At 71.9% G+C, this 115,343-nt stretch carries 97 protein-coding genes, 1 tRNA gene and 3 pseudogenes (1 of these 101 running past the window's edge); 59 read left to right on the forward strand and 42 right to left on the reverse strand.

Going from position 1 to position 115,343, the window contains the following annotated elements; genetic code table 11:
- Positions 1–335: 335 nt before the first annotated feature.
- Positions 336–830 (reverse strand): MarR family winged helix-turn-helix transcriptional regulator, encoded by a 495-nt coding sequence (locus ABD211_RS20040; protein ID WP_344133992.1) that lies wholly within the window; start codon positions 828–830, stop codon positions 336–338.
- A 99-nt stretch (positions 831–929) separates the two neighbouring features.
- Between ABD211_RS20040 and ABD211_RS20045 the strand changes: the two genes are divergently transcribed.
- Positions 930–4,049 (forward strand): efflux RND transporter permease subunit, encoded by a 3,120-nt coding sequence (locus ABD211_RS20045; RefSeq protein WP_344133995.1) that lies wholly within the window; start codon positions 930–932, stop codon positions 4,047–4,049.
- A 31-nt stretch (positions 4,050–4,080) separates the two neighbouring features.
- On the opposite strand, the gene ABD211_RS20050 is transcribed toward ABD211_RS20045, so the two are convergent.
- Genes ABD211_RS20050 through ABD211_RS20060 form a run of 3 tightly spaced genes read right to left on the reverse strand, consistent with a single transcriptional unit; the run spans position 4,081 to position 5,920 of the window.
- A complete protein-coding gene (locus ABD211_RS20050) occupies positions 4,081–4,560 on the reverse strand; it encodes a GNAT family N-acetyltransferase (protein WP_344133998.1) in 480 nt (159 codons plus the stop codon).
- On the reverse strand, positions 4,494–5,273 hold the full coding sequence (locus tag ABD211_RS20055) for a polyphosphate polymerase domain-containing protein (protein WP_344134001.1): 780 nt from the start codon (positions 5,271–5,273) through the stop codon (positions 4,494–4,496). The genes ABD211_RS20050 and ABD211_RS20055 overlap by 67 nt, the downstream gene beginning before the upstream one ends.
- The gene (locus tag ABD211_RS20060) at positions 5,270–5,920 is read right to left on the reverse strand and encodes a DUF4956 domain-containing protein (RefSeq protein ID WP_344134004.1); all 651 of its coding nucleotides are present in this window, start codon (positions 5,918–5,920) and stop codon (positions 5,270–5,272) included. Before ABD211_RS20060 ends, ABD211_RS20055 begins: the two co-directional genes overlap by 4 nt.
- 242 nt (positions 5,921–6,162) lie before the next feature.
- On the opposite strand from ABD211_RS20060, the gene ABD211_RS20065 reads away from it, so the two are divergent.
- The 8 genes from ABD211_RS20065 to ABD211_RS20100 all read left to right on the forward strand — a co-directional run bounded on the left by ABD211_RS20065 (position 6,163) and on the right by ABD211_RS20100 (position 18,352).
- Positions 6,163–6,582 carry an SCP2 sterol-binding domain-containing protein gene (locus ABD211_RS20065; protein ID WP_344134007.1) on the forward strand — a complete coding sequence of 140 codons (420 nt, stop codon included), beginning with the start codon at positions 6,163–6,165 and terminating at the stop codon, positions 6,580–6,582.
- Complete coding sequence (locus tag ABD211_RS20070; protein WP_344134010.1) at positions 6,579–8,666, forward strand: amylo-alpha-1,6-glucosidase; 2,088 nt, start codon at positions 6,579–6,581, stop codon at positions 8,664–8,666. Before ABD211_RS20065 ends, ABD211_RS20070 begins: the two co-directional genes overlap by 4 nt.
- Before the next feature lie 87 nt (positions 8,667–8,753).
- Positions 8,754–11,201, forward strand: coding sequence for an ATP-binding cassette domain-containing protein (locus ABD211_RS20075; RefSeq protein WP_344134013.1), 2,448 nt, complete (start codon positions 8,754–8,756; stop codon positions 11,199–11,201).
- 97 nt (positions 11,202–11,298) lie between these two features.
- Positions 11,299–12,678 (forward strand): hypothetical protein, encoded by a 1,380-nt coding sequence (locus ABD211_RS20080; protein ID WP_344134016.1) that lies wholly within the window; start codon positions 11,299–11,301, stop codon positions 12,676–12,678.
- A gap of 14 nt (positions 12,679–12,692) precedes the next feature.
- Positions 12,693–15,008 (forward strand): trypsin-like peptidase domain-containing protein, encoded by a 2,316-nt coding sequence (locus ABD211_RS20085; protein ID WP_344134019.1) that lies wholly within the window; start codon positions 12,693–12,695, stop codon positions 15,006–15,008.
- Positions 15,009–15,023: 15 nt separating this feature from the next.
- Positions 15,024–15,746: a vWA domain-containing protein gene (locus ABD211_RS20090; RefSeq protein ID WP_344134022.1), complete on the forward strand. Its 723-nt coding sequence runs from the start codon at positions 15,024–15,026 to the stop codon at positions 15,744–15,746.
- Positions 15,747–15,762: 16 nt separating this feature from the next.
- Complete coding sequence (locus ABD211_RS20095) at positions 15,763–17,016, forward strand: protein phosphatase 2C domain-containing protein (protein WP_344134025.1); 1,254 nt, start codon at positions 15,763–15,765, stop codon at positions 17,014–17,016.
- 4 nt (positions 17,017–17,020) lie between these two features.
- Positions 17,021–18,352, forward strand: a complete 1,332-nt coding sequence (locus ABD211_RS20100) for a protein kinase domain-containing protein (protein ID WP_344134028.1) — start codon at positions 17,021–17,023, stop codon at positions 18,350–18,352.
- On the opposite strand, the gene ABD211_RS20105 is transcribed toward ABD211_RS20100, so the two are convergent.
- Entirely contained in the window at positions 18,333–19,673 is a 1,341-nt protein-coding gene (locus tag ABD211_RS20105; protein ID WP_344134031.1) for a condensation domain-containing protein, read from the reverse strand. The genes ABD211_RS20100 and ABD211_RS20105 overlap by 20 nt on opposite strands.
- A gap of 103 nt (positions 19,674–19,776) precedes the next feature.
- On the opposite strand from ABD211_RS20105, the gene ABD211_RS20110 reads away from it, so the two are divergent.
- Positions 19,777–21,069 carry an adenosylmethionine--8-amino-7-oxononanoate transaminase gene (locus tag ABD211_RS20110; RefSeq protein WP_344134034.1) on the forward strand — a complete coding sequence of 431 codons (1,293 nt, stop codon included), beginning with the start codon at positions 19,777–19,779 and terminating at the stop codon, positions 21,067–21,069.
- Positions 21,066–21,785 (forward strand): dethiobiotin synthase, encoded by a 720-nt coding sequence (gene bioD, locus ABD211_RS20115; RefSeq protein WP_425560468.1) that lies wholly within the window; start codon positions 21,066–21,068, stop codon positions 21,783–21,785. Before ABD211_RS20110 ends, bioD begins: the two co-directional genes overlap by 4 nt.
- Here the strand turns inward: bioD and ABD211_RS20120 are convergent.
- From ABD211_RS20120 to ABD211_RS20130, 3 genes are all read right to left on the reverse strand, one after another.
- Positions 21,782–22,891: a hypothetical protein gene (locus tag ABD211_RS20120; RefSeq protein ID WP_344134040.1), complete on the reverse strand. Its 1,110-nt coding sequence runs from the start codon at positions 22,889–22,891 to the stop codon at positions 21,782–21,784. The genes bioD and ABD211_RS20120 overlap by 4 nt on opposite strands.
- Complete coding sequence (locus tag ABD211_RS20125; RefSeq protein ID WP_344134043.1) at positions 22,888–23,229, reverse strand: PadR family transcriptional regulator; 342 nt, start codon at positions 23,227–23,229, stop codon at positions 22,888–22,890. The genes ABD211_RS20120 and ABD211_RS20125 overlap by 4 nt, the downstream gene beginning before the upstream one ends.
- Before the next feature lie 66 nt (positions 23,230–23,295).
- On the reverse strand, positions 23,296–24,156 hold the full coding sequence (locus ABD211_RS20130; protein ID WP_344134046.1) for a metallophosphoesterase family protein: 861 nt from the start codon (positions 24,154–24,156) through the stop codon (positions 23,296–23,298).
- Positions 24,157–24,470: 314 nt separating this feature from the next.
- On the opposite strand from ABD211_RS20130, the gene ABD211_RS20135 reads away from it, so the two are divergent.
- Entirely contained in the window at positions 24,471–24,857 is a 387-nt protein-coding gene (locus ABD211_RS20135) for a protease inhibitor I9 family protein (protein ID WP_344134277.1), read from the forward strand.
- A gap of 282 nt (positions 24,858–25,139) precedes the next feature.
- Here ABD211_RS20135 and ABD211_RS20140 read toward each other — a convergent pair whose 3' ends face one another.
- The gene (locus ABD211_RS20140) at positions 25,140–27,809 is read right to left on the reverse strand and encodes a DUF7824 domain-containing protein (RefSeq protein ID WP_344134049.1); all 2,670 of its coding nucleotides are present in this window, start codon (positions 27,807–27,809) and stop codon (positions 25,140–25,142) included.
- Positions 27,806–29,158: an SWIM zinc finger family protein gene (locus ABD211_RS20145; protein ID WP_344134052.1), complete on the reverse strand. Its 1,353-nt coding sequence runs from the start codon at positions 29,156–29,158 to the stop codon at positions 27,806–27,808. Before ABD211_RS20145 ends, ABD211_RS20140 begins: the two co-directional genes overlap by 4 nt.
- 60 nt (positions 29,159–29,218) lie before the next feature.
- Here ABD211_RS20145 and ABD211_RS20150 point away from each other — a divergent pair, with 60 nt between their 5' ends.
- The 4 genes from ABD211_RS20150 to ABD211_RS20165 are packed head-to-tail and all read left to right on the forward strand — an operon-like array spanning position 29,219 to position 32,790.
- Positions 29,219–30,352: a sensor histidine kinase gene (locus tag ABD211_RS20150; RefSeq protein ID WP_344134055.1), complete on the forward strand. Its 1,134-nt coding sequence runs from the start codon at positions 29,219–29,221 to the stop codon at positions 30,350–30,352.
- Positions 30,349–31,023, forward strand: a complete 675-nt coding sequence (locus ABD211_RS20155) for a response regulator transcription factor (RefSeq protein ID WP_344134058.1) — start codon at positions 30,349–30,351, stop codon at positions 31,021–31,023. Before ABD211_RS20150 ends, ABD211_RS20155 begins: the two co-directional genes overlap by 4 nt.
- A 58-nt stretch (positions 31,024–31,081) precedes the next feature.
- Positions 31,082–32,011 carry an ABC transporter ATP-binding protein gene (locus ABD211_RS20160; RefSeq protein ID WP_344134061.1) on the forward strand — a complete coding sequence of 310 codons (930 nt, stop codon included), beginning with the start codon at positions 31,082–31,084 and terminating at the stop codon, positions 32,009–32,011.
- The gene (locus tag ABD211_RS20165) at positions 32,008–32,790 is read left to right on the forward strand and encodes an ABC transporter permease (RefSeq protein ID WP_344134062.1); all 783 of its coding nucleotides are present in this window, start codon (positions 32,008–32,010) and stop codon (positions 32,788–32,790) included. The genes ABD211_RS20160 and ABD211_RS20165 overlap by 4 nt, the downstream gene beginning before the upstream one ends.
- Before the next feature lie 4 nt (positions 32,791–32,794).
- On the opposite strand, the gene ABD211_RS20170 is transcribed toward ABD211_RS20165, so the two are convergent.
- The 3 genes from ABD211_RS20170 to ABD211_RS20180 are packed head-to-tail and all read right to left on the reverse strand — an operon-like array spanning position 32,795 to position 37,393.
- Entirely contained in the window at positions 32,795–34,033 is a 1,239-nt protein-coding gene (locus ABD211_RS20170) for an APC family permease (protein WP_344134063.1), read from the reverse strand.
- Entirely contained in the window at positions 34,033–34,968 is a 936-nt protein-coding gene (locus tag ABD211_RS20175; RefSeq protein ID WP_344134066.1) for an LLM class flavin-dependent oxidoreductase, read from the reverse strand. The genes ABD211_RS20170 and ABD211_RS20175 overlap by 1 nt, the downstream gene beginning before the upstream one ends.
- Positions 34,969–35,020: 52 nt before the next feature.
- Entirely contained in the window at positions 35,021–37,393 is a 2,373-nt protein-coding gene (locus tag ABD211_RS20180; RefSeq protein ID WP_344134069.1) for a phosphoketolase family protein, read from the reverse strand.
- 185 nt (positions 37,394–37,578) lie between these two features.
- On the opposite strand from ABD211_RS20180, the gene ABD211_RS20185 reads away from it, so the two are divergent.
- From ABD211_RS20185 to ABD211_RS20200, 4 genes are all read left to right on the forward strand, one after another.
- Entirely contained in the window at positions 37,579–37,998 is a 420-nt protein-coding gene (locus ABD211_RS20185) for a phage holin family protein (protein ID WP_344134071.1), read from the forward strand.
- Positions 37,995–38,363 (forward strand): DUF3618 domain-containing protein, encoded by a 369-nt coding sequence (locus tag ABD211_RS20190; RefSeq protein ID WP_344134074.1) that lies wholly within the window; start codon positions 37,995–37,997, stop codon positions 38,361–38,363. The genes ABD211_RS20185 and ABD211_RS20190 overlap by 4 nt, the downstream gene beginning before the upstream one ends.
- A complete protein-coding gene (locus tag ABD211_RS20195) occupies positions 38,360–38,626 on the forward strand; it encodes a DUF4235 domain-containing protein (protein ID WP_344134077.1) in 267 nt (88 codons plus the stop codon). Before ABD211_RS20190 ends, ABD211_RS20195 begins: the two co-directional genes overlap by 4 nt.
- 143 nt (positions 38,627–38,769) lie before the next feature.
- On the forward strand, positions 38,770–40,215 hold the full coding sequence (locus tag ABD211_RS20200; protein ID WP_344134080.1) for a family 43 glycosylhydrolase: 1,446 nt from the start codon (positions 38,770–38,772) through the stop codon (positions 40,213–40,215).
- Positions 40,216–40,641: 426 nt separating this feature from the next.
- On the opposite strand, the gene ABD211_RS20205 is transcribed toward ABD211_RS20200, so the two are convergent.
- Positions 40,642–41,544, reverse strand: coding sequence for a TauD/TfdA dioxygenase family protein (locus tag ABD211_RS20205; protein WP_344134083.1), 903 nt, complete (start codon positions 41,542–41,544; stop codon positions 40,642–40,644).
- Between the two features lie 370 nt (positions 41,545–41,914).
- Between ABD211_RS20205 and ABD211_RS20210 the strand changes: the two genes are divergently transcribed.
- From ABD211_RS20210 to ABD211_RS20230, 5 genes are all read left to right on the forward strand, one after another.
- Positions 41,915–42,976, forward strand: coding sequence for an ABC transporter substrate-binding protein (locus tag ABD211_RS20210; protein WP_344134086.1), 1,062 nt, complete (start codon positions 41,915–41,917; stop codon positions 42,974–42,976).
- 3 nt (positions 42,977–42,979) lie between these two features.
- Positions 42,980–43,834, forward strand: coding sequence for an ABC transporter permease (locus tag ABD211_RS20215; protein WP_344134089.1), 855 nt, complete (start codon positions 42,980–42,982; stop codon positions 43,832–43,834).
- On the forward strand, positions 43,810–44,550 hold the full coding sequence (locus ABD211_RS20220; protein WP_344134092.1) for an ABC transporter ATP-binding protein: 741 nt from the start codon (positions 43,810–43,812) through the stop codon (positions 44,548–44,550). Before ABD211_RS20215 ends, ABD211_RS20220 begins: the two co-directional genes overlap by 25 nt.
- Positions 44,547–45,887 carry an LLM class flavin-dependent oxidoreductase gene (locus tag ABD211_RS20225; protein ID WP_344134095.1) on the forward strand — a complete coding sequence of 447 codons (1,341 nt, stop codon included), beginning with the start codon at positions 44,547–44,549 and terminating at the stop codon, positions 45,885–45,887. Before ABD211_RS20220 ends, ABD211_RS20225 begins: the two co-directional genes overlap by 4 nt.
- Positions 45,888–45,951: 64 nt before the next feature.
- The gene (locus ABD211_RS20230; RefSeq protein ID WP_344134098.1) at positions 45,952–47,562 is read left to right on the forward strand and encodes an FAD-dependent oxidoreductase; all 1,611 of its coding nucleotides are present in this window, start codon (positions 45,952–45,954) and stop codon (positions 47,560–47,562) included.
- On the opposite strand, the gene ABD211_RS20235 is transcribed toward ABD211_RS20230, so the two are convergent.
- The 5 genes from ABD211_RS20235 to ABD211_RS20255 form a co-directional block, all read right to left on the reverse strand.
- On the reverse strand, positions 47,513–50,101 hold the full coding sequence (locus ABD211_RS20235; protein WP_344134101.1) for a molybdopterin-dependent oxidoreductase: 2,589 nt from the start codon (positions 50,099–50,101) through the stop codon (positions 47,513–47,515). The genes ABD211_RS20230 and ABD211_RS20235 overlap by 50 nt on opposite strands.
- Positions 50,098–50,904 carry an FAD binding domain-containing protein gene (locus tag ABD211_RS20240; RefSeq protein ID WP_344134104.1) on the reverse strand — a complete coding sequence of 269 codons (807 nt, stop codon included), beginning with the start codon at positions 50,902–50,904 and terminating at the stop codon, positions 50,098–50,100. Before ABD211_RS20240 ends, ABD211_RS20235 begins: the two co-directional genes overlap by 4 nt.
- Before the next feature lie 170 nt (positions 50,905–51,074).
- Positions 51,075–51,503: an SRPBCC family protein gene (locus tag ABD211_RS20245; RefSeq protein ID WP_344134107.1), complete on the reverse strand. Its 429-nt coding sequence runs from the start codon at positions 51,501–51,503 to the stop codon at positions 51,075–51,077.
- A complete protein-coding gene (locus ABD211_RS20250; protein ID WP_344134110.1) occupies positions 51,500–51,835 on the reverse strand; it encodes an ArsR/SmtB family transcription factor in 336 nt (111 codons plus the stop codon). Before ABD211_RS20250 ends, ABD211_RS20245 begins: the two co-directional genes overlap by 4 nt.
- A gap of 417 nt (positions 51,836–52,252) precedes the next feature.
- Positions 52,253–52,843 (reverse strand): TetR/AcrR family transcriptional regulator, encoded by a 591-nt coding sequence (locus ABD211_RS20255; RefSeq protein WP_344134112.1) that lies wholly within the window; start codon positions 52,841–52,843, stop codon positions 52,253–52,255.
- A gap of 131 nt (positions 52,844–52,974) precedes the next feature.
- On the opposite strand from ABD211_RS20255, the gene ABD211_RS20260 reads away from it, so the two are divergent.
- Positions 52,975–53,664, forward strand: a complete 690-nt coding sequence (locus ABD211_RS20260; protein ID WP_344134115.1) for a DUF998 domain-containing protein — start codon at positions 52,975–52,977, stop codon at positions 53,662–53,664.
- Between the two features lie 26 nt (positions 53,665–53,690).
- On the opposite strand, the gene ABD211_RS20265 is transcribed toward ABD211_RS20260, so the two are convergent.
- The 3 genes from ABD211_RS20265 to ABD211_RS20275 all read right to left on the reverse strand — a co-directional run bounded on the left by ABD211_RS20265 (position 53,691) and on the right by ABD211_RS20275 (position 56,464).
- Positions 53,691–54,503 carry a DUF1206 domain-containing protein gene (locus tag ABD211_RS20265; protein ID WP_344134118.1) on the reverse strand — a complete coding sequence of 271 codons (813 nt, stop codon included), beginning with the start codon at positions 54,501–54,503 and terminating at the stop codon, positions 53,691–53,693.
- Between the two features lie 37 nt (positions 54,504–54,540).
- Positions 54,541–55,986, reverse strand: a complete 1,446-nt coding sequence (locus ABD211_RS20270) for a phospholipase D-like domain-containing protein (RefSeq protein WP_344134120.1) — start codon at positions 55,984–55,986, stop codon at positions 54,541–54,543.
- 133 nt (positions 55,987–56,119) lie between these two features.
- Positions 56,120–56,464, reverse strand: a complete 345-nt coding sequence (locus ABD211_RS20275; protein ID WP_344134123.1) for a DUF952 domain-containing protein — start codon at positions 56,462–56,464, stop codon at positions 56,120–56,122.
- A gap of 23 nt (positions 56,465–56,487) precedes the next feature.
- Between ABD211_RS20275 and ABD211_RS20280 the strand changes: the two genes are divergently transcribed.
- On the forward strand, positions 56,488–56,889 hold the full coding sequence (locus ABD211_RS20280; RefSeq protein ID WP_344134126.1) for a DUF4240 domain-containing protein: 402 nt from the start codon (positions 56,488–56,490) through the stop codon (positions 56,887–56,889).
- On the opposite strand, the gene ABD211_RS20285 is transcribed toward ABD211_RS20280, so the two are convergent.
- Together ABD211_RS20285 and ABD211_RS20290 are read right to left on the reverse strand one after the other, a co-directional pair.
- Positions 56,886–57,371, reverse strand: coding sequence for a GNAT family N-acetyltransferase (locus ABD211_RS20285; RefSeq protein ID WP_344134129.1), 486 nt, complete (start codon positions 57,369–57,371; stop codon positions 56,886–56,888). The two genes, ABD211_RS20280 and ABD211_RS20285, sit on opposite strands and share 4 nt — an antisense overlap.
- Before the next feature lie 10 nt (positions 57,372–57,381).
- Positions 57,382–58,371: an NAD-dependent epimerase/dehydratase family protein gene (locus ABD211_RS20290; protein ID WP_344134132.1), complete on the reverse strand. Its 990-nt coding sequence runs from the start codon at positions 58,369–58,371 to the stop codon at positions 57,382–57,384.
- Between the two features lie 140 nt (positions 58,372–58,511).
- Between ABD211_RS20290 and ABD211_RS20295 the strand changes: the two genes are divergently transcribed.
- The 5 genes from ABD211_RS20295 (at position 58,512) to ABD211_RS20315 (ending at position 61,769) form a co-directional block, all read left to right on the forward strand.
- The gene (locus tag ABD211_RS20295; protein ID WP_344134135.1) at positions 58,512–58,997 is read left to right on the forward strand and encodes a DUF6174 domain-containing protein; all 486 of its coding nucleotides are present in this window, start codon (positions 58,512–58,514) and stop codon (positions 58,995–58,997) included.
- A 41-nt stretch (positions 58,998–59,038) separates the two neighbouring features.
- The gene (locus ABD211_RS20300; protein ID WP_344134138.1) at positions 59,039–59,602 is read left to right on the forward strand and encodes an O-methyltransferase; all 564 of its coding nucleotides are present in this window, start codon (positions 59,039–59,041) and stop codon (positions 59,600–59,602) included.
- Positions 59,603–59,769: 167 nt separating this feature from the next.
- Positions 59,770–61,050, forward strand: a complete 1,281-nt coding sequence (locus ABD211_RS20305) for an MFS transporter (protein WP_344134141.1) — start codon at positions 59,770–59,772, stop codon at positions 61,048–61,050.
- 38 nt (positions 61,051–61,088) lie between these two features.
- The gene (locus tag ABD211_RS20310) at positions 61,089–61,466 is read left to right on the forward strand and encodes a hypothetical protein (protein ID WP_344134144.1); all 378 of its coding nucleotides are present in this window, start codon (positions 61,089–61,091) and stop codon (positions 61,464–61,466) included.
- Positions 61,467–61,511: 45 nt separating this feature from the next.
- Entirely contained in the window at positions 61,512–61,769 is a 258-nt protein-coding gene (locus ABD211_RS20315) for a hypothetical protein (protein ID WP_344134147.1), read from the forward strand.
- A 12-nt stretch (positions 61,770–61,781) separates the two neighbouring features.
- On the opposite strand, the gene ABD211_RS20320 is transcribed toward ABD211_RS20315, so the two are convergent.
- Positions 61,782–63,131 (reverse strand): FAD-binding oxidoreductase, encoded by a 1,350-nt coding sequence (locus tag ABD211_RS20320; protein ID WP_344134150.1) that lies wholly within the window; start codon positions 63,129–63,131, stop codon positions 61,782–61,784.
- 191 nt (positions 63,132–63,322) lie between these two features.
- On the opposite strand from ABD211_RS20320, the gene ABD211_RS20325 reads away from it, so the two are divergent.
- The gene (locus ABD211_RS20325; RefSeq protein ID WP_344134153.1) at positions 63,323–64,924 is read left to right on the forward strand and encodes a methyl-accepting chemotaxis protein; all 1,602 of its coding nucleotides are present in this window, start codon (positions 63,323–63,325) and stop codon (positions 64,922–64,924) included.
- Positions 64,925–64,950: 26 nt separating this feature from the next.
- Positions 64,951–66,099, forward strand: coding sequence for a substrate-binding domain-containing protein (locus tag ABD211_RS20330; protein WP_344134155.1), 1,149 nt, complete (start codon positions 64,951–64,953; stop codon positions 66,097–66,099).
- 60 nt (positions 66,100–66,159) lie between these two features.
- Here ABD211_RS20330 and ABD211_RS20335 read toward each other — a convergent pair whose 3' ends face one another.
- On the reverse strand, positions 66,160–67,137 hold the full coding sequence (locus tag ABD211_RS20335; protein WP_344134158.1) for a hypothetical protein: 978 nt from the start codon (positions 67,135–67,137) through the stop codon (positions 66,160–66,162).
- 123 nt (positions 67,138–67,260) lie between these two features.
- On the opposite strand from ABD211_RS20335, the gene ABD211_RS20340 reads away from it, so the two are divergent.
- Positions 67,261–68,091 carry a helix-turn-helix transcriptional regulator gene (locus ABD211_RS20340; RefSeq protein WP_344134161.1) on the forward strand — a complete coding sequence of 277 codons (831 nt, stop codon included), beginning with the start codon at positions 67,261–67,263 and terminating at the stop codon, positions 68,089–68,091.
- Here the strand turns inward: ABD211_RS20340 and ABD211_RS20345 are convergent.
- A complete protein-coding gene (locus ABD211_RS20345; RefSeq protein ID WP_344134164.1) occupies positions 68,088–68,363 on the reverse strand; it encodes a DivIVA domain-containing protein in 276 nt (91 codons plus the stop codon). The genes ABD211_RS20340 and ABD211_RS20345 overlap by 4 nt on opposite strands.
- 142 nt (positions 68,364–68,505) lie before the next feature.
- Here ABD211_RS20345 and ABD211_RS20350 point away from each other — a divergent pair, with 142 nt between their 5' ends.
- From ABD211_RS20350 to ABD211_RS20365, 4 genes are all read left to right on the forward strand, one after another.
- The gene (locus ABD211_RS20350; protein ID WP_344134166.1) at positions 68,506–68,796 is read left to right on the forward strand and encodes a ParA family protein; all 291 of its coding nucleotides are present in this window, start codon (positions 68,506–68,508) and stop codon (positions 68,794–68,796) included.
- Positions 68,797–68,948: 152 nt separating this feature from the next.
- Positions 68,949–69,770 (forward strand): hypothetical protein, encoded by an 822-nt coding sequence (locus ABD211_RS20355; protein WP_344134168.1) that lies wholly within the window; start codon positions 68,949–68,951, stop codon positions 69,768–69,770.
- Positions 69,771–70,098: 328 nt separating this feature from the next.
- Positions 70,099–72,159, forward strand: coding sequence for an aminodeoxychorismate synthase component I (pabB, locus tag ABD211_RS20360; protein ID WP_344134171.1), 2,061 nt, complete (start codon positions 70,099–70,101; stop codon positions 72,157–72,159).
- Positions 72,160–72,194: 35 nt separating this feature from the next.
- Positions 72,195–72,614: a PPOX class F420-dependent oxidoreductase gene (locus ABD211_RS20365; protein ID WP_344134174.1), complete on the forward strand. Its 420-nt coding sequence runs from the start codon at positions 72,195–72,197 to the stop codon at positions 72,612–72,614.
- 4 nt (positions 72,615–72,618) lie between these two features.
- Here ABD211_RS20365 and ABD211_RS20370 read toward each other — a convergent pair whose 3' ends face one another.
- Together ABD211_RS20370 and ABD211_RS20375 are read right to left on the reverse strand one after the other, a co-directional pair.
- Positions 72,619–73,383: a hypothetical protein gene (locus ABD211_RS20370; protein WP_344134177.1), complete on the reverse strand. Its 765-nt coding sequence runs from the start codon at positions 73,381–73,383 to the stop codon at positions 72,619–72,621.
- 53 nt (positions 73,384–73,436) lie between these two features.
- Positions 73,437–74,081: pseudogene (locus ABD211_RS20375) on the reverse strand (ABC transporter ATP-binding protein); the annotation flags it as partial.
- 98 nt (positions 74,082–74,179) lie between these two features.
- On the opposite strand from ABD211_RS20375, the gene ABD211_RS20380 reads away from it, so the two are divergent.
- Together ABD211_RS20380 and ABD211_RS20385 are read left to right on the forward strand one after the other, a co-directional pair.
- Positions 74,180–75,370, forward strand: coding sequence for a sensor histidine kinase (locus tag ABD211_RS20380; protein ID WP_344134180.1), 1,191 nt, complete (start codon positions 74,180–74,182; stop codon positions 75,368–75,370).
- Positions 75,367–76,023, forward strand: a complete 657-nt coding sequence (locus tag ABD211_RS20385; RefSeq protein WP_344134183.1) for a response regulator transcription factor — start codon at positions 75,367–75,369, stop codon at positions 76,021–76,023. Before ABD211_RS20380 ends, ABD211_RS20385 begins: the two co-directional genes overlap by 4 nt.
- 24 nt (positions 76,024–76,047) lie before the next feature.
- Here ABD211_RS20385 and ABD211_RS20390 read toward each other — a convergent pair.
- Positions 76,048–76,121: transfer RNA gene (locus ABD211_RS20390), tRNA-Leu, on the reverse strand.
- 70 nt (positions 76,122–76,191) lie between these two features.
- On the opposite strand from ABD211_RS20390, the gene ABD211_RS20395 reads away from it, so the two are divergent.
- The 7 genes and pseudogenes from ABD211_RS20395 to polA all read left to right on the forward strand — a co-directional run bounded on the left by ABD211_RS20395 (position 76,192) and on the right by polA (position 85,157).
- Positions 76,192–76,812, forward strand: coding sequence for an ANTAR domain-containing response regulator (locus ABD211_RS20395; protein WP_344134280.1), 621 nt, complete (start codon positions 76,192–76,194; stop codon positions 76,810–76,812).
- 391 nt (positions 76,813–77,203) lie between these two features.
- Complete coding sequence (locus tag ABD211_RS20400; RefSeq protein ID WP_344134186.1) at positions 77,204–78,466, forward strand: branched-chain amino acid ABC transporter substrate-binding protein; 1,263 nt, start codon at positions 77,204–77,206, stop codon at positions 78,464–78,466.
- Between the two features lie 189 nt (positions 78,467–78,655).
- A complete protein-coding gene (locus ABD211_RS20405) occupies positions 78,656–79,627 on the forward strand; it encodes a branched-chain amino acid ABC transporter permease (protein ID WP_344134189.1) in 972 nt (323 codons plus the stop codon).
- 2 nt (positions 79,628–79,629) lie between these two features.
- Positions 79,630–80,691 (forward strand): annotated as a pseudogene (locus tag ABD211_RS20410) (branched-chain amino acid ABC transporter permease); the annotation flags it as partial.
- 233 nt (positions 80,692–80,924) lie between these two features.
- On the forward strand, positions 80,925–81,719 hold the full coding sequence (locus ABD211_RS20415; protein ID WP_344134195.1) for an ABC transporter ATP-binding protein: 795 nt from the start codon (positions 80,925–80,927) through the stop codon (positions 81,717–81,719).
- Positions 81,716–82,441, forward strand: a complete 726-nt coding sequence (locus ABD211_RS20420) for an ABC transporter ATP-binding protein (RefSeq protein ID WP_425560469.1) — start codon at positions 81,716–81,718, stop codon at positions 82,439–82,441. The genes ABD211_RS20415 and ABD211_RS20420 overlap by 4 nt, the downstream gene beginning before the upstream one ends.
- Positions 82,442–82,472: 31 nt before the next feature.
- Complete coding sequence (polA, locus tag ABD211_RS20425; RefSeq protein WP_344134198.1) at positions 82,473–85,157, forward strand: DNA polymerase I; 2,685 nt, start codon at positions 82,473–82,475, stop codon at positions 85,155–85,157.
- A gap of 5 nt (positions 85,158–85,162) precedes the next feature.
- On the opposite strand, the gene ABD211_RS20430 is transcribed toward polA, so the two are convergent.
- On the reverse strand, positions 85,163–85,726 hold the full coding sequence (locus tag ABD211_RS20430; RefSeq protein WP_344134201.1) for a uridine kinase family protein: 564 nt from the start codon (positions 85,724–85,726) through the stop codon (positions 85,163–85,165).
- A gap of 377 nt (positions 85,727–86,103) precedes the next feature.
- Here ABD211_RS20430 and ABD211_RS20435 point away from each other — a divergent pair, with 377 nt between their 5' ends.
- Positions 86,104–86,973, forward strand: a complete 870-nt coding sequence (locus ABD211_RS20435; protein WP_425560470.1) for a class I SAM-dependent methyltransferase — start codon at positions 86,104–86,106, stop codon at positions 86,971–86,973.
- Between the two features lie 291 nt (positions 86,974–87,264).
- Positions 87,265–88,737 (forward strand): 30S ribosomal protein S1, encoded by a 1,473-nt coding sequence (gene rpsA / locus ABD211_RS20440; RefSeq protein ID WP_344134204.1) that lies wholly within the window; start codon positions 87,265–87,267, stop codon positions 88,735–88,737.
- A 199-nt stretch (positions 88,738–88,936) separates the two neighbouring features.
- On the opposite strand, the gene ABD211_RS20445 is transcribed toward rpsA, so the two are convergent.
- On the reverse strand, positions 88,937–89,524 hold the full coding sequence (locus tag ABD211_RS20445) for a hypothetical protein (RefSeq protein ID WP_344134207.1): 588 nt from the start codon (positions 89,522–89,524) through the stop codon (positions 88,937–88,939).
- A gap of 66 nt (positions 89,525–89,590) precedes the next feature.
- On the opposite strand from ABD211_RS20445, the pseudogene coaE reads away from it, so the two are divergent.
- Positions 89,591–90,205: pseudogene (gene coaE, locus ABD211_RS20450) on the forward strand (dephospho-CoA kinase); the annotation flags it as partial.
- 256 nt (positions 90,206–90,461) lie between these two features.
- Positions 90,462–92,570: an excinuclease ABC subunit UvrB gene (uvrB, locus tag ABD211_RS20455; RefSeq protein WP_344134210.1), complete on the forward strand. Its 2,109-nt coding sequence runs from the start codon at positions 90,462–90,464 to the stop codon at positions 92,568–92,570.
- Here the strand turns inward: uvrB and ABD211_RS20460 are convergent.
- Together ABD211_RS20460 and ABD211_RS20465 are read right to left on the reverse strand one after the other, a co-directional pair.
- Positions 92,567–93,328, reverse strand: a complete 762-nt coding sequence (locus tag ABD211_RS20460; RefSeq protein ID WP_344134213.1) for an alpha/beta hydrolase — start codon at positions 93,326–93,328, stop codon at positions 92,567–92,569. The genes uvrB and ABD211_RS20460 overlap by 4 nt on opposite strands.
- 2 nt (positions 93,329–93,330) lie before the next feature.
- The gene (locus tag ABD211_RS20465) at positions 93,331–93,624 is read right to left on the reverse strand and encodes an antibiotic biosynthesis monooxygenase family protein (RefSeq protein ID WP_344134216.1); all 294 of its coding nucleotides are present in this window, start codon (positions 93,622–93,624) and stop codon (positions 93,331–93,333) included.
- Between the two features lie 413 nt (positions 93,625–94,037).
- On the opposite strand from ABD211_RS20465, the gene ABD211_RS20470 reads away from it, so the two are divergent.
- Positions 94,038–95,057, forward strand: a complete 1,020-nt coding sequence (locus ABD211_RS20470) for a TerC family protein (RefSeq protein ID WP_344134219.1) — start codon at positions 94,038–94,040, stop codon at positions 95,055–95,057.
- On the opposite strand, the gene ABD211_RS20475 is transcribed toward ABD211_RS20470, so the two are convergent.
- From ABD211_RS20475 to ABD211_RS20500, 6 genes are all read right to left on the reverse strand, one after another.
- On the reverse strand, positions 95,058–96,104 hold the full coding sequence (locus ABD211_RS20475) for a C40 family peptidase (RefSeq protein ID WP_344134222.1): 1,047 nt from the start codon (positions 96,102–96,104) through the stop codon (positions 95,058–95,060). It abuts the gene before it with no gap.
- A gap of 2 nt (positions 96,105–96,106) precedes the next feature.
- Complete coding sequence (locus ABD211_RS20480) at positions 96,107–97,231, reverse strand: mandelate racemase/muconate lactonizing enzyme family protein (RefSeq protein ID WP_344134224.1); 1,125 nt, start codon at positions 97,229–97,231, stop codon at positions 96,107–96,109.
- 11 nt (positions 97,232–97,242) lie between these two features.
- A complete protein-coding gene (locus ABD211_RS20485; protein WP_344134227.1) occupies positions 97,243–98,106 on the reverse strand; it encodes a serine hydrolase in 864 nt (287 codons plus the stop codon).
- A 10-nt stretch (positions 98,107–98,116) separates the two neighbouring features.
- Entirely contained in the window at positions 98,117–99,136 is a 1,020-nt protein-coding gene (locus ABD211_RS20490; protein WP_344134230.1) for a LacI family DNA-binding transcriptional regulator, read from the reverse strand.
- 35 nt (positions 99,137–99,171) lie between these two features.
- Positions 99,172–102,030, reverse strand: a complete 2,859-nt coding sequence (locus tag ABD211_RS20495; RefSeq protein WP_344134233.1) for a glycoside hydrolase family 3 C-terminal domain-containing protein — start codon at positions 102,028–102,030, stop codon at positions 99,172–99,174.
- A gap of 378 nt (positions 102,031–102,408) precedes the next feature.
- Entirely contained in the window at positions 102,409–103,557 is a 1,149-nt protein-coding gene (locus ABD211_RS20500; protein WP_344134236.1) for an ROK family protein, read from the reverse strand.
- 274 nt (positions 103,558–103,831) lie between these two features.
- Between ABD211_RS20500 and ABD211_RS20505 the strand changes: the two genes are divergently transcribed.
- From ABD211_RS20505 to ABD211_RS20525, 5 genes are all read left to right on the forward strand, one after another.
- Entirely contained in the window at positions 103,832–105,559 is a 1,728-nt protein-coding gene (locus ABD211_RS20505; protein ID WP_344134238.1) for an ABC transporter substrate-binding protein, read from the forward strand.
- 109 nt (positions 105,560–105,668) lie between these two features.
- Positions 105,669–106,658 (forward strand): ABC transporter permease, encoded by a 990-nt coding sequence (locus ABD211_RS20510; protein WP_344134241.1) that lies wholly within the window; start codon positions 105,669–105,671, stop codon positions 106,656–106,658.
- On the forward strand, positions 106,655–107,596 hold the full coding sequence (locus ABD211_RS20515) for a carbohydrate ABC transporter permease (RefSeq protein ID WP_344134244.1): 942 nt from the start codon (positions 106,655–106,657) through the stop codon (positions 107,594–107,596). The genes ABD211_RS20510 and ABD211_RS20515 overlap by 4 nt, the downstream gene beginning before the upstream one ends.
- Before the next feature lie 33 nt (positions 107,597–107,629).
- Positions 107,630–108,421 carry an aldo/keto reductase gene (locus ABD211_RS20520; RefSeq protein WP_344134247.1) on the forward strand — a complete coding sequence of 264 codons (792 nt, stop codon included), beginning with the start codon at positions 107,630–107,632 and terminating at the stop codon, positions 108,419–108,421.
- A 230-nt stretch (positions 108,422–108,651) separates the two neighbouring features.
- Positions 108,652–109,137 carry a hypothetical protein gene (locus ABD211_RS20525; RefSeq protein WP_344134250.1) on the forward strand — a complete coding sequence of 162 codons (486 nt, stop codon included), beginning with the start codon at positions 108,652–108,654 and terminating at the stop codon, positions 109,135–109,137.
- 66 nt (positions 109,138–109,203) lie between these two features.
- Here ABD211_RS20525 and ABD211_RS20530 read toward each other — a convergent pair whose 3' ends face one another.
- Together ABD211_RS20530 and ABD211_RS20535 are read right to left on the reverse strand one after the other, a co-directional pair.
- Positions 109,204–111,555 (reverse strand): TIM-barrel domain-containing protein, encoded by a 2,352-nt coding sequence (locus ABD211_RS20530; protein ID WP_344134253.1) that lies wholly within the window; start codon positions 111,553–111,555, stop codon positions 109,204–109,206.
- A gap of 100 nt (positions 111,556–111,655) precedes the next feature.
- The gene (locus tag ABD211_RS20535; protein WP_344134256.1) at positions 111,656–113,950 is read right to left on the reverse strand and encodes a glycosyl hydrolase family 95 catalytic domain-containing protein; all 2,295 of its coding nucleotides are present in this window, start codon (positions 113,948–113,950) and stop codon (positions 111,656–111,658) included.
- A 50-nt stretch (positions 113,951–114,000) separates the two neighbouring features.
- Between ABD211_RS20535 and ABD211_RS20540 the strand changes: the two genes are divergently transcribed.
- A protein-coding gene (locus ABD211_RS20540; protein WP_344134259.1) for a beta-galactosidase crosses the window boundary here: on the forward strand, positions 114,001–115,343 show its 5' portion. It continues 598 nt past the right edge of the window; the window shows 1,343 of its 1,941 coding nt (coding positions 1–1,343); the start codon lies at positions 114,001–114,003; its stop codon lies off the right edge, out of view.

Here is a 115,343-nt window from a genome sequence, read left to right on the forward strand (position 1 = left end):
GGGTGCGGCCCTCTCCTGCCTCGCCAGATGTGAGCTTCTGGCGAGGTGACGGGCTAACAGCTCGCCAACTGTGCACAGTTGGCGGGATCGCCGCATGCGTCACCCGCCAGATGTGCGCTTGTGGCGGGACTGCCGTGCGTGTGACCCGCCAGATGTGCGCTTGTGGCGGGACTGCCGTGCGTGTGACCCGCCCGAGGTGCACATATGTCGGAGCGGCGGGAGGGGTCGGGGCGGATCTTGGGGCCCAACGGCACTCGGGGGTGCCGATGCCCCCCGAGATCGCTTCGGGGGCGGCAACTGCGGGTCGCGCTGAGTGCGATCGGCGCGTGCGCGGGTCAGTCGGGGAGGGTGGGCGTGCCTGGGGGGCGGTCGGCCAGCTCCGCGATCAGGGCTGTGCGCATCAGGGTGACCGCCTGGTCGAGGACGCGGAGGCCGGCCAGGTCGATGTGGTTCATCAGGCGGCGCTGGTGCTCCTCGCCGGCCCTCAGGATGTGGTCGATCATCTCGCGGCCCTCGTCGCCGAGCTCGATGCGGCGGACGCGGCGGTCGTGCGGGTCCTCGTGGCGGGTGACGAGGCCCTGCGCGACGAGGCGGTCGACGATGCCGGTCATGGTGGCGAGGCTCACGCCGAGGTGGCGGGCCAGCTCCTGGCCGCCGGAGCCGCCGTGCAGGCGCAGCAGCAGCAGGATCTTGAGCTGCGACATGGTGAGGTGTGAGTTGAGCAGCGGGTTCGACAGGTCCTCGGCGAACATCCGCTGGACCGCCCGCTGGCCCTCCATGATGCGCTCAACGAGGACGTCACGTTCCTGGGACGGCAACTGATCGGTCATCTCGGATCGGTAGCCTATCAGCGTTACCCCCGTTAACGCGAATTGTTCGCGTCAGGCAAACTATATGGGTCACATACCCTTCCCGGGGGAGTTGAGTCCATGTCCCGCCTGGCCAGACTGAGCCTCGCCAACCGGGGACTCACGGCGCTCATCGCGATCGTCGTGACCCTGTTCGGCCTCCTGACCATCCCGTCGCTCAAGCAGCAGCTCTTCCCGTCCATCGACTTTCCGGCCGCGTTCGTCTCCGCGACGTTCCCCGGCGCCTCGCCCGAGGTGGTCGAGGAGCAGGTCACCGTCCCGGTCGAGAACGCGCTGCAGGGCGCGCCCGGTCTGAAGAAGGTCAGCTCGACCTCGCGGGAGGGGCTCGCCCTCGTGCAGATCGAGTTCGACTTCGGCACGGACCTCGACGCGGCCGTCGCCAAGATGGAGAGCTCGCTCAACCGCATCGCCGCCCAGCTCCCTGACGGCGTCGACCCGCAGGTCTTCGCGGGCAGCACCGACCAGTTCCCGGTCGTGGTGCTCGCGGTCAGCGGCGACGGCGACCAGGACGTCCTGGCCGACAAGCTGCGCTCCACCGTGCTGCCGAAGATCCAGGCGGTCGACGGGGTCCGCGAGGCGGAGCTGACCGGCACCCGCGACAAGCAGGTCGTCATCACGCCGAACCCGGTCAAGCTCGCCGCCGCCGGCGTGGACGCCACCGCGATCACCACGCTGCTGCGCACCAACGGCATCGCGATCCCGGCCGGCACCCTGACCGAGGGCGGCAAGAGCCTCACCGTCCAGGTCGGCACGCCCGTCACCACGGTCGAGCAGCTCAAGGGTCTCTTCCTCACCAGCACCAAGGGCAAGCCGGTGACCCTCGGCGAGGTCGCCGACGTGGTCGCGCGGCCCGCCGACGTCACGTCCATCACGCGTACCAACGGCAAGCCGAGCCTCGGCGTCGCGGTGACCGCCAAGCCGGACGGCAACGCGGTCGGCATCTCGCACGAGATCCGCGACCTGATCCCCGAGCTGAAGACCGACCTCGGCGCGGGCGCGGCGGTGACCCCGGTGTTCGACCAGGCGCCGTTCGTGGAGAAGTCCATCGAGGGCCTCACGACCGAGGGCCTGCTCGGCCTCGTCATGGCGATCATCGTGATCCTGGTCTTCCTGCTGTCGATCAAGTCGACGATCGTGACCGCCGTGTCCATCCCGCTGTCGGTGGTGGTGGCGCTGCTGGCGCTGGGCATGTTCGACTACTCGCTCAACGTGCTCACCCTCGGCGCGCTGACGATCGCGATCGGCCGCGTCGTGGACGACTCGATCGTCGTCCTCGAGAACATCAAGCGACACCTGGGGTACGGCGAGGAGCGCCGCGAGGCCATCCTCACCGCCGTCCGCGAGGTGGCCGGCGCGGTGACCGCGTCGACCCTGACCACGGTCGCCGTCTTCTCGCCGATCGCGCTGGTCGGCGGCATCGTGGGCCAGCTGTTCTCGTCCTTCGCCGTCACCGTCACCGTGGCGCTGCTCGCCTCGCTGGTGGTGTCCCTGACGGTGATCCCCGTGCTGGCGTACTGGTTCCTGCGGCCGACGGCCACCACGGACGTCGAGGCGACCCGGGCGGCCGCCGACGAGAAGGAGCGCAACGGTCTCCTGCAGCGCACCTACGTGCCGGTGATCCGGTTCGCGACGCGGCGCCGCTGGATCACCCTGACCGTCGGCTTCCTGGTGCTGTTCCTGACGTTCGGCCTGTCGACCCAGCTGAAGACGAACTTCTTCGACCAGTCGGGCCAGAACGCGCTGAGCATCACGCAGAAGCTGCCGGTCGGCACGAGCCTGGCGGCCACCGACGCGGCCGCGAAGAAGGTCGAGGAGATCCTCGCGCGTACCGACGGCGTGGAGACCTACCAGGTCAGCATCGGCGGGGCCGGTGCGTTCGGCTTCGGCGGCAGCGGCGCCGGGGCGGCCGACTTCAGCCTGACCGTCGATGAGGACACCGACGCGCTCAAGCTGATGGACCAGCTGCGCGCGGAGCTCGCCACGCTCACCGACGCGGGCGAGATCAAGGTGGACGCCGGCAACGGCGGCACCTTCTCGGCCAGCAACCTGCAGGTCATCGTCACGGCCCCGGACGCCGGGGCGCTGAAGGCGGCGGCCGAGCAGGTGCGGGCCGCGGTGGCGGGCGTCAAGGACGTCGCCGACGTCACCACGGACCTGGCGGCCAGCTCGCCGCGCCTGCAGGTGACGGTGGACCGCGCCGCGGCCGCCCGGCTCGGGCTGACCGAGGCGACCGTCGGCCAGAGCGTCGCCGCCGCCTTCCGGGGCGCGCCGCTGGGGCAGTACACCCTGGACGGCAGCCAGCGCACGGTGGTGCTGAAGTTCGGCGCCACGCCGACGACCGCCGCGCAGGTGGAGAACCTGCCGCTGGTCACGCCGGCCGGTCTCGTGCCGCTCAGGCAGGTCGCCAAGGTGGCCACGGTCGACGGCCCGGTGCAGGTCAGCCGGCTCGACGGCAAGCGGGTCGTGACGGTCAGCGGCACCGCGACCGACGACAACGTCGGCGCGGTCACCGCGAACCTCACCGCGGCGCTGAAGAAGCTGGACCTGCAGGGCGGGGCGACCTACGAGCTGGGCGGCGCGAGCGCCGACCAGAGCGAGGCCTTCGGCGGCCTGGGCATCGCCCTGCTCGCCGCGATCGCCATCGTCTTCATGATCATGGCGGCGACGTTCAAGAGCCTCATCCAGCCGCTGATCCTGATGGTGTCGATCCCGTTCGCGGCGACCGGCGCGATCGCGCTCCTGCTCGCCACGGGCACCGCCCTGGGCGTGCCGGCGCTGATCGGCATGCTGATGCTCATCGGCATCGTGGTGACCAACGCGATCGTGCTGCTCGACCTGATCAACCAGTACCGTGGGCAGGGCATGAGCGTGCGCGACGCGGTCATCGAGGGTGGCCGGCACCGGCTGCGGCCCATCCTCATGACGGCGGTGGCGACGATCTTCGCCCTGCTGCCGATGGCCCTGGGCCTCACCGGCAGCGGCGGGTTCATCTCGAAGCCGCTGGCGATCGTGGTGATCGGCGGTCTGCTCAGCTCCACGCTGCTCACGCTGGTGCTGGTGCCGACGCTGTACACGATGGTCGAGGGCCGCAAGGAGCGCCGGGCCGCCAAGCGGGCCGCCCGCGCCGCCGCGGCCGCGCCGGAGCAGCGCTCCGACGAGCCGGTCCCGGCGCCGGTCTGACGGTGTGACGTCTGGTAGGCCCCGCGCGGGCCTACCAGACGTCGCCGTCGCGCCAGTCCGCCACCGTGAGTGGCAAATCAAGATCAAAATCAGCCAACCCCGGGAGTACGTACACCCAGCCCTCCTCATCGGGGGTGGGCCGGACGCCGTCCGGGGTGAGCGCCGACAGCGGCCCGCGCCACGCCCGCCAGCCGCGGCCCAGGTAGAACGGCACGGCCCCGTCGGTGGCACCCAGCGCGCCGAGGTAGTACCCGCCGCGGATCAGCCGCTCCAGCTCCCCCATCAGCGACGAGGCGTGCCCGCGCCGGCGGGCGGCAGCCCGTACCGCCACGCCTTCGACATAGCCGGCGCGCAGGGCGACACCGCGGTGGACCAGCCTGCGCTGCAGGAGGCTTGGCCCGGTGGCAGCACGTGGAGCCGACCAGAAGACCCGTCTGCGCGGAGTCAGGCGGCGTGGACCGGGCAATATCCGTCGGCGGGGACGAAGTGCCGGCGCAGGGTGCGCCGCCACGGGCCGTCGGGCAGGTCGGGGCGCAGCGCGGCGAGCCCCGTGGCGTACTTGGAGACCTGGGTCGGGCGGTGCCCGCGCGCCCAGAGCAGCCGGTCGACCGCCGACGCGGTCGAGCCGGTCTTGGTCTCGACGATGGCGAGCCCGGGCAGCCGCAGGCCGCGGCCGTGGGCGTCCTCGAGCGCGAGGTCGGTGTCGACGGTGGCCCGGCTGTCGGTGGCCGGCAGGTACAGCGTGGTGCGCTGGTAGCGGGTGACCAGCGTCGGCGCGAACGCGGCGATGTCGTACCGGCCGCCGAGCATGGTGTCGACGTAGTCGCGGCCGGGGCCGATGGTGGCCCGGTCGACGGGGGAGTACGGCAGCCGGTCCTTGACCGTCGCGCCCCGGGCGTCGCGCGTCTTGACCTCGAGGAAGCACAGGTCCGAGTCGACGTACGTGCGGGTTCTGATCTTGAAGCGGTGGCGCCGGCGGCGGGCCGCGAGCAGGTAGCTCGTCAGGTCCGGGGTGTCGAAGTACACCGAGTCGTACGCGAAGGAGCGGATGCCGCCGATCTCCAGCACCCGGGTCGTCGGCACCAGCTCGGCGATCACCCGGTGCGCGTCCCGCCGCGGCAGCAGGTACTTGCGGTCGACGCGGGTCTGCAGCGCGGCGCGCTCGTTCAGCTCGGTCAGGCCGATCGGTCCGAGCCGCCCGGTGTCGAGGTCGCGGGCGCTCACCGGTGGCCGCCGAGGCCGGCCCGGGCCGCGTCGTGGGACGCGGGGGCCGGGGAGTACGCGTTCCAGGCCGGGCCCTCGGCGGCGTGGGTGCTGCGGCCCGCACCCACGCGTTGGTGGGAGTACCGGACCTCGACGATCGTGGTGTCGTTGACGGCGTCCAGTCGCTCGACGTTGGCGGCGTGCACCCGGGCGCCCAGCAGTCGCTCCAGGTGCGCGACGAGCTCGTCGTGGTCGACGATGGCCGTGTCGAGCACGAGCACCTGGCGTTTGTAGCTGCGGAACAGGCGCGGGTGGTCGGCCACGTACATGACGACGAGGACCAGCGCCATGAGGCTCACCCCGAGCCACAGCCGCGGGCTGAGCGGCCCGAGGATGCCCAGGGCGAGGGCCGAGAAGTAGTAGGCGACCTCCCGTTGATCGATCTCGGTCGACCGGAGGCGTATGATCGACAGCACGCCGAACAGGCCCAGGCCCAGCCCGGCACCGACGGTTTCCGAGGCCAGCGAGCTGGACACCGCCAGGACGCCGACGTTGACCCCGAGGTACGCCACGACCAGGTCCCGCCGCCGGTGGCGGGGGAAGTAGAGCCCGAAGACGAGCAGGCTCACCGCCACGAGGTCGATCACGAACAGGGCGAGTTCGGCCATGGGTCCGCCTTCGAAGATGTCCAACAGGTGTACGCCGCCTGACCGGGCCACCACGTCCAGGTGTACGGATTCAGATCTTTGAATGAATGGTAAGGCGGATCCACTCATGGGGACCTATGAGTTGCCTAAGAGTTGGCTCGGAGCCGAACGTCGGCAATCGTCCAGCGTCCGTCGGGGCACCGGTATAACATCAGACCGTGTCGTAACGGACATTTGGTCCAGGGCGGGGTCGGTGGGGCGCTATGTCGGACGTGATCACGGAGTTCTTCGCGGAGCTGGACCATAGCGACCACGAACCCACGTTGGGGCGGGCGATGGGGGCGATCCGCTTCGACGTCGAGAGCGAGCAGGGCACGCAGAAGTGGTACGTCACCATGGACCGGGGCACGGTGCGCGTATCGCGTCGCGGCACCCGCGTCGACTGCGCCGTCCGCGCCGATGGGGCGACCTTCGAACGCATCATCAACGGCGAGCTGAGCCCGCTGGCCAGCATGCTGCGCGGCGTCGTCCAGATCGATCTCGCCGGCGCGTCCGAGCTGATCGTGCTCTTCGCGCGCTACGCCCGGGCGAGGAACCATCGACTGCGCACCCAGGCCAGCGCGCCCGCGCGCGCGGACGCCGGACCCGCAGAGCGAGCCCGGCCGAAGGGCAGGCGAAAGTGACTGACCAGATCTCCATCCTCGACGGCAACACGTTCGTCGTCAGCGACGGCTGCGGCGACATCGAGGCCACGCCGACCGACACGGTCGGGCTGTTCTCGTTCGACACCCGGTTCCTGTCCACGTGGGTGCTCACCGTCAACGGCGAGCGGCTCGACGCGTTGTCCGCCGACAACCTGCAGTACTTCGAGACCCGGTTCTTCCTCGTGCCGGGCACGGGCACCGTCTACGTGGACGCGAAGCTGTCCGTGATCCGGCAGCGGGCCGTCGGCGAGGGGTTCCACGAGGATCTGATCTTCCTCAACCACGCCGACGAACCGGTCCACCTCGCCGTTCGCATGGAGGCCCGGGCGGACTTCGCCGACCTGTTCGAGGTGAAGAACGCCGAGGGCAAGAAGGGCAAGTACTACAGCCGCATCGAGCAGGGCCGCCTGCTGCTCGGCTACCAGCGCGAGACGTTCGTCAGGGAAACGGTCATCAGCGCGAGCGCGCCCTGCCAGGTCGACGAACAGGGCATCAGCTTCGACGTGCGGATCCCGGCGCACGGCCAGTGGGCGGCCGACCTGTCGGTCGTGGCCGTGGTGAACAGCTACAACACCGAGAAGATGCGCGGCCGGGAGCTGCGCAAAGCCAAGCCCAAGTACGGCCACGACGAGCACGATGCGCGTCCCAACATGGAACAGAGTCTGGAGACCTGGCTCGCCAACGCGCCCAAGCTCGAATGCGAGGACCACAACCTGCGGGTGACCTACCGCCGCAGCCTCGTCGACCTCGCGGCGCTGCGCTTCTCGCCGCCCGTGGCTCACGGCCACAGCCTGCCCGCCGCCGGCCTGCCCTGGTTCATGACGATGTTCGGCCGGGACAGCATCTTCACCAGCCTGCAGGCGCTGCCGTTCACCCCGGAACTGGCCTGCACGACGCTCAAGGCGCTGGGCGGCTGGCAGGGCGCCAAGCTCGACGACTTCCGCGACGAGGACCCCGGGCGCATCCTGCACGAGATGCGCTACGGCGAGTCCGCCGCGTTCGAGGAGCAGCCGCATTCGCCGTACTACGGCAACGCCGACGCCACCGCGCTGTACGTGGTGCTGCTCGACGAGTACGAGCTGTGGACCGGCGACGCCAACCTGGTCAGGGACCTGGAGTACGAGGCCCGGGCCGCGCTGAACTGGATCGACGAGTACGCCGACCTGCAGGGGAACGGGTACGTGTCGTACCAGCGGCGCAACGAGGAGACCGGCCTGGAGAACCAGTGCTGGAAGGACTCCTGGGACTCGATCGCCTACTCCGACGGGCGGCTGCCCGGCTTTCCCCGGGCCACCTGCGAGCTGCAGGGCTACGCGTACGACGCGAAGATGCGCGGGGCGCGGCTGGCCCGCACGTTCTGGAACGACCCGGCGTACGCCAACCGGCTGGAGCGCAGCGCGAAGGACCTGAAGAAGCGGTTCAACCGCGACTTCTGGATGCCCGATCTGCAGTACTACGCCCTCGCGCTCGACGCCGACGGCGGCCAGGTCGACTCGTTGACGTCCAACATCGGCCACCTGCTGTGGAGCGGCATCGTCGACAAGCCCAAGGCGAAGGCCGTCGCCAAGCACCTCATGAGCGACCGGCTCTTCACCGGCTGGGGCATCCGCACCATGGCGACCGGCGAGCACCGGTACAACCCGATCGGCTACCACGTCGGCACGGTCTGGCCGTTCGACTGCTCGTTCATCGCGTGGGGCCTGCGCCGGTACGGGTTCGTCGAGGAGGCGGCCCGCATCGCCAACGGCATCCTCGACGCCGCCGTCTTCTTCGAGGGGCGTCTGCCGGAGGCGTTCGGCGGCTACGAGCGGGAGTTGACCCGCTATCCCGTCCAGTTCCCGACGGCGTGCAGCCCGCAGGCCTGGTCGACGGGCGCGCCGCTGCTGTTCCTGCGCACGATGCTGGGCCTGCAACCGGTCGGCGACGACCTGGTGGTCAACCCGAAACTGCCTGCCGGGGCGGGGTACATCGCGCTGCTGGACATTCCCGGCCGGTGGGGCAGGCGGGACGCGTTCGCCCGCGGGCGGTTGCCCGTGCGCGGCCGGCACGCCACGGAGGACTGATCGACCGGCGCCGGTGTCCGACCGGCGTCGGATAACCGTCCGCTCGCGGCATCGACCGGGCTGGCCGGGTTTCCCTATGATCGCGGGATGCCTGCCACCCCGCAGCCACTGCACGTCACCACCCGAGGTGGCACCCGGACCTTCAACCCCGGCACGACGGTCGTCATCGGGCGCGACACGGCGGCCAGCGTCGTGGTGTCGCACGAGAAGGCGTCCCGCCAGCACCTGACGGTCCACTTCACCCCCGAGCACGGCTGGGTGCTGACCGACTCCAGCTCGAACGGCACCTTCCACAACGGCCAGCGGGTCACCCAGCTCGTGCTGACCGGGTCGGTGGCCGTCCTGCTCGGCAACGTCACCGAGGGTGAGCGGATCGACCTCGTCGTCGGCGCCCCGGCGGCGACGCCGACCCCGACGCCGACGCCCGCTCCCACGCCGGTGCCCGGGCAGCGGGGGCCGCTGGTGCCGGGCGGCACGGCGCCGCTGAGCATGTCGTTCGGCGAGCTGTCGATGGTCTACGAGCCGACCAAGCGGCTGCGCATCGGCCGGGCCCCCGACAACGACGTGGTCGTCAACAACCTCATCGCCTCCCGGTACCACGCCCAGCTGCACGCCGACGGGCGCGGCGGGTGGATCATGGAGGACCTCAACAGCTTCAACGGCACGTTCGTCAACGGCCAGCGGATCAGCCGCCGGGTGCCGGTCGCCAACGGCGCGCTGATCACCATCGCCCACCACCACTTCGCCCTGGTCAACGGCAGACTCGAGGAGTACGTCGATGACGGTCGCGTCAGCCTGACGGCGCTGAACCTGCGGGTGGTGGCCGGCAAGCAGCAGCTGCTCGACGACATCAGCTTCCAGCTCGAGCACAACTCGCTGCTGGCGATCCTCGGCCCGACGGGCGCCGGCAAGTCGACCGTCATGCGGGTGCTCACCGGCACCCAGGCGCCGGCCAACGGCTCCGTGCTCTACAACGGCCGCAACCTCTACGCGGAGTACGACGAGCTGCGCTACCGCATCGGCTACGTGCCGCAGGACGACATCCTGCACAGCCAGCTGTCGGTGCGCAAAGCCCTCAACTACGCGGCCAAGCTGCGCTTCCCCCCGGACGTCTCGTCGGCCGAGCGCGGTTCGCGGGTCGAGGAGGTCATGTCCGAGCTGGGCCTGTCGCACCGGGCCAACCTGTCGGTGAGCCGGCTGTCCGGCGGCCAGCGCAAGCGCACCAGCGTCGCGTTGGAGCTGCTCACGCGCCCGTCGCTGCTGTCGCTCGACGAGCCCACGTCGGGCCTCGACCCGGGCTACGAGCGGCAGGTCATGACGCTGCTGCGCGATCTGGCCCGCGGCGGCCGCACCGTTATCACGGTCACGCACAACACCGAGAGCCTCGACCTGTGCGACCGGGTGCTGTTCCTCGCGCCCGGCGGTCAGGTGGCCTACTACGGCCCGCCGAGCGAGGCGCGGGAGTTCTTCGGCACGCCGCACTACCCCGAGGTGTTCACCAGCCTGGAGGAGGCCGCGCCGGGCGTGGCCAAGGCCGCGTACGCCGCGTCGCCCAAGGCCCGGCAGTACCTGGACCAGCCGCTGCGCCGCCAGCTGGAGACCGCGCCGCCGCCCCCGCAGACGTCGGCGAAGGCGCCCACGAAGGCGCCCGTGCCGAGCCCGTTCCGTCAGGTGTTCACGCTGACCGGCCGGTACACGAACATCATCGCCAGCGACTTCCGCAACACCATGCTGCTGCTCGTCCAGGCGCCGATCCTGGGCCTGCTGATGATGGTGGCGCTGGGCAAGGACGGCCTGCGGGCCGGCAGCCCGACGGTTACCGGCGGCGGCACGGTGCTGCTCGCCCTCGTCCTGGGCGCGTCCTACCTGGGCGCCGGCAACGCCGTCCGCGAGATCGTCAAGGAACGGGCGATCCTGGCCCGGGAACGGGCGGCCGGCCTGTCACCCGGGGCGTACCTGTGGTCCAAGGTGATCGTCCTCGGCCTGCTCACGATCGTGCAGGCGATCATTCTTGTGCTCATGGGCACCGCCCGGCAGGGCGGCCCGGCCGGCGGCGCGTTCCTCAGCTCCGGCAAGCTCGAACTGATCGTGGTGGCCGCCCTCACCGGACTGGCCGCGATGGCGCTGGGCCTGCTCATCTCCTCGCTCGTGTCCAACCCCGACAAGGCGCTGACCATCCTGCCGGTGGTGCTGCTCGCGCAGTTCCTGCTCTCGGGCGCGTTCTTCGACGTGAACAGCTCGGTGCTCAAGCCGATCTCGTACGTGACGAGCGCGCGCTGGGGCTTCGCGGCGTCCGCGTCGACCGCCGACCTGCAGGGCCTGGTCCCGCGCACCTGTGGCAAGCCGATCGACCCGTCGCTGCCGGCCGGCACGAAAGTCATCGTCTCCAAGGCGGACGACCCGGCCTGCGACAGCACCCGCAAGCACGACGCGAAGACCTGGCTCCTCGACCTTCTCGCTGTCGTGATCCTGACGATCATCCCATTGTTCATCGCCTGGCTGCTCATCCGAAGGGTTGGCCAGCCAAGACGTTAACGCGCTGGCGAATATCGCCCGAGTGGATGATGATCGCGGACGCTACCCTGTCGGGCGGATGCCCACCCCCCACCCGTCGCACCCCCCGGGAGCCCAGATGACGCAGCCGTCCTACGACCGCAGCGGCGCCGCCAGGCTGGCGCTGCAGGAGATCTTCCGCGACTACGGCCTGGCGGGCGTCGACAATGACGCGCTGCTCAACCAGCTGCTGCCCGACCTGCTCGCCGGGTCGCCCCGCGAGGCCGGCCTGCTGCTCGCGGCCGCCTCGGCGGACGTCGGGCAGTTGCTGACCACCCGCGTCCAGGGCGGCATGGCCCCCGACGCGGCGGTGCGCGACGTGGCGGCCGTGCTCGCCGACCGCAACGCGCTCGACACCAACGCGAGCCTCTGGGTCGTCTCGGAGTACGCCGCGGCGCTCGGCCACCCGGTGACCGTGGCGTGGTCGGCGCCCCAGTCGCCGCAGTTCCCGCCGCAGCCGGTGCCGCCGCAGCAGGCGCCCCAGCAGCCGGTCCCGACGCCGCAGTCGGTGCCGCCGTTCCCGCAGCAGCCCGTGCCGCCCCAGCAGCCGGTGCCCCCGCAGCAGCAGTTCCCGCCCCAGCAGCAGTTCCCGCCCCAGCAGCAGTTCCCCCCGCCGCAGCAGCCGGTGCCGCCGCAGCCCTTCCCGCAGCCGGCGCCGCCGCAGTTCCCCCAGCAGCAGTTCCCGCCGCAGCCGGACGTCACGCGGATGGACAGCCAGCTGCCGCACCCCGCCCAGCTGCCGCCGCCGTTCCCGACGTCGTACCCGCCGTACGCGACGACGACGCAGCGCTCGAAGGCGCCGCTCATCGTCGGCATCGTGGCCGGCGTGGTGGTCCTGGCCACCATCGCGGGCCTGCTGAGCTACCTGGTCCTCAAGGACAAGAAGTGCGAGGGCCCGGAGTGCACCGTCACGGCGCCCACCACGTCGGCGGTGCCGCCCACCACGGCCACGGTCGTGCCGACGACCGGGGCGCCCGTGACGACCGGGACCACGTCCGCCGGCCTCGCCGACCACATGCCGTCCGACCTCAACGTGGCCACCGACTGCAACACGTCCAACATCCCGGCGCTGGCCAATGTGTCCGGTCTGGTGGAGCAGTACAGCTGCACCGAGCGGAGCAACTCGACGATCTCCGGGGCGACCGTCATCGGCAGCCTCTTCGACAGCAAGGCGTCGCTGAAGGAGGGCCTGGAGGCGCTCAACAAGGCGGTCTCGTTCTCCAACAGCAACGCCGGCAAGGGCTGCCCGCCGCCGGCGGGCGAGAACGACGGCGTCAACACCTGGCACCGCTCCGGCACACCGGACAAGACCAGCGGCGTCGTGGAGTGCTACACGTCGACCAACAAGACCCACGTCTACATCTGGTCGGACGAGGACAACTACACCTTGTTTTCGGCGGAGACGAGCGACAAGGTGTCGTTCAGCACGCTTGAAGACTGGTGGGAGAACTACGCCTGACGGATCGGGGCCCTATGTACCCGTTGGAGGTCGTCGCGGACGGCCGTCGGTACCTGTTCGACGCGGGTACGACGGTCGTCTGCGGGCGCTCGACCGACGCCCACGTGTCGCTGACCGACCGGCGGGTCGGTCGTGTCCACGCGCGGCTGGCCTTCGCCGACGGCGCGTGGTTCGTGCACGACGAGAACAGCCGCAACGGCACCTGGCTCGCCGGCGCGCGGGTGGCCACCCAGCGCGTCGACCATGAGATAACGCTGCACCTGGGCAACCCCGTCAACGGCGCCCTGGTGTTCCTGCGCCCGCACCGCAACCCGGCCGACGCGCCCACCGCGCTCGCGACGCCGGGGGTGGCGGCCGTCTCGGCGAAGGCCGCGCAGGAGCCGACCCTGGCCGCCCCGCCCGGCTCCCCGGCCCAGCCGACCAGCCCTGGCCAGGCCCCGGCGTCAGGCCAGCCCGCCAGCCCTGGCCAGCTGACGACGCCCTCGGTGCCGGGCCAACTTCCGCAGGGCCAGCTGCCCGAACCTGGGCAGCCGCCCGCGCCGACCCAGCTGACTTCTGCCACTCCGGCAGCCGCGCCGCCGACGGTTGTCGCACCTGCCGTCGCCGCCGCACCGCCCGCTTCCGCCGCGCCGGCCCAGCCCGCGCGACACGGCCCCTACCCGCCCGCGGCCGCGACGTTCCCGGCGGCGGCCTGGCCGACGCAGCCCAACGCGCAGCCCACCCCCGTCCTCGTGGTGCGCCTCGGCTCGCGGACGCTGGTGTACCCGATGGGGGCGCAGGTGCGCGTCGGACGCGACCCGCGCCTGGAGGCGCCGTCCGAGCACCCGATGGTCGCGCCCGGTCAGCACGGCGTGCTGACCAGCGACCCCGACGGGGCGACCTGGACCGACACGTCCGAGCGCGGCTCCTACCGCGACGGGAAGCGGATCAAGGGCGCGCTGCGCGTCACGGAGCCCGTCGTGCTGCGCCTCGGCGACCCCGCCACCGGCGAGGAACTGGGCATCACCCCGCCGCTCACCATCGAGCGCATGCAGGCCGGGCGTCGCCGGCGGGGCACCATCCGGGCGCTCACCGTCGTCGCCGGCGCCCTGTGCCTGCTCATGGTGGCGGGCATCGGCACGGTGCTGGCGACCCGCGACAGCAACCGGTCGGCCGACACGGCCGCGGCCGCGCCGGCCACCACCGCCGTGGCCCCCGGGGCCGGGTCCGACGCGCCGTCGGGGCTGAGCCCGCAGGCGCTGCACCGGGCCGAGACGGCCACCGTGCGGCTGCTGCAGGGCGCCGTCGACAACAACAGTGGCTGGGGCTCCGGCACGATCGTCAGCGCGGACGGGCTGATCCTCACCAACGCGCACGTCGCCGCGCCCCGCGCGCCGGGGCTCGCGGTCGCGCTGGCCACGCCGGCGTCCACATTCGACCCCGACCCACCGTTCCTGACCGTCGAGTTCATCGAGGGCGACGACTCGGCGGCGCAGGCCCGCTACCGGGCCCGTCCGGTCGCCGTCGACGGGTACCTCGACCTGGCGGTCGTGGAGATCTTCGCCGACGCGGCGGGCAACCCCGTCGACCGTAGGACGCTCAACCTGCCATTCATGGAGTTCGGCGACGTGGGCAAGGTCCGGCTGGGCCAGTCGGTGACCATCCTCGGCTTCCCCGGCGTCAGCGGCTCCGACACGATCACCGTGACAACCGGCGTCATCTCCACGTTCATCCGCGACCCGCTGAAGCACGTCGACGACGCCCGGTTCGAGATGGAGACCACGGCCCGCGTCGCGCACGGCAACTCCGGCGGCGCCGCGATCACCGACACCGGCGAGCTGATCGGCGTGCCGAGCCTGGCCATCCCCGGCCAGGGCTCCGACCTGTCCTGGCGGCTGCGCTCGGTCACCCAGGCGCGACCGCTCCTCGACGCGGCACGCGACGGACGGACGTACCGCAGCGAACTTCTCGTGCCACTCGGCGATGCGCGCGTCACCGGAGTGGGCATCGGCGCGGACCCCGCGCAGGCCTGCGGCGGCAACGCGTCGCTCCCGTCGGGCATCACGAACGCGGTGTTCGGGTTCCGCTACGAGGGCGCCCGGCCCGGGCTCGACGTGGCCTTCCTGCTGCTGCTGCCGGACGGCACCACGGTGCGCACCGGTGCGTCGCAGAACCAGGCCGTGCCGGGGCTGCCCGAGGCGGTGATCCGCACGCCGACCGGCTGCGTGGCGTACCAGGTGAACGCGGCCGGCGGGGTCGGCCTGCCCGACGGGACCTACCAGGCCCAGTTGCTCGGCGGCGAAAATCTTGATCCGATGGGACCTGCCGCGACGCTCCGCGTCGGCGGGTGAGGAAAGGGTCCTTCGATGGCGCAACCCGTACCGAACAAGACGGCGTGGGACCTGACCACGGCCGCGATCATGCCGGGCGGCGGCATCGCCAAGCGGCCGCTGCACTTCATCATCGCCGCGGACTGCTCCTGGTCGATGCACGGCGAGAAGATGCAGGCGCTCAACTACGCGATCGCCACCATGCTGCCGCGCCTCGCGGAGTGGGAGCGGGCGCAGGAGAACGCGCAGGTGTTCGTCCGCGCGATCCGCTTCGACAACCGCGCGAGCTGGCACATCGAGGAGCCGACCCCGGTCGGCAAGGTGCGCTGGCACCCGCTGCGGTGCGAGGAGCGGGCGCTCACCCACATGGGCGCGGCGCTGCGCCTCATGGCCAGTGTGCTGACCGTCGACCAGATGGAACGGCGCGCGCTGCGGCCCGCGCTCATCCTCATCACCGACGGCATCGCGACCGACAACTTCGAGACCGGCCTGGCCGAGCTGCTGGGCACGCCCGGCGGCGCCGCCGCCATCCGGGTCGCGGTCGCCATCGGCCAGGACGCCCGACCCCAGCAGCTGGCCAAGTTCAGCGACGAGACGGTGGGTGTGCTGCACGCGTCCAACGCCGAGGACATCCCGGACCTGCTCATGGCGGTGTCCGTGGCCGTCTCGCGCATGTCGGAGGTCGGCGCCGACAAGGGGGCGCTGACCCAGCACCTGCGCCAACACGGGTACGACCCGTCCGACGACTCCATCGTCTGAGCGCGAGGAGACAACCATGTCCTGGCAGGTCCACACCGCCTCCGCCCTCGGCGCCCAGCACGTCGCCATGGGCAAGGACAACGAGGACGCCATCGCGGTGCGCCAGCCCGACCCGGGCGTCGCGGCGGTCGCCGTCGCCGACGGGCACGGCCACGCCCGCCACTTCCGCAGCGCCCGCGGGTCGGCCCTGGCCGTCCAGGTCGCCACCGAGCTGGGCCCCGCGCTGGCCGGCGCGGTCGCCGGCGCTCCCGCCGGCGCGCCCGCCGACGGGGTCGAGCGGCTCGTGCGCGAACGCCTGGGCGCCGAGCTCGTCCGGGTGTGGCGGGAGGCGGTCGAGCGCGACCTCGCCGCGTCGCCCGTGGGCGCCGAGGAACTGCACGCCGCCGGGCTGACCGAGCCGACCGCCGACGATCTCATGTTCGGGTACGGCGCGACGCTGGTCCTGGCCGTCGTCGCGGCCGGCTGGCTGCTGTGCGCGCAGATCGGCGACGGGGACCTGCTGGCCGTCACCGAGACGGGCAAGGTGCTGCGGCCCGTGCCGGCCGACCCCCGGCTCGACGGGTCGCGCACCACGAGCCTGTGCCAGCCCGACGCGGTCGACGCGCTGCGCTACGGCGTCCTCAACCTCGCCGACGGCCCCATCGCCGCGGTCATGCTGGCCACCGACGGGTACGGCAACGCGCAGGCCCGCAACGACTGGGACACCGCGTTCGGCATCGACCTGGCGGCGCTGGCCGCCACGCACGGCTCCGCCTGGCTGGGGCAGCAGCTGCCACGCTGGGCGACGCAATGCGCGTCCTCGGGCGGCAGCGGCGACGACGTGACCGTCGCGCTGGTGCTCGCCGACGGGGCGACCTGGCGGCCCGCGCCGCCGGTGAACGTCGACCGCACCACGGTCGTCGACGCGACGCTGCCCGTGACCGACCGGACGGTCGTGGTCGACGACCGCACGGTCGTCGACGACCGGACCGTGCCCGCCGTCCCGCCACCGGGACGGCCCGTGGCCGGCGACGACGTGACCGTGCCGTACTCGGCGCGCCGCACCCTGGGAGACGACACCACCGTGCTGCACCCGGCCTTCGCCGCACCCCCGTCCAGCCCGCCAGCTGTGGCGGGGCCGCCCCTGCCGGCCAGCCCGTACGCGGCACCGGTCAGCCCGGCGAAGCCCGGGCCTGTGCCCGGCGGCGGGCGGGAGACGCTGCTGCTCGTGGCGCTCGCTGCGGTCGCCGCTGTGGGTGCCGTCGTCCTCGTCGTACTCCTGGTGGGGTGATCGGGTGATCACGAAGGAGCTGCCGGAGCGCGGCGACTCCCTGCGACTGGACCGCACCGGCGAGCCCCTGGAGGTGGGCGAGCGCGTCGGCGAGGGCGCGCAGGGTGTGGTGCACCGCGCCGTCCTCGGCTCGGGCACGTCGCTGGCCCTGAAGTGGTACCGGCGCACCACCGACAGCCCCGCGCAGCGGTCGGCGATCAAGGACCTGACCAGCCGGCCCTGCCCGCACCCCACGTTCCTGTGGCCGATCGACACGGTGACCTCGCCGACGATCGGCGGCTTCGGCTACGTGATGCCGTGGATGGACAAGCGGTTCACCACGTTCGCGCAGGTGGTCAACGACCCGCAGCCGCTCGGCCTGCAGACGAAGGCGCGCATCGGCCGCAAGCTCGCCGAGGCGTTCGGCGCGCTGCACGCCGCCGGCCTGTGCTACCGCGACATCAACTTCGGCAACCTGTGGGTCGACCCGCTGCGCGGCGACATCGCGATCCTCGACAACGACAACGTCGGCATCGACGACGGGCACGTGGCCGTGTGGGGCGTGCTGCGGTTCATGGCGCCCGAGGTGATCCGCCGGGAGAAGAAGCCGTCCACCACCACCGACCTGCACTCGCTGGCCGTGCTGCTGTTCTACCTGCTCATGCACGGTCACCCGCTGGACGGCCGGCGGGTCGAGAACGGCTTCACCTGGGACGGGCAGCGCCGCTCCGACGAGGAGCTGGCGCTGGTCTACTACGGCCAGGCGCCGCTGTTCTCCTTCGACCCCGACGACGACGCGAACCGCCCCGTGGCCGGCGACGGGCCGGAACGCTGGTGGCCGATCTACCCGAGGTTCGTGCAGCGGCAGTTCATCCAGGCGTTCACGCGCGGGCTCAGCGACGCCACGCTGGGCGGCCGGGTGCTGTCCACCACGTGGCGGGACACGTTCGTGGCGCTGTCGGACCTGTGCGCGGTCTGCCCGCACTGCACGGCCGCGATCGTGCTCGACCCGGCCGAGCCGGAGCGCCGCTGCTGGCACTGCAACCGGGTCATGCCGGCGCTGCCCAGCCTGCGGCTGCGCGGCGGGCGCAGCACCGTGCTCCTGGTGCCCAACGCGATGGTCAGCAACGCGCACCTGGGGGTCGACCGCGACTTCGACACGGCCGCCGCGCTCGTCGAGGTGCACCCGCGGGTGCCGAGCGGGGTCGTGCTGCGCAACAAGTCGACGACGGCGTGGTTCGCCCAGCCGACCGGCGAGGAGGCCCGGCTGGTCGAGCCCGGCCAGGCGTTCGCCGTCCGGCCGGGCACGATCAACTTCGGCAGCGTAAAGGGAGAGATCACGGTTCCGCCGGCGTGAGGACGGCCGTCACGACCACGGCCTCCATGGCGCGGGCGCAGGCCTCGATCCGTTCGGGTGCCAGGAAGCCCGTGTCGGCGAAGATGGCCAGCTCGACCGCGTCGGGTACGTCCTCGAAGTGCAGGTAGAACGTGCCGTCGTAGGTGTCCTCACGCACGCCCCAGCGCCACCGCGTACGGGCCAGCGCGGCGCACACGTCCGTCGCGGTCGGGGCCGGGCCGGTCTCCTCCCGGTCGGGGCCGCGCCGGTCGTTGACGTAGCAGGAGATGTCGATCTCGGCGCCGCGCTCCTCGCCGATCCGGTCGAGCAGCTCCAGGTGGGCGACCGTGTCGTAGTAGCCGTGCTTGTACGCGGACATCGCCGCCGCCCGCGCCCGGCCGACGACCTCGTCGAACGGGCCGGTCACGTCGATGACGCACAGCCCGAACTGGCGTACGTTGCTCACCGCCTCGGCCAGCCCGGGCCGGAACCGGTTGCCCACCAGCACCTGCAGCACGCTCGGGCGCACGCCGGTGACGGCGGCGAGCGCGACCGCCGCGGCGGCGAGCAGCACGGCGCTCGTCGGGGCGCCGGTGCGCGCCGCGATCGCGCGGGCGGCCAGCAGCATGGCGGGCGACGTCCCGTCGAACTCCCAGATCCGGGGCTGTTCCGGCGTCCTCGGGCCGGTGTAGCGGTGCGGCGGGATCGCCCGCAGCAGCGCCTCCCAGTGCCGCAGGGACCGGGCGCTGTGGCGCTGCTCGGCCGGGGTGGCCTGGCGCTCGGCGAGCTCCAGCGCGGTCGTGCCGGCGGGCGGCGCGGTGGCCGTGCCGGTGGCGCGGTCCAGGTGGACCATGTCCGCCACGAGCGCGCCGAGGCCGAACCCGTCGACGACGAGGTGGTGGTACATCACCACGAGGTGGGTGAGCGCGCCCCGGTGCCGGATCGCGGCCATCCGGACGGGCCACTCGTGTTCGCGGTCGAAGTGGGCGAGCTGGTGGCGGACCCGGGTCGCCTCGGTCACCTCCGCCGGGTCGTCGTCGTCCGCGACGTCCACGATCTCGAGGGTGAGCTCGCCGGCCGCGGACACGACCTGGCGCAGCGTGCCGTCGTCGGCGACCCGCACGCGGGTACGTAGGGACGGGTGCCGCTCCACCAGGAAGCGGAACAGGGTCGTCACGTCCCGGATCGTCTCGCCCGGCGGCAGCGGCACCGCCCCGCCGATGTTCATGGTGCGGCCGGTGCGGGCCATCACCTCGACCACGTCGCGCTGCGCCCAGGTCAGCGGGCCCTCGCCGGCGTCGCCGCCACGAAAAGGGACAGGAATCCGTTCGGTAACAACCATGGCGGGACTATAAAATCGAAGTCAATCGATTTCATCGCCTGAACGCGTTCCGGAAGCCGGCCGCGCGGACATTGACAAGCCTTCGTGGGCTAGCGTCTGGCGGGTGGAACCTCGCGACCTGATCGAACTGGACCGCGCGCACGTCTGGCACCCCTACGCGCCCATGCCGGGCACGTCGACGCCGCTCGTGGTCGCGTCGGCCGAGGGCGTGCGGCTGCGGCTCGCGGAGCCCGTCGGCGGCGTCGACGAGCTGGTCGACGGCATGTCGTCGTGGTGGGCGGCGATCCACGGCTACCGCCACCCGGTCCTCGATGAGGCCGTGAAGGACCAGCTCGGCCGCATGAGCCACGTGATGTTCGGCGGGCTGACCCACGAGCCGGCCGTCCGCCTCGCCACCACCCTGGTCGAGATCACCCCGGAGCCGCTGCGGCACGTGTTCCTCGCCGACTCCGGCTCGGTGTCCGTCGAGGTCGCCGTCAAGATGTGCCTGCAGTACTTCCGCTCGACCGGCCGCCCCGCCAAGCGCCGCCTGCTCACCTGGCGCGGCGGCTACCACGGCGACACGTTCCACCCCATGTCCGTCTGCGACCCCGACGGCGGCATGCACCGCATCTGGACCGGCGTCCTGCCCGAGCAGATCTTCGCGCCGGAGCCGCCGGCGGGCTTCGGCGCCCCGCTCGACGACACGTATGCGGCCTCGCTGGAAGCCCTGATCGCCGCGCATGCCCACGAACTGGCCGCGGTCATTGTCGAGCCGGTCGTCCAGGGCGCCGGCGGCATGCGATTCCACAACCCCGCATACCTGCGCCTGCTGCGCGACGTGACCCGCGAGCACGACGTTCTGCTGATCTTTGACGAGATCGCGACCGGGTTCGGTCGCACCGGGGCGCTGTTCGCCGCCGACCACGCGGCCACCTCGCCCGACGTGATGTGCCTCGGCAAGGCCCTGACCGGCGGATACCTGAGCATGGCCGCCGCGCTGTGCACCGCGGAGATCGCCGCCGGCATCTCCCGGGGCGAGCTGCCCGTCCTGGCCCACGGGCCGACGTTCATGGGCAACCCGCTGTCCTCGGCCGTCGCCAACGCCTCTGTCGACCTGCTGCTGAGCACTGACTGGGCGGGGTCGGTGAAGCGCATCGAGGCCGGTCTGGTCGAGGGCCTCGCGCCCGCGCGCGACCTGCCCGGTGTGCGTGACGTGCGGGTGCTCGGTGCCATCGGCGTCGTGCAGCTCGACCACGACGTCGACATGGCCGCCGCGACGGCCGCCGCCGTCGCCGAGGGCGTGTGGCTGCGTCCCTTCCGCGACCTGATCTACACCATGCCGCCGTTCGTGACGGACGACGCGGACCTCGCGCGCATCACCGCCGCGGTGCGCCGCGCGGCATCGGAGGGTTGACCGTGGGGAGTACGAGCTACCGCGGCATCCTCGTCGTCACGGGCACCGGCACGGAGGTCGGCAAGACCGTCACCACGGCCGCGATCGCGGCCCTGGCCCTGGCCGACGGCGCGACCGTCGCGGTGGTCAAGCCGGCCCAGACGGGCATCGCGGCGGGGGAGCCGGGCGACCTCGCGGACGTCGCCCGCCTGGCGGGCGACGTGACCTGCGTGGAGTACGCGCGCTACCCCGATCCGCTCGCCCCGGCCACGGCCGCGCGCCGGGCCGGCCTGGCGCCGATCGACCTCGACGAGGTGGTCGCGGGCGTGCGAGGGCTCGCCGCCACGCACGACCTGGTGCTGGTCGAGGGGGCCGGTGGGCTGCTCGTGTGGTTCGACGAGGTGGGCACGAACCTGGGCCACCTGGCCATGGAGCTGCGCGCGCCGGTGCTGGTGGTCGCCGCGGCCGGGCTCGGCACGCTGAACGCGACGGCGCTGACCTGCGAGGCGCTGCGCGTGCGGGGCCTGGACTGCCTCGGCGTGGTCGTCGGCAGCTTCCCGGCCGGGCCCGACCTGGCGGCCGCCTGCAACCTCGCCGACCTGTCCGGGGTGGCGGCCGCGCCGCTGCTCGGCGTGCTGCCGGAGAAGCTGGGCGGGGCGGCCCGGCCGGCGTTCCTCGACGCCGCCCGTGCCGCCCTCGATCCCGTGCTCGGCGGCTCCTGGCCGCTGCTGTCCTAGCCGTCCGTCGTCTTCCGGGCCGCGCGCCGCGCGGCCCGGCCCAGCTCGACGAGCTGCAGTGTGCTCTCGTGCCGTTGCACCCACGCGGCGCCGATGGCGAACACGAGCAGCGGCGCCACCGCCAGCACCACCCATTGCCCGGTCACCAGCGGCACGGGCGGGTCGAACCGGACTGTCGACACCATGTACCCCGCGAAGCCGGTGTCGATGAGCGGGACCATGGACACCGCCGGGGCGACGGCGACGACCAGCCGGCGACGGACCGGCCCGGCAGTGCGCGCGAGGGCGGTCAGGCCGAGGATGGCGGCCACGAGGAGCACGGGCACCGCGATGAAGCTCAGGCCGTCCCCATTGGTGTACCGCGAGAGGACGGGGTCCATGAAGTAGAGGCCGCCGGGCCACAGCATCGCCGAGTAGCCGCCCGGAAACTGCTCGATCCGCGCGGTCAGCGGCGTGATCGCCGGTGTCAGTCCAACGAGGAGCAGGGCCAGGACGTACCAGATGGTCTGCCTGTGGCCGAGCGTGGCCAGGCCGCCCCGGCCCACGCCGGACACCGTGAGCGCGGCCGCCGTCACGGCGACGAGGACGACGACCGGCACCATCTGGAGCATGTCCACCGGGTAGCTGACGTAGGTGATGGCCGCCTGAGTCGCGAGGAGGCCGGTCACGGCCCAGGCCGCCAACGCCGCGATGACCCGCCGGCCCAGCAGCGCCGCCACCGCCATCGTCAGCAGCACCAGGGTGACCACCCACACGTGCGGCCGGAAGCCGAACGCGACCGTCACCATCTCGGTGCGCACCTGCCACACGGCTCTGGCGAGCATCGGCCCCAGGTACGCCGCGAGCAGCGCCAACGGCACGAGCACGCTCAGCGCACCCGACGCGTCGGCCCACCGGCGGTCCTTCAGCGCCGCGGAGCCGGTGGCGACCCGCGCGCTGAGCGCGGCGCGGAGCACGTCGACGGTCTCGCCGAACCTCGGCCGGGTCTGTCCCTCGGCGGCGCCTGTCAGCAGCACGGCGAGCATCTCGTCGCCGTACTCCTCGCGGTGGTTCTCGGGATACCACGCGAGCAGGCGGCGGTAGCGGCGCTCCAATTTCTCGCTCACGCGGCACCTCCCGCCGCGCGCAGTTGCCGCAACCGGCGGTCGGCGGCCTTGGCGTGCCGCTGGAGGCGTTGCGCCTCGACGGTGAGCCGCTCGGCGCCGGCGCCGGTCAGCCGGTAGTAACGCCGCAGTCGTGACTGCACGATCTCCTCCCGGTCCACTTCGATCATCCCCCCGGTGCGGAGCCGGTCCAGCACCGCGTAGAGCGTCCCCGCGTGCAGCCGCACGTCCCCCTCCGAGATGCGGGACACGTCCTCGATCACGCCGTAGCCGTGCTGCGGGCCGGCGGCCAGCGCGGTCAGGACCAGGAAGGCCGGCTCGGTCAGTGTCAGGTCTGCCATGGACAGAGAATATACGTCTTGCCGATATATACAACCGGCCATAGCGGAACAGCCCCGTCGGGCAGGTCAGGCGTCGGTGACGCGATCGCCGGTGACAGTGTCGATCTCGAGGATCAGGGCGCCGGCTTCCGGGTCGCGGGCCTGCAGGGTGTAGCACAGCGGTGAGCTCGGGCCGCCGAGCTCCACGACTGACGCCCCCGCGCCCTTCACGATCCGGATGACGTGCGCGGGAGCGGTCAGGTCGATGCGGGTCACGATGCCCGGCGTGGCCCAGACCGGCACGCCGCGCAGGGTGCCGGAGAGCTGCAGGTGGAAGTGGCCGCACAGGACGGCCTGCACGTCGGTGCCCGCGATCGCGTCGCCGAGCTGGTCCGGGTTCCGTAGGCCGGCCGCGGCCAGCTGGGGCGACGGGGCGATGGGCGGGTGGTGCAGCAACACGATCGACCCGCCGTCGGCCGGGGTCGCGAGGATCTCCCGTAGCCAGGCCAGCTGCGCGTCGGAGACGACGCCGTGGGTCTGGCCCGGGATGAGGCTGTCCAGCGTGATCACACGCAGATCGCCGACATGGCTGACGGCGGCACGTTCGCCGGCGGGGCCGGGCTCGCCGACGCCGGCGCCGCCGCCGTCGAAGTGGCCGGTGCCGAGCGCGACGCCGAAGCCGTCGCGGGTGTCGTGGTTGCCGGTGCAGTAGACGTGCGGGATGCCGCGTTCGGCGGCGAACGCGCCGACCCGGGCACGCACCTCGGCACAGCCCTGCGCCGACCCGTCGTCGGCGACGTCGCCGGTGACGACGACGAGGTCCAGGTCCGGCACGAACCGGGCGTCGAACAGGATCCGTTCCAGCGCCGCGGTGCTGGCCACACCGTCCTCGTCGAAACCGCTCGCGGTCAGGTGCGGGTCGGACAGGTGCAGGATGCGCTTCGGCACGGCGAGTCCCCCTAAGCCAGTCGTGTCGCGCCACCGTAGCCGATCACGACGGATCCGTGCATGTCCGATTTTCACCGTCCGACCCCGTCCAACATCCCCGGCTTCGGACGCATCGATTCATGAGCATTAGTCTCTGGCCGTGACGGCCCCGGTACGGCACGTGTGCCGTACCGGACTCACCAAGGAGGACGTGTGCGGATTCGACAAGTCAGGTTGGCGCGGGCATTGCTGGTCGGCGCCCTGGTCATCGCCTCGGCGGCCACGGCGACCCCGGCACTGGCCGACCCGGGGGTGGCGCGCTCGCGCCGTTGAAGGTGCCGGCCGGCCGCGACGTGGTCGCGGGCCAGTACATCGTCGTCTACAAGGACGGCACGAGCGCGACCGTCGGCGAGCGGGTCGAGGACGGCGCCAAGGGTCGGGGCGGTCGCATCGCCCACAAGGACGGTAAGTCGATCAACGGCTTCTCCGCGAAGCTGTCCGACGCGGCGCTCGCCGAGGTCCGCAGCGACCCCGCGGTCGCCTACGTCGAGGCGGACGTGACCGTCTCGGTCGAGGAGACCGCCGCGAGCTGGGGCCTCGACCGGGTCAACCAGCGCAGCCTGCCGCTGGACACCGAACGGCACCTGGTACGTCAACGGGATCGCGACCGTGCAGTGGGGTCAGAGTGGCGACGTTCCGGTGCACGCCGACTGCAACGGTGACGGCGTGACGGACGTCGGCGTGTGGCGCCCGTCGGACGGCACGGTACGCCCGCCTCTTCTGGAACATCCAGTGGGGCCAGGCCGGCGACAAGCCGATCACGGGCGACTTCGACGGCGACGGCATGGCCGACATCGCGGTCTGGCGCCCCTCGAACGGCAACTTCCACGCCCGCCTGTTCCGGACCGTCCAATGGGGCCAGAACGGCGACATCCCGGTGCAGTAACCCGCGACCGCGGCGGGGAACGGCCCTTCCCGGGGCGGTTTCCCGCCGCAGTGCGCGGTCAGGGCAGCAGACGCTGCAGGCGGCGGGCCTCGGTGACCAGGCGGCTGCTGCCGGTGCGGGCGGCGACCGGGCCGAGTTCCGGCAGGGGCGCGACGTCGGTGCGGCCGGCGACCGCCCGCGACGCGAGCGCCAGCAGGTCCGGGGTGCCCGGCGGTGCCTTCGGCGACGGGAGGACCGCCGCGAGGATCCGGGCGGCGATCGCCCACGCGGCGGCGGACTGGCCGGCGTTGAACAGCTCCGTCAGCGCCGTGACCACCCGTACGACCTTGGTCGTCTCCGCCGCGAGCTGGGCGGCGAGCGCGTCGCCGATCGCCGTGCCGTCGAGGTCACCGGTGGCGGCCAGGGTGAGAGCCGCGTCCACCCCGGTGATGCGGGTCGACTCCCGGGCCGACCCGAGCGCGTACGCCAGGGCCAGGGCCGTCGCCGGACCGCACGGCCCGGCGCACTCGGCGACGACGGGCAGCGCCCGGGCGGGGTCGTCGTTGCCGAGCTCAGCCCCGATCGCGAGGTCGGGCAGCAGGTGCGCGGCGACGACCTCCCGGTGTGACGGCAGGACCGCGGGCCAGAGGGGCTGGCTGCCGGACCAGCTCGGCCAACGCTCCCCTGCGCTGGCGGTGTGGAACAGCGCGTCGTACGTCGGGTCGCCCGTCGACTCGCCCGGGAGGAGGCGCATGATCGGCATCTCCCGCTCGGCGTTCTGGGACGTCCACCAGTGGCGGACGCGTCTGCGCACGGCCCGCTCGACCACGGGATCCGCCGGTGGTCCGGCGGCCAGGCGGGCGGCGAGCCGGCGGCCGGCGGCGGACGTGAGCCGGGCCGCCCGTGCCGCCGCTTCCGGATCGGCCTCGCGCGGCAGGCGCAGCAGCGCCTGGGCGAAGTCCACCGGCCACGGCTCCCAGCCGGCCCGCTCGGCGGCCTCGATCCGCTCGACGAGAACGGCCGCGTCAACGTGGCCCGTGGTGCTGGTCGGCGTGGCGACGAGCGCCGGAACGGGCTGCCGGTCGATCCGGTGCCCGATCTCGGCCACCCGCCGGATGAGCAGGAAGTGCGGGGCGGGCACGTTGCGCCAGGTCTTCTCCTGCGGCTTGTCCGTGGTCGCGAGCCAGCCGATCGTCTCGACGACCGCCCGCCAGCTGTCCTGCACCGGCTCGTGGATGACCGCGCGCAGCGTCAGGCCGAGGAACTGTTCCAGCACCACGTGGTCGAGATGCGACCGGTGAAAATACGAAACACCACGTTCGAGTACGGGCAGCAGACAGTCGTGCAGCGCCGCCCGGTCGCCCGCCAGCGACACGGTCGCGGCCAGCACCCGCTCCCACGCGACCGCGTCGGCGCCGCCGCTCAGCAGGGCCGTCACCTCGGCGGCCAGCTCGGCCGGCGACGCGATCGGCGCCGGCATGGGTCGCCGCGCCGGCGCCCCGGCGGGCGGTGCCGGGTCGTCCCACGACCCGGCGACCACGTCGACAGAACCGACGCCCAGCAGTTCGCGGGCGCGGGCGCCCAGGTCCGCCTCGAGCGACCCGGCGGCGCCGGCCAGCTCGGCCCGCACGTCGGCGTCGCAGGCGCCCAGGTGCCGGCCGACGATGGCGAGGGCGCGTTCCTGCATGTCCAGGGCGGGATAGCCGAACGCGCCCGCGACCACCCGGACGACGTCGGCGGCGTGCGCGGGCCGGCGCTTGGCCGTGCGGTCCAGCCAGGACAGTTGCGTACGCACGAGCCCGCGCTCGGGCCGGAAGAGGATGTCCCGCCCGGCCTGCAGGACGACCTCCGCGTCGAGGCGGCCGGCGTCGTCGAGGGCGCGCAGCGCCTTCTGCGCGAGGGTCGCCACCGGCCCAGAGGCGACGGGCAGCACGCGGGCGTAGTCCTCGTGCCGCTCCGCGATCTCGTCGAGCGTCGGCGCGAGGGCGTCGTGGAGCGCCACGAAGGCGCCCATCGAGGCGGGCCGGTCGCCCTTGAGGAACCGGCTCAGGCAGCCGTCGAGCAGCATCGCCCGCTCCACCAGGCCCTCCTCGGCGAGTTCGGCGAACGCCAGCACGCCGAGGTCGGCAAGGTCGCGTTGCTCGTACCTCACGATCCAGGAGTTGGGCGTCATGATCGCGCCGGCGTCGTCCACCTCGAAGACCCGGGGCAGCAACGACTCGCGGAACGGGTCGTCGCGCAGCGCCCCGCGTGCCCCCCGCTCGCGGGTGTGCTGCCAATCGAAGATCGACTCGAGCCAGCCGAGCACGAACTGGTCCCCGGTCGGGACCGGGACGCCCGTCGCGCGTACGAGCGCCGCGATGAGGGGCCAGCGGTCATCGCGGTTGCGGGAGGTCATGCCGTCGTTGAGGCGCTGCGCCACCTCGGGTAGCCACGGCACCTCCCGCTGCGTCAGGACCGTGACGACCGCCGGTACGTCCATGTCGACCATGCCCCAGGTGCGCCGGCCCAGCCAGGTCGCCACCTGGTTCGCGGTGGGCAGGCTCGCGGCCCGCGCCACGATGGCGGCCCGCACCTTCTGCCGGCGCTGGTACGCCTCCCACTGGTCGTACTTGCCGACCTCCTCCACCACGGCGGCCGCCACGGCCTTCCGCTGCTCGGCGGTGGCCCCGCGCATCGCCTCGATGACCTCGCCGGTCTTCCCCTTACCGACGAGCACCATGACTTCCTTGGCGAACACGTCGCTCATGCGTGCACCTCTTCGCGGTCGCCGGTGAGGACCATGCCGACGGCGAGGGCGTGCTTGCAGGGGCCGCGGCCGCCGCGGTACTTCGCCCACCAGGGGCACGTGCACGTGGCCGGGGAGCCGTCGACGATCGTCACGTCGTAGCGCTCGTCGCCGCTGCGTACCCGGGCGGTGTTGTCGCCGAGCTCGACCGCGCCGCCCGCGACCAGCTGGCGTGCCCCGATCAGGCGGGGGTTGAGCTTCGCGGCGGCCGCCGCGTCGTAGGGGAGGACACGGTGGAAGTACGCCGCCTCGGACACGTCGTAGCCGACCCGGCCGGCGGTGCCGAGCTGGGTGAGCGCGGCGCGGACCCGGTCGGCGGGCAGGGCCGAGCCGGCGGCGAGCGCGTCGACGTCGACCGTCGGATCCCACGCCAGCAGGACGCCGACCAGGTCGGCGTCGGCCTGCGCCTCGTCGGTGGCCAGCGCGGTGAGCACGGCGCCCTCGCCGGAGAAGCCGCGCGCGGGCTCCGGCGACAGCGTCAGCGACACCCGGACCGTGGGCGTCTGCAGCTCCCAGGTGCTCGCCACAGGCGCGCTGCCGGCGGTCACCGGCGGGCCGTAGGCGCGCAGCGTGGTCGCGAACCGCAGCAGCGGCCGCAGCGCGGCCAACCGGCCCTGCCCGGGCAGGCACACGGCGCCGGGGACGGGTCGCGAGGTGAGGCGCAGCGAGCGGCCCGACGGGACCACCCACAGGACCGTGCGGTCGGTGGGGGAGGCGACGCGGCGCAGGAACGCCGTGGCCTCGGCGGCGGACACCTCGATGCGCGGGTCGAACCGTGACGCGATCACCTGCACCTCGGCGAAGCCGCGCAGCCACCGGGTCGGCAGCGGCACCTTCTTCTCCACCACGCTGCCGTGCATCGTCGTCACGGTCAGGTCGTCGGGGCCGACGTCGAGGCGCAGGGCGGACGAGCCGGCGACCCGGGCGAGCGCCGTGCGCAACGGGGCGTTGACGTCCACATTGGTCGTGCCGTGATCGGGTGTCTCGCCGTCGAGCGCGGCGGGCAGCACGTCCATCCGGGCGTAGACGCCGCAGCAGCCGGAGAACGACTCGAAGCGCAGCCGGTCGCGGCTGCCCGTGACCACCGGGTCGAGGCTGCGCGGGTTCAACGGCTGGAAGTAGCGGGTGCGGGCCACCTCGGCGACCGCGAGCAGGCCGGCCGCCACCGGCTCGGCGGTGGTGACGAAACCGCTGAAGAACCGGGGGTGCGCGACGGGCTCGCGCTGCGCCACGCCGCCGGAGGTCTGCAGCGTCAGCCCGCCGTCGGCGAGGCCGGACGGGCGCAGGTATGTATAGGTTGCGGTCGACATGGCGGCGACCTTACGACCCACCACCGACAACCGACAGCCCGCGATCTCAACGTGGTGCGGATGCCGGCAGTGCCCGCCGGCATGCAGGATGGGCCGGTGACGATCGCGACCCTGGTCCGGGCGGCGGGCTGGCTGCTGGGCACGGCCCTGGTCGTCGTCGGCACGGCGAAGGTGCCGCCGGACGCCGGCGAGCGGCCCGCCGACGCGCTCGCCCAGGTGGTGGCCGTGGGCGCGGGCGTGGCCGTCGCCGCGGCATGGCGGTGGCCCCTCGCCGCGACCGTGGTGCCGGTCGCCCTCGCCGTGTACGCCGGCCGGCACTACCCGGACGGCCCGGTGCTGCTGACCGCGCTCGCCACGGTCTACGCGCTCGGCGCGACCCGTTCCCGGCGGCTCGCCTACCCGGTCGCGGCGGGCCTGGCGGCCGTGGTGGTCGTCGCCGGCGCCGTGGCGGACGGCGGTCCGGGCCTGGTGGACGTGGCGTTCGTCGGATGGTCCGCGGCGGCGGTGTTCGCGGCGGACGCGGTGCGTGGGATGCGCGACCGGCGCGCGGCGCGGCTGGAACGCGACCGCCTGACGGCGGAGGCGCGATCGCGCGACGAACGCCTGCGGCTCGCCCGCGACCTGCACGACACCGTCGCGCACGCGATGGCCGCCATCAACGTGCAGGCCGGCATGGCGGGGCAGGTGATCGACGTGCGCCCCGACCTGGCGAAGGAGGCGTTGGAGGTGGTCCGGAAGGTGAGCGGGGACGTCCTCGACGAGCTCAACACGATGGTGCGGGTGCTGCGCCACGGTGCGCCGACGGCACCCACGCCCGGCCTGGCCGACCTGGCCGACCTGGTGCGCACCGCGGAGTCGGCCGGCACCGCGGTCGACCTGCTGGTCGAACCGGCGCCGGACGCGGTCAGCTCGCCGGTCGCCCTGGCGGTGTACCGGATCGTTCAGGAGTCGCTCACGAACGTGGCCCGGCACGCCGGCGCCGCGAACGCCCGGGTGGCGGTGACCTACGGGGAGGGCGGCGGCCTGCGGGTGGAGGTGACCGACGACGGGGGCGCGGCGGCGCCCGGTGCGGGCTCCGGGGTCGGCATCCCCGGGATGCGGGAGCGGGCCGAGGCGACCGGCGGGTCACTGTCGGCCGGCCCACGCCCGGGCGGTGGCTTCGCGGTCGTCGCGCACTGGCCGGCGCCGCGATGATCCGCGTCGTGCTGGCCGACGACCAGGTCCTGGTCCGCGCCGGGTTCCGGGCGCTGCTCGAGCTTGAGCCGGACATCGAGGTGGTGGGGGAGGCCGCGGACGGGCTCGCGGCCGTCACGGTCGTGGCCGAGACGGTGCCGGACGTGGTGCTCATGGACATCCGGATGCCCGGCATCGACGGCATCGCCGCGACCAGGCGCATCGCCACCGACGCGCGCCTGGCCGACGTCCGGGTGCTGATCCTGACGACGTTCGACCTGGACGAGTACGTCTTTGACGCCCTGCGCGCCGGCGCGAGCGGGTTCCTGGTCAAGCACACCCTGCCGGCCGAGCTCGTGCGGGCGGTCCGCGTGGTGGCCGCCGGTGACGCCCTGTTGTCGCCCGGGGTGACCCGCCGGCTGATCGCCTCGTTCGTCGCGCCGACCCCGGCCCGCGACGACGCCGTACCCGCCGCGATGGCGGCGCTGACCGGGCGGGAACGGGAGGTCGTGGTCCGGGTCGCCGAGGGACGGTCCAACGACGAGATCGCCACGGAGTTCTTCGTCAGCCCGGCGACCGTGCGCACCCACGTCAGCCGGGCCATGACGAAGCTGAACGCGCGCGACCGTGCCCAGCTCGTCGTGCTGGCGTACCAGTGCGGCCTGGTCCACCCGGGTACACACCCGACGTAGGCGCGATCTCCACACCGGCCCGACGACGCGGCGCCGTCGCGCGACCAGGCTGGACGTCATGACAGACACACCACATCCGGCGGTCGCCCTCAACGGCCTGACCAAGCGGTACGGCGGCCGTACCGCCGTCGACCGCCTCACCATGCACGTCCCGGTCGGCGTCGTCGCCGGGTTCGTGGGGCCCAACGGCGCCGGCAAGACCACGGCGATGTCGATGCTGCTGGGCCTCATCCGGCCGAGCGCGGGGACCGCCGAGGTGCTGGGGGAGCCGATCTCCCGGCCGGGCGCGTACCTGCGTCGCGTGGGCGCGCTGGTCGAGGGCCCCGGCTTCTACCCGGCGCTGACCGGGGCGGCGAACCTGCGCGTACTCGCCACGATCGGCGGCCACGACCCGGCCCGCATCCCGACCGTCCTGGCCGAGGTCGGCCTCGCCGCGCGGGGCGACGACCGCTACGGCCGCTACTCCCTCGGCATGAAGCAGCGCCTCGGCATCGCCGCCACTCTCCTCGGCGACCCCGAGCTGGTGATCCTGGACGAGCCCACCAACGGGCTCGATCCGGCCGGCATGGCCGAGATGCGGCAGATCATCGCCGCGATCGCCGCGCAGGGGCGGACGATCCTGGTCTCGTCGCACCTGCTCGGCGAGGTCGAGCAGGTCTGCGACTGGTTGATCATCATCAACCGGGGCACCCTGGCGTACCAGGGGCCGACCGCGCAGTTCGCCGCGCGGGCCGGCGCCCGACTGGTGGCGCTCGCCGCGGACCACGCGGAGGCGGCGCGGCTGGCGGACCTGCTCACCACGGCCGGCCACACCGTCGACCGCGCCGGGGACGAGGTCGCGGTCGACCTCGACGGGCGCGACGCGCCGTCGCTGGGGGCGCACGTCAACCGGTTCGCCCACGACCGTGGGATCGTGCTGGCCGGGCTGCGGGAACAGCGGCCGTCCCTGGAGGACCAGGTCCTCGCGCTGATCGGGGGTGCGGGGTGAGGCGCGCGTTCCGGGCGGAACTGATCAAGCTGGCGCGCCCGCGCCTGCTGACGCTCGCCGCCGTGGCGGCGATCCTGTTCGCGGTCGGCTCGGCCGCCGCCGGGATCCTGAACGCGCAGCCGGCCAGCGCCCACGCGGACGGGCCGGTCCTGGACGGGTTCGCCCGCGCCGACGGTGGCAGCCTCGCCTTCACCATGGCCGCCTCGTTCGCCGGGGCGTTCCTGCTCGCCGTGTTCGCCGGCGCGGTCGGGGTGGAGTTCTCCCGGGGCACGCTGCGCACCCTGCTGCTGCGCCAACCGGACCGGCACCGGCTGCTCGCCGGCAAGCTCGGCGCGGTGCTCGCGTTCGCCGCCGTGGCGGTGGCCGTGTCGCTGGCGGCCAGCGTCGCCGCGTCCGTCGCGTTCGCCGGCAGCCGCGGGCTCGACGTCGGCGTGTGGTTCACCGGCGCCGGGCTGCGCGGCATGGCCCGCGACTACGGCCTCGTCATGCTGGCCGTGACCGGGTGGGCCCTGCTCGGCGCGGCGATCGGGGTGCTCGTCCCGTCCCTGCCGGTGGCGCTGGCGGTCGGGGTCGGCTGGGCGGGGCCGGTCGAGCAGGTCTTCGGCGAGGCCTGGGGGCCGGCCACCCGGTGGTTCCCCGGCCTGTTGCTGGAGAGCCTGCTCGACCCCGACCCGGGCAGCCCGGGCAGCACCCGGGCGCTGGTCACGCTGGGCTGCTACTGCGTCGTCGCCGTCACCGCCGCGGTCGTCGTGCTGCGGCGGCGCGACGTGACGTCCTGAACGGTCAGCGGACCGTCGTCTGCCGCACGAGACGGAACACCAGGCCGGCGGCGAGCACGCCCAGGCCGGCGACCACGGACTGCCACGGCAGGGTCGCCGCGAGCCCGACGCAACCGACGGCCCCGACGACCTGGACGAACCGGGGATAGCGCCGGTCGGCGCCGCGCTGGGTGAACGCGGACAGGTTGGCGACCAGGTAGTACAGGAGCACACCGAACGAGGAGAACCCGATCGCGCCGCGCAGGTCGACGACGATGACCAGCAGGCAGACGACGACCGCGACCGCGACCTCGGCCCGGTGCGGCACGTGGTAGCGGGGGTGCACGGCGCCCAGCCAGCCGGGCAGGTCGCCGCCCCGCGCCATGGCCAGCGACGTGCGCCCGATGCCGGCGAGCAGGGCCAGCAACGCGTCGAGCGCCGCCACGGCCTCGCCGATCCGCACGACCGGGGCCGCCCAGGCCCAGCCGGCGACCCGCACCGCGTCGGCGAGCGGCGCGGTCGACGTCGCCAACCGGGCGGGGCCGAGCGCGAGCAGCAGGGACACCCCGACGACGAGGTAGACGACCAGCGCGATGCCCAGCGCCAGCACGATCGCGCGCGGGATCGCGCGCGCCGGGTCGCGCACCTCCTCGCCCATCGTGGCGATGCGCGCGTAACCCGCGAACGCGAAGAACAGCAGGCCCGCCGACTGGGCGACGCCGTACCACCCGTGGGGCAGGCTGACCGAAACCGGAACCGAACCGGAACCGTTGCTGAAGATCGCCACGACAACCATTGCCAGGACCGCCAGCACGATCGGCACCATGATCCGGGTGGCCCGCGCGGTCCGCGTCACGCCCAGGTAGTTCACCGCGGCCAGGACGACCACCGCCGCCACCGCCACCGGCGCGCGGCAGGCCGGCGGCGCCACGTACGCGGCGAAGGTCAGCGCCATCGCGGCGCACGACGCCGTCTTGCCCACCACGAACGCCCACCCGGCGAAATACCCCCACCAGGGGCCGAGCCGCTCCCGACCGTACACATAGGAGCCACCCGAGACGGGATAGGCCGCCGCCAGCTGGGCCGACGACGTCGCGTTGGCATAGGCGACCACGCCCGCGACGCACAGCCCGATGAGCAGCCCGCCGCCGGCGGCCGCGGCGGCCGGCGCGAACGCGCCGAACACCCCGGCCCCGATCATCGAGCCGAGCCCGATGAGCACCGCGTCGGTCGTACCCAGGCTCCGGGAGAGCGGGCCAGCCATCAGGGCAGGACGCGCGCGAGACCGGTGAGCGCGGCGAGCCGGTCGGGGCCGACCGGGGCGAGGATGACGCTGGTCGCGCCCGCCGCGTGCCGGGCGGCGATGCGGGCGCGCACCTCGTCGGGCGTCCCCGCGAGCGCCAGCTCGGCCACCCACTCGTCCGGCATGGTGGCGGCGAACGCCGCCGGCCCCGCGCAAGCAGCACGGAACCCTGCCAGGTCGGCGGCGAACGGCAGCCCGACGAAGTGGGGAGCCCAGTCGGGGTCGCCGACCCACGCCAGCCCGGGCCGGACCACGTCGCGGGCGGCCCGCCCATCGTCCGCGACGGCCGCGACGTCGTAGGTGATGATCTCGCCGCTGACCTGCGCCGCGGTGGTCGCGACGTACGGTGGCGCGGCCGGCTCCGCCAGCAGCACCCCGTCCGCGACCCGCCCGGCCAGCGCGATCGACTTCGGCCGGCGCACGCCCAGCACGACGGGCGGCACGACCTTCGGCACCTCGTCGAGGACGACCCCGGAGACCCGCACATACCGGCCGTCGGCCGGCCCCGGCTCGCCACGCAGCAGGGCGCGCACCGCCGTGGCGTACTCGGAAAGGAGGGTGAGCGGGCTGGCCGGCCAGGCGCCCACCTGGCGCATCCACCCGGTCACGCCGTGCCCGATGCCGGCGATGAGCCGGCCGGGGAACAGCTGGGCCAGCGTGGCCAGCTCCATCGCGGCGAAGGCCGCGTTGCGGGCGCCGGCGGGCAGGATGCCGATGCCGACCGTGATGCGTTCCGTCACCGCCAGGACGGCGGCCGTCTGTGCGACGCCGCCCCGGAAGCCGAGGTCCTCGACCACCCACAGCTCGTCGAAGCCGAGCCGCTCTGCGCGCACCGCGTACGGCAGCACCTGGTCGACGGGAAGGTCGCGGGGGAGCATGACACCGATGCGGTTCACGCCCGCGATCCTATGGTTCGGGCCGTCCACCGAGGGGGACGGCCCGGAACTCTCAGGCGGGCCGCCACTCCCAGTTGACGACCTCCGGCAGGTCCTCGCCGGTGCGGCGGGTGTGCTCGTGGTGGCGGGCCAGGATGTCCACCATCTGCTGGCGCACCGTCGCGGCGCGGCGGGCCAGCCCCGGCACCCGGTCGATCACGTCCATGACCAGGTGGTACCGGTCCATGTCGTTCATCACCAGCATGTCGAACGGCGTGGTGGTGGTGCCCTCCTCCTTGTACCCGCGCACGTGCAGGTGCTCGTGGCCGGTCCGGCGGTAGGTCAGCCGGTGGATGAGCATGGGGTAGCCGTGGTAGGCGAACACGACCGGCCGGTCCGTCGTGAAGATCGCGTCGAACTCGGCGTCGGGCAGCCCGTGCGGGTGCTCCTTCGGCGACTGCAGCCGCATCAGGTTCACCACGTTGACGACCCGGACCTTCAGGTCCGGCAGGTACTCCCGCAGGATCGACGTCGCCGCGAGCACCTCGATCGTCGGGATGTCCCCGGCCGCGGCCAGCACCACGTCGGGGTCTCCGTCGTCGTTGGACGCCCACTCCCAGATGCCCAGGCCACGCACGCAGTGCAGCACGGCGGCGTCCATGTCCAGCCACGAGGGCCCCGGCTGCTTGCCGGCCACGATCACGTTGATGTAGTCGCGGCTGCGCAGGCAGTGGTCGGTGATGGACAGCAGCGTGTTCGCGTCCGGCGGCAGGTAGACCCGCACGACCTCGGACCGCTTGTTCATCACGTGGTCGACGAAGCCGGGGTCCTGGTGGGAGAACCCGTTGTGGTCCTGGCGCCATACGTGCGACGTGAGCAGATAGTTCAGCGACGGCACGGGCCGCCGCCAGCCCAGCTCCCGGGTCACGGCGAGCCACTTCGCGTGCTGGTTCACCATCGAGTCGACGATATGGGTGAACGCCTCGTAGCAGGAGAACAGCCCGTGCCGCCCGGTCAGCAGGTAGCCCTCCAGCCAGCCCTGGCAGGTGTGCTCGGAGAGGATCTCCATGACCCGCCCGTGCCTGCTCAGGTGCGCGTCGACCGGCTTGATCTCGCCCTGCCACACCTTGTCGGTGACCTCCAGCACGGCGCCGAGCCGGTTGGACTCGGTCTCGTCCGGCCCGACGATGCGGAAGTTGCGGTGCCTGTCGTTGGCGGTCATCACGTCGCGCAGCCAGCCGCCGAGCACCCGCGTCGGCTCGGCGGTGGTCCCGCCGGGCACGGGCACCTTCACCCCGTAGTCGCGGTAGTCGGGCAGCTCCAGCGACCGTGGGGAGCGGCCGCCGTTGGCGTGCGGGTTCGCGCCCATCCTCAGGTCCGCGGTGGGCAACCACTGCGTGAGTACGGGCTGGGGCGCGCCGCTGTCGTCGAAGAGCTCCTCGGGCCGGTAGGAGCGCATCCACTCCTCCAGCGCCGCGAGGTGGGCGGCGTCGCCCCGGGCGGCGGACAGCGGCACCTGGTGGGCGCGCCACGTGCCCTCGACGGGCACGCCGTCGACGACCTTCGGCCCGGTCCACCCCTTGGGGGTACGGAAGACGATCATGGGCCAGCGGGGGCGCTCGGTGACGCCCTCCTCCCGGGCCCGGCGCTGGATCTCGGCGATCTCGTCGAAGATCGTGTCCAGGGTGGCCGCGAGCAGCTGGTGCACGGCCGCCGGGTCATCCCCCTCGACGAGGTACGGCTTGTACCCGTACCCGGTCATGAGCGCGGAGAGCTCCTCGTCGCCGATGCGGGCGAGCACCGTGGGGTTTGCGATCTTGTACCCGTTGAGGTGGAGGATCGGCAGGACCGCCCCGTCCACGGTCGGGTCGAGGAACTTGTTCGAGTGCCAGGAGGCGGCCAGCGGGCCCGTCTCGGCCTCGCCGTCGCCGACCACGCACGCAACGACCAGGTTGGGGTTGTCGAACGCCGCCCCGTACGCGTGGGAGATCGAGTAGCCCAGCTCGCCGCCCTCGTGGATCGAGCCCGGCGTCTCGGGCGCCACGTGGCTGGGGATGCCGCCGGGGAACGAGAACTGCTTGAACAGCTTCTGCATGCCCGCCGCGTCGCGGCCGATGTTCGGGTAGACCTCGCTGTAGGTGCCCTCCAGCCAGACGTTGGCCACCAGGCCCGGCCCGCCGTGCCCCGGCCCGGTCACATAGATCATGTCCTGCCCGCGCCGGGCGATGACGCGGCTGAGGTGCGTGTAGAGCATGTTCAGGCCCGGCGTGGTGCCCCAGTGGCCCAGCAGACGGGGCTTCACGTGCTCCGGTTGGAGCGGCTCCCGCAGCAGCGGGTTGTCCATGAGATAGATCTGGCCCACCGACAAGTAGTTGGCCGCCCGCCAGTGCGCGTCGAGGTGTTTCAGCTCGTCGGCGCCCAACGGCGTCCCGTTCACGACCTCCACGAGGCCTCCCTTCGCGTCCCGGATCTCCATCCTGACCGTACGCCGGGAAAGGGGGTCGAGGCGGAAGGCCTGCGACATTCGGGCCCTCAGGCCCCTTCGCGGGACGCGGGCGCCGATTCCGCCGGGCCGGCGCGTTTTGACCAATTCTCACCGGGGCAAGTGGCCTGCGAGGGAGAGTGAATGCCATGGCGATCGAGACACCGAGCCGGGTGAACCACGCCGCCGAGCCGTCGGTGGCGGAACTGGTCCGCCGGGCCTCCGATGACCTGTCCCGGCTGGTCCGGGACGAACTGCAGCTGGCCAAGCTCGAGCTGGCCCACAAGGGCAAGGAGGCCGGCCTGGGCGCCGGGCTGCTCGGCGGGGGCGCGGGCTTCGCGTTCTTCGGCGTCGCGGCCCTGGTGACCACGGCCATCCTCGGCCTGGCGACCGTCCTGGCCCCGTGGCTGTCGGCGCTCATCGTGGCCGTCGCGCTGTTCGTCATCGCGGCCGTGCTGGCGCTGGTGGGACGCAGCCGCCTGCGCAAGTCCGTGCCGCCGGTGCCGGAGGAGGCGCTGGCCAGCGCGAAGGCCGACATTAACAAGATCAAGGGGAGCATGCACCGATGACGACTCCAGATGCGGACCGCTTCGGGTTCGCGCGGCCGCCGGCGGCCTCGCTCTCTGCCGCGGCTCCGGCTTCGACCTCGGCCGAGGTCGTGCGGTTGCCCGCTGACAAGCCCGGCCCGCCACCCACCCGGGACGAGCTGCGCCGCGAGATATCCGAGCTGCGTACGGATCTGGCCGAGGCGCTGTCCGCGCTGGTGGCCAAGAGCGACGTGAAGGCCCGCGTCACCGGCGAGTTCGCGCACCTGCGGGCCCGGGCCGTCGAGTCGGTCCGCCGGCGCCGGATGCTGCTCATCGTTGGTGTGGTCGTCGCGGCCGCCGTCGCCGGCGCGGTCGCCTGGCAGGCACGGGACAAGGAGCGTTCGTGAACACCTCGAAACTGGCGTACAAACCCGTCGGGATGGTGCTCGGCATGCTGGCCGGCGCCGCCGCGGGGCTGATCTTCAAGCAGGTGTGGAAGGTCGTCGAGGGCGACAACGACGCGCCCAACGCCACTGACGAGGAACGCCAGTGGGGCGAGATCCTCCTGGCGGCGGCCCTGCAGGGCGCCATCTTCGCGGTCGTCAAGGCGGCCGTCGACCGCGCAGGCGCCACCGGCGTCCGCAAGGTCACCGGCGAATGGCCCACCTGACCGCTTCGTGGCGATTGGCCTCGAGATATTGAAGGCTGCGATTGACAGCGTGATGTCCGTCGTGAAACGTTGATGTTAACGTTCACAACCCCGCGCTCCCGTCGCGGCGTTGTGCCTCTCCGCTTCGGACTCAGGGTGGACCAATGAGGCTATTCACTGGAGGTCGGCTGAAGGCGGCCGCCGTACTCGTGGCGGTCATCGCGCTATGGGCTGTCTACGTGCAGCCGGCGTCCGCCCAGTTCGTGACGGTCGCCAACCCGGTCATCTCGCAGCGCGCCGACACGGCGATCTACAAGCACACCGACGGCTACTACTACATGACGGCCTCGGTCCCCGACTACAAGCGCGTCGAACTGCGCCGGGCGACCACGCTGCAGGGCCTCCGGTCTGCCGCGACCATCAACGCGTTCGTCGCGCCGTCGAGCGGCGCGCTGAGCGGCTGGATCTGGGCGCCGGACATCCGTTACTACGACGGCGCCTGGTACATGTACTTCTCGGCGTCGCCCAACACGGCCAACTTCAACCAGCGGCTGTACTGGATCCGCAACACCTGCGCCAACCCGATGACCTGCTCGTGGACCGCGCCGGCGCGCTTCAACACCGGCTGGGACTCGTTCCAGCTCGACCCGGCGTCGTTCGTCAACAAGGGCGTCCGCTACTTCGTGTGGGCGCAGGACAGCCCGAACACGAACTACAACAGCCACATGTACATCGCCAGGATGAACGGCGCGACCGGGATCACCGGGTCGGCGGTGGAGATCGCCCGGCCCACGGCCGGTTGGGAGATGGAGGGTGTCGCCGGCGTTGTCGAGGGCCCGTCGCCCCTGGTCAAGAACGGTCGCGTGTACATCGCCTACTCCGCGTCCGCGACCGACTCGCGGTACAAGCTGGGCCTGCTGTCGTCCTGGGACACGTCGGACCTGTTGAACCCGTCCTCCTGGTACAAGCACCCGAACCCGGTGTTCCAGACCGCGAACGGCGTCTACGGCCCGGGCCACGGCAGCTTCACGATCGCCGAGGACAACGTGACGGACATGCTCGTCTACCACGCGCGCGACTACGCCAACCCGACGCCGGACGCCCTGACGGACCCCAACCGGCACACGCGGATGCAGCAGCTCTACTTCCGCGAGAACGGCGACCCGTTCTTCGGCCAGCCCATCCCGAGCAGCGTGACCGCGCCCGGCATCCGCGGCAAGTTCAGTAACCGGTGCGTGGACAACTACAACTTCAACACCACGCCGGGTGCGCTGGTGCAGCTCTACGACTGCAACCAGAACAACGCCCAGCAGTGGGAGTTCAACTACAAGGGCGTCAGCTGGTACGAGATCAAGAACCGCAACACGGGCACCTGTCTGGACGACCTGAACCAGAACACGGCGTCGAACGCCGACGTCGGTCTCTACCCGTGCAACGGGTCGACCGCGCAGCAGTGGAACATCCAGGACCGCGGCAACGGCTGGTTCTCCCTGCGCAACGTCGCCGGGAACATGTGCCTGGACAACTACGCCTGGAACTCGGCGAACGGCGCCCGTATCTCGCTCTACCCGTGCAACGGCACGGACGCCCAACTGTGGCGCCGCGGCTGACCGCAGGCTGCTGACCGACGGATGACCGCCCCCGATGGCACCTCAACGCGCCATCGGGGGCGGAATCTCAGGGGTTGTTCTCGGGTTGGCGTAGCGCGCAACTTTCGCACTTCCTTGATCAGCGGCGGTGCGCGGCAGTGATGAGTGGGCAGACCCGAGTAGGCCAACGTTTGGACAATGACGTGCGTTATCGCGGTGTCGGGTTCTCCACGTGACTGTCCAAACGTTGGCGGGTCCCGAGCGGGTAGCTGTTCGGGGAGCGGGGGCGGCCCAGATGGTGGTGGACCGCAGGACCCGCCGGCGTTTAGACGGTTACGCCTGGAACTCGGCGCGAAATTACCTGCGTAGCGGTCCAAGCGTCGGCTTGCTCCGGCCACAGCATTCGTTCAATGACCCGCGGCGGCGACATGTTGGGCTCATCCGGCCCTAAGCAGCCGTCGGGGTGTAGTGGCTGGCGTCGTCGCCGGAGATGATGCGGCTGCCGTCGAGGCCGACCGGGACGTCGCCGGCGACCGTGACCCGGTTGAGGCGGCGCGGTTGGGTGCCGTAGTCGTCCGGGGCGTAGTGCTGGGTGATGCGGTTGTCGAACACCACCACGTCGCCGACCTGCCACTGCTGGCGGAAGACGTTCTCCGGCCGCGTCACGTACGCCTGGAGCAGGCGCAGGATATCGCGTGACTCGGTCGTGGACAGCCCGACGAGGCGCTGCGCGAAGCCGCCGATGAACAGCCCGCGCTCGCCGGTCTCCGGGTGCACCCGCACGACGGGGTGGGCGGTCTGCCACGTGCGGGACGTGAACACCTTGCGGTGCTCGGCCATCCTGTCGTTGTCGAACTGCGGCTGGGCGTAGTCGTAGTCGTTGGTGTGCACCGCCCACAGCTTGTCGGCCAGGGCCCGCAGCGGCTCGGGCAGGTCGGCGTACGCGGTCGCCGTGTTGGCGATGAGCGTGGGGCCGCCGTGCTCGGGGATGGTGATCCCGCGCAGGGTGGTGATCTTCGGTGGGGTCTGCACGAACGTGACGTCCGTGTGCCAGTTGTTGGCGCGCACGCCCTCCTCGCCGTCGACCGGCAGGATGTTGGGCTGCTCCTGTACCGACGGCACGGTCGGGTGTGCCGAGGTGAGCGGGCCGAACCGGGACGCGAAGCGGATCTGCTGCTCGTCGTCGAGGTGCTGGTTGCGGAAGACGAGCGCCTTGTGCTCCAGCAGCGCGCGGTTGATCTCGGCGACGAGGCCGTCGTCCAGGTCGGACTTCAGGTCCACGCCGGCGACTTCGGCGCCGATGCGGCCGCCGATCCGGCGGACGTCGAGGGCAAGGCTGGTGAGGGCCATGGCGAATCTCCTCGCTGCGGTGGGAGTCGGTCCCTCGACCATAAACCCTAGTAAGCCGATAGGTTTAAAGGGTGATGCATCTCACATTTGGGTGTTTCGATCACGCGATCCCGGCTTAGGCTGACCCCATGCAGCGAAGCCAGCGTCTCATCCGGCGCCGCTTCGTCGACTTCCAGCGGGTGTGCAGCAGCACCTGTTGATGCCGACGGACGGGGCCCTCGCCCGTCCCTCGTGAACGCTTTCGCGGCCGCGCCCATCGGTGTGCGCCGTCGCCCTCTGACGCATCTGAACCCGCCGCCGGCCCCTGGTCGGCCGGACGGTCATGCCCTACCGACGGTCGCTGCCGTCGACCCGTGACAGGAGATATCCCGTGGCACTCCCGCCAACCGTGACGCCCACCCTGGGCCGTCGTTCGTTCCTCATCGGCTCTCTGCTGGGCGCCGCCGCGCTGGGCCTGAGCGCGTGCGGCGACGATGCCCCGACGGGCAGGCTCGGCGCGGACGCCGCGCTCCCGACGACCGTCGACCCCAGGACCGAGCTGGCCATCTCCATCCGTACCACGCAGATCCAGCTGCAGACGTCCGGCCAGCTCGACAAGCTGCCCTTCCACGTGAAGGAGTGGATCAACCTGGGTGCCGGGCCGGACATCATCCAGGGCTTCCGCGCCAGGTCGATCGACCTGGCCAACAACGCGGGCGTCCCGCCGATCCAGGCCCGGGCCATCAACTACGACGCGAAGATCGTGGCGGTGCAGACGGTGAACAAGCCGATCTACACCTTCGCGGCCGTCGGCGGGTCGAACGTCAACACCCTGGCCGACCTGAAGGGCAAGCGCATCGGCTTCTCCCAGGGTCAGGCGCAGGGCGTCGTCGTGCTGCGCACGCTGAAGGAACTGGGTCTGTCGAACAAGGACGTGACGCTGGTGCCGCTGACCAGCAACCAGTTCCTCACCGCCCTGCAGGGCAAGCAGATCGACGTGGCGCCGCTGTGGGAGCCGGTGCTCACCAAGTACCTCACCGAGTACGGCAAGGACGGCGCCAAGGCGATCCCGATGAACGCGGTCGACTACCTGTCGGTGCTGTGGGCCCCCACCGCGGTGCTGCAGGACCCGGCCAAGGCCGCGGCCGTGCGCTCGTTCATCCCGTTCTGGGTGAACGGCACCGTGTGGGCCTGGGAGAACAAGGACGCCTGGGTCGACGCGTACTACGTCAAGGACCAGCAGGTCCCCAAGGAGGCCGGGGACCGCATCGTCGGGGTCAACCCCAAGCCCGCCTTCCCGCGTTCGTGGGACAAGGCGATCGCGTGGGAGCAGGAGACCGCCGACCTGTTGCACGCCGGCGGCTTCATCCCGCAGGTGAAGGCCACCGACCTGTTCGACCGACGGTTCGAGGGCATCGCGGCCGAGGCCGCGCCGGAAAGCTACCGGGAGTAGGCCATGACGACGACAACCCTGTCGAAGCCGGCGACCACGGTCGCCGCCAACATCACCCATGACGTGGTACGCCCGCCGGCGCGCCGCCGGCTCGGACTCGGGCGACCCATCCCGTACGGGCGGATCCTCGGTCCGCTGGCCGTGACCGCCGTGTGGTGGGTGGCCTCGGCCACCGGCGCGCTGGACCCGCGCATCCTGCCGGCACCGGCGGACGTGTTCACCAGCGCCGTGAACCTCACCGGGAACGGCACGCTGGTCGACAGCGTCCTGGTCTCGCTGCTGCGCGCCGGCCAGGGCTTCGCGATCGGCGCGCTGACCGGCATCGTGCTGGCGCTCATCGCGGGACTCAACCGGGTCGGTGAGGCGTTCGTCGACGGCTGGATGCAGGTGCAGCGGGCGGTGCCGACGCTCGGTCTCATCCCGCTGGTCATCCTGTGGCTCGGGATCGGCGAGCTGTTCAAGGTCGTGATCATCGCGGTCGTGGTGGCGGTGATCATGTACATCCAGACGTACGCGGGCCTGACCAGCATCGACAGCCGCTACGTCGAGCTGGCCGAGACGGTCAGCCTGAGCCGCTGGGACTACATCCGGCTCGTCGTGCTCCCGGGCGCGCTGCCGGGCGTGTTCGTCGGCCTGCGCCTCGCGGTCACCAGCTCCTGGCTCGGCCTCGTCGTCCTGGAGCAGATCAACGCGACGAGCGGCATCGGCTACCTCATGTTCCAGGCCCAGCAGTACGCCCAGACCGACGTGGTGGTGCTCGGCCTGGTCATCTACGGCGTCTTCGGCTTCGCCTCCGACGCCGCCCTGCGCGTACTCGAAAGGAAGGTGCTGTCGTGGCGACGCACGTTGAGCGGCTGACCCGGCCCGCGGTGCGGGTCCACGAGCTGACCCGCCGGTTCGGCGACACGGTCGTGCTGGACAACCTGGACCTGGAGATCGCGCCCGGCGAGTTCGTGGCGCTGCTGGGTCGCAGCGGCTCCGGCAAGAGCACGCTGCTGCGCGCCCTCGCCGGCCTCGACCAGGGCACCGCGGCGACCGGCGAGGGCACGATCGACGTGCCGGAGGCGGTTTCCACCGTGTTCCAGGACTCCCGGCTGCTGCCGTGGCAGCGGGTCCTGCGCAACGTCCTGCTCGGGTTGTCCGGGTCGAAGGCCCGCGAGAAGGGCCTGGAGATCCTCGCCGAGGTGGGCCTGCCGGGGCGCGAGTCGGCCTGGCCGGCCGAGCTGTCCGGCGGCGAGCAGCAGCGGGTCGCGCTGGCCCGGTCGCTGGTGCGCGAGCCCGAACTGCTGCTGGCCGACGAGCCGTTCGGCGCGCTGGACGCGCTGACCCGCATCCGCATGCACGCCCTGCTGCAGGAGCTGTGCGAACGGCACGGGCCGGCCGTCCTGCTCGTCACGCACGACGTCGACGAGGCGATCGTGCTCGCCGACCGGGTCGTCGTGCTCGACGCGGGCCGCATCGCCGTCAACCAGACCATCGACCTGCCGAAGCCGCGCTCGCATCGCGACCCGAGGTTCCTGGAGTACCGCTACCAGCTGCTCGGCGCGCTGGGAGTCAAGGAGGAAGTGGCATGACCGCCCATAGGAAGCTGCATCTCAACGCGTTCATCATGGAGAGCGGGCATCACGAGGGGGCGTGGCGGCTGCCCGGGAGCGACCCGCACGCCACCGTCGACGTGGCCCACTTCCAGAACCTGGCCCGCATCGCGGAGCGCGGCAAGCTGGACTCGCTGTTCCTGGCGGACAGCCCGTCGCTGTGGGGCTCCGTCGGCCGGCGGCCCGCCGCCGTCCTGGAGCCCACGATCCTGCTGACCGCGCTCGCCACGGTCACCGAGCACATCGGCCTGATCGCGACCATGTCCACGACGTACAACGAGCCTTTCAACCTGGCGCGGCGATTCGCGTCGCTGGACCACGTGAGCCGCGGCCGGGCCGGCTGGAACATCGTCACGACCGCCGACCTCGCCGCGGCGCGCAACTTCAACCTGGAGGTGCTGCCCAACCACAGCGACCGGTACGCCCGGGCCGCCGAGTTCGTCGACGTGGCGCTGAAGCTGTGGGACGGCTGGGATGAGGACGCGATCGTCGGCGACAAGGAACACGGCGTGTGGGCCTCCGACGACCGGGTGCACGCCGCCGACCACGTCGGCGAGCACTTCCGGGTCGCCGGGCCGCTGAACGTGTCGCGGTCGCCGCAGGGCCGGCCGCTGCTGGTCCAGGCCGGCTCGTCGGAGGACGGCAAGGACTTCGCGGCCCGCTACGCCGAGGCGGTGTTCACCGCCCAGCAGACGCTCGCCGACCTGCAGGCGTTCTACGCCGACGTGAAGGCGCGGGCGGTCGGTTTCGGCCGCGACCCGGACACCATCAAGATCCTGCCCGGGATCGTGCCGGCGATCGGCTCGACCGAGGCGGAGGCGAAGGAGCTGGAGGCCGAGCTGGATCGCCTGATCAACCCGGTGTACGCGGTCCGGCAGCTCGAGGAGGCGCTGCGGCTGAGGCCCGGCGACCTGGCGCTGGACCGGCCGCTGCCGGCCGACCTGCCGACCGAGGACGAGATCGAGGGCGCGAAGAGCCGGTACACGCTGATCGTGGAGCTGGCCCGGCGGGAGAACCTCACGGTGCGTCAGCTCATCGGCCGGCTCGGCGGCGGGCGCGGGCACTGGACCTTCGCGGGCACGCCGGAGCAGGTCGCCGACGTGATCCAGCACCGGTTCTCCAACGGGGCGGCCGACGGGTTCAACATCATGGCGCCGGTACTGCCGCGGGGTCTTGAGGACTTCGTCGACCACGTCGTGCCGATCCTGCAGCGGCGCGGCCTGTTCCGCACCGAGTACGAGGGCGCCAACCTGCGCGACAACTACGGGCTGGCACCCGTGCGCAGCCAGCGGCTCCTGCAGGGCGCCGCGTCCTGACCGCGCCCGGCGCGACTGTCCCAGGATGCGGGGCAGTCGCGCCGGCGTCCCTTAGCATCCAGAAGTGTCGCCCGCGTTCACCCGCCGTCAACTGTTGCGTCTCGGCGGATCCACGCTGGTCGTAGCCGGGGCCGCCGGTTACGGGGTGGCTGCTTACACCGCCAATGTCGTGCGCGCCGATCTGGTTGTCTACGGGGCCACGGCGGCCGGCATCGTCGCCGCCGTGCAGATGCGCCGGATGGGGTGCACCGCGGTCATTCTTGAACCGGGCTGCCACATCGGCGGGATGACGACCGGGGGTCTCGGCTTCACGGACCGGGGCACCGCTGCCGCGATCGGCGGCATCGCCGGGGAGTTCTATCGGCGGGTACACGCCAAGTGCCACGGCAACACCCTCACGTCGGACTCGCCAACGCGGCTCGCCTTCGAGCCACACGTGGCCGCCGAGGTCTTCGACGACCTGCTCGCCGAGCACGGGATTGCGGTCTACCTCGGAGCGCGGCTGGTCGCGGTGACCACAGTGGGCAACCGGATCACGGCGCTCACCGTCCACGACGAGCGGACCTTCGCCGGCTCGATGTTCCTCGACGCCACGTACGAAGGCGACCTGATGGCGAGCGCCGGCGTGGCCCACACCTTCGGTCGCGAGGCCAACAGCGTGTACGGCGAGACGGTCAACGGGGTGCAGCTGTCCACCGCACACCAGTTCAGCCTGTCCGTCGATCCGTACGTGGTGCCCGGTAGCCCGCGCAGCGGAATCCTGCCGGGCATCTCCCGGACCCCGGTCGCGCCGGCCGGCACCGGCGACGGGCGCACCCAGGCCTACAACTTCCGCATGTGCCTGACCAGGGCGGCCGACCGGATCCGGTTCCCCCGGCCCGCCGGCTACGATCCGGCCGACTACGAGATCGTGTACCGCTACGTGCAGGCCGGCTACCGTGGGCCGTTCTTCTCAGCCCGTGGCGTCGGCAACGGCAAGACGGACTCCAACAACAACGGCGCGTTCTCCACGGACTTCATCGGCGCGAACTACGACTACCCGACCGCCAGCCACACCCTACGGCGGACCATCACCGACGACCACCGCTCCTACCAGCAGGGCCTCCTGTGGTTCCTCGCCAACGACCCCCGGCTGCCGGCGTCGGTCCGCGCCAGCACCGCCGCCTGGGGCCTCGCGGCCGACGAGTTCACCGCCACCGGAGGCTGGCCACCCCAGTTGTACGTGCGGGAGTCGCGCCGGATGCTCTCCGCGTACGTGATGACCGAGTGGGACTGTCGGGGTCGGGTGCGGGCCCCCGACTCGATCGGGCTTGCCAGCTACACCATCGACTCGCACAACTGCCAGCGGACCGTGATCGACGGATCGGTCCGCAACGAGGGCGACGTGCAGGTCAAAACGCCCGGCCCGTACCCGGTCAGTTACCGCTCGATCGTTCCCTTCGAGGCGCAGTGCGCCAACCTCCTCGTTCCGGTCTGCCTGTCGGCCAGCCACGTCGCGTACGGCTCGCTGCGGATGGAGCCCGTCTTCATGCTCCTTGCCCAGTCCGCCGCGACCGCCGCCAAGCTGGCCCTCGACAGCGGTGTCCCCGTGCAGCGCGTCGACATCGCGGCCCTGCAGACCCGGCTCAGTCAGGGCGGCCAGCACCTGCAGTGGCCCCTGGCGCCGGCACCGTAGCCGTCACCGCCCGCAGGGCGAGCCACACCCGGTCGCGGGACAGCGGGAGGCTCGTCAGCCGGACGCCGGTCGCGTCGCGGACGGCGTTGGCCAGGGCGGGGGCGACCGGGTTGAACGGGCTCTCGCTCATCGACTTCGCGCCCATCGGCCCGCACGGGTCGTCCGTGTCCGCGAACACCACCTCGGTGCGCGGGACGTCGGCGTACGTGGGCAGGTGGTACTGCCGGAACGCCGCCGTGGTCACCCGGCCGTGGTCGTCGACGCGTACCTCCTCGAACATCGCGGTGCCGAGCGCCTGGGCGACGCCGCCCTCCACCTGCCCCCGGCACTGCGCCGGGTTCATGACCGTGCCGGCGTCGGCGGCGTGCACGCTGTCCAGGATCCGGATCTCCCCGGTGTCGGGGGAGACGGCCACACAGAAGTACTGCGCGTTGAAGGCGACCGACCGGGGCGACCCGGCCCAGTGCCCGTGCCCCACGAACGGCCCCTCGCCGGACTCCACCCGGGCCAGCAGGTCCTCGCACGCGAGCAGCACGGCGCGACCGGCGACGACGGTGCCCGTCGAGGCGAACGCGCCCGTGTCGTGCCCGACGAGATCCGTGTCCGACTGCCGGACGCTGATCAACGAGGGCGACACCCCGAGCGCCGTCGCCGCGATCTGGACGTGCACGGTCGTGCTGCCGTTGCCGAACTCGGCCGAGCCGACCGAGAGTTCGTAGCCGCCGGACGGAAGGAGCGCGATGCGCGCGTCCGCGAAGTGCCCGCCCGGCGGCCCGGTCGCGATCATCGACAGCGCCATGCCGCGCCCGACCGGCCACCCGTCCGGCGCCGCGACCGGGCGCGCGTACGCCGACCGGACCGCGGACAGGCACTGGTCGAGCCCGTAGGAGCCCAGCGTCAGGTCGTCGACCTCGTCGGGCGGGCCGAGCGCGTCGCCCGGCCGGATGATGTTGCGTTCGCGCAGCGTCACCGGGTCCATGCCCAGCAGCCGGGCCACCTCGTCGAGCGCCGACTCAACGGCGAAGATGACCTGTCCGAGCCCGTACCCCCGGAAAGCTCCTGACGGCACCGTGTTGGTGTAGACGGCGAACCCGTCGACGGTGACGTTGGGGCAGTGGTAGACGGCGAGCGACTCGTGGCAGGCGTGGCCGAGGACGGACGGCCCGTGGTTGCCGTAGGCGCCGGTGTTGGACACGACGCGCAGCTTGAGCGCGGTGAGCGTGCCGTCGCGGCTGGCGCCGACGGCCACCCGCACGGTGAACGGGTGGCGCACCGTGGCGGCCGTGAACTGTTCGGCGCGGGTGTACTCGAGCTTCACGGGACGACCCAACCGCAGCACGGCCAGGGCGACGAGGTCCTCGACGAGCATCTCCTGCTTGCCGCCGAACCCGCCGCCGACCCGGCCGGCGACGACGCGGACCTGGGACAGGGGCAGGTCGAACAGGGCGCACAGGGCGCGGCGGGTGAGGAACGGGGTCTGCGTGCTCGACCGCATGACGAGGCGCCCGTCGTCGTCGAGCCAGGCGAGGGCGCCGTGCGTCTCCAGCGCGGCGTGCTGGGCCCGGGGCGTGTGGAACGTCCCCTCGTAGACCACGTCCGCGGCGTCGAGCGCCGCGTCGGCGTCCCCGTGACGCTGGTGCAGCTCGCCGATGACGTTCGTGCCGGCGTGCACCTTCGGGGCGCCCGGGCGCATCGCCTCCTCGGGGTCGAACACGGCCGGCAGCACCCGGTAGCGCACGTCGACCGCGCGGCACCCGGCCTCGGCGGCGGCCTCGGTCTCGGCGACGACCGCCGCGACCCGCTGCCCGACGAAGCGGACCACGTCGTCGAGGACCCGGGTATCGTCGGGATCCTCCTCGGGGTGCTCGTGGCGGGCAGTGGAGAACAGGGTCGTCGGCGCGTCCTCGTGCGTGAACACGGCCACCACGCCAGGAATGGCCAGCGCGGCCGTCGCGTCGATCGACACGATCCGGGCGTGCGGGTGCGGCGAGCGCAGCACCTTCATGTGCAGCAGGCCGGGCACGTCCACGTCGAAGGTGTAGCGGGCCGCGCCGGTGACGATGTCGGGCCCGGCCGGCGCGCCCAGGTCGGTGCCGACGGTCCCGTCGCCGACGGCGCGGCCGACCCCGCACATCGCGTTGTCGATCGAGCGGTAGCCCGTGCACCGGCACAGGTTCCCCTTCAGCGCCCGGGGCAGGTCGGCGTCCCTGTCGAGCGCGGCGGCGGTCATCACGTAGCCGGCCGTGCAGAACCCGCACTGGAACCCCTGCGCGGCCAGGAAACGTTGCTGCGCCGGGTGCAACCCCTCGGCGTCCGCGAGCCCTTCGACCGTGGTGACGGACCGGCCCGCGGCCCGCACCGCCGGATACACACAACTGTGTACGGGCATCCCGTCGACATGGACGGTGCACGCCCCGCAGTCGCCGGCGTCGCAGCCCTTCTTGACGCCGAACAGGCCCTGCTCCCGCAGGTAGGTCCGCAGGCACTGACCCGGACGGGGCTTTTCGTCGTGTGGTTCGCCGTTGACCCGGATAGTCATGCCAGCTCCCGCCGGATCTCCTCGGCGAACAGCAGCGTGAGGTGGCGGCGCCATTCCGGCAGCCCGTGCACGTCGTCGACGTACGCGTCATCGGGGATGGTCGCGGTGATCGCGGCCCGCAGCATCGCCGCGTCCGGGATCGTGGGGAAGCTGAGCCGGACGGGGCGCACGGTCGAGGCGGTCACCGTGAGAACCAGGGCGCCGGACGGGTCGCGGCGGCCGATGAGCAGCGCGGCCGAGCGGCCGTGGGTGTTCAACGAGCCCTGCCGGAACGCCGTCGTGCCGCCGAGGGCGGTGCCCGGGAGCGTGACCGACCGGAGCAGGTCGCCGGGGGCGAGGGCGATCGTGCCGGCGCCCGTGACCAGCTCGGTGACCGGCATGAGGCGGGTCCGCCCGTCGACCGTGAGGACGGTGCAGACGCCGTCCAGGGCGGCGGTCAGCGAGATCATCGGGCCGGCGGGCAGGGCGTTGCACAGGTTCCCGCCGACGGTGGCGACATTCCAGATCTTGAAAGAGGCGAGGAACGCGTGGCAGCACTGTTGGATCAACGGTTGCAGCGCGGGCCACCGCACCGGCGGCTCGAACCCGAACAGCTCCGCGACGGTGCAGGTGGCCGCGATCTCCAGCCCGTTGTCGGTCGCCGTGAGCGGCGCCCAGTTGAAGCTCGCGAGGTCCAGCAGCCGGGTGACCCCGGGCTGCGGCTCCGAGAACAGGTACGTCCCGCCGGCCAGCCACGCGTCGCCGGGCCGCCACCGGTCCAGCGCGGCCGCATCGCGCACCTCCGCCACGGTGTTGAGATCCACGACCGCCTCCCCGACACGTCACGGTGACCTGTGAAGATCGAACCGCACCAGATCACCGTGACGTGTTACCGGCGGATACCGCAAGCGTTACCGATGGCCCGTTGTCCCGCTTGTCCCTCCGTGCTGTCATGACGGCATGTTCGTGCCACGTTCCTGGGCCTGACCCGGTGTCAGTGCGTGGCGATGCAGTCGTCGAGCTTCGTGAACGAGCTGCCCCAGCCCTGCCGGGTCATCTCGGCCACCTCGTCGGTGAACGGGCCCTGGCGGACCACGAGGCGGGTCTTGCCGCCCTCGTCGTGGAACTCGAGACGGAGGCTCATCGTCGTGCCGTCCGGGGCGGTGGCGTAGCCGTCGAGCAGCTCGTGGGGCACCACCTCGTGGTAGGTGGCCTCGATGGTCACGGCCTGGGTCGGTTCCGCGTCATTGACCATGGTGTAGCGCTGATGGCCACCGGGGCGCACGTCCATGTCGATGCTGTCGCGGGGCACCGACCAGCCGACCGGGCCGAACCACCGGGCCAGCTGGTCCGGGTCGGCGAAGGCGCGGTACACCAGCTCGCGCGGCGCGTCGAAGATCCGGTTGATGATGAGCTCGGTCATGACGATGGTCCTTCCTGGAGGCGTTTGAGGTGGGCGTCGAGCCGGGTGAGGTTGACGTCCCAGAAGTGCCGGTAGCGCTCCATCCACTCGGTCGCCTCGCGCAGCGGCCCGGGCTCCAGCCGGTTCGAGCGCCACTGCGCCGACCGGCTGCGCGAGATGAGCCCGGCGTGTTCGAGCACCTTCAGGTGCCGGGAGATGGCGGGCAGGCTGATCGAGAACGGCTCGGCCAGCTCCGAGACGGTCGCCTCGCCGTCGGCCAGCCGGGCGAGGATCGCCCGCCGCGTCGGGTCCGCGAGCGCCGCGAAGATCGTGCTGAGCCGGTCCTCGGTCATGCTGTTTAACCACCTCGTTAATTAACGAACTCGTTAACCATAGGCTCCGCACCGGGCCCTGTCAACCTGCTCGGACATCGCTCAGCGGTCCGCTGCCGTCGCGGCCTGCTGACGGGCCAGCAGGCGGGACACGGCCTCGCGGGCATGGGTCGGGCCAGGTGGTAGCCCTGTCCGGGGCGGTCGCGGTCGCCATGTCGTGTCGAAAGTGGAGCGTGCGGCAGCCGGCAGCGGTTTCGGTCGGGCGGTATGTGTCGCGGTCGTGCGGCCACGGTCCTCGGCCGCGTAGTGCTTGCGCAGGTCAGAGGTCGTCATCCGGTCGGAAAGGATGCGGGAAGCCCGGATGAGGAAGGCAGCCGTCGCGCCGATGGTGTAACGGGTGCGGGGCCTGCCGTCGGTCACCGCTTTGGCGACCCTCTTCTAGTGGAACTGGCGTTGGTAGCGCAGCCAGCCTTCGTCGAGGAGCCGGAAACCTGCGTCGATGGTGGACTCCGGGTCGGCGGCCCGGGTTGCGCTGAGCTGTATCTGGAGGGCGAAGCGGACGAAGAAGCCGATCTCGTCGCTGGGCTCGGGAAGCCCGAACTCCCGCGTGATCGCCGCGATCAGGGCGTCTTCGTGGCGGAACCACATGCGTTCGGCGTACTCGACCAGGGCGGGTGTCTGTTCCATCAAGGCGAGGACCGGCCGCTCACGTTCGGACCCGAGCGCGGTGATCTCCGCAAGGTAGTGCGCCTTGAGCGCGGCGGAGATCGAGGTGCCCGGCGGTCGGTCGGCCACTGCCGCGACGAGCCGGTCGTGTCGCACTTCCTCGTCACCGAACGCCAGGGCCTCTTTGTGCGGGAAGTGCGTGAAAACGGTGGTCGGCGACACGTCCGCCCGGTCGGCGATCTCGCGGACGCTCACCGCGTCGAACCCTCGTTCGAGGAACAGTTCGTGGGCGGCCCGCACGATCGATGCCCGGGTCGCTGCCTTCTTTCGTTCCCGTCGCCCGGTTGGCTGCCCCTCGCCCATGCCGACAGCGTACTGGAGCCGTTCGCTATACGTATTGACTCCATAACTGGTGCCGATACAGTATTGGTGTCGTACCGGAAATTGATCGGCGGAATCGACACGTGCGGCGGGATGCCGGGAGAGAAGGAACCATGGACGCTCAGCAGAGGCAACGCTCCGCCGCTGGCATCGCGCTCATCGCCGGAGGAGTGGTCTTCTTCGTCGCGGAGTTCGTCGCCGCGGCCGCGTGGACGCGTCCGCCCTACAGCTACACCTACGACTACATCAGCAACCTCGGCGTACACGGCCCGACGCAGGGGTTCGGGCAGCTCATGTACTCGCCACTGGCGTGGGTCATGAACACCGGATTCTTCCTGTTCGGGATCGTCCTGTTCGGCGGCACCGCCATGCTCGCGGGCATGCGCGGCCTGCGCGGCTGGGCAGTGCGCACCCTCGCCTTCCTGATCGCCGCCGGCGGGGTGCTGCTGGCCTTCTTCCCCGGAACCGGCGAGACGCCCGACAGCGGTGCCATCGACTTTCACTCGGTGGGCGCCCTGGCAAGCATCGTCAGCGGCAATGTACTGATCATCATTCTCGGGCGCGCGCACCGACAGGCCGGAATCGCCGCCACCACCGGCCGCGCTATGGTCGCCCTCGGCGTCTTCGGTCTTGTCTCGCTGGTCGGCTTCATGGCCATCGCCGGCTCATCGGCCAGCCTGATCGGCCTGGTCGAACGCTGCGCGGTCTATCCCCTTCTGATCGGCTTCATCTGCGCCGGCAGGTCCATCTGGAAGGGCAATCGGCGGATCAGAGGGTCAAGGCCCCAGATGGTCATCTCCTAAGGGGCCGGTAGCACGGCGCGGGTCGGTCACACGTCGCGGTAGCGGGCCTGCAGGAAGCAGTACGCCCCGAACGCCGCGATCCCCGCCGCGACCAGCCCGAGCAGCAGTCCGCCGTACGGCTGCGCGGCCAGCGTCCGCAGCGCCGCGTCGAGCCCGCGTGACTTGTCCGGGTCGTGCGTCCACGCGGCGGCCACCAGCAGCACGCCCACGATGCCGTACGCGACGCCCTTCGCGGCGTACCCCGTCATGCCTGTCGCGATCGCGGCCTTGCGCGTGGTCGCGGACATCTCGCCGCGCTTGAGCCGCCGCTCGAACTTCTTCATGACGCCGTAGACGCCCAGCCCGATCCCCAGCGCGACAACGCCGAGACCGACAAGGCCGACCAGCCACGGGCCCCACGGGTGACCCATGACCCCGGCCGCCGCACCCTCCTGCTTGTCCGCGCTGGACGCGCCGTCGCCGAAGGCCGCGCGCCCGGCGGAGACCCCGAGCACGGCGTAGACGACGGCCCGGGCGCCCGACCCGATCCGCTCCCACACGCGCGCGGCGCCCGTCTCCTCGCGATGGCCGACGGCCGCGAGCAGCCCTTGCCACACCGCCATGGCGGCCAGGCCGACGGCGACGACCACGAGGAGCACGCGGCCGACGGTGTGTTCGGCGAGCGCCGCGAACGCGCCGGTCTGATCGCCCTCCTCCGCCGGGTCGCCGAGGGCGATCTGCACGGCGAGCCACGCGACGACGAGGTGCACCACCCCGTACCCGGTGAATCCGATCCTGGTGAGCAGCTCGAGTGTCCGGCTGTTCGCCGCCTGGTGCGCGGTGGTCTCTGCGGTGGCCATGGTGAAGCCATGCCCGGCGACGGGACGGCCGCAAACGTCAGAACGCGTGCGCGCGGCGCAGCGCCGCGGGACGCCCGTCGGGATCGCAGACGAGGCGGTAGAGGATCCGGGCGGGCAACGACCGCCACCGGTCCACTGTGGGCGGCCGGTAGGCGCGCAGCCGGCCGGCGGGGCGCGGGCCCTTGCACCCACCCTCGTGCCAGTCGTCGAGCTCCTGGGCCGCCTTGGCGAACGCCATGAACGCCACCTGCGGGTCGCGCAGGTCCCCGTCGTCGTCGCCGACGCGGCCGAGATGCTCGCGGGCCGCCTCGAGGCGCAGGTCGAGCGGGAATCCGCCCTCGTCGTGGACGGCGCAGGTCAGCTCGGTGTCCCACGTCCACGAGCGCAGATTGAAGTTGTCCGACCCGACCGTGGCCCACGTGTCGTCGATGACGCACGCCTTGGCGTGCACGTAGATGGGCGTGCCCGCCTCGTTCTCCAGGCCGTACACGGCGACGCGGTCGCCGCCCGCCTCCCGCAGCAGCTCCAGGGCGTCGGTGCGGCCGAGACACTGGGCGAGCGCGGTGAGCCGGCCCGGCTGGTCCGGGAAGCGGGGCACCACCGCGATGAGGTGCAGCCGGGGGTTGGCGCGCAGCGCGTCCGCGAACGGCCGCACCACCTCGGCCGACCACAGGTACTGGTCCTCGATGTAGATCAGCTCGCGGGCGCGGCGCAGCGCCTTGATGTAGCCGCGCGCCACGCTGCGCTCCCCGTCGGGCGCGAACGCGTAGCCGCGCCGGCGGTAGGGGTACGTGCGCAGCAGCTGCACCGTGTGCACGCCGGCCGGGGGCGGGTCGGGCAGCTGCGGCGGCATGCGGTCGGCCGCGGTGGGCAGCCCGCCGAGTTTGTCGCGCAGGTACCGCACCGGGTTGTGGGTCAGCGGCGTCGGGTCGTTCCACCGTTCCCGGAACGTCGCCTCCACGTCGCCGACGGCCGGTCCGCGGATCTCCAGCTGGATGTCGTGCCACGGTGGGCGCGGCCCGTAGGCCTCGGCCATCGGCGGGCGCTGCGGGTCGCCCCGGTGCGCCCGACCGTCGTTGCGCCCGTGGCTCAGGTCGATGCCGCCGACGAAGGCGACGTCCCGTTCGGGCCGCTCCGGATGCCGTACGACCAGCAGTTTCTGGTGGTGCGACCCGCCGGGTCGCACCCGCATGTCGAGGAGCACGTCGCCCCCCGCCGCGCGCAGCTCATCAGCCAGTCGTCGGTTGGCCGCCGCGCTGAAGTGCAGCCGGTCGCTGTGCGAGCGCCAGATCAACCCCTTCACGAGTACGCCGCGACGCGCGGCGGCGGCGAGCACCCGGGCCACCTCGGTGCCCGGCCCGGCGAGCCGTTCGTCGGCGTCGCCGCGCCAGTCGGTGAACATCACCAGGTCGCCCGCGCGGGTCGCCTCGACGACGCGCAGCACCTCGGCGAAGTAGGCATCCCCGTGGATCAGCGCCCGCACCCGGTTCCCAACGCTCCACGCGCTGCCATCCCGGTGCCGATCGTCCACATGGGTATGCGGGTTGCCGCGCTCGGCCCGGCTGAGGAACCACTCGGCGACACCCACGGGGCAGGAAGTGCCCGGTGAGCGTCGATCACAAACGCGGCAGGGCGGCGGCGACGGCCTCGGCGGCGGGGAGGTTGTCGGGCAGCGGCAGCACGGCGGTCACCGCGGAGACGGGTAGCGGGGCGTAGAGGTGGGGGAACAGGTCCCCGCCCCGGGAAGGCTCCCAGCGCAGCGCCTCGCCGAGCGGTTCGGGGTCCACAGCCAGCATGGTGAGGTCGGTCACGCCGGTGAAGTAGCGGCGGGCCGTCTCGACCACCTGCTCGGCGGTCGAGAAGTGCACATAGCCGTCCTGTCGGTCGACGGCCGAGCCGTCGAACTGGCCCGCCTCGACGGCGGCCGCCCACTCGGCGGCGGTCAGCAGCTTGTAGATCACACGCCGAACCGTATCGTGGCGGGGTGGACGAGGCACGGTTCTGGGACGCGGTGGCCGGGGGCGGGCCGACCGCCGACGAGCGGGCGGCGTTCGCCGCGCAGTGGCGCCGGCACCTGGACCTGGCCAACACGCGACCGCTGCGCGACGCGGCGACGCTGCTGCTCGGGTCCGCCACCGACGCGGAGTTCCTCGACCTGCGGCGCTGGCTGATCACGCGCGGGCAGGCGGTGTTCGACGCGGCGCTCAAGGACCCGGACACGCTCGCCGACGAGACCGTCACGCCGTCGGGCGTCGACGCCGCCGACCTGGAGGCGGGCTGGGCCGACGGTGAGCCGACGGGGGAGTGGACCAACCTCGGCGACCGGCGCGAGCTGCGCGCCGCGTTCCCCCGACTGTCCGCCCGGTACGAGGGCGGCTGCCGCTAGAGGTCCAGCGCCATGATGACGCTCTTCTCGGCGAAGCCGAGCGACGTGTAGAGCTTGCGGGCGACCGCGTTGTGGCCGTGCACGTGCAGGCCGATGCGGGTCGCGCCCAGCTCGCGGGACCGGTCGGCGGCCGCGTTCATGATGGCCCGCCCGTAGCCGGATCCGCGCTGGTCGGCGTCCACCTCGATGTCGTAGATGAACGCCTCGGTGGTGCCCGCCGCCGGCCGGATCTCGATCCACAGGACGCCGACGCGCCCGCCCGTCGCCGCGTCGCGCGCGGTCCACACGTGCTGGCCCTTCGAGTCGAGGCCGTCCGGGAGCAGGCCGAGCACGTTCTCCCGGGACTTCGCCAGGGACTCCTCGGCCGACCAGCGGCCCGCGATGACGTTCTCCTCGGCGTACTCGATGATGAGTTTGTCAAGGTATGGACCGAATTCGTCGGCCGTCATGGGGACGAGGCGGACCTCTCGCGGGGTGGACACGGGCGCCAGCCTAGCCGAGCAGGTCGGCGACCACGGCCTGCTCGCGTGCCGCGCTCAGGCCGGCTCGACGGGGACGGTCGAGGCCGAGCGTGCGCTCCCAGGCCAGGGTGTCCGCGACCAGCTCGGCACGGGGGCGGTGGGTGAGGCCGGCCGCGGCCGCCGCCGCGCCGCGGCGGGCGGCGTGGGCCTCGGCCCCGGGCGAGCCGATCCACATCGGCAGCGACTCGGGGCCCATCCATTCGTTGACCCCGTGCGCGAGCAGCCACTGCGCGTCGGCCGTGACGACCGGACCGCGGTGGCCGCCCACCTCGCGGCTCAGTGACAGCCACTCGCCGAAGGGCACGACGGGGCCGACCGCGTCGACGACGCCGGTGGTCCGGCGCTCGGCCACGTCGACCAGCCAGGCGGCCAGGTCGCGCACGTCGGTGACCTCGGTGGCGCGGTCGGCCGGGTCGGGCGCGAGCAGGGGCGTGTCGGGGTCGCGGGCGGCCCGGGCCACCCAGTAGCCCGCCCGGTCGCTCGGGTCGCCGGGCCCGCCGATGAGGCCCGACCGGGCGATGAGCAGCCGGTCGCCCAGCGCGTCGCGGCACGCGCGTTCGCAGGCGACCTTCGCCTCGCCGTACTCCTCGCCGGTGACGCGGTCCTTCGTCGTCGCGGGCAGCACCTCGGCGCTCTCGTCGGCGCCGGGCGTGTCGTGGCTGGCGTAGACGCTGACCGACGACACGTAGACCCAGTGCGCGGCGCTCGCGGCCAGCGCGGCCAGGGCGCCGCGCACGAACGCCGGCTGCCAGGACACGTCGACCACGGCGTCCCAGTCGCGCCCGGCCACCGCGGCGTAGGCGTCCGGCCCGGCGCGGTCGGCGTTGACGAGCGTCGCGCCTTCGGTAGCCCGGCCGCTCTCGCCCCGCGCGAGGCAGGTCACCGCGTGCCCGCGTGCCACCGCCTCGGCGGCCGTCCGCCGCCCCAACCACGCCGTCCCGCCCAGCACCAGAAGCTCCATCGGGCCAGTCAAGCACCGGCGGCGCCCCGGCGGCGCCCCGCTTCGCTGTCGGCAGAGCTGTCCTTGGGGGAACCGTTCGCGCCCTCGCCGCGTCGGAGGTGCGTTGGCCGCGTCCGGCGGCCGCGGTTGGGGGAGACGCCATGCGGGGTGGACGGAGCGGCGCGGGGCTGGCCGCCGTGGCGGGGTTGGTGCTGGCCGCGGCCGCCGGATGCGGCTCGGGCGGCAGCCCTACGGAGGCGATCACGTCGGCGGCGGCGTGGGCCCCGCCGCCCCGGTACGCGTTCACGCTGTACTCCTCGTGCGGCGAGCGCTGGCTCATCGGGCGGTTCGGCGTCACGGTGGTCAACGGTGAGGTGTCGGCCGTGGAAGGGCTCGACGAGCCGGCGCGGCTGGCGGTGAAGGACCGCGACCTGAAGTTCCTCCGGGAGGTCGTGCCGACCCTGTCGGGCATGGCGGCCGAGGCGGCCAACGCCCGTGCGAACGGCGCCGACGTGGTCGAGGTGACCGTCGACAAGACCGACGGACATCTCACCAGGGTCGACATCGACCCGGCGAAGAACGCCATCGACGACGAGTCGTGCTACACGATCACCGACTACCGGGTGCTGACCGGCACCCCGACCTAAACCGGTTGGGTCGGCGCGGCCCGGGACGGCACAGTGGCCCGATGGCGGTTCCTGAGGGAGTGACGCGGGCGCGGGCCCGGGCGGTCGACGCGGGCTTCACCCAGTCGAGTGACGGTGCGACGGGCGAGCTGCTCGCCGTACTGGCGGCGGCGGTGCCACGCGGGGGCCGGATCCTCGAGATCGGCACGGGCGTGGGCGTCGGCCTGGCGTGGCTGGTCGCCGGGCTCGGCGCCCGGACCGATGTCGAGGTGGTGAGCCTGGAGCAGGACCCCACTGTGGCGGTGCTCGCCGCGTCCCACGGGTGGCCGGCCCGGGTCCGGCTGATCACCGGCGACGCCCTCGCGGTGCTTCCGGAGCTCGGGCGGTTCTCGCTGATCTTCGCGGACGCCCCGGCCGGCAAGTGGACCGGACTCGACGGCACGCTCGCCGCGCTCGAGCCGGGCGGTGTGCTCCTTGTCGACGACATGCGGCCACCCGTGTGGGCCAGCGCCGACCACGAGGCACACACCCGACGGGTCCGGGCGACGCTGCTCGGCCACGCCACGCTCGTGGCCACGGAGTTGTCCGTCGGGAGTGGACTGATCGTCTGCACCCGGCGCTCCTGACGCCCCCGGCGCTGGCCGATCATGGTCCGTTTCGGCTCGTCGGCCGCTGCGCCGCGCCTGTCCGGAACCGTCACGGAGCTGTGGCGTGCGTAACACGTGGGATTGAGGCTGGTCCTTACGGTCCGGCGGCCGAAGAATGGTGGGGTGAATCCCCCCGGCGAGCGGCCGTGAGCCCGCGCACGTTCCTGATCGACACCCGGCCGCTGCGCCACGCCACCTTCCGGCGGACGTGGATCGGCAACGGGGTGGCCGGCGTGGGTTTCCAGCTCACGGCCGTCGCGGTGCCCGTCGAGATGTACGCCATCACCGACTCGTCGGTGTGGGTGGGCCTCATCGGCATCGCCGGCCTGGTGCCACTGCTGATCTTCGCGTTGCTGGGTGGCGCCGTCGCCGACGCGGTCGACCGCCGCAAGGTGCTGCTGGCCAGCTCGCTGGTGACCTGGGTGGTCACGCTCGCCCTGTTCATCCAGGCGGTCCTCGGCCTCGACAGCCCTGTGCTGCTGCTGTGCCTGGTCGCCGTGCAGGCGATCGGGTTCGCGCTCACCTTCCCCGTGCGGCAGGCGATCGTCCCGCGCATCGTCCCCGTCGAGGACGTGGCGGCCGCGCAGACCATCACGTTCACCACGAGCAACGGGGCCATGGTCCTCGGTCCGCTGCTCGCTGCGCTGATCATCGGGAAGGACCACTTCGCGGCCGCGTACGCGGTGGACGCCGCGCTGTTCACCGTCTCGCTGTGGGCGTCGCTGCGGCTACCGGCGCTGCCCCCCGAGCACACCGGCGCGGCCCCGGTGACGGTCGGCCTGCGTGCCGTGACCGACGGGCTGCGCTATCTGGCGACCACACCGATCATCGCGCTGTCGTTCGCCGTGGATCTCGTCGCCATGGTGTTCGCGATGCCGCGCGCGCTGTTCCCCGAGATGGCCGACGAACGGTTCGGCGCCGGTTCGGTCGGCTGGCTGTTCTCGGCGATCGCCCTCGGCGCCGTGGCCGGCGGCCTCGTGTCCGGCTGGATCGGCCGCGTGCGCCGGCAGGGCCTGGCACTCGTGGGCGCGGTCGTCGTCTGGGGTCTCGCGATCGCGGCGGCCGGCGTGGCCCACCAGTTGTGGCTGGCCGTGCTGTTCCTCGCCGTCGCGGGCATGGGCGACCTGGTCAGCGGCGTCTACCGACAGACGATCATGGCGGTGCACGCGCCGGACGAGATGCGCGGCCGGCTGCAGGGCGTGTTCACGGCGGTGGTCGCGGGTGGCCCCCGCCTCGGCGACCTGCGCGCGGGCCTGTCCGCGGCCCTCGTCGGCCCGAGCCTGGCGTGGGCCGGCGGCGGCGTGGCGGCCGCGGTCATCGTCGTCGTGCTGGCGCTCGCGTTCCCGGTGCTGCCCCGCTACGACGGCCGCCCGCCGGCGGCGCATGCCGAGCCGGCGGTCGAGGCCGAGGTGCAGACCGTCGCCTGAGCGGCGGCGCACTGGATCTCGACGGTAACAGTCGCCGCATGGGTCTGGACTGGAATCCCGGCAACAAGGCGGCACCGGGCTGCGAGGCGGAGTTCGCCGACCTGTTCCGCCGGCTCACCGACCCGGACGGCGACGCGGCCGATGATGGCGATGTCCAGCGGTTCTTCGCCATTTCGGTCAGCGCCTTCGAGACGCTCAACGCGCCGGTGGTCGGCCGCGATCCCGAGGCGGACGCGTGGGCCCGGCAGTTGCGCAGGGAACTCGGCCGCGACGAGTCCGAGGAGGAGTTCCTGGCGGGCATGGCCGGGTTCGCCGTCCTGCCCCTCGTCGCGCCGTGCGACGGCCTACCCCGCTACACCAACGGAAGCCCCGGCGGTTACGTGGAGCAGTACTCGTTCCGGGCACAGTTCCTGTAGGACTGCGCGGACGACATCGGCGAGGAGCTGTTCGCGGCGGCGTACGTGTCGAAGCTTCCCGATGATCTTCTTGAGTACGGCCGCCGACTGCTGGCGCGGGCGGAGGACCTGGCCGCCCGCCACGGCCTGGATCCGCTGAACCTGGTCGTTCCGGACAGGATCCCCACCCTCGACGAGATCGTCGCCGGCGTCGAGCCGCCCACGACGTGGAGCGTCGAACACCGGGTCGACGTCGCGCACTCGGCCGGACGCTGGTGCGTGTTCTGGGCCGAGCGGGGGCATCTCCTCGACGTCCACGCGTGACCTTGTGAGCCCTCAGGCCGGCGTGATGTTGTGGTTGAAGCGGAACACGTTGTCCGGGTCGTAGCGCCGCTTGACCTGCGCCAGGCGGGCCACGTTGTCCTCGCCCAGGCCTGAGGTGACCCGGTCGCGGCCCTCGTCGCCGACGAAGTTCAGGTACACGTCGCCGGTCGCCCAGGGGCGTACGGCCGAACGCACGTCGCGGACCCACTGACGGCCGCGCTCGTCGTCGGCCGGGTCGTCCCAGAGGCCGAACGGGTGCACCACCCAGCGCGCCCGTCGCCACGGCAGCGGCTGGTCGGCGCCGACCCGGGACACCGCGCCGCCCTGCGGGAAGAGCACGTGCTGCGACGGCGACGGCACGATCATGTCGACGGCCCGGGCGCAGAACGCGTCGATGGCCTCGTCCGGCAGGTCGTCGACGTGCTCGGCCGACCAGTAGTTGCGGAAGCCGGGTGGGTCGTCGAACATCGCCTGCAGGTCCCCGTACGGCAGTTCCGCGATGAACTGACCCGCCGGCTCCAGCGCGAGCAGGGGCGCGATCGCGGCGCGGGCGGCCGCCTCGTCGCCCGCGTACGTGACCAGCGTGAGGCAGGTGAGCCGCCCGACCAGCTCCGGCGGCACGAACGGCTCCGGCGGCCCGGTGATGAAGACGAACCCGCCGCCCAGCTCGTCGGGCGCGGACTCCAGCAGGTCCCGGTACGCCCGGCCGACCCGGGGCCCGGCGTCCGGCGGCCAGAGGAGCACCGCCGCCGTGAACACGGGCAGCGGGTGCAGCCGCAGGGTCAGCGAGGTGGCGATGCCGAAGTTGCCGCCCCCGCCGTGCAGCGCCCAGAACAGGTCGGGATGCTCGGTGTCGCTGACGGTGAGCACCTCGGCGTCGGCGGTGACCAGCTCGACGGTGACGAGGTTGTCGCAGGCCAGGCCGAACAGGCGGTCCAGCCAGCCGGTGCCGCCGCCGAGGGTGAACCCGCCGACGCCGGTCGAGGAGACCCGCCCGCCGGTGGTGGCCAGCCCGTACGGCTGGCAGGCGCGGTCCAGGCCGGCCATCGTCGTGCCGCCGCCGACCGTGACGGTGCGCGCGTCGGCGTCCACCCGGACGTCGTTCATCCGGCGCAGGTCGATGACGAGCCCGTCGTCGACGAGCGCCATGCCGGCGACGCTGTGCCCGCCGCCCCGTACGGCGATCGGCAGGCCGCGCTCGCGTCCGAACCGCACGGCCGCGACGACGTCGGCGACCGTGTCGCACTGCGCGATGACCGCCGGCCGGCGATCGATCATCGCGTTGAACACCTGGCGTCCCTCGTCGTACCCGGCGTCCCCCGGGACCAGTACGGTGCCGCCCAGCGACTCGAACCCCACCATGGCGGCAGTCTAGGACTGTGCGTACTTTTTATCCGGAAATAAGGTTTGTTAACAGGGTGAACAATCAAGTTCACCTCAAGGGAGCCTCAGGATTGCCTAAAGGTCTGTCCGACCACGGTCGATGAACCCACTGACGGGTGCCTTGCGATGGCAAGGGGCAATGGCGCCTCCTCCCACGAAGGGACACGGCAATGACCGGACGGCGCTTTGGTGGCCGCTTCCAGGGGATCAGCGTGCGGGCGAAGATGCTCGGCACCATGGCCCTCGCGCTGCTGCTCGCAGTGATCATCAGTGGCATGGGGATGATCTCCCTCGCGCGCAACTCGACCGTGACCGACCGGATCGTGTCGGGCAACGTCCCGTCGGTCCGGGCGCTGGACGAGCTGCGGTACGCCGCCGCCCAGACGCAGGTGGACATGGCGATGCAGGTGACGGCCGCCGACGGTGGCACGCGCAAGGTCTACACCGACAAGGTCGCCGAGGACCTGAAGGCGTTCGACGCGGCGCTCGCGGCGTACCGGTCGGTGCGGCCGGAGCAGTCCGCGAAGCTGGCCGAGCTGCAGTCCCAGTGGGAGCTCTACAAGCACATCGCCACCCAGACCCAGCTGCCCGCCGGCGAGCGCGGCGACCTGCCCTCCTGGCAGATCATCCGCAACGCCGAGGTCGCCCCGCTCATGGAGAAGGTGTACGGCAACCTGTCGTCGCTGTCCGCGAGCGAGCAGGCCGACATCGCGGCGACCACGGCGGACGCCGACGAGACCTACAACAACTCCCTGACCCGCGCGGTCGCCGTGCTGGTCGTCGGATTCGTGCTCGTGGTCGGCCTGTCGCTGCTGGTGGCCCGGAGCGTCGTGGTGCCGCTGCGGAAGGTCCAGGCGGTCTGCGAGGCTCTCGCGACCGGTGACCTGACCGCGACCGCCGACGTCACCTCCAACGACGAGGTCGGCAAGATGGCCCAGTCGCTCAACACCGCGTCGCACAACATCCGCGAGATGGTCGGCTCGATCGACTCGTCGGCCGACTCGCTGTCCGGCGCCGCGGACAACATGTCGTCGCTGTCCTCGCGGATCGCCCGCTCGGCCGAGGACGTTACGGCCCGTACCGTCAGCGTGGCCAGCACGGCGTCGCAGGTGTCGCAGAGCGTCGACGTCGCGAAGGCCGGCGGCGAGGAGATGACCTCGACCATCCGCGAGATCGCGACCCGGGCGTCCGAGGCGGCGCTGGTCGCCGGGCAGGCCGTCGCCACGGCCGACCGGACGAGCGAGACGGTGTCGAAGCTCGGCGACTCGTCGAAGGAGATCGGCGACGTGGTCCGGGTCATCACGTCGATCGCGGAGCAGACCAACCTGCTCGCGCTGAACGCCACCATCGAGGCGGCCCGCGCCGGTGAGTCCGGCAAGGGTTTCGCGGTCGTCGCGTCCGAGGTGAAGGACCTGGCGCAGGAGACGGCCCGGGCCACCGAGGACATCGCGAGGCGGGTCGACACGATCCAGCGCGACGCCACCGCGGCGATGGCCGCGATCAGCGAGATCTCCACGGTCATCGGGCGGATCAGCGATCACCAGCAGGTCATCGCCGGCACGGTCGAGGAGCAGCAGGCCACCACGGGTGAGATCTCCCGCAGCGTCGGCGAGGCCGCGGCCGGCACGGCGGACATCGCCGCGAGCATGTCGTCCGTCGCCGAGGCGGCGGCGGTGACCAGCACCGAGGTCCAGGAGGCCGAGAAGGCCGCCACCAAGCTGGCCTCGCTGTCCGCCGAGCTGACCGACATCGTCGGCCGCTTCCGCTACTGACCCGCGTACGAGAAAAGGTTCTGATCATGTTGCGTAAGCGTTCCCGGCTGGCGGTGGCCATGTCACTGACGGCGAGTCTCGCGCTGGCGGCGTGCGGCACCAGCACCCCCACCTTCACCGCCAGCGTCCCCAAGGCGGAGTCGTCCGCCTCGGGCGCCGCCGCCACCGGCGTGCCGGCCGCGGTCGCGGCCACCGGCGGCAAGACGGTGCTGCCGAAGCCGGCCGACCCGGGCATCGCGGCCGTCTACGGCCCGCTGTGCAAGGCCGCCGACTACAACGGCGGCGTGCCGGAGATCGATTTCAAGAAGGACAAGATCGCGTTCATCCAGTCCGAGCCGGACGGGGCGGCGTACCGGCTCGCGTCGACCAAGTCCATGAAGGACGAGGCCGTCAAGCGGGGCTGGAACCTCATGTACGCGAACGCCAACAACATCGCGTCGAACCAGAGCGCCCAGATCAAGCAGATGATCGACAACGGCGCCAAGGCCGTCATCATCTCGCCGGTGTCGTCCATGGGCCTGATCGACGCGCTGAACTACGCCAAGCAGAAGAAGGTCCCGATCGTCGCGGTCGACCGGTCCCTCACCGGCGTCAAGGCGTGCGAGGACGTCGCCGCGCAGCTCGGCTCGGACTTCATCGAGCAGGGCAAGCGGGCCGCCGACGCGATCATCAAGGCGACGGGTGGCAAGGGCAAGCTCGCCATCCTCTTCGGTACGGCCGGCATCAACGTCACCGACGACCGTACCCGCGGTTTCGTCGACCGGATCGTGGAGAAGGCGCCGGAGCTGCAGATCGTCGACCAGCGCACGGCCTCGTTCTCCCGGGACACCGGCGAGCAGGTCTTCGCCGCGATGCTCAAGGACCACCCCGACATCGACGCGGTCTACGCCGAGAACGACGAGATGGGCCTCGGCGCCCTGCGCGTGCTGCAGAAGGCCGGCAAGGCGGGCACGGACAAGGTCCACGTGGTGACCATCGACGGCACCCGGGACGGCGTCCAGGCCATCATCGACGGCTACTTCGACGCCGTGATCGAGTCGAACCCCCGGTTCGGCCCGGCCGCCTTCGACGCCCTGGAGAACCTCTTCAAGGACGGCACCCCGACGGTCACCTTCACCACCGACGGCGAGTACGACGGCACCACCGCCGCCCAGCTGTTCAGCAAGGCGTACTGACAACGGGTCGCTGCACGAGGGGGTGGGCGCCGCGACGGCGCCCACCCCCTCGCGCACGCGTCAGTACCGGCGGATCCGCACCTCGTCCGACGTGACGCCCTGACCGAACAGGACGTTCAGCGATCCGGCGAGCACCTGCACGCCGTGCGGCGTCCAGGTGGCCGTGCTCGGTGTCGCGTCGGGCCACGGCGCGACGCGGTGGGTCGTGCGCGCCGTGGCCCAGCCCGGCCCGCCGCGCAGCGTCCGCACCGCGTCGTCACCGCCGGTCAGCACGCCGTTCGTCACCGCGACGAGCGTCCCGTCGGGGAGCGCGACGAGCCCGTCCCCGCCGACCAGCGGCCGGTCGAGTGCCACCTGGCGCACCTGGCCGCCGAGGCCGATGCGCCACAGCTCACCCGTGGCGTGGCTGACGGCGAGCAGGAAGCCGCCGGGGTGGTGGACGATCCCGTTGAGGCCGGCCGTCGGGTTGGCCAGCCGCGCGTCCTGCGCCAGGACCGTGGCCCGGCCGGCCGGGTCCACGCGGTAGACGCCGTCGGACGCGGTATCGGTGACGTAGGCGTTGCCGGCCGGATCGATCGCGATGTCGTTGGCCACGTGCCCGCCGGGGATCTCCGTCAGCGGCACCACGGCCCGCGCCCGACCCGTTGCCAGGTCGAAGATCCCCAGCCCGGAGCTGGCGTACATCGTCGCCGGGGTGGACCGGGTGCCGACCCCGATGTCGGCGAAGGCGACCAGCACGCGCCCGCGGCGCGCGTCCACGTGGACGCCCAACGTGGAGATCATCCGGTCGTCGGCGATGAGGGTCCGGACGCAGCCGTCGAGGCCCACCACGCTGACCGTGCCGTGCCGCACCGAGCTGACAAGGTACGCCCGCCGCAACGGGTCCCACGCGATGCCCTCCGGATGCAGGCTGGGCGCGGTGGTCTGCAGGAGTCCGGTAGCCGAGGGGTGCGCCGCGGTCGCCGCGCGCGCGGGCAGGAGGGTCGCGGCGGCCCCGGCGGCGGCCGCGGTCAGGACGTGCCGTCTGGTCAAAGTCATGCCGCCCACTGTCCGACGTGGACCGCCGGCACGGCAGACACCGTTGATACTGGTGCCGTGACCACCACCCGGCACCGCCGGCGGCCGTCGTGACTCTGCAACAGCGAGCGAGAGGGGACCGTGGTGCCACCAACAGCGAACCAGCGCCGGGCGCTGGCCGACTTCCTCAAGGCCCGACGGGCGCGGCTCTGTCCCGCTGACGTCGGGCTGCCGGCCGGCCCGGTGCGGCGCGCCCCGGGGCTGCGTCGGGAGGAGGTCGCCGTCCTGGCCGGGGTGAGCGTGACCTGGTACACGTGGCTGGAGCAGGGGCGCCGGATCAATCCGTCGGAGTCTGTGCTCCGCGCGATCGCCCGGACGCTGTGCCTGCGCCCCGACGAGACCGCCCACCTGCTGGAGCTGGCCGGCCCTGCGCCGGTCATCGAGCCGGCCGAGCCGTCGCCGGCGCTGCAGGACCTGGTCGACAGCCAGCATGCCGCGCCGGCGTTCATCATCGACCGCCGGTGGGACCTCATCGCGTGGAACGCCGCCGCCGACGCCGTCTGGAACTACTCGGCGGTACCGGTGGGGGAGCGCAACCTCGCCTGGCTGACGTTCCACCCCATCATCCGGGCCCGTCTGGTGGACTGGGCCGGGCACGCCCGGCGGGTGGTGGCCGAGGTACGGGCGGGCAGCGCCGCGTTGTCCGACGACCGGCGGTTCGCGGAGGTGCTCGCCGAGCTGCGGGCGCGCCACCCCGAGGTCGACGACTGGTGGTCGGCGGGCGACGTGCGCACCCGCACCGGGGTCCGGAAGGTCTACGACCACCCCGACGCGGGCCGGCTCCACCTCGACGAGGTGATCCTCCGGCCGGCGGGCGCGCCCGACCTGCAGCTGGTCGTCCTCGTTCCGGTCCGGGACACCGGCACAGCCGACCGGCTCGCCGCCTTGGCGACGCCGGCCGAGGCCCGCCGCTAGAGGGGCTGGGCGCCGCCGAGGAGCGGGTCGGGCGGGCCGGGCCTCGGCGCGACGCTGTTCTCGATGCGGTCGAGCCGCGCGGTGATCTGTTCGAGTACGGCGAGCACCGACGGCTGATCGGGCAGTCCGTTGATTCTCGTCTCCAGCGAGGTGAGGGTCTCGACCACCTCGTCGAGGAACGCGTCGACCTGTTCCTCGTCGTAGCCGCGCCGCCCGAAAGGCGCCTTGTCGAACGTGACGGCGCGGACGTCCGTCGCGGTGATGCTGGCCATCCGTACCTCCGTCAACCCGGCGCACCCTGGCAATCGATCTTAGCGTGGAACAGGCGGGCGCCAGTGGTCGACGAGGGTGTTCGTCCAGGTCGCGAGGTAGACAGGTTTCTGTCAGGTCGGGTGGGACGCGGGGCGTGGCAGGATGCCTGCCACGCCCCGCGTCGTGTCAGTGCTCAACTACAAGGGCGGGGTCGGCAAGACCACGTTGACCGCCAACATCGGCGCCGGGTTGGCCGGCCGGGGTCACAAGGTTCTCCTTCTCGACCTGGATCCCCAGTCCAGCCTGACCTTCTGCTTCTACCGCGCGGCGGAGTGGAGGGAGGACCTGGCCGAGGAGCGCACGATTCTGCAGTGGTTCGGCGCGTGCCTGGCGGCCGGAGCGGCACAGCCGTTGCGCCCCTTCGTCGTCGTTGCGCGAGATGAACCCTGTTGAGCGACGCGCACAGCTCATCGGCACGGTGTACCGGTTGTGCACCACAGGGATGCCCAGAGGTGCCGATCCGGCTCAGCCGTACGCGCCATAGTGGATAGTTGACCGTCCCGCATACTCTGCGCTGTGGTATCACCACGGACGGGAGTGTGTGCGTGAACGACCCGGCAGCCAGCGCGCGACGACCGGAGCACGACCGGGCTTTCGACGCCACCGCGAACGTCGAGGGCATAGGTGGGCTGCTGCTCGCCGTGGCTTCGATTCTCGCCACGTGGTCGGCGCCGGGCTTCATCCTGGGTGGCGCCGCGGCGGTGGTCGTCGGCGGAGTGGCGCTGATGCGCGCGTGGAGCCGGCGGGCCCGGCTTTCGGCCATCGGCGCGGTCGTCGTCATGATCGTCGGAGCGGGCCTGTTCGGCGGCGGGGCGACCTGGGTCGTCGGCGACCGCGAGAACCGCACCCCCGATCCGCCGTCTACGACCGGCCCCGGTCAGTTCGGCGTCACGCCCACGACCCAGCCGGTCACCGTCGGGTCCACGCCATCACCCGCGCCCGCGACCAGCACGAACGCCGCCACGACCGCCCCGTCGGCGCCTCCCGCCGGCGCCGGCGAGGTGCGGCGGTCCGGGTCGGCCACGCTGAAGGTGCTCTACGGCGTGGATCTCGACGCGGACGAGACCGCGGCGCCGGACTGGCGCTACGACCAGGGCTGGGGTTCCCCGAAGGGTCGTGACATCTTCTTCGTCTCGCCGACGACCGTGTATCCGGGCAGCGGGAAGATCCTGGTCGTCAACGCGCCGCCGACCTACGACACCTGCCGGACGGCTACCGGGTACGGCGATTCGCTGACAGGTTCGCAAGTCCGCGCCGGTACGCACCTGTGCCTCATCACGGACGAGGACCGCTGGGCATACGTCAAGATCACGGGTGTCAACCGCGACGACAAGACGATGACGATCCAGATCACCGTCTGGAACTGAGGGGCCGCTGCCGTTGTAGCAAGATCTCGGTCTTCTGTGCAGGAGTGCGGCTGGGCTGCGTTCTCGTACAGGAGATGGTGATCTTCACGGCAAGGCAGGGGCGATTTGTCGCTTATCGGGTCGCCTGGACCGCGCGTTTGCACCGCATGCACCGATCATGGAACGACGCATGTCGACGGCCAACGATCTGGCTGCACGTCCGTACGGGAGTTAGCGATCTCCACCCCGGCGCGGGGGCAGCGTCGCTGACCACGGTGTGACGGGTCGCTCACTACCGACCGGGTGCCGGGGCGGAGACACTGGTGGTTGGACCGGCAACGGGAGAATCGTGCGCACGCTGCTCGTGGACAACTACGACTCGTTCACCTACAACCTCTTTCACTACCTGGCCGAGGTGAACGGCGAGGAGCCGGAGGTCGTGGTGAACGATGATCCGCGCTGGCAGTTGTCGCACCTCGACGACTTCGACAACGTGGTGCTCTCGCCCGGACCCGGGCACCCGGCGAACCCGGGCGACTTCGGGATCTGCCGGGAGATCCTGGCCGAGGGCCGCCTGCCCCTGCTCGGCGTCTGCCTGGGCCACCAGGGCCTCGCGGCCGCGTACGGCGGGCATGTGCGCCAGGTCACCCCCTGCCACGGCCGCGTGAGTGCGGTCCGCCACGACGGGTCGGCGCTGTTCGACGGCATCCCGTCGCCGTTCAACGCCGTCCGCTACCACTCGCTGGCCGTCGACAACCTGCCCGACGAGCTGGTCGCCACCGCCTGGGCCCCCGACGGCACGATCATGGCGCTGCGGCACCGGACGCTGCCCCGGTGGGGCGTGCAGTTCCACCCCGAGTCGATCGGCTCGTCGCACGGCCGGCGCCTGCTGGACAACTTCCGCGCGCTCACTGGAACCGGGCGTCGGCGGAGGCCGGCCCCGACGAAGGTCGACGTGAAGAAAGCGGAGCCGGCGCGACGTCTGCGCGTCCGCACCCGGACCCTCCCGACCCGGTGGGAGGCCGAGGCGGCGTTCGCTGCCCTGTTCGCCCCCGGTCCGGACGCGTTCTGGCTGGACAGCAGCCGCCCTGACGGCGTACTCGGCAGATTTTCGATCATGGGGAACGCGGACGGGCCGCTGGCCCGCGTGGCCACGGCCGACGTCACCGCGGGCGTCGTGACCATCCGGTCCCACGGCGGCACCACGACCGTCGACGGGCCGTTCCTGAGCTGGCTCGACGAGGACCTTGCCGCCTGCCGGATCGACGACCCCGGGCTGCCGTGCCCGTTCGCGCTCGGCTGGGTGGGCTACCTGGGCTACGAGCTGAAGGCCGAGTGCGGCGGCGAGCCGGCGCACCGCTCCGACCTGCCCGACGCGGCGATGATCTTCGCCGACCGTGCCCTCGTCCTGGACCATGTGGCAGGCACGACCTATCTCCTGGCGTTGGCCGACGATGACGACCGCGACGCCGAAGCATGGCTGGACACCACGGCGCAGCGGCTCGCGACCGTCGACGACGCGCCGGGGCGCGCGCCCCGCGCGCAGGCCACGGACGAGCTGCGCGTGCGGCACGACCACGACGCGTACCTGGAGCTCATCGACGCCTGCCAGCGGGAGATCGCGGCGGGGGAGAGCTACGAGGTGTGCCTCACCAACATGATCGAGGCGGACGGTGACGTCGACCCGTGGGAGGGCTACCGGTTCCTGCGCCGGATCAGCCCGGCGCCGTTCGGCGCGCTGCTGCGTTTCGGCGACGTGAGCGTGCTGAGCACCTCGCCGGAGCGGTTCCTGCGGGTGGGCGCCGACGGGATGGCGGAGTCGCGGCCGATCAAGGGTACCCGGCGGCGCGGGGCGACCCCCGACGAGGACGCGGCCCTGGTCGCCGACCTGGACGGCAGCGCCAAGGACCACGCCGAGAACCTGATGATCGTCGACCTGGTCCGCAACGACCTCGGCCGCGTCGCCGAGGTCGGCTCGGTCGAGGCGCGCGACGTGTTCCGCGTCGAGACGTACGCGATGGCCCATCAGTTGGTCAGCACCGTCACCGCGCGACTGCGCGCGGACGCGGGCGCGGTGGCGTGCGTGCGGGCGGCCTTCCCGCCCGGCTCGATGACCGGCGCGCCGAAGGTGCGCACCCTGCGCATCATCGACGACCTGGAGGGCGGCCCGCGCGGCGTCTACTCCGGCGCGATCGGCTACTTCTCGCTGACCGGGGCGGCCGACCTCAGCGTCGTCATCCGCACGGCCGTCGTCACGCCCGGCCGGGTGCGCTACGGCGTCGGCGGGGCGATCATCGCGCTGTCCGACCCGGCCGAGGAGGTCGCGGAGACCGCGGTGAAGGCCGCCCCCGTGGCGGCCCTCACCGGCGGCGACGTCCCGCTGCGTCCCCGCGCGGCGTCGCTGCGCTGACCCGTTTCGTCGTACCGGCGCGGCAGACTGTCCGCATGGCACAGACGATGACCGACGCGCAGTGGCGTGCGTTCGTGTCCGAGGGCACCCGCACCGGCAAGCTCGCCACGGCGGGTCCGCCGCACGTGGTTCCCGTCTGGTTCGTCCTCGACGGCGACGACGTGCTCTTCACCACCGGAAGGGAGTCCGCGAAGGGCCGCCGGCTGGCCCGCGACGACCGGGCCGCGCTGTGTGTCGACGACGAGCACCCGCCGTTCGCGTTCGTCATGCTGCGCGGGCGGGCCACGCTCAGCGGGGACCTCACCGAGATGCGGCACTGGGCGACCCGGATCGGCGTCCGCTACATGGGTGAGGGGGCCGGTGAGGCCTTCGGCGCCCGCAACGCGGTGCCCGGCGAGCTGCTCGTGCGGCTGCGGGTCGAGCGCGTCACCGCGATGGCCGACCTCACCGACTGACCTCTCACGCGTCGCGCCGCCGCAGCACCAGATACCCGCCGAGCACCGCCGCAGCGGCCCACCCCGCGAGGATGCCGATCCCCGTCCACGGCCCGTAGTCGCGCCCGAAGTCGGCGCTGCCCGGCTGGGTCAGGTGCATGACCACCCACCCGACCTGGTCGGGCAGGTACTGCGTGACGACCCTGATGCCGGGCACATTCCCCAGGCCCTGTGACCCGAGGAAGAACAACGGCAACAACACCGCGAGAGTACGGACGGAGCCGCGCAGCATCGTGGCGATCCCGACCGCGAACAGCCCGATGAGCAACAGGTGCAGCGTCGCCCCCGCGACGGCGCCCGCCGCGCCCGGCGACGCCAGCGTGACGCCGGCGTCACCGAGCGCCGCCTGCGAGGCGAGGAGGTCGCCGAGCGCGCACACCACCGCGACCACGGCCAGCGGCACCGCCGTGGCCAGCACCTTCGCGGCATAGAACCGTCCCCGGCGGGGCACCGCGAGCAGCGACGCCCGGATCATCCCGGAGCCGTACTCGGACCCGACCGCGAGCACGCCGAACACGACCATGGGCAGCTGGGCCAGGGTCAGCCCGTAGAAGGCGGGGAACAGCGGGTCGAAGTGCTCCCGCATGTCCCCGGGCAGCTTCGCGGGTCGCCACGCGAAGCCCAGCAGCCACGCGAGGCCGATGGCCACGAACAGCGCGGGCGCCAGGGTCGCGAGGGTCGACCGGACGGTGCGGATCTTCGCCAGCTCGGCGGCGACGACGGCCCTCATCGTGCCCCCTCCAGGGTGCGCAGGAACGCGTCCTCCAGCGACGGCTGGTCGGCCACGAACTCCTTGACCGTGGCGTCGGCGAGCAGTCGGCCGCGCGCGATGACGATCAGATGATCGGCGAGCAGGGCCGTCTCGCTCATGAGGTGACTGGAGACGAACACCGTGCGCCCTTCGTCCGCCAGGTCGCGCAGGAGCGTGCGCAGCCAGCGGATGCCCTCCGGGTCGAGGCCGTTGAGCGGTTCGTCGAGCAGTAGCACCCCCGGGTCGCCGAGCAGGGCCACCGCCAGCCCGAGGCGTTGCGTCATGCCGAGCGAGAACCCGCCCACCCGCCGCCGGGCCGCGTCGCCCAGCCCCACAAGATCCAATACCTCCGGTACGCGTGCCGCGGGGATGTCCTGCGTGCGCGCCAGCCAGCGCAGGTGGTTGACCGCGCTGCGGCCCCGGTGCGCCGCCCGGGCCTCCAGCAGGACGCCGACCTCGCGCAGCGGGTGCGGCAGGTCCCGGTAGCGGCGCCCGCCGACGCGCGCGTACCCGGCGTCGGGCCGGTCCAGGTCGACGATCATCCGGAGGGTGCTGGACTTGCCGGCCCCGTTCGGCCCCAGGAACGCGGTGACCTGGCCGGGACGGAGCGTGAAGGTCAGCCCGTCGACGGCCTGTTGCCGCCCGTACCTTTTGGTGAGGTTGTGTGCTTCGATCACCGGGTCGACGCTACGGAGAGGGTCGCGCGGGCTCTGCCCGCCAACGGTGGCAGCCCTTGTCCTCCAAAGTTGACAGCGTCGCCACGTAGCCTGGCTCCATGCGTCGCTACCTGGTCACCGTCGTCGTCGGGTTGGTGCAGGCGCTGCTCGTGGCGGCCACCGCGACCACGCTGCGGCCGCCCTGGTGGGCCCTCGCGGCGGGCGCGACGGCCCTCGTCGCGGTGCTGTGGGCGGGGCACCGCCGGCCACTTGTCGCGTTTGTCGTCGCGCAGGGCGCCTGGGTTCTCACCGGCCAGGGTCACGTGCTGCTGCTGTGGGCGGCCTACCGCACCGGCCGGGCCACGCTGACCCGTCGGGGCACCGCGATGGCGGCCGGCGCGGCGCTCGGCGGGCTCGGCGCCGGTGCCCTGGTCCGGTCGGCTGAGCCCGACGTCGTGGCCCAGCACGTGTTCGGGTTTGTGGCGTTCGTGGCCCTGCCGATGCTGGTCGGGCGCTACCTGGCCCAGCATGAGCGGCTCGTGTCCACGTTGGACCGGGAGAACCGGCACCTGCGCTGGCGCCGCGACGCGCTCGCCGAGCAGGCCCGGCTGCGCGAGCGGGTGCGCATCGCCCGCGACATGCACGACTCGCTCGGCCACCGGCTCAGCCTGGTGTCCGTGCAGGCCGCCGCCCTGGAGGTCGGTCCGCTGCCGCCGGCGCAGCGGGCGGCCGTGACCCAGCTGGCCGCGTCGGCGCGGGCCGCGATGGCCGAGCTGAACGAGGTGGTCGCCACGCTGCGCACCGGCGAGGACGCCCCGGCGCCCGGCATCGGCGCGGTCGACGGGCTGGTCGACCGGTTCCGCGCGGCTGGTCAGCCGGTGACGCGGCGGGACGCCGGCCCGCCCCGCGCGCTGCCGGACGGGGCGTCGCACGCGGCGTACCGGGTGGTCGAGGAGGGTCTGACGAACGTCGCCAAGCACGCGCCCGGCAGCCCGGTCACGGTGTCGCTGACCTGGGAGCCAGACGCGCTGCTGGTCACGGTGGCCAACCCGGTCCCGCCCGGCCCGCCGGCCGGCGGCGCGACCGGGCACGGCATCGCCGGTCTGGCGGAGCGGGTCGGCGCCGCCGGCGGCGTGCTCGACCATCGGCGGGACGGCGGCGAGTTCCGGCTCTTCGCGATGCTGCCGGGCGACGTCGAGGTGGACGAGCCGGAGGTCAGCTCCGGGCGCGGGCTTGTCGTCGGCGTCGTTGCCGCCGCGCTCATGCTGCTGCTCCTGCCCGCCGGCATGATGGTCGGGGTCGGCGGGTGATCCGGGTCCTGGTTGCCGACGACGAGCCGCTGATCCGGGCCGGCATCGCCACCGTCCTCGCGTCGGCGGGCGACATGTCCGTGGTGGCCGAGGCCGGTGACGGGCGTGCCGCCGTCACCGCCGCGCTCGCCCACCGGGTCGACGTAGCGCTGTTCGACATCCGGATGCCCGACCTCGACGGCCTCGGCGCCCTCGCCGAACTGCGCCGCTGGATGCCCGAACTGCGGGTCGTCATGCTGACCTCGTTCGGCGTCGACGAGTACGTGCTGCGCGCCGTGCAGGCCGGCGCCGCCGGCTTCATCCTCAAGAACTGCGCGCCCGACGAGCTGATCGGCGCGGTCCGCGCGGCCCACCGGGGCGAGGTCTACCTCGCGCCGGCCGTGACGCGGGCGGTCATCGAGCGGGTCACCCCGACCGATCCCGACCGCCGCCGGGTCGCGTCGGCCCGCCTCGCCGCGCTGAGCCCGCGCGAGGCCGAGGTGCTGGGGCTGTTGGCCGAGGGCCTGTCGAACGCCCAGATCGGGCAGCGCCTGCACGCCACCGAGACGACCATCAAGACCTACGTGAGCCGCGTCCTGACCAAGCTGGGCTGCGCAAACCGGGTCCAGGCGGCCCTGTTGGCGCGCGACGCGGGTGACGCGCGTCGCAGGTGAGTGTCCGAAAAGGTGAGGCAAAAGTGTCCCCGGTGGGATTTGAACCCACACTGTCGGAGGTTTGAGCTCCGTTCCTCTGCCGATTGGGATACGGGGACGCGGGTCGCCATAGCGTAACCGTTAGTCTAAGCGCACCGGCATCAACCCGAGGCCGACGACATGATCTTGATGCTGGGGGTACGCGTGACCGAGGTGCAGAGCCGTCGGGTGCTCATCGCCGAGGACGAGGCGCTGATCCGCCTGGACCTGCGCGAGATGCTCGTTGAGGAGGGCTACGACGTCGTCGGCGAGGCCGGCGACGGAGAGACCGCCGTCAAGCTCGCCGAGGAGCTGCGTCCCGATCTTGTCATCCTGGACATCAAGATGCCGATCATGGACGGCCTCGCGGCCGCCGAGAAGATCGCCGGCCCCCGGCTGGCCGCGGTCGTCATCCTCACCGCGTTCAGCCAGCGCGACCTGGTCGAGCGGGCGCGCACCGCCGGTGCGATGGCGTACCTGGTGAAGCCCTTCCAGAAGACCGACCTGGTGCCGGCCATCGAGGTGGCGCTGTCCCGGTTCGCCGAGGTGGCCGCGTTGGAGGCCGAGGTCGCGTCGCTCACCGACCGACTGGAGACGCGCAAGGCGGTCGAGCGCGCCAAGAGCAAACTCATGATCGCGTACGCCATGAACGAGCCTGACGCCTTCAAGTGGATCCAGCGCACGGCGATGGACCACCGGATGACCATGCGCGAGGTGGCGGACCGCATCCTCGCCGAGGATCTTCCCGGTTCCGGCGCCCAAGGTCAGTGATCGTGCGGTCCGGGCCCCGATAGCCCGAATTTTGTCCAGCTGTGGCCGAGGTGACGCGTCACCTCGGCCACAGCTGTGTCACGGCTTGGTTGATATTGCCTAATGGGCCGCTCGCCAGGCTTGACACCCCTTGTGACGCAGCTTACGTTCGCCGCACGACGCGGCAGCGAGGCTTGCTCGCGGCTCGCCGGCAGGGCACGAAACCGGACAGGAGGACCGCGATCGTCGTGGGGTGTTACGCGTCCCTGTGATCATGAAGTGGCCCGGCGGAAACGCTGAGGAAATCTCCCGGATGAAGGATCGGACCCCGTCGGCCCGGCGCGCACACGCGACCAGCTGGTCGGCAGCACCAACACCGGCCATGCCGGCGTAGGACGAGGAGAGGAATCGGATGAACAGGCGGTTGAAGGCCGTAGCGATGCTCGGCGCCGTCGCTATCGTGGCGGCCGGTTGTGCCAGCGGCGACGAGACCGGCGGCGGCACGACGGAGAAGGAGCTGATCATCGGCGTCGACCTGCCCTTCCAGGGCGCGTCGGCCGACACCTCCGAGACGACGTTCAACGCGATGCAGCTGTACTTGGACCAGATCGGGAACAAGGCCGGCAGCTACAAGGTCAAGCTCCAGAAGTATGACGACTCGACCGCTGCCAAGGGCGGCTGGGACGACGCGACCTGCACCAAGAACGCTGGCGACCACGTCGCCAACGCCAACGAGGTCGCGGTCATGGGCACGTACAACTCGGGCTGCGCCAAGCTGCAGGTCGGCACGCTGAACCAGGCCCCCGACGGCCCGCTGCTGATGGTGTCGCACGCGAACACCAACCCGGGTCTGACCAAGGCGTGGGAGCCGGGCGAGCCGGAGAAGTTCTTCCCGTCGGGCACCCGCAGCTACGCCCGCGTCATCACCACTGACGACTACCAGGGCGCGGCCGCGGCGCAGTTCGCCGCCAAGGACCTGCAGGTCAAGAAGTGCTTCGTCCTCAACGACAACCAGACCTACGGTCAGGGTGTCGCGAAGGCGTTCGCCGACGAGGCCGCCAAGCAGGGCATCCAGGTGCTCGGCAACGACGCGTGGGACTTCAAGGCGTCGAACTACACCGCCCTCATGCAGAAGATCAAGTCGGCCGGCGCCGACTGCGTCTACCTGGGCGGCATCTACGACAACAACGGTGGCCAGCTGGTCAAGGACAAGGTCGCCGTCCTCGGCGACAACAAGGGCGCCGTCAAGCTGATCGGCCCCGACGGCTTCACCGGCTACGAGGACTTCCAGAAGCTCCCGGCGGGCGAGGGCACCTACCTCACCTTCGCGGGCCTCGACGCCTCGCAGCTCAAGGCCGCCGGCGGCAAGGGCTCCAAGCTCCTCGAGGACTACAAGGCCAAGTACGGCAAGGACCCGGCCAGCTCGTACGTCCTCTACGGCGTGCAGGCCCTGCAGGTGATCCTGGCCGCGATCGAGAAGTCGGACGGCACGCGCAAGAGCGTGAACGCCCAGGTCTTCTCGGGTGCTGGCATCAGCATCAGCGCCGCCGACGCGGTGCTGGGCAAGGACCTGAAGATCGACCCCGCCACCGGTGACATCAACGTGCGCGACCTCTCGGTCCTGCAGATGACCGCCGGCGCGGAGAAGTTCGTCAAGCCCTGGCCGCTTCCCTGACAAACAGTCACCCATGCGACCGGTGCGGCGTCCCCTTCCCGGGGGCGCCGCACCGGAAGCGCCTGTCCCGGCACCACCCCTCGCCGGCGTGAACGTAGGAGCAACCCCGTGACATCATCTGTGGCCGCGGACCCGCGCCCACGTCTGGGATTACAGATCCGGACGTACGGCTACTGGGCAGCGGTAATCGTGATTTTGGGCCTCGCGGCTCTATGGCTCGGCTGGAAGCTGGTCACCGAGCCGGTGCTGGTCTTCTCCTCGGCGGTCGCCGGTCTCAGCAATGGCGCGCTCTACGCTCTCATCGCGCTCGGCTACACCCTGGTGTACGGCATCATTGAGCTGATCAACTTTGCCCACGGCGACCTGTTCATGCTCGGCACCCTGTTCAGCGGGTTCATGCTCGTGACCGTGCTCAGCCAGACGGTGACCCAGGTGAGCGCGCTCGGCTGGCTCGCGTTCCTGTTCGCGTTGATCGCCACGGCCGCGTTCTGCGCCGGCATCAACGTGAGCATCGAGTTCCTCGCCTACCGACGACTCCGGCGGGCGCCCAAACTGGCGCCGCTCATCACCGCGGTCGGCATGAGCTTCATCCTGCAGTTCGTCGGCCTGAAGTGGAACGGCTCGATGCAGAAGAGCGGCTGGCCGAGCCTGCTGCCGACGGGCGCGCTGCACATCGGCGGCGTCGAGATCAAGTACACGTTCTTCGTCGTCCTCGCCGTGACCATTCCGGTGCTGCTCCTGCTCAGTTGGCTCGTCACGAAGACCCGGGCGGGCAAGGCCATGCGGGCCACCGCGCAGGACCAGGACGCGGCCCGCCTGATGGGCGTCAACGTCAACCGGATCATCTCTTTCACGTTCGCGATCGGCGGCGCGCTGGCGGGTGTCGCCGGCGTGATGTGGCAGCAGACGATCGGCACCACCCGCTACGACCTCGGCTTCCAGCTGGGTCTCTACGCGTTCACGGCGGCCGTGCTCGGCGGCATCGGCAACCTGACGGGCGCCGTGCTCGGCGGCGTGCTCATCGGCCTCATCCAGGGCCTCAACGACAGCGTCGGGCTCGGCCAGGACTGGTCCAACACCGTCGTCTTCGCCATCCTCATCCTCGTGATGGTGTTCCGGCCGACGGGTCTGCTGGGCAGTACGGTCGGGGAGAAGGTGTAGCCGTGAGCAGCGAGACCATGTCCGTCATGCCGCAGAAGCCCCGTAAGGGCTTCTCCCTGCCGCACTCGGCCCGCTGGCCGGTCGGCTTCCTCATCGCCGCCCTGGCGCTTTTCGCGCTGTACTACTTCGTGTACTACGGCCCCGTTGACCCCGACTTCAAGGCGTGGGTGCAGCGCTGGCTGTCGATCGCCTCGATGAACGAGTCGCTGGTGTGGGTCATGTGCGCCCTCGGCCTCAACGTCGTCGTCGGTTACGCCGGCCTGCTCGACCTCGGCTTCGTCGCCTTCTGGGCGATCGGCGGCTACACGGTCGGCTGGTTCATGTCCGCGTTCTTCCAGCAGTGGAACGTGCACGTCCTGGGCACAGGCCCGGAGACGGCCCGCGGCCTGCACTTCAACTTCTGGTTCGTGCTGATTCTCGCCGGCCTCATCTGTGCCGCCTTCGGCGTCCTCATCGGCGCCCCGACGCTGCGGCTGCGCAGCGACTACCTGGCGCTGGTCACCCTCGGCTTCGGCGAGATCATCCCGCAGATCTTCTACAACGGCGACGACCTGTGGGGCTTCAACCTCACCAACGGCACCAAGGGCATCCTGCCCGCCGACCCGGTGCCGGCGGTCGCCTTCGACAAGGAGGGCGTCGGGTTCCGCGACCTCGGCGTCTTCGACCACCTGTCGAAGTACGTGATCTTCGTGGTGTTCGTGGCGGTCATCGTCTTCGTGTCGCTGCGGCTGCGCGAGGGCAGGCTCGGTCGGGCCTGGCTGGCGATCCGCGAGGACGAGCTGGCGGCCAGCGCGATGGGTGTGCCGCTGATGCGCACCAAGCTGTCGGCGTACGGGATCGGCGCGGTCGCCGGCGGCATCGGCGGCGCGGCTTTCGCCATCCTGATCAACGGCGTGCTGCCCGACCGGTTCAACTTCTCCATCTCGATCATCCTGCTCGCGATGGTGGTCCTCGGCGGCATGGGCAACGTCTGGGGCGTGATCATCGGTGCCCTGCTGATCTCGTGGGTGAACTCCACGGGCCTGCCCCAGGCCGGGAACGCGATCAACGAGACGTTCGACACCAACATCAACTTCCCGAGCTGGAGCTTCCTCATCTTCGGCGCGACGCTGGTGCTGATGATGCTCTTCCGGCGCGAAGGCATCCTGCCCGAGGCGCGCACCCGCCTGGTCCTGCGCGAGCCAGGCCGCACGGAGGCCGAGGCGCTCGGCGCCGATCTGGAGGCGCCCGCGCCCGAGCTGGACGCACTGCCCGAGATCGAGGTCGCGGGCGACAGCACGAATGAAGGGAAGCGGTCATGACCGCCGCGGTACAGCCGGCGCTCCAGGCCGAGCAGATCAAGGTCCAGTTCGGCGGTCTGATCGCCGTCAACGGTGTGGACTTCACGGTGCCGAAGGGCGGCGTGGTCAGCCTCATCGGCCCCAACGGCGCCGGCAAGACCACCTTCTTCAACGCGCTCACGGGCCTGTACAAGCTGGCCGCCGGGCGGGTCGTCCTGAGCGGCCGGGACATCACCGGCCTGCCGCCGCACAAGGTGGCCGATCTCGGCATGGCCCGCACGTTCCAGAACATCCGCCTGTTCGGTCTCATGACGGCCGAGGAGAACGTCAAGGTGGCGATGCACAGCCACCTGAAGTCGGGCATCTTCGGCACGGTGCTGCGCACCCCCCGCCAGCGCCGCGAGGAGAGGGCTGCCCACGACACCGCCTTGGAACTGCTGGACTTCGTCGGTATCGGCAAGACCGCCGGGGAGTACGCCCGCAATCTCTCGTACGGCGACCAGCGTCGCCTCGAGGTGGCCCGGGCGCTGGCGCTCAGGCCGAAGGTGCTGCTCCTCGACGAGCCGACCGCCGGCATGAACCCGCGCGAGTCGGCGCAGTTCACCGAGTTCGTGCACCGGGTCCGCAGCGAGAAGGACCTGTCGATCCTGCTCATCGAGCACGACATGAGCGTGGTCATGCGGGTGTCCGAGCACATCACGGTGCTCGACCGGGGTCAGAAGATCGCCGAGGGCACGCCCGAGGACATCCGCACCAACGACCGGGTCATCGAGGCGTACCTGGGCAGCGCGGCGAAGGAGGGTGGCGCATGACGATCCTGAGGCAGCCGATGCTCGCGCTGAACGACATCCACGTCTACTACGGCAACATCGCCGCGGTGAAGGGCGTATCGATCGAGGTCAACCAGGGTGAGATCGTCACGCTGGTCGGCTCGAACGGCGCCGGCAAGTCGACCACCCTGCGCACCATCTCGGGTCTGCTCAAGCCCCGCAAAGGCAGCGTGACCTTCCTGGGCCGACGCATCGACGGGGTCAGCGCGCACGACATCGTCGGGCTGGGCATCGCCCAGTCGCCCGAGGGTCGGCGCATCTTCCCCAAGATGTCCGTGGCCGAGAACCTCGACCTCGGCGCGTTCCTGCGCAAGGACAAGGCGGAGATCGCGGCTGACAAGGAGCGGATGCTCGAGCTGTTCCCGCGGCTGCGGGAGCGCATCGGTCAGAAGGCGGGCACCATGTCCGGCGGCGAGCAGCAGATGCTGGCCGTCGCCCGGGCGCTCATGGCCCGCCCGAAGCTGCTGCTGCTGGACGAGCCGTCGATGGGTCTGGCGCCCGTACTCGTGGATCTGATCTTCGACACGATCAAGACGATCCGCGAGCAGGGCACCACGGTGCTGGTCGTGGAGCAGAACGCGCTGGCCGCGCTGAGCATCGCCGACCGGGCCTACGTGCTCGAGTCGGGGTCGCTCAAGATGGCCGGCTCGGCTGCCGAACTCCGTCAGGATGACGCCATCGTGAAGGCCTACCTGGGCGGCTAATAACGTCGGACGTGAGGGCTAGGGTAGGCCCGTGACTGATAAGCCGAGACTGCTGCTGGTCGACGGACACTCGCTGGCCTACCGAGCCTTCTTCGCCCTGCCCGTGGAGAACTTCTCCACGAGTACGGGCCAGCCGACCAACGCGGTGTACGGCTTCACCTCGATGTTGATCAACGCGTTGCGGGACGAGAAGCCCACCCATATCGCGGTGGCCTTCGACGTGTCGCGCCGCTCGTTCCGCACCGAGGTCTACCCGGAATACAAGGCGACCCGGTCCGAGACGCCCTCGGACTTCAAGGGCCAGGTCAGCCTTGTCCAGGAGGTCCTCGCCGCCTTGCGTATCCCCGTCATCGAGAAGGAGGGATACGAGGCGGACGACGTGATCGCCACGCTGGCCCGGCAGGGCTGCGAGGCGGGCATGGAGGTGCTGATCAGCACCGGCGACCGCGACACGTTCCAGCTCGTCACGGACAAATGCACGGTCATCTACCCGAAGCGTGGCGTGTCCGAGGTCGTCCGGATGGACCCGGCGGCGGTGACCGCCCGCTACGGGGTGGCCCCCGAGCACTACCGGGCCATCGCCGCGCTGGTCGGCGAGAGCAGCGACAACCTGCCCGGCGTGCCGGGCGTGGGGGAGAAGACCGCCGCCAAGTGGCTCACCCAGTTCGGCGACTTCGACGGCCTCGTCGCCGGCGTCGACCAGATCAAGGGCAAGGCCGGCGAGAACGTCCGCGCCCACCTGGCCGGCGTGCTGCGCAACTACGAGCTCAACCGGCTCGTCGACGACCTTGAGCTGCCGCTCGGCCCGGCCGACCTGACCTGGCACGGGTGGGACCGCGAGGCGGTGCATGAGGTCTTCGACGCGCTGCAGTTCCGCATCCTCCGCGACCGGCTCTACCAGTACCTGGACGCGGTCGAGCCGGAGGCCGAGGCGGGCTTCGACCTGGCCGGGGAGCTGCTTGGCGCCGGGGCGGTCGCCGGCTGGCTGACCACCCACGCCCCCGCCGGCGTGCCGGTGGGCGTGGCGGTCACCGGCACGTTCGGCCGCGGCACGGGCGCGCTGACCGGGGTGGCCGTCGCCACGGCCGACGGCCCGGCGGGTTGGTTCGACCCGACGACGCTCGACCAGGCCGACGACGCCGCCGTGGCCGCCTGGCTCGCCGACCCGGCCCGGCCCAAGGTGCTGCACGACAGCAAGCCCGCGCTGCTGGCCTTCGCCGCGCACGGCTGGCAGCTGCGCGGCGTCGCCACCGACACGGCGCTCGCCGCCTACCTGGCCCGCCCCGACCAGCGGTCCTACGACCTGGTCGACCTGGCGCTGCGCTACCTGCAGCGCGAGCTGCGGGTGGAGGAGGCCGACCACGCCCAGCCGACCCTCGACGGGCTCGGCCTCGACGGCGACGCGGAGCGGGTGCTCATGCTGCGCGCCCGGGCCACCCTCGACCTCGCCGACGCGCTGCGCGCCGAGCTCGACCGCGACGGCGGCTCCTCGGCCCGGCTGCTCGCCGAGGTGGAGCAGCCCCTCGTCGACGTGCTCGCCGCGATGGAGGCGGCCGGCATCGGCGCCGACACCCACTACCTGTCCGAGCTGGAGGCCAACTTCGCGGCCGAGGTGAAGTCCGCGGCCCAGGCGGCGTACGCGGTGGTGGGGCGGGAGTTCAACCTCGGCTCGCCCAAGCAGCTGCAGGAGATCCTCTTCGGCGAGCTGGACCTCCCCAAGACCAAGAAGATCAAGACGGGGTACACGACCGACGCCGAGGCGCTGCAGAGCCTGTTCGCCACGACCGGCCACCCGGTCCTGGAGCACCTGCTGCGCCACCGCGACGTGGCCAAGCTCAAGTCCACAGTCGACGGCCTGCTCAAGTCGGTGAGCCCCGACGGGCGCATCCACACGACGTTCTACCAGACCGTCGCCGCCACCGGCCGGCTGTCGAGCACCGACCCCAACCTGCAGAACGTGCCCATCCGCACCGAGGAGGGCCGGCGCATCCGGCGCGCCTTCGTCGTGAGCGAGGGCTTCGAGACCCTGCTCACCGCCGACTACAGCCAGATCGAGATGCGCATCATGGCGCACCTGTCGGCCGACGAGGCGCTCATCGAGGCGTTCCGCTCCGGCGCCGACTTCCACGCGGTGACCGCCTCGGCGGTGTTCGGCGTCCCGATCGAGCAGGTGGTCCCCGAGCAGCGCCGCCGCATCAAGGCCATGAACTACGGCCTGGCGTACGGCCTGAGCGTCTACGGCCTGTCCCAGCAGCTCGCCATCCCGACCGAGGAGGCGCGCAACCTGATGGACGGCTACTTCTCCCGCTTCGGCGGCGTGCGCGACTACCTGCAGTCCGTCGTCGCGAAGGCCAGCCTGGACGGCTACACGGAGACGGTGCTGGGCCGCCGGCGCTACCTGCCCGACCTCACCTCCGACAACCGTCAGCGCCGGGAGATGGCCGAGCGCATGGCGCTCAACGCCCCGATCCAGGGCAGCGCCGCCGACATCATCAAGGTCGCCATGCTCCGCGTCGACGAGGCCCTGCGCGCCTCGAAGCTGGCCTCGCGCATGCTCCTGCAGGTGCACGACGAGCTGGTCTTCGAAGTGGCGCCGGGGGAGCGCGACGCCCTGGAGGCGCTCGTCCGGGAGCAGATGGGCGGCGCCTACCCGCTCGACGTCCCGCTGGAGGTCTCCGTCGGCCTGGGCCGCGACTGGGACGCCGCCGACCACTGACCCCGTCAGGCGACGGTGCTCGTGTCCACGACGATGTCCGCCCGGTCGCGGGTGCCGTCAGCGGTGAAGAACGCGTCCTCCTCGCGCATCCAGCGCTCCCAGAGCGCGTCGCTGCCGGGGAAGGCGGCGTCGCGCGCCAGGCCGCGCGCGAGCCGGACGTCCGCCGGCGCGTCGACCCAGACGGCGTAGGCGAGGCGACCGACCGTCTCCCGCCGGGTGCAGGTGACGCCCTCGACGATCACGGTGGGCGCCCACGGGTGGGTCTTCCACTCGCCCAGCGTCGAGCCGTACCAGTCGCTCCAGTCCCGCGCCTGATAGTGGGCGTCGTGGCCCGCGAGCAGCGACGTGAGCACCTGCTCGTCGAAGCGCGGCCACCAGCCGGCGAAACAGTCCCACGACACGAAGTCGTCGACCGCGATGATCGGCGCCACCAGCAGTTCCGACAGGCGGGCGGCGAGGTGGCTCTTGCCCGCGCCACCGGGGCCGTCGACGCCGACGATTCGGATGCCGCTGACGGCCGGCCGTCGGGCCACCTCCGTACTGATACGAGACGCGACGTCGACACTCACATGGTCGATCTTGTCATTAGGCGGTGCGTCGGCTCGCCCAGGGCGGGGAAGATCAGCGCCGCCCTCTCTGCCGGCCAGGCCCGCGCCGCCACGTCGCCGCAGGTCGCCACATGTGCACTCTTGGCGGCCCCCGAGTGCGCAGGCTCGCCAGATGTGCACTCGTGGTGGGTTCCGGCGGTGTCAGGCTCGCCAGATGTGCACTCTTGGTGGGGTGCGGGCGCGTTGGGCTCGCCAGATGTTCACTCTTGGCGGGGGTCAGGCGCTTCGGGCTCGCCATATGCGCCCATGTGGCGACGGGGCGCAACCGTGTGGCCCCGGCGGGCCGGATCTGTCCGGGTGGCGCGGAGCGGTGCGGCGTACTCGGGGAGAATGTCGGGGTGATTGACGCGGATCTTGAGTCGGGCGATCTCGGTGACCCCGCGCCCAGCTATCCCGACGATGCCGCGCATGTGACCCGGCGCGTCGCCGGGGCGGGTGAGACGGTCCGGGCGAATCACTGGTGGTGGGACGCGGCGGCCGATGCCTACCAGGCCGAGCACGGGGAGTTCCTCGGGGACGTGCGGTTCGTCTGGGGGCCGGAGGGGTTCGATGAGGGCGTCGCCCGGCTGCTCGGCGACGTAGCGGGGCAGCGGGTGCTGGAGATCGGGGCGGGCGCGGGGCAGTGCGGGCGGTGGCTCGTCGCCCGGGGTGCGGACGCGGTCGGCGTCGAGCTGTCGGCGCGGCAGTTGTGGCACTCGCGGCGGCTCGATGAGCGCTCGGGCGTGCGCCTGCCGGCCGTGCAGGCCGACGCGAGCCGGCTGCCGTTCGGCGACGCCAGCTTCGACGCGGTGTGCTCGTCCTACGGCGCGCTGCCCTTCGTCGCGGACGCCGCAACCGTCTGCGCGGAGGTGGCGCGGGTGCTGCGGCCGGGTGGCAGGTTCGTGTTCTCGGTGTCCCACCCGGTGCGGTGGTGCTTCCCCGACGACCCGGACGAGGGCGGGCTCACGGCGGTGCAGTCGTACTTCGACCGGACGCCCTACGTCGAGCAGGACGAGGACGGCGTCGCGAGCTACGTCGAGCACCACCGGACGGTCGGGGACTGGGTGCGGGTCGTTGTCGGGGCCGGGCTGCGGCTGGTGGATCTGGTGGAGCCGGAGTGGCCCGCGGGGCACGACGGAATCTGGGGTGGCTGGAGCCCGCTACGGGGACGTATCCTGCCGGGGACCGCCATTTTCATATGTGAGCTTGACCCCCGAAATTCGCGGTAACTGCGTAATCCGACGAGTCGGCGCCGTGGACCATGGGCGACATTCATAACGTTTTCGCCCCGATCGGCCACAGCACCCCATCTGGGGTGGGGGGAACGTTGGACCACGTGCTCATGTGCGGGGTAAGCTTCTCGATGCACTCGTGGGCCGCAACCTCGGCAGGGAGCAGGTTCGCGGTCGTCTCCATACTCCTGTGATCAAAGCGTGGTTGCGGAAGTCATGCGCGGCGGCTGGCCCGCGAGCGTCACTCAAGTCTTCTAGACACCCACATTCACCGGAGCAACAGCCCAGATGACGAGCAGCATCGAGACCATCTCGAGCGGCAAGGTCGCCGTTGACGACATCGGCTCTGAGGAAGCTTTCCTCGCCGCGATCGACGAGACCATCAAGTACTTCAACGACGGCGACATTGTCGAAGGCACCGTCGTCAAGGTCGACCGGGACGAGGTCCTGCTCGACATCGGCTACAAGACCGAGGGTGTCATTCCCTCGCGCGAGTTGTCGATCAAGCACGACGTTGACCCGTCGGAGGTCGTCTCGGTTGGCGACCACATCGAGGCCCTGGTTCTCCAGAAGGAGGACAAGGAGGGCCGCCTGATCCTCTCGAAGAAGCGTGCGCAGTACGAGCGCGCGTGGGGCACCATCGAGAAGATCAAGGACGAGGACGGTGTGGTCCGGGGCTCCGTCATCGAGGTGGTCAAGGGTGGCCTCATCCTCGACATCGGGCTGCGCGGCTTCCTGCCCGCCTCGCTCGTCGAGATGCGTCGTGTCCGTGACCTGCAGCCGTACGTCGGCCGCGAGCTCGAGGCCAAGATCATCGAGCTGGACAAGAACCGCAACAACGTGGTTCTGTCCCGCCGGGCCTACCTGGAGCAGACGCAGTCCGAGGTGCGCAGCGAGTTCCTCAACAAGCTCGCCAAGGGGCAGGTCCGCAAGGGTGTCGTCTCCTCGATTGTCAACTTCGGCGCCTTCGTCGACCTGGGCGGCGTGGACGGCCTCGTGCACGTCTCCGAGCTCTCCTGGAAGCACATCGACCACCCGTCCGAGGTTGTCGAGGTCGGCCAGGAGGTCGAGGTCGAGGTCCTGGACGTCGACCTGGACCGCGAGCGCGTCTCGCTGTCGCTGAAGGCGACCCAGGAAGACCCGTGGCGCCAGTTCGCCCGCACCCACGCGATCCAGCAGATCGTGCCGGGCAAGGTCACCAAGCTCGTTCCGTTCGGCGCGTTCGTCCGCGTCGAGGACGGCATCGAGGGCCTGGTGCACATCTCCGAGCTGGCCGAGCGCCACGTGGAGATCCCGGAGCAGGTCGTGCAGGTCGGCTCGGACGTCATGGTCAAGGTCATCGACATCGACCTCGAGCGTCGGCGGATCTCGCTGTCGCTCAAGCAGGCCAACGAGGGCTTCGTCGAGGGCGAGGAGCACTTCGACCCGACCCTCTACGGCATGGCCGCGACGTACGACGCCGAGGGCAACTACGTCTACCCGGACGGCTTCGACCCGGAGACGGGCGAGTGGCTCGACGGCTTCGACAAGCAGCGCGAGGAGTGGGAGCGGCAGTACGCCGAGGCCCGCGTGCGCTGGGAGGCCCACACCAAGCAGGTCCAGACGGCCCGCCAGGCCGACGCCGAGGCCCCCGCGGCCCCGGCCAGCACGAGCACCCAGACCGCCGCGCCCGCCAAGCCGGCCGAGGAGCCCCAGGGCACCCTCGCGACCGACGAGGCGCTCGCCGCGCTGAAGGAGAAGCTCGCCGGCGGCAAGATCTGACGCAGTACGCACGAAGGCCGGTCGGGACGCTGTCCCGGCCGGCCTTCGCCGTTCCGGGCCTCTTCGCGCGCCGCGACGACCCCGCCGCGACGACCCCGCCGCGACGACCCCGCCGCGGCAAGAGTCGACCTGTGGCGGTTGTCCGGCCCGCGATAACGACCAGAAGTCGACCTTTGCAGCGCCAGGGCCTCAGTGGCAGCTATTGGCGGATGAGGATCTCGGCGGGCGGGACGGGGCGGACGGCGATCGCTACCGCGGCGGAGGTCTCCGGTCCGGGGACGACTCGGGCGCAGAGGCAGCCGAGGTGCAGGGTCAGTTGGGCGCTCCCGAGCCCGCCCGTCGGGGTGGTGCACGACACGCGGACGCCCGCGTCGAGTTCGCGGGTCGCCTCGCGGGTGCGGCCCAGCGACACGGTCACGCTGCCCTCACCTACACAGACGATCGAGGCCAGGTACTCACCCTCCCAGCGGGCGTTCCAGTCCTCGGCCGTGGCCACGCCCGTGCCGCTGTCCACCCGCATGGAGAGCACCTTGTCGGCCTCCCACCGGGCGGCCATCGCCTCCGCCATCTCCAGGTACGGCCACGCCGTGCCGGTCCGTGGTGCCTCCCGGGACGCGGCGACCTTCGCACCGGGTCGCGTGGTGGCCGCCTTGGACGGCACCGCCGGCTCGTCGAGCACGTGCCACACGCCGAGGACCGCCGCGAGCGCGACGACCATCAGCAGCATCGGGCCCACCCGGCGCCGGTCGCTGCGGTCCGGTTCACCGTTGGAGATCACGTCCTCCATCGTGCGCAGCAGCGTACGGCCTGGGCGGCGTGCGTGGGGGGCGCCGGGGACTGCCAGACTGGCGCCATGCTGTTCGTCGGACTGACCGGGGGGATCGGGGCCGGCAAGACCGCCGTGGCCGCGCGCCTCGCCGAACTGGGCGCCGTCGTCATCGACTCGGACAAGCTCGCCCGGGAAGTGATCGGCCCCGGCACGGACGGCCTCGCGGAGGTTGTCGCGGCCTTCGGCCCGGACGTGCTGGGCGCGGACGGCGCGGTGGACCGGGCCGCGCTGGCCCGGCGCGTGTTCGGCGACGACGCGGCCCGGCGCCGCCTCGAGGCCATCATCCATCCCCGGGTCGGCGCGCGCACCGCCGAGATCGCCCACGGGGCGGCACCCGGCACGGTCGTCGTCAACGACGTGCCGCTGCTCGTGGAGGCGAACCTGGCCGACCGGTACGAGCTGGTCGTGGTGGTGGAAGCGCCGCGCGAACAGCGCCTGGCGCGATTGACGGGAAAGCGCGGCATGGCGGAGGCGGAGGCGCTGGCGCGCATCGCCGCGCAGGCGGATGACGCGGCGCGGCGCGCGGTGGCTGACATCGTCATCGTCAACGACGGCACGCCCGAGCAGCTGCGGGACCGGGTCGACGTGGTCTGGCGCGACGAGCTGGTGCCAAGAGCGAGGGCCACCCGCGGCGGCCGGTGAACGCGTGCGATGACGCACCGCGCCCATCCGCGTGGGGCGCCCTCCGGCGACGCGGTGCGTCGCTGGGGCTGCTGCCCTCGCGCCGGGTCGACCGAGTCGGTGTGGAGACTGGTCGGGGTACCCGGTCGGCCGCCGCGGGCGGCCTACGCATCGACCGTACCGTTGGGTATCAACGGGCACAATCGCAATCCCGTGGGGCGATCAGCACGTCCCGTAATCCGGTCTTGTCAGTGGCCCGGCGTACCGTGGGGGAATGCTCGAGATACCCCGCCTCGACGGCACGTTCCAGGTGGTCAGCGACTATCAGCCGGCCGGCGACCAGCCCGCCGCGATTGACGAGCTGGCGCGCCGGATCCGGCGCGGTGACCGGCACGCGGTGCTGCTCGGCGCGACCGGCACGGGCAAGAGCGCGACGACCGCGTGGCTGATCGAGCGGTTGCAGCGGCCCACCATCGTCATGGCTCCCAACAAGACACTCGCGGCCCAGCTGGCCACCGAGTTCCGGGAGCTGTTGCCCAACAACGCGGTGGAGTATTTCGTCTCCTACTACGACTACTACCAGCCCGAGGCGTACATTCCGCAGACGGACACGTACATCGAGAAGGACTCCTCCATCAACGAGGAGGTCGAGCGGCTGCGCCACTCCGCGACGATGTCGCTGCTCACCCGCCGCGACGTGGTCGTGGTCGCGACGGTGAGCGCCATCTACGGCCTGGGCACACCGCAGGAATACCTCGAGCGCGCGGTCAAACTGCAGGTCGGCACCGAGTGGGACCGCGACAAGCTGCTCCGCCGCCTCGTCGACATCCAGTACACCCGTAATGATCTGGCGTTCAACCGCGGCACGTTCCGCGTCCGCGGTGACACGCTGGAGATCATCCCGGCGTACGAGGAGCTGGCCATCCGCGTCGAGCTGTTCGGCGACGAGGTGGAGAAGCTCTACTACCTGCACCCGCTCACGGGCGACGTGGTGAAGGAGGTCGACCAGCTGCTCATCTTCCCGGCCACGCACTACGCGGCGGGCCCGGAGCGGATGGAGCGCGCGATCGCCGACATCGAGGTCGAGCTGGAGGAGCGGCTGGCCGAGCTGGACCGGCAGGGCAAGCTGCTGGAGGCCCAGCGCCTGCGCATGCGCACGAGCTACGACCTGGAGATGATGCGCCAGGTCGGGTTCTGTTCCGGCATCGAGAACTACTCCCGCCACATCGACGGCCGCGAGGCGGGCAGCGCCCCGCACTGCCTGCTCGACTACTTCCCGGACGACTACCTCACCGTCATCGACGAGTCGCACGTGACGGTGCCCCAGATAGGCGGCATGTACGAGGGCGACGCGTCCCGCAAGCGCACCCTGATCGAGCACGGCTTCCGGCTGCCCAGCGCCGCCGACAACCGGCCGCTGCGCTTCGACGAGTTCCGCGACCGGGTCGGCCAGTCGGTCTACCTGTCGGCGACGCCGGGGCCGTGGGAGCTGGAGCAGACCCAGGGCGAGTTCGTCGAGCAGGTGATCCGCCCGACGGGCCTGGTCGACCCGGAGGTCGTGGTGAAGCCGACCAAGGGTCAGATCGACGACCTCATGCACGAGATCAAGGTGCGCTCCGAGCGCGACGAGCGCGTCCTGGTCACCACGCTGACCAAGAAGATGGCCGAGGACCTCACGGACTACCTGCTCGAGCACGCCATCCGCGTGCGCTACCTGCACTCCGAGGTGGACACGCTGCGCCGCGTGGAGCTGCTGCGCGAGCTGCGCAAGGGCGACTACGACGTGCTGGTCGGCATCAACCTGCTCCGCGAGGGCCTCGACCTGCCCGAGGTGTCGCTGGTGTCCATCCTGGACGCCGACAAGGAGGGCTTCCTGCGCAGCGGCACATCGCTGATCCAGACGATCGGCCGCGCCGCGCGTAACGTGTCGGGCGAGGTCCACATGTACGCGGACAAGGTCACCCCGTCGATGGCGCACGCGATCGAGGAGACCAACCGCCGGCGCGCGAAGCAGGTCGCCTACAACGAGGCCAACGGCGTCGACCCGCAGCCGCTGCGCAAGAAGATCGGCGACATCCTCGACGACATCTACCGCGAGGCGGAGGACAGCGAGGAGAAGTACTCGCCGGTCGGCGGCAGCGGCCGCCAGCAGAGCCGCGGCAAGGCGCCCGTGAAGGAGACCCGCAGCACCCGTTCGCGCGCGATCTCCGCCCCCACGGAGGGCTTGGCCCGGGCCGAGCTGGCCCAGCTCATCACCGACCTCACCGAGCAGATGCTGGCGGCGGCCCGCGAGCTGCAGTTCGAGCTCGCCGCCCGGATCCGCGACGAGATCGCGGAGCTGAAGAAGGAGGTCCGCCAGATGGACGTCGCGGGCGCCCGCTAGGAGCCGGAGCGAGCGGCCCGGTCGCGGGCCGCGAGCCAGGTGGCGATGCGGCGGATGAGGTCGTCGGTTGCCGCGTTCTCGGCGTGGCCGTAGCCAGGCTCGATCCACAGTTCGCCGGTCGGTCCGGCGGCCTCGTGCAGGGCGTGCGCGTGGTCGACGGGGAAGTACCGGTCGGCGTCGCCGTGGACCACCAGCAGCGGCACGGGCGCGATGCGCGCGGCGGCGGCCGTGGGCGACTCCGGCAGGTCGTCGGCGGGCCACTCGACCGACGAGACACGGGTGCGCAGCGCGACGCGGCTGACGAGCCGGCCGAGGCGCCGTTCCACGACCCAGTGCAGCCGGCGCATGGGCACGGTGTCGCGGTAGTACCACCGGCTCGGCCCGCTGACGGCCGCCACGGCCACCAGGTCGTCCGACGGGAAGGCGGCCGCGTGGCGCACCACGCACGCCGAGCCCATGGAGAAGCCGATCGTGGCGACCGACGCGTAGCCGAGCGACCGCGCCCAGGCGACGGCGGCCGCCACGTCATAGATCTCCCGGTCGCCGACCGTGCACGCGCCGCCCGAGCGGCCGTGCCCCCGGAAGTCGAAGGTGACCACCCCGCCGGTCTCGGCGAGGACCCCGGCGACCCGGCGCATCGCGGGCGTGCGCCAGGACCCGGTGAAGCCGTGCGCCGCCACGAACGCCAGGTCCGTCGACGGGCCCCGGTCGTGGTGCGCCGACAGGACCACGCCGTCCGCGGTGCGCAGGTCGGCCATTGTCAGGCGGGTACGTCGGTGAAGTGCTCGACGACCGGCGGCCCGGCGAAGTACGGGCCGATGAGACCCCGCCACTGACCGAACCGGTCCGTGGCCCGGAAGTTGTCGGTGTGCGCCTCGACTGAGTCCCACTCGACCAGGAGCACGAACCGCGACGGTGACTCGACGCCCCGGGTCATGCGCACGGACCGGCAGCCGGGGGTGTCGGCCAGGATCGGGCGGGCCTTGCCGTACGCGTCGGCGAAGTCGTCCTCCTGGCCCGGCGTGACGTCGATCAGAGCTACCTCAAGAACCATGCCCGCAGCCTGCCATGACCGTCGCCGCCGGAAGGGGGCGGGCCCAGCTCCCGGAACGGGTGTGATCTCCGTCGCCTTGAATCCTCTCATCGCACCCGCCGAAGGAACCTCACAAACCACTTCTGACCAGGCAGGTATCAATGTGATGAGAAGATGGCACCCGACAGCCGATGAGTCGTGCTCATGGGTAAGAATGGTCCAGACAACATGGAGGGGAGTACTCCCCCGCGACAGGGTCGTCAGCACGGCGAGATCGGCACCGGCCGGTCGGACCCGGCCCTGTCGGCTGCCGGGCGGCGCCGGGCAGCGGAAGAGACCTCCGCTGAACAGTGCGGCGCCCCGGCGTCGGGCGACGTCGCCTCGGCGCCGACGCCCGCGGCGAGGTGCCGCGTGTCCTGCGGAGGTTCGGGCGCATGCATGTGCCGGGTTGGATCTGGGCTGTCACCCTTGTCGGGCTGGTCGGCCTGCTCATTGTCGATCTTCTTGTGGTGGCGCGGCGCCCGCACGTGCCGTCGACCAGGGAGTCGACCCTCTGGGTGATCTTCTACGTGACGCTGGCGCTGTTGTTCGGCGTCGGAGTGTGGATCTTCTGGGGGCCGAAACAGGCAGGTGAGTTCTTCGCCGGCTGGCTCACGGAGTACAGCCTGTCGGTCGATAACCTGTTCGTTTTCGTGATCATCATGAGCAGATTCGCCGTCCCCCGGAAGTACCAGCAGAAGGTCCTGCTCATCGGCATCGTGCTCGCGCTGGTCATGCGCGGCATCTTCATCGCCCTCGGCGCGGCCGCCATCGAGCGCTTCATCTGGATGTTTTACATCTTCGGCGCTTTCCTGCTCTATACGGCGTGGAAGCTTGTCAAGCAGGGCGAAGATGACGAATCGGACTTCAAGGAGAACGCGCTCATCCGCTGGAGCCGCCGCGTCCTGCCCATGACGGAGAAGATCGACGGACCGCACCTGACCAAGACCGTGAACGGCAAGCGCTTCTTCACCCCCCTGGTCGTCGTGATGATCGCCCTCGGCACCACCGACCTGCTGTTCGCCCTCGACTCGATCCCCGCGATCTTCGGACTGACGCGCGCGCCGTTCATCGTCTTCACCGCCAACGTGTTCGCCCTCATGGGCCTACGCCAGCTGTACTTCCTGCTCGGCGACCTGCTCGACCGGCTGACCTACCTGTCCGTGGGCCTGGCCGTGGTGCTGGGCTTCATCGGCGTGAAGCTGGTGCTGGAGGCGCTGCATGAGAACAACGTGCCGTTCATCAACGGCGGCGACCCGGTGCACGTGCCCGCGATCCCGATCTGGTTCTCGCTGCTGTTCATCGTCACCACGATCGGCACGGCCGCCGTGGTCAGCCTGGTGAAGTCGCGCAACGATGCCCGACGGGCCGTCCGCGAGGCGGAGCGGAACGGGCCCGTCGAGCGGATCAGCTAGCTAACGGGAGACCACGCGGTGGGCGGCGACGAGAGTCGCCGCCCGCTCGGCGGCCACCTCCTCGAGCACCACGTGGCCGTGCGGCTGGGAGGCGTGCAGCACCCAGCGCTGGTCGCCGTCGGGCGTCTGCGCGACGAACCCGACGTGGTCGATCTGACCCGCGGCGGAGGCGAAGAAGTAGAGGTCACCGGGGCGCTCGCTGCCCAGCGGCACCGGTGTGGTCGCGGCCGCCTGGTCGGCGGCGTCGCGGGGGAGCGTCACCCCGAACCGGCGCCAGGTCAGGTGCACCAGGCCCGAGCAGTCCACCCCGTACGCCGAGGCGCCGCCCCAGATGTAGGGCACGTCGCGCAGGCGGTCGGCCATGGCGACGATCTCCTGCGGGTCGGCGGGCGGCGCGGCCGGCTCGGGTGTGACGTCGTCCTCCACGGCCCACGCGGGCTCGAACCGGCCGGGCACGGCCACGGGCAGCCAGCCGTCGTGCGGTCGGCCGGAGGCGACCAGCCGGGTGCCGAACGTGACGCCGGGCATCACCAGGGCACCGTCGGGCTCGTCGCGCAGCGTGGTCGCCGTGGCGTCGACCAGGTGGATCATGCCAGAGCGGTCGACCTCGGGCTCCATCTCCTCGTCGTCCGCGACGCCGCGCCGACCGCGGTGCCCGCCCTGGGCGACCCGGATGCCGGCGGCGAACATACTGCCGACGGTGGCGAGCTGGTAGGACGGGAGCCAGCCAGGGTAGCCCCGGCCGTCCAGCGACGAGGGCTGGCCCAGGGCGACCACGTGCGCCCAGTCGCCGCGCAGCTCGAGGATCCGCACCCGCTCGCCGAGCAGCAGCTGGGTGTACACCCGCCCGCGCAGGTCGTCGCGCTCCGCCGGGGACATCGCGTTCACCCACGCGCGCGGCTTGGCCTGATAGCCCAGCGCCGGCTCGTCGACGGGACGCACGCGGTCGGGCGACACCCACAGCGTCGCCACGGCGACGCAGACGGTGGCTTCCTCACCAGGCGACAGCGTGGGCTCGCTCAGCGCGAGAAGGGACCCCAGGCTCACGTTCACTCCCAAGACGGTGACACGTCGGATTCGTTTCCACAAGGCATCATCCCGGCGATCCCGAGGCCGGGCGCGTCGGGCAGGACAACGGTCGGCCCCGAGTACCCGGGACCGCCCTTGACCAGCGGTTGCGCCAACCACCAGGCGGCGTCGAGGTCGCTCACGGCGGTGGTGCCGGTGGCGGCCACGAGGCTCGCCGCGGCGCCCACGCCGATGGGCCCCTCCATCATCGAGCCGACCATGGTGCCGACGCCATACTCCTCGGCCAGGGCCAGCAGCGTGCGGGCCGGGCCCAGGCCGCCGCACTTGGCGAGCTTGACGTTGACCAGGTCGGCCGCCCGGCGCCGGATGACCTCGACCAGGTCGCGCGGCGACCACACCGCCTCGTCGGCCAGGACCGGTGTCGTCACCCGATCGGTGACCCACGCCAGCCCGTCCAGGTCGGCGCGCACGACCGGCTGCTCCACCAGCTCCACGTCGAGGCCCGCGTTCTCGATCGCCCGGATGACGCCCACGGCCTCGCGCGGCGTCCAGCCCTGGTTCGCGTCCAGGCGCAGCCGGGTGGCCGGCCCGACAGCTTCGCGCACCGCGCGCACCCGGGCCACGTCGCCCGCCGCGTCGGTGCCGACCTTCATCTTGAGTACGTCGAACCCGTCGGCGACCCGCGCGCCGGCCGCCCCGGCCAGCTCCGCGGCGGTGCCGGCGGCCAGCGTGACGTCCGTGGCCACGCGCAGGGCCGCCGCGTCGCCGGCGCCGCCGAGCAGGCGGGCCAGGGGCACCCCGAGCCGGTGGGCGGCCAGGTCGTGCAGCGCCACGTCGACGGCCGCCTTCGCGGCCTCGTTGCCGGCCACCGCCCGGCGCACGGCGCGGCACAGGCCGACAAGGTCGTCGGGGTCGCGCCCGCGCAGCAGCGGGGCGAAAACCTCGGTGACGCACGCCTGCGAGCCGGCCACGGAAGCGCCGGTGACCTGCCAGACCTGGGGCGCCTCGCCGTAGCCGGTGTGGCCGGCGTCGTCGCTGACGGTCACCACGAGCGTGGTCATCGTCGTGGTGCGCCGCAGCGCGGTCACGAACGGCGTATGCAGCGCCGCCGTGACCCGGCGCGAGCGCACCTCGGTGATCGTCACGGCCCAGCAGCCTAGCCCATGGCCGGGGCGAGATCATGGCGGTCCGCCCAGCTCGCGGCGGCCACCCGGGCCAGCAGCGCGCACGCCCCGTCGCCCGGGTCGTTGCGGGCCAGCGGCGTGGTGGCGCACACGACCAGCACGTACGGCGGGGCGTCGGCGGGGAACACGACCCCCGCCCCGTGCCGTACCCCCATGACCCAGCCGGGTTTGTGGGCGATGCGGGTGCCCTCCGGCAGGCCGCCGGCCAGCTCCGAGCCGTCGCGCTGCGCCTCCAGGGTGGCGAGCATGGCCTGACACGAGGCCGTGGACGCGATCGGATGCCCGTCGGAGGCGCCGATCGCGATCGCCCCCAGGAGGGCGCCGAGGTCGGCGGCGGTCACGGTGTTGGTGATGCCCGCGTCGGCGGCCGCCGCGTCCTCGATGCCCCGACCGACGACGCTGTGCCGCGCGCCGGCGGCGTGCCAGGCGTCCGCCACCGCGGCGCCACCGACGAGGCCCAGCACCAGGTTGGTGGCGAGGTTGGACGAGCGGGTGACCATCCGGTCGGCGAGCCAGCGCAGCGGCACCTCGCCGCCCAGCGCGGCCCACACCTCGGGGTCGTTGTCGTAGCGCTCCGTGCAGCCGAAGCCCGGCGCGCCCGGTGCCGCCGACGGGAACGAGTTGACCACCATCACGGCGGCGTCGAGGTCGAGCCGCCCGACCTCGGCGAGCCGGTACATCGCGGCCAGCACGGCGACCTTCATGGTGCTGGCGGCGTAGTGCGGCGCGTCCGCGTGCCGGGCGAACGCGGGCGGCCCACCGGGCGGGCCGCACCACACCGATACCGTCCCTTCGACAGTGTCGAGGTCGGCAGCCAATCCGTTGAGCGCACCCACGGCGGGCAGGCTACCCCGCGTGACCCGCCGGCAGGGCGGCGGTGCTGGCGCGGACGGTCAGGCGCGGGGCGAGCAGGCTGGCGTCGGGCACGAGCTCGCCCTCCAGCTTGCGCATGAGCAGGCTCACCGACTGCGCCCCGACCTCCTCCGCCGGGATCAGTACCGACGACAGCGCGGGCTCGGTCCGCTCGGCGGTCTCGTCCGGGCAGATCGCGACGACGGAGATGTCGTCGGGCACCCGCCGGCCGTGGGCGGCCAACGCGGCCATGATGCTCCCGACGGCCGCCTCGTTGTGCACCACCAGGCCGGTGACCTCGGGCTGCCGGGTGAGCAGCGCGTGCACCGACGCGGCGACCTGGTCGGTCTCCTCCTCGCACGCGATCGCGATACCGCTCAGTCCCAGCCGGTCGGCCGTGTCGAGGAAACCCGCGCGGGTGCGCTGGGCGAAGCCGGTGCCGCGCTCGTACACGGCCGGCGGGGCGCCGAGCAGCGCCACGTGGCGGTGACCGAGGCTCGCCAGGTGCTCCACGCACGCCGCGCCGGCCTGGAAGAAGTCGAGGTCGACGCAGGTCAGCCCGTCCGGCTCGGCGGGGAAGCCGATGAGCACGCTGGGCCGGTCCAGCTCGCGCAGCATGGGCACCCGCGTGTCGTGCAGCTCCACGTCCATGAGCACGATCGCGTCGACCATCGCGCTGGCCGCGACCCGTCGCAGCCCGTCCGGCCCCTCGTCGGCGGTGACCAGCAGAACATCATGGTCGTACTGACGGGCCGTGGTGACCACGGCGATGGCGAACTGCATGAGTACGGGCAGGTGCATGCCCGAGCGCAGGGGCAGCACCAGCGCGATCACGTTGGACCGGTTGCTGGCGAGCGACCGCGCCCCGGCGTGCGGGTGGTAGCCGAGGACCCGGATGCTCGACAGCACCCGTTGCCGGGTGGTGGACGAGATCGCCCGCTTGCCGCTGAGCACATAGGAGACCGTGCTCGGGGCCACGCCGGCGTGGCGGGCCACGTCCGTGATCGTGACCATGGCGCTCCGTGGGGGTCGGGTACGGGGGGAGGACACTACGCCTCGGCTCCCGGTCCGTCGAACGTCAGCTCGGCCACGCGGGTGCCGGGGGCGCTGAAGACAAGGTAGAGGTCGCGGATGCCGGTCGCACCGGCGGCGGGCGCGGAGACCTCGGTCCACGCGTACTCGCTGCCGGTCGACGGGACGGTGAGGGTGGCGACCACCTGGCCGCGCACCGGGTCGTCGACGCGCAGCGTGATGGTGCCGGCACCGTCGACCTGCGCCACCTTCGCGCCCACGGCGCGGACGCCCCGGCCGAGGTCCACCCCGTCGAACGTGATCCAGCTGCCCGGCTCGACGGCGCCGACCGCGTCGCCGGTGACCGTGTTCTCGTCGACCAGCGCGATGCCGCAGTAGTCGTCGTGGTCGGCGGCGCGCAGGGAGCGGCCGCTCACGGCGCGCGGCGCGATCTGCTCGCCGCGCACGTCGACGACCGCGGTGGCCCGTACGTCCGTGGCCGAGGCGCCGACCATGACGGTGTGCCGGGCCTCCTCGACGACCATCCGGCCCTGGGTGACGTCCCAGAACGCGAGGTCGGCCGCCTTGAGTGGCAGCGTGACGGCGGTCGACGCGCCCGGCGCGAGGCGCACCTTCGCGAAGCCGCGCAGCTGGCGCACGGGTAGCTTGACGCGTGAGCGCTGCTGGCGGGTGTAGAGCTGGACCACCTCGTCGACGGCGTACTCCCCGGTGTTGACGACCTCGACGGTCACGGTGATCTCGCCGTCGGCGTCCAGCGCCGGGGCGCTGACGCGCAGGTCGCGGTACGCCACGCGGCCGTAGGTGAGGCCGTGGCCGAACGGGTACAGCGGCCTGCCGCGGAAGTAGAGGTACGTCGCGTCGGTGGCGATGATGTCGTAGTCGAGCAGGTCGGGCAGGTCGGTGTCGTCCCGGTACCACGTCTGGGGGAGCCGGCCCGACGGGCTCGCGTCTCCCAGCAGCACGTCGGCCAGCGCGTTGCCGAACTCCTGCCCGCCGTGCGCCGACCACAGGATGGCCGGCACGTGCTCGTCCGCCCACCGGATCGCGTACGGGTAGCTGCTGGTCAGCACGAGGACGGTCGTCGGGTTGGCGGCGTGCACCGCCTCGATGAGCCGCTGCTGGGTGGGGGGCAGGTTCAGGTCGACCCGGTCCTCGCACTCCCGGCCGTTGATCAGCGGGTGGTTGCCGAGCACGACGATCGCGACGTCGGCCTCGCGGGCGGCGGCGACGGCCGCGTCCACGCCCGAGTGCACGGTCTCGATGCTCAGGCCCAGCGCGTCGGCCGGCGACCCGGCGGTCGCGCCGAGCGCGCCGTCCTCCGTGGCGGCGACGAACCGGCCGGACGCCACGTGCTTGAGGACGAGGGCGCCGTCCTCGCGCTCGGCGAGCCGGAACGTCTCGCGGACCACCCAGCCGTTCGGGCTCGCCTGGTTGTTGACCAGCGGCGTGCCCTCGGCGTCGACGGCGGTGACGTGCCGCCCGTTGGCCACGGCGCGCAGCGAGTAGACGCCGTCGCCCCAGTCGAACAGGTCGAACTCGCCGGCCCCGTCGGCGAGCCGCAGCGTGGCGCCGTCGGCGTGGTCGGACGCGGTGACGAACCGGTCGGTGCCGGCCGCGCGCAGGACGACCCGGTCGACGCCGTCCTCGTGACTGACGACCGCGTCGCCGAGGCGCTCGGTGAGCCCGCGCCGGACGGTGGCCTGGTAGGGGAGCGTGCCGCTGTACCAGTCCTCGAAGAGTACGTCCGACAGCGGGCCGAGCACGGCGACCCGCTTCGGCGCGGCCAGGGGGAGCAGGTCCTCGTCGTTGCGGAGGAGCACGATCGCCGCCCGGGCGGCCTCGCGGGCGAGCCGCTGGTGCTCCGAGCAGTTGATGACGTCCGCGGTGATCGCCGCGAACGGGTTGGCCTCGGCCGGGTCGAACTCGCCGAGCCGGAACCGGATGGCGAAGATGTGCCGCAGCGCGGCGTCGATGTCGGCCTCGGTGAGCAGGCCCCGCGCCAGCGCCTCGGTGGCGCGGGCGATCGTGATCTCGGACCTGGCGTCGTTGTCGGTGAAGCTGTCCACGCCCGCCTTGATCAGCGCGGCCGTGGCGGCCGCGTGGTCGGGGTAGTAGGCCTGCGACTCGACCACGTTGGACGGTGCCTGCGCGTCGCTGACGACGAGGATGTCGTCGCTCGTCCAGGTGCGCAGCGCGTCGTTGATGAGCGGGCTCAGGTGCGCCGGCCGGTTGTTGACCAGGTTGTACGACGCCATGATGGCGACCGCGGCCCCGTCGGCGATCGGCGCCCGGAACGGCGGCAGCTCGTACTCGTGGAGCACGCGCGGGCTCAGGTTGCTCGACGTCCGGTCGCGGCGCGTCTCGTTGTTGTAGCCCAGGAAGTGCTTGAGCGTCGGGGCGGTCTTGAGGAACGTCGGGTGGTCGCCGCGCAGCCCCCACGAGTACGCCGTGCCCATGGCGCCGGTCAGCAGCGGGTCCTCGGCGTAGCCCTCCTCGTTGCGGCCCCAGCGCGGGTCGCGCAGCTGGTTGACCACCGGCGCCCACACGTTGAGGCCGGCGCGCTCGGGGTCCTTGTGGTGCAGGCCGCGCACCTCGTCGCCGACGGCCTCGCCGACGCGGCGGACCAGGTCGAGATCCCAGGTGGCGCCCAGCCCGACGGCCTGCGGGAAGACGGTGGCCTCGCCGAGCCACGCGAGCCCGTGCAGCGCCTCGGTGCCGGTGCGGAACGGGCCGACGCCCAACCGGTCGATGGCGGGCTGGTGCTGGTGCAGGAGAGCGACCTTCTCCTCGAGCGTCAGCCGGGCGAGCAGGTCGGTGATCCGGTCGGCCAGGGGCAGCGCTCCGTCGGTGTAGGCGCCGGCCTCGGGGTCGCTCATCGGGACGCACCCTTCTTCAACATCGCTTGCGGGCCCCCGGGTCGGCCCGGGGCCGACGTCGAAGCGCTTCGACGGATATCGAATATCATGGTTACCAGGACATTCGAAGCGCTTCGACGATGGTTCGAAAGTTACCTCGTCCGAAACCGGGCATTTCCAGACTGTTAGCCGGAGCTGTCGACCGTGTTTCGAAAACGAGGCCTATGCAGCGTCGCACCGGTCTCCGCCCACCGTCAAGAGGTCGGTCGATACCGATGTCCGTACCTACCATGAGGTAAGCGCTTTCAAGGACCTGGCGTGAGACGATTTCCGCAGGTGTTGATGGGTGCGCGTGGCGGTGGCGGCACGGCGCCGACCGCGCCGCCACCTTAATATTCTTTACGCGCTCGCGAGCGCGGGCAACCGACCCGAATCAACCGTTTCCAGAACGCCCGCCGCGCCCCCCGTCGCGGTCGCGTTGTAGCCCAGCGTCGACGCCACGATGCGGGCGCCGCCCGCCTGCGGCGCGACGGTGCGCGCGGCCAGCTCGGCCTCGGCCTGGTCGACGACCCACGGCGCGAGGGGAGCGTAGTAGCCGCCGAGCAGGATCACGTCGGGGTTGACCAGGTTCGCCAGCATCGACGCGCCCTGACCGAGGTCGCGCCCCAGCTGTACCAGCGCCGCGAGCACCTCCGGCTCCCGCGCCTGCGCCCGGCGGACCACGTCCTCGATGCCGATCTCGACGTCGGCGAGCGTGTCGTGGCCGAGTTTGCGCAACACGGCGCCGATGCCGGCGACCGCCTCCAGGCAGCCGGTGCGCCCGCACGGGCAGGCCGGCCCCGCCGGGTCGATGGCCAGGTGACCGATCTCGCCGCCGAAGCCGCGCGCGCCGCGCAGCAGGCGACCGTCGACGATGATGCCCGCGCCGATGCCGGCCTGGCCCGTCAGGTACGCCAGGTTGGCCACGCCCGCGTGCGCGCCGTACCGGTACTCGGCGAGGGCCGCCAGGTTGGCGTCGTTCTCGACGGCGACCGGATAGTCCGGGTTGCCCAGCGCCGCCCTGAGGTCCTCGCGCAGGTTAACGTCCCGCCAGCCGAGGCTGGTCGCGCTGCGCACGACCCCGCCGGCGTCGACGAGGCCCGGCACGCCCACGGTCAGCCCGAGCACCTCCCGGCCGTCGTCGCGCACCTTGGCGACGGCCCGGCGCGCGAGGGTGGCGACCGCGGCGATGGCCCTGCTCGACCCGGCGCCCTGCCCGGTGAACGAGCGGCGCCATGTCAGCAGCCGCTCGCCGCGGAGGTCGACCGCGACCGTCGCGAGGTAGTCGGTGCTTATTTCCAATCCGACCGCCGCGTACGGGGCACCGTCCACCACGATCATCGTGGCCGGTCGGCCGATGCGGTGTTCGGTCAGTCCGGTCTCCCTGAGCAGCCGTCGTTCGATGAGCTCGCCGACGAGGCTGGAGACGGTGGTCTTGTTCAGCCCGGTGGCGGCCGCGATGTCGGCGCGCGAACACGGAGCGTGCGCGCGCACGAACCGCAGGACCACCGCTAGGTTTGTGGCCCGTACGTCGGTGAAGTCCGCCGGCTGTGGCCCGGTGTGCGTGGTTATCAACTGTGCCCCATCTGCCTCGGTCGGACCATCATGCCCCACCTCCCCCGCGCTGGGGCAGGTCCGGTCAGCCGAGGCCCGGTGACCGATCCCTTGTGGCGGCTGGCGTCGTGGTCTAGTTTGTTTAGTCGCCAGACCAACTAAGTCTACAAACGCTCATTGACCTCACGCCACCATCCCCGTGTCCAAGATTTGAAGGGCCGAGAGCGCGATGACCAATCCTCTGTCCCGTCGACGCACCAGTCGCCGGACCTTCCTCACCGTCGCGGGCGCCGGTGCGGCCGCGGCCGCCGTCGGCGGCAGCGGGCTGCTCGCCGGCTGCGACAGCACGGGTGGGAACAAGGGACCGGGCACCACCAGTAAGGAAGAGATCAACAAGATCATTCCTAACTACATCCAGAACACCTCGGTCAAGGCGGACGTCCCGTCGGTGACCGGCACCGCCGGTGCCGTGTCCGACCCGGTGTTCCTCTCCTACCCCGCCGCCCCGGCGCAGACCGTCGCGTCGACGCCCGGCGCCGGTGGCACCTACACCACCATGACGCCGCTGTGGGGCGCCATCCCGCCGTCGAGCGGTAACTCGTACTACGACGCGGTGAACAAGGCCCTCGGCGTCACCCTGAAGATCCAGCCGTCGGACGGCAACAACTACGGTAACGCCCTCCCCCCGCTGTTCGCCGCGGACAAGCTCCCGGACTGGATCCAGATCCCCGGCTGGAACACCGGCACCCTCAACTTCGGCTCGGCCGTCGCCAAGTTCGTCGACCTGACGCCGTACCTGTCGGGCAGCAAGATCGAGGCCTACCCGAACCTCGCGAACATCCCGCCCGGCGCCTGGTCGGCCGGCGTCTGGAACGGCAAGCTCTACGGCCTGCCGGTGTACCCGTCGAACGCGGTGTTCAACGGCGCGATCTTCTACCGCAAGGACATCTTCGACAAGCAGGGCATCAACGCCGACGCCATCAAGACGGCGGAGGACCTCAAGGCCCTCGGCGCGCAGCTCACGAGCAAGGCCGCCGGCCAGTACGCGTTCGGCGACCTGTTCGGCGACGACGCGGCGTACGCCACGCAGCTCTTCGGCTTCCATACCAAGTGGGACCAGGACGCCAGCGGCAAGCTCGTGCACAAGTACGAGACCGAGGGCATCATCGCGGCCCTGGAGTGGCACGCCTCGCTGGCCAAGGCCGGCTACGTCAACCCGGCCGACCTCGCCGGCACCGATCAGAACGGCAAGCAGCGGTTCTGGAGCGGCAAGATCGTCGTGACCGCGGACGGCACCGGCGCGTGGAACGGCGGCGACGCCAAGTCCGGCACCGCGGCCAACCCCAGCTACGTCCGGCAGGCGTTCAAGCTGCTGTCCGGCAAGGCGGGCCAGGCCCCCAGCATCGAGCTGCAGCCCGGCGCGGCTATGTTCGCCTACCTCAACGCCAAGCTGTCCGACGCCCAGATCAAGGAGCTGCTCGCGGTCGCGAACTACATCGCGGCGCCGTACGGCTCCAAGGAGTGGCTGGTCGTCAACTTCGGCGCCGAGGGCGACACCTACACGATGAAGGACGGCAACCCCGCGCTGACCGAGAGCGGCAGCAAGCTGGTCGCCACCACGTTCCAGTTCCTCGTCACCCCGCCGGCCGTCACCACGGTCGGGGAGGGCTTCACACAGGTGGCGAAGGACTACGCCGCGTGGCAGGCCGACGCGGTGAAGTACGCCAGGACGCCGATCTTCTACGGCATGAACATCACCGAGCCGTCGCAGTACTCCTCGATCGGACAGGCCGTCAAGGACACGCTCAACGACGTGAAGGTCGGCCGCAAGCCGATCTCGGCCTTCACCGACGCGGTGGCCGCGTGGCGCAAGAACGGCGGCGACGAGCTGCGGAAGTTCTACGAGGGCATCCGCGACAAGTACGTCACGGGCCCGTCGGCCACCCCCGGCGCCTGATCTAGTGTCGCGAGGTCAGCCCTCGCGACGCCGAACGTGAGCCGGGGCCCGCGTGCACAGGGACGCGGGCTCCGGTCGTCACCTTATGCACTGCCCTGACAGGAGCACCGTGGCCACCATCACGCAGCCGGGCGAGGCCGAGCCCGACGAGATCAGCGCCCCCGTCCCCGGGGCGCCTCCGCGGGCCAACAAGCTGAGCCGTTGGCAGAAGTTCAAGCGCGACCGCAGCCTGCTCGTCATGGTCCTGCCGACGATCGTCCTGCTGATCGTCTTCGCGTACATTCCGATGCTCGGCACGGTGACCGCGTTCCAGCAGTACGACATCTACTCGGGCTTCCGGCAGAGTCCCTGGGTCGGCTTCTACCAGTTCGAGCGGCTCTTCACCGACCCCATCTTCTGGCACGCGCTGGAGAACACGCTCGTCATCAGCGCCGTGCAACTGGTGCTCTACTTCCCGATCCCGATCATTCTCGCGTTGCTGCTGAACACGATCCTGAGCACGCGCATCCGGTCATTCATCCAGACCATCGTGTACCTGCCGCACTTCTTCTCGTTCGTGCTGGTCGTCGCGATCTTCATGGAGATGCTCGGCGGCGCTGGCGCGCTCAACACCTTCCTGATCCAGCACGACCTCCCGACCTGGGACATCATGACCGATCCGGGGTCCTTCAAGTACCTCGTGACCGTGCAGATGATCTGGAAGGAGGCCGGCTGGGGCATCATCGTGTTCCTCGCCGCGCTCGCGATGATCGACCAGAGCCTGTACGAGGCCGCGGCCGCTGACGGCGCGGGCCGGTGGCGCCGGCTGTGGCACATCACGTTGCCGGGCATCCGGGGCGTGGTGGTGCTCATGCTGGTGCTGCGGATGGGCAGCGCGCTCACGGTCGGCTTCGAGCAGATGCTCATCCAGCGCCAGGCCGTCGGGCGCGACGCCTCCGAGGTGCTCGACACCTTCTCCTACTTCTACGGCGTAGTGGCGAACAACTTCAGCTACGGCGCCGCGGCGGGGCTGTTCAAGGGCGTGCTCTCGCTCATTCTGATCCTCGCGGCGAACAAGCTCGCGCATGCCATCGGTGAGGACGGGTTGTACCGGAAATGACTGTTCTGACTGAGCCGAAGATCGCCCGACGGCCCAAGCAGCGGCCGTCCTGGGAGGAGAAGCCGACCGCGGCGGGCCAGGCCGGCAAGGCCACGGTGCTGATCGCCACGGTGGCCATCATCCTGGTGCCGATCTACATGATCGTGATGACCAGCCTGTCCACCCAGAAGTCGGTGAACCTCGCCGGCGGCATGGTGTTCATTCCCCAGGGCGGCATCACCACCGAGGCCTACCGCCAGATCTTCGACAACCCGTTGATCCTGCATTCGCTATGGGTGAGCGTCTGGACGACGGTCGTGGGCACGGCGTTCTCCATGTTCGTCAGCGTGCTGTGCGCCTACGGCCTGTCCCGCAAGGGTTCGTTCGGCCACCGGACGCTCCTTGCGATCCTCGTCATCACGATGTTCTTCAGCGGCGGTCTCATCCCGGGCTTTCTGCTCGTGTCCGCCCTGGGCGGCTACGGCAGCTACTGGTCGCTGATTCTGCCGGGCGCGGTGAACGTGTTCAACATCCTCATCCTGCGCGGCTTCTTCATGGCCACGTCCGAGGAGATGATCGAGGCAGCCCGGCTGGACGGGGCGGGGGAGTGGCGGACGCTGTGGTCGGTCGTCCTGCCCACCTCCAAGGCCGTGCTCGCGGTCATCACGCTGATCTACGCCATGACGTACTGGGGCTCGTTCTTCAACGCGCTGCTCTACCTGCCCGACAACGGCATGTGGCCGCTTCAGATGATCATCTACACCTACACCATCCAGGCCAACCCGATGCCGGGCAGCGGTATCACGACTATCGGGCAGAACCTGGGCCACCAGCAGATCGCGCCGCTGTCGCTGCAGATGGCGGTCGTGACCCTGACGCTGGTCCCGATCCTGGTGGTCACCCCGTTCATGCAGAAGCACTTCACCAAGGGCGTCCTGCTCGGCGCCATCAAGGGCTGATCCGCGACGCCGTTCAGCGGGCAGGATGGACGGATGACTGACGCTCCAACGGACCAGCCGACCGTCACCCTGCCCGGCGGCGTGGCCATGCCCCTGCTCGGCCTCGGCACCTGGCAGGCCACCGGCGACGACGCCTACCGCGCGGTGCGCGTGGCGCTGGAGGCCGGCTACCGGCACCTCGACACCGCGGCCGCGTACGGCAACGAGGCGGAGGTGGGCCGCGCCGTGCGCGACAGCGGCCTGCCGCGCGAGGAGGTCTTCGTGACCACCAAGCTGCGCCCCAACGACGCCGCCCGCGCCCCGCAGGCCATCAACGACAGCCTCGCCAAGCTGGGCCTGGACTACGTGGACCTGTGGCTCATCCACTGGCCCATCAACGGCCAGGCCAGCCCGCCCACCTGGCGGCACCTGCGCGACGCCCGCGACGCGGGCCTGACCCGCACGATCGGGGTGAGCAACTACAGCCTCTCCCAGCTCGACGAGCTGGCGGACGCGAGCGGCGAGATCCCCGCGGTCAACCAGATCCCGTGGGGGCCGACCCGCAACGACCCGACCCTGCTGGCCGGGCACCAGGCGCGCGGCGTGGTGCTGGAGGGCTACAGCCCGCTCAAGAACGCCGACCTGGACTCGCCGGTGCTCAAGGAGATCGCCGAGGCGCACGGCGTGACCCCGGCGCAGGTGGTGCTCCGCTGGCACCTCGACCACGGCGTCGTGGTGATCCCGAAGTCCACCCGCGAGGACCGCATCGCCACCAACGGCGACCTCTTCACCTTCGCCCTGTCCCCGGCGGACCTGGCCCGCGTCGACGCGCTCGCCCAACCCTGACCGGCCCCGCGCCGCACGACCCCTTCGGATCCTGGGGGCGTTAACGGCCTCTATAGGACGGGATTGCCCCCAGGGTCCAGTGCGACCGGCGGCGGCGCCAAGATCGGCGCTCCTCCGCCCCGAGTCGGGACCCGGCATGCCGGCAGGCGCGGATCGCCATGGCGCGGCTGGGCGTACGATATCGCGGACCATCAATATTGATGGGCGTCCCTCACGGAAGGATCATCGCGATGCGTCCGTCCACCCGTCTCGTCGCTGTTCTCGCGGCCCTGGCCGCGAGTCTGGCGTTCACCGCCGCGCCGGCCCAGGCCGCCCCGACGACCGACTTCTACGCCGACTCCGGCGACCGGTGCGTGTACGGTGCGGCAAAGGGCACGTTCGACTGGAACCCGCCCACCGCATCGATTCTGCCGGCCGTCTACGCCACCGGCTCCCTCATCGACCGGCCCACTCTCCGCGAGCTGTCGGTGTGCGGCAACGACCTGATGTACACGGTCGTCACGTTCTCCGCGTACGCCCGCGCGGTGCTCGTCGACACCGAGGCGGTCAAGGCCGACAACGGAACCGCCGGCATCAACGTTCTGCTCTCCGGCCGCGCCGGCGTGATCGACACGGTGATCGTGCAGGTCTGCCGCCACTCCACGGTGCCGACGTTCGCGCCCGTGGACTACTGCGGCGCGCGGGTGGCCTACGTCCGCCCCGGCATCAAGGTCTAGCGAACCGTTCCAGCATGTGACCGGCCGCGCCCCTCGGGCACGGCCGGTCACGTCTCCCACGGTCAACTACCGAAAATCAGCCACGAGTACGCCGTTGGCGGCGGCGAGCGGCGCGGTCACGCCGTCCAGCGACACCTCGGCCGGCGGCCGGGCGCCGTCCACCACGGGCAGCTCGACGCGCGTCACCTGGCGCGGGCCGCTGACCGTGATGTCCAGGCGGTCGCCGTCGCGGCGTGCCGTGATCGTCGTCGGGCCGTCCACGTCGTGCACCACCGCGGCGGTGTCGGTGACGTCGTACGCGAGCAGGGTCAGCGGGCCGAACGGGCCGTCGCCGACCGTGTCGCCCGGCTCGACGGTGGCCAGCAGGCCGCCCCGGCGCACGAACAGCGGGGTCTGCCCGAGGGCCGTGGTGACCTTCGCGTACCGGCTGCCGGAGCGCACCGTGCCGTCCCAGAACTGCACCCAGTCGCCCTCGGGGAGGTAGACGGTGCGGGTGCCGCTCGGGTCGGTCATCGGCGCGACGAGCAGGTCGGTGCCGATCCGGTACTCCAGGTCCGCGTGCCACGTGGCCGGGTCGTCCGGCGAGTCCTCCAGCAGGGGCCGCATCCACGCCGTGCCGCTCTCCGCCGCCTCGACGGAGGCGCTGTAGAGGTAGGGCATGAGCCGGTAGCGCAGGCGTAGCGCGTCGATCGCCAGGTCGGCCGCCTCGGCGGGGAACTCCCACGGCAGCCGGCTGGTCGTGCCGTGGAAGCGCACCATCGGCGAGAACGCGCCGAACTGCGACCACCGCACGTACAGGTCGGGGGTGGGGGTGCCGCCGAAGCCGCCCACGTCGTGCGACCAGAACGGCACGCCGGACAGCCCGTACGACAGGCCGGCGCGCACGGTCGAGGCCATGGCCGGGTAGGTGGCGTTGATGTCGCCGCTCCACTGGGCGGAGTGCCGCTGGCCGCCGAGGAACGACGAGCGGGCCCAGACCAGCCCGTGGCCGGCGACCTCGCGGGTCACCGCCTGGACCAGGTCGTTGAACAGCAGGGTGTAGACGTTGTGCAGCTCGACGCCGGTCATGCCGTTGTGCGCGACGGAGTCCGCCGGCACGCCCTCGGCGAAGTCGGTCTTGAAGACCGCCACGCCCTGCCGCAGCAGCGACCGCAGCCGGTCGGTGAACCAGTCGACCGCGGCCGGGTTGGTGAGGTCGAGGATGCCGCACGCGGGGTAGGACCCGTGCCACACGTCGGCGACGTAGCTGGTGCCGTCGGACCTCTTGAGGAACAGCCCGAGCTCGTCGGCCTCCGCGAACGCCGGGCTCAGGTGCGAGATGTACGAGTTCATCCAGAGCGAGACCTTGAACCCGGCCCCGGTCAGCTCGCGCATCATGGCGTCCGGGTCCGGGAACGTCTCCGGGTCCCAGCGCAGGTCCGACCAGTGCCCGTCGGTCTGCCAGTAGCAGTCCAGGTGCAGCACGTCGCAGGGGATGCCCATTTCGCGGATCTTGCGGGCGCGGCCGAGGGCCTGCTCCTGCGAATCGGCGAAGAAGCCCGACGACAGCCAGGTGCCGTGCGCCCACTTCGGCGGCAGCAGCGGCCTGCCGGTGAGCGTGTCGAACCGGGTGATGACCTCGTCGGGCGTCGGGCCGGCCAGGACGTAGTAGTCGATGAGGTCGTCCGGCACGAGGATCTGCACCACGCTGTGCGTGGTCTGGCACAGGTCGAACTCGGTCGGCATGCCCGAGTCGACGAGGACGCCGTAGCCCCTGCTGGAGATGTAGAACGGCACGTTCTTGTACGCCCGGTCGGACTCCGCGCCGAACGCGTCGAAGTTCCACATCAGGGCGCGCTGGCCGCGCTTGTCCAGCGTGGTGAACTTCTCGCCGAGGCCCACGAAGTGCTCGTCGGCGGCGGCCGCGAAGCTCTCGTGGTAGGCCGCGACGGAGCCGTCGACCATCGACCGGCCGAACGGCAGGGTGCGCAGCCGGCCGCTGATGTCGGTGACGCCCCGGTCCTGCTCGACGAGGAGGTTGCCGGCGGCGTCGACGAAGCGCAGGTGCCACGGGTCGAGGGTCAGCTCGGCGGTGATCGGGCCCGCCGTGAGGCGCACCTTGCCGCCCTCGGCGACGGCGACGGCGGTGGCGCACCGGCCGGGCCGCACGAGGGTGGCGGCGCGGGCGGACCGGCTGCGGGCGTCGGGGTCCTGGCTGAGCCGGACCCGGATGATGCCCTCGCCGGCGGCGCTGAGCTCGACGGTGAGGCTCTGCCCATCGGTCGTGATGGCCTTCGCCGTGACGGTCCCGGTGTCGAGGCTGGTCACCTCCGCGGCGGCGAGCGCGGCGAGGCCCTGCTCACCGGGCGCGCGGACCGGCAGCTCGGGCGGGTCGGCGACGAACGTCTCGTGTGGCACGAGAGGCGGTCGGAACGGCATCGGAAACTCCTGCTGATCGCGGCCTTGGCAAGCCATGTGGGATTAGTTTTTCCGGTAACCCAACAAACGTCAACGGCTAGGTGCCGGAAAGGGCGGTCTTTTAGGTGCGTGTCCCGATCGACGTGTCACCGGCGCGCACGGTGACCGTGCTGACCGCCCCCGGGGACAGCCGCACGCGGCGCGGCAGGCCCCACGGCGTGTGCACGGCCACGTCACCGTCGCCGCTCAGCGTCGCCGTCAGGCCCGCCGGCGACCAGGCCAGCCGCTCCACGGTGATGCCGCCGCGCGCCCGCACGCCGCGGATCTCCCCGGCCGGCCAGACGGCCGGCAGCGCCGGCAGCAGCCGCAGCTGCTCCGGGGCCGGCCCGGCCCCCGGCGCCCGGGCCGGCCCGGCGCCGACCAGCATCGCCACGACCAGTGCGGGCAGACCGCCGCAGATGTCGACGTTGAAGATCGCGCCGGCGTTGTGGGTCGAGACCAGGTTGGGGCGCCAGTACCGGCCGGCGAGGCGGGTGATCACCTCGTGCGCCGGCTCGGCCAGGCCCAGGGCCGCCGCCGCGAGGCCGAGCTGCACCAGGCCGAAGGCCATCTCGTCGCCCTGGTCGCGCCACCAGTCCAGCCGCGCGGTCACCGCCCGGCCGGCCGCCGCGCGCAGCGCCGGGTCGGCGAGCAGGTCCGGGTCCGGCTCGTACCAGAGGCCGTAGAGGTGGGAGGCGTGGCGGTGCGCCGGGTTGTCGTCGAGCGCCGGGTGCAGCCACTCGGCCAGTACGCCGTCGCGCACCTCGTAGCCGGGCAGCGCGTCGTGCAGCCGCAGCCAGGCGGTCGCGCGGGGGTCGGCCAGCCCGAGGGTGTCGTGCGCGGCCAGCAGGTTGCGCAGCAGGTCGCGCACTGCCGCGACGTCCGCGGTGGCGTCGAGCGCCGCCTGCGTCCCGCTGCCTGCGGGGGAGTTCTCCGGCGAGTACGACGGGACGAACGCGGCCCGCCCGCCCTCGACCGTCACGAAGTCGAGATAGAACTCGGCCGCCTCGACCAGGAACGGGTACGCCCGCTCGCGCAGGAACGCCGGGTCGCCGGTGTAGCGCCAGTGGTCGACGTACAGCCGCGACAGCCACGCGGCGCCGGCCGTCCAGAAGGTCAGGCACCAGCGCGGGCCGAAGTGGTTCGCCAGCCCGTGGCTGCCCAGGTGCGCCGGCACGAGGATGCCCCGGGCGCCGTAGAGCCGCCGCGCGTTGCGCCGGAAGTCGTCGCGGTGCGCGTCGAGCAAATCGAACAGCGGCAGCATCAGCTCCGGCGTGCCGGTGGCCGACAGCGCCGCGACGGCCGCCTGCAGGTTCCCGTCGAGCGTGTACCCGGAGCACCAGGCGGGTTCCCAGGTGCCGCTCCACACGCCCTGCAGCGCGGGCGGCAGGTCCCCGACGCTGGAGATGATCGCGTACCGGCCCGCGTCGTAGAGGGCCGCGACGAGGGCCGGGTCGGCCGGGTCGGCGAGCAGGGCGTCGGCGTCCGGCACGGTCGGGGCGCCGCCGAGGGCGAGCCGGGAGCGGCCGAACAGCTCCCCGTGCACGGCCGCGTGCGCCGCGAGCAGCTCGTCGACGTCGGGCAGCGCGTCGAGGCCGCGCAGCTCGTCAAGGCCGCGCAGCGCGTCGACGTCGGTCGGCGCGCCGACGACCGTGCGGGCGAGGACGACCAGTTCGGTCGCCGCCTGAACGCGCAACCCGCCGTCGCCTGCGGGCGCCGTCGCGCCGTCGGTGCGCACGCGCGCCGTGACGGCGTACTCCTGAAGGGTCTGGAAGCGGCCGCGGAGGGTGAGCGTGTCGCGTTCGGTGACCAGCGCGTGGTCCACCGGGCGCGGCGGCGTCCCCGCGACCGGCACCACGGTCAGCGCGCCGCTGACCGGGCGGGCGGCGCGCACGCGGACCACCACCACGTCGTGCGGGCGCGAGACGAACACCTCGACGCGCACGTCGTCCCAGGTGTGGGTGACGACGCCGGTGGCGAAGTCGGTGGACCGGGTCCACGGCCCGGCCTCGCCGTCGAGGGTGAGGCGCAGCGTGCCGGCGCCGATCAACGGGTCGATCCAGCGCAGCTCCGCGTAGCCCGGGTCGGCCGCCTCGGCGACCGCGACGACCAGGTCGGCCGCCTCCTGGCGGCGGTCGTCGCGCAGCAGTCGGCGCAGCTCGGGCAGCACGTCGGCGGTCGGCGGCGGGTCGAGCGGCTCGTACAGCGGGTGGCGCAGGCGTTCGTGGGCGAGATCGACGTGCAGCGCGCCTGGGGCGCCGTGGACGATCGCGCCCTGGCGGCCGTTTCCGCTGATCAGGCCGTGTTCCCAGGTGGGCGCGGGGGTCCGGGAGACGAAGCCGCGGGGCTGGTCGGAGTCGTTGACGGCCAAGGTCACCTGGCCTAGTTTGGCTAACGACTAAACAAAAGGCAATCCGGGGGTACGGCGTGGACTGGCCGAGAGGCATGGCGGGACGGCTCTGCTACGGCGGGGACTACAACCCCGAGCAGTGGTCGGAGTCCGTGTGGCGCGAGGACGTCGCGCTCATGCGCGAGGCCGGGGTCACCATCGCCACCGTCGGAGTCTTCGCCTGGGCGCTGCTGGAGCCCGCCGAGGGGGAGTACGACTTCGGGTGGCTCGACCGGGTGCTCGACCTGCTCCACGAGAACGGGATCTCCGCGGCGCTGGCCACCCCGACCGCGTCGCCGCCCCCGTGGTTCACCCTCGCGCACCCCACCGGCCTGCCCGTGGACGCGGGCGGGGTGCGGCTCACCCACGGCAGCCGGGACACGTACTGCGCGTCGTCGCCCGACTACCGCGCCGCGGCCCTGCGCATCGCGACCGCCCTCGGCCGGCGCTACGCGTCGCATCCCGCCGTGGCCATGTGGCACGTGCACAACGAGTACGGCACGACGTGCCACTGCGACGTCACGGCCGCCGCGTTCCGGGACTGGCTGCGCCGCAGGCACGGCACGCTCGACGCGCTCAACGCGGCGTGGACCACCGCGTTCTGGAGCCAGCACTACACCGACTGGGCGCAGATCATGCCGCCGCGCGCCACCCAGTACCTGCACAACCCGGCGCTCGCGCTCGACTTCAAGCGGTTCACCTCCGACGAGCTGCTCGCCTGCTTCGTCGAACAGCGCGACGCCCTGCGGGCGATCGACCCGTCGGTGCCGGTCACTACGAACTTCATCCTCGGCGGGTGGGTCCCGGTGTCGCACTGGGACTGGGCGGCCGAGGTCGACTTCGTCGCCATCGACCACTACCCGGCCTCGGCCGCCCCGCTCGCCGCCGAGGAGGAGACCGCGTTCGCCGCCGACCTGGCGCGCGGCTGGGCCGGCGGGCGGCCGTGGCTGCTCATGGAGACCGCGCCGAACCTCATCTACGAGCCCGGCCGGATGACCGTGAAGGAGCCCGGCCGGATGGCCCGGCTGTCTTTGCAGTACGTGGCGCGCGGGTCGCGGGGCAGCATGTACTTCCAGTGGCGGGCGCCGGCCGGCGGGTCGGAGCTGTACCACTCGGCGATGGTGCCGCACGCCGGCCCGGACAGCCGGGTGTTCCGCGAGTGCGTGGCGCTGGGCGCCGACCACGCGGCGCTCGGCGACCTCGCTTCGGCCCCCGTGTCCGCGTCGGTCGCGATCCTGTGGGACGACGAGGCGTGGTGGGCGTCACAGGCCCCGGCGTTCCCGTCGGCGTCGCTGGACTACCAGGCGTCGATCCGGGCCGCGCACGGCGCGCTGTGGCGGTCGGGGGTCACCTGCGACTTCGCCCGGCCCGGGGCGGACCT

The sequence above is a fragment of the Luedemannella flava genome (assembly GCF_039528515.1).
In the GTDB taxonomy this organism is placed as follows: domain Bacteria; phylum Actinomycetota; class Actinomycetes; order Mycobacteriales; family Micromonosporaceae; genus Luedemannella; species Luedemannella flava.

Excerpts from the sequence above, each read along its gene's own strand:
- ABD211_RS20040 (WP_344133992.1), bottom strand. The coding sequence starts at position 830 with ATGACCGATCAGTTGCCGTCCCAGGAACGTGACGTCCTCGTTGAGCGC.
- ABD211_RS20045 (WP_344133995.1), top strand. The coding sequence starts at position 930 with ATGTCCCGCCTGGCCAGACTGAGCCTCGCCAACCGGGGACTCACGGCG.
- ABD211_RS20060 (WP_344134004.1), bottom strand. The coding sequence starts at position 5,920 with ATGGCCGAACTCGCCCTGTTCGTGATCGACCTCGTGGCGGTGAGCCTG.
- ABD211_RS20065 (WP_344134007.1), top strand. The coding sequence starts at position 6,163 with ATGTCGGACGTGATCACGGAGTTCTTCGCGGAGCTGGACCATAGCGAC.
- ABD211_RS20075 (WP_344134013.1), top strand. The coding sequence starts at position 8,754 with ATGCCTGCCACCCCGCAGCCACTGCACGTCACCACCCGAGGTGGCACC.
- ABD211_RS20080 (WP_344134016.1), top strand. The coding sequence starts at position 11,299 with ATGACGCAGCCGTCCTACGACCGCAGCGGCGCCGCCAGGCTGGCGCTG.
- ABD211_RS20085 (WP_344134019.1), top strand. The coding sequence starts at position 12,693 with ATGTACCCGTTGGAGGTCGTCGCGGACGGCCGTCGGTACCTGTTCGAC.
- ABD211_RS20090 (WP_344134022.1), top strand. The coding sequence starts at position 15,024 with ATGGCGCAACCCGTACCGAACAAGACGGCGTGGGACCTGACCACGGCC.
- ABD211_RS20095 (WP_344134025.1), top strand. The coding sequence starts at position 15,763 with ATGTCCTGGCAGGTCCACACCGCCTCCGCCCTCGGCGCCCAGCACGTC.
- ABD211_RS20105 (WP_344134031.1), bottom strand. The coding sequence starts at position 19,673 with ATGGTTGTTACCGAACGGATTCCTGTCCCTTTTCGTGGCGGCGACGCC.
- ABD211_RS20125 (WP_344134043.1), bottom strand. The coding sequence starts at position 23,229 with ATGGCAGACCTGACACTGACCGAGCCGGCCTTCCTGGTCCTGACCGCG.
- ABD211_RS20140 (WP_344134049.1), bottom strand. The coding sequence starts at position 27,809 with ATGAGCGACGTGTTCGCCAAGGAAGTCATGGTGCTCGTCGGTAAGGGG.
- ABD211_RS20145 (WP_344134052.1), bottom strand. The coding sequence starts at position 29,158 with ATGTCGACCGCAACCTATACATACCTGCGCCCGTCCGGCCTCGCCGAC.
- ABD211_RS20150 (WP_344134055.1), top strand. The coding sequence starts at position 29,219 with ATGCCGGCAGTGCCCGCCGGCATGCAGGATGGGCCGGTGACGATCGCG.
- ABD211_RS20155 (WP_344134058.1), top strand. The coding sequence starts at position 30,349 with ATGATCCGCGTCGTGCTGGCCGACGACCAGGTCCTGGTCCGCGCCGGG.
- ABD211_RS20160 (WP_344134061.1), top strand. The coding sequence starts at position 31,082 with ATGACAGACACACCACATCCGGCGGTCGCCCTCAACGGCCTGACCAAG.
- ABD211_RS20170 (WP_344134063.1), bottom strand. The coding sequence starts at position 34,033 with ATGGCTGGCCCGCTCTCCCGGAGCCTGGGTACGACCGACGCGGTGCTC.
- ABD211_RS20185 (WP_344134071.1), top strand. The coding sequence starts at position 37,579 with ATGGCGATCGAGACACCGAGCCGGGTGAACCACGCCGCCGAGCCGTCG.
- ABD211_RS20190 (WP_344134074.1), top strand. The coding sequence starts at position 37,995 with ATGACGACTCCAGATGCGGACCGCTTCGGGTTCGCGCGGCCGCCGGCG.
- ABD211_RS20200 (WP_344134080.1), top strand. The coding sequence starts at position 38,770 with ATGAGGCTATTCACTGGAGGTCGGCTGAAGGCGGCCGCCGTACTCGTG.
- ABD211_RS20205 (WP_344134083.1), bottom strand. The coding sequence starts at position 41,544 with ATGGCCCTCACCAGCCTTGCCCTCGACGTCCGCCGGATCGGCGGCCGC.
- ABD211_RS20215 (WP_344134089.1), top strand. The coding sequence starts at position 42,980 with ATGACGACGACAACCCTGTCGAAGCCGGCGACCACGGTCGCCGCCAAC.
- ABD211_RS20225 (WP_344134095.1), top strand. The coding sequence starts at position 44,547 with ATGACCGCCCATAGGAAGCTGCATCTCAACGCGTTCATCATGGAGAGC.
- ABD211_RS20235 (WP_344134101.1), bottom strand. The coding sequence starts at position 50,101 with ATGACTATCCGGGTCAACGGCGAACCACACGACGAAAAGCCCCGTCCG.
- ABD211_RS20245 (WP_344134107.1), bottom strand. The coding sequence starts at position 51,503 with ATGACCGAGCTCATCATCAACCGGATCTTCGACGCGCCGCGCGAGCTG.
- ABD211_RS20250 (WP_344134110.1), bottom strand. The coding sequence starts at position 51,835 with ATGACCGAGGACCGGCTCAGCACGATCTTCGCGGCGCTCGCGGACCCG.
- ABD211_RS20255 (WP_344134112.1), bottom strand. The coding sequence starts at position 52,843 with ATGGGCGAGGGGCAGCCAACCGGGCGACGGGAACGAAAGAAGGCAGCG.
- ABD211_RS20260 (WP_344134115.1), top strand. The coding sequence starts at position 52,975 with ATGGACGCTCAGCAGAGGCAACGCTCCGCCGCTGGCATCGCGCTCATC.
- ABD211_RS20265 (WP_344134118.1), bottom strand. The coding sequence starts at position 54,503 with ATGGCCACCGCAGAGACCACCGCGCACCAGGCGGCGAACAGCCGGACA.
- ABD211_RS20290 (WP_344134132.1), bottom strand. The coding sequence starts at position 58,371 with ATGGAGCTTCTGGTGCTGGGCGGGACGGCGTGGTTGGGGCGGCGGACG.
- ABD211_RS20295 (WP_344134135.1), top strand. The coding sequence starts at position 58,512 with ATGCGGGGTGGACGGAGCGGCGCGGGGCTGGCCGCCGTGGCGGGGTTG.
- ABD211_RS20300 (WP_344134138.1), top strand. The coding sequence starts at position 59,039 with ATGGCGGTTCCTGAGGGAGTGACGCGGGCGCGGGCCCGGGCGGTCGAC.
- ABD211_RS20310 (WP_344134144.1), top strand. The coding sequence starts at position 61,089 with ATGGGTCTGGACTGGAATCCCGGCAACAAGGCGGCACCGGGCTGCGAG.
- ABD211_RS20320 (WP_344134150.1), bottom strand. The coding sequence starts at position 63,131 with ATGGTGGGGTTCGAGTCGCTGGGCGGCACCGTACTGGTCCCGGGGGAC.
- ABD211_RS20325 (WP_344134153.1), top strand. The coding sequence starts at position 63,323 with ATGACCGGACGGCGCTTTGGTGGCCGCTTCCAGGGGATCAGCGTGCGG.
- ABD211_RS20330 (WP_344134155.1), top strand. The coding sequence starts at position 64,951 with ATGTTGCGTAAGCGTTCCCGGCTGGCGGTGGCCATGTCACTGACGGCG.
- ABD211_RS20335 (WP_344134158.1), bottom strand. The coding sequence starts at position 67,137 with ATGACTTTGACCAGACGGCACGTCCTGACCGCGGCCGCCGCCGGGGCC.
- ABD211_RS20345 (WP_344134164.1), bottom strand. The coding sequence starts at position 68,363 with ATGGCCAGCATCACCGCGACGGACGTCCGCGCCGTCACGTTCGACAAG.
- ABD211_RS20350 (WP_344134166.1), top strand. The coding sequence starts at position 68,506 with ATGCCTGCCACGCCCCGCGTCGTGTCAGTGCTCAACTACAAGGGCGGG.
- ABD211_RS20365 (WP_344134174.1), top strand. The coding sequence starts at position 72,195 with ATGGCACAGACGATGACCGACGCGCAGTGGCGTGCGTTCGTGTCCGAG.
- ABD211_RS20370 (WP_344134177.1), bottom strand. The coding sequence starts at position 73,383 with ATGAGGGCCGTCGTCGCCGCCGAGCTGGCGAAGATCCGCACCGTCCGG.
- ABD211_RS20380 (WP_344134180.1), top strand. The coding sequence starts at position 74,180 with ATGCGTCGCTACCTGGTCACCGTCGTCGTCGGGTTGGTGCAGGCGCTG.
- ABD211_RS20395 (WP_344134280.1), top strand. The coding sequence starts at position 76,192 with ATGCTGGGGGTACGCGTGACCGAGGTGCAGAGCCGTCGGGTGCTCATC.
- ABD211_RS20400 (WP_344134186.1), top strand. The coding sequence starts at position 77,204 with ATGAACAGGCGGTTGAAGGCCGTAGCGATGCTCGGCGCCGTCGCTATC.
- ABD211_RS20415 (WP_344134195.1), top strand. The coding sequence starts at position 80,925 with ATGACCGCCGCGGTACAGCCGGCGCTCCAGGCCGAGCAGATCAAGGTC.
- ABD211_RS20420 (WP_425560469.1), top strand. The coding sequence starts at position 81,716 with ATGACGATCCTGAGGCAGCCGATGCTCGCGCTGAACGACATCCACGTC.
- rpsA (WP_344134204.1), top strand. The coding sequence starts at position 87,265 with ATGACGAGCAGCATCGAGACCATCTCGAGCGGCAAGGTCGCCGTTGAC.
- ABD211_RS20445 (WP_344134207.1), bottom strand. The coding sequence starts at position 89,524 with ATGGAGGACGTGATCTCCAACGGTGAACCGGACCGCAGCGACCGGCGC.
- uvrB (WP_344134210.1), top strand. The coding sequence starts at position 90,462 with ATGCTCGAGATACCCCGCCTCGACGGCACGTTCCAGGTGGTCAGCGAC.
- ABD211_RS20460 (WP_344134213.1), bottom strand. The coding sequence starts at position 93,328 with ATGGCCGACCTGCGCACCGCGGACGGCGTGGTCCTGTCGGCGCACCAC.
- ABD211_RS20465 (WP_344134216.1), bottom strand. The coding sequence starts at position 93,624 with ATGGTTCTTGAGGTAGCTCTGATCGACGTCACGCCGGGCCAGGAGGAC.
- ABD211_RS20470 (WP_344134219.1), top strand. The coding sequence starts at position 94,038 with ATGCATGTGCCGGGTTGGATCTGGGCTGTCACCCTTGTCGGGCTGGTC.
- ABD211_RS20490 (WP_344134230.1), bottom strand. The coding sequence starts at position 99,136 with ATGGTCACGATCACGGACGTGGCCCGCCACGCCGGCGTGGCCCCGAGC.
- ABD211_RS20495 (WP_344134233.1), bottom strand. The coding sequence starts at position 102,030 with ATGAGCGACCCCGAGGCCGGCGCCTACACCGACGGAGCGCTGCCCCTG.
- ABD211_RS20505 (WP_344134238.1), top strand. The coding sequence starts at position 103,832 with ATGACCAATCCTCTGTCCCGTCGACGCACCAGTCGCCGGACCTTCCTC.
- ABD211_RS20515 (WP_344134244.1), top strand. The coding sequence starts at position 106,655 with ATGACTGTTCTGACTGAGCCGAAGATCGCCCGACGGCCCAAGCAGCGG.
- ABD211_RS20520 (WP_344134247.1), top strand. The coding sequence starts at position 107,630 with ATGACTGACGCTCCAACGGACCAGCCGACCGTCACCCTGCCCGGCGGC.
- ABD211_RS20525 (WP_344134250.1), top strand. The coding sequence starts at position 108,652 with ATGCGTCCGTCCACCCGTCTCGTCGCTGTTCTCGCGGCCCTGGCCGCG.
- ABD211_RS20530 (WP_344134253.1), bottom strand. The coding sequence starts at position 111,555 with ATGCCGTTCCGACCGCCTCTCGTGCCACACGAGACGTTCGTCGCCGAC.